Source organism: Nonomuraea sp. NPDC052116 (genome assembly GCF_040680035.1).
GTDB classification, from domain to species: Bacteria; Actinomycetota; Actinomycetes; order Streptosporangiales; family Streptosporangiaceae; genus Nonomuraea; species Nonomuraea angiospora_A.
Genome location: NZ_JBFAWA010000038.1, coordinates 1 through 113,137, shown reverse-complemented (window position 1 = coordinate 113,137; position 113,137 = coordinate 1). Strand labels below are relative to the sequence as shown.

General features: G+C 70.7%; 102 protein-coding genes and 3 pseudogenes (1 of these 105 cut by a window edge). 50 read left to right on the top strand and 55 right to left on the bottom strand.

Going from position 1 to position 113,137, the window contains the following annotated elements; all coding sequences use genetic code 11:
- A protein-coding gene (prfH, locus tag AB0L65_RS49645; protein WP_364261653.1) for a peptide chain release factor H crosses the window boundary here: on the top strand, window positions 1-467 show its 3' portion. The gene continues 142 nt to the left of window position 1, outside the view; only the last 467 of its 609 coding nucleotides appear in the window; its start codon lies beyond the left edge, outside the window; its stop codon occupies window positions 465-467.
- Window positions 468-706: 239 nt separating this feature from the next.
- Here prfH and AB0L65_RS49640 read toward each other — a convergent pair.
- Window positions 707-1,494: pseudogene (locus AB0L65_RS49640) on the bottom strand (IS5 family transposase).
- Window positions 1,495-1,633: 139 nt separating this feature from the next.
- Between AB0L65_RS49640 and AB0L65_RS49635 the strand changes: the two are divergent.
- Window positions 1,634-2,227: a hypothetical protein gene (locus tag AB0L65_RS49635; RefSeq protein WP_364261650.1), complete on the top strand. Its 594-nt coding sequence runs from the start codon at window positions 1,634-1,636 to the stop codon at window positions 2,225-2,227.
- 133 nt (window positions 2,228-2,360) lie between these two features.
- On the opposite strand, the pseudogene AB0L65_RS49630 reads toward AB0L65_RS49635, so the two are convergent.
- From AB0L65_RS49630 to AB0L65_RS49615, 4 genes and pseudogenes are all read right to left on the bottom strand, one after another.
- Window positions 2,361-2,807: pseudogene (locus AB0L65_RS49630) on the bottom strand (integrase core domain-containing protein); the annotation flags it as partial.
- 67 nt (window positions 2,808-2,874) lie between these two features.
- Window positions 2,875-3,525 (bottom strand): annotated as a pseudogene (locus tag AB0L65_RS49625) (DDE-type integrase/transposase/recombinase); the annotation flags it as partial.
- A gap of 79 nt (window positions 3,526-3,604) precedes the next feature.
- Window positions 3,605-3,823, bottom strand: a complete 219-nt coding sequence (locus AB0L65_RS49620) for an EF-hand domain-containing protein (protein WP_364261647.1) — start codon at window positions 3,821-3,823, stop codon at window positions 3,605-3,607.
- Window positions 3,824-4,124: 301 nt separating this feature from the next.
- Window positions 4,125-5,003 carry a phosphorothioated DNA-binding restriction endonuclease gene (locus AB0L65_RS49615; RefSeq protein WP_364261644.1) on the bottom strand — a complete coding sequence of 293 codons (879 nt, stop codon included), beginning with the start codon at window positions 5,001-5,003 and terminating at the stop codon, window positions 4,125-4,127.
- 64 nt (window positions 5,004-5,067) lie between these two features.
- On the opposite strand from AB0L65_RS49615, the gene AB0L65_RS49610 reads away from it, so the two are divergent.
- Window positions 5,068-8,151, top strand: a complete 3,084-nt coding sequence (locus AB0L65_RS49610) for a DUF3427 domain-containing protein (RefSeq protein ID WP_364261641.1) — start codon at window positions 5,068-5,070, stop codon at window positions 8,149-8,151.
- Between the two features lie 13 nt (window positions 8,152-8,164).
- On the opposite strand, the gene AB0L65_RS49605 is transcribed toward AB0L65_RS49610, so the two are convergent.
- A complete protein-coding gene (locus AB0L65_RS49605) occupies window positions 8,165-8,683 on the bottom strand; it encodes a hypothetical protein (RefSeq protein WP_364261638.1) in 519 nt (172 codons plus the stop codon).
- A gap of 61 nt (window positions 8,684-8,744) precedes the next feature.
- Complete coding sequence (locus AB0L65_RS49600; protein ID WP_364261635.1) at window positions 8,745-9,002, bottom strand: DUF4190 domain-containing protein; 258 nt, start codon at window positions 9,000-9,002, stop codon at window positions 8,745-8,747.
- A 157-nt stretch (window positions 9,003-9,159) separates the two neighbouring features.
- On the opposite strand from AB0L65_RS49600, the gene AB0L65_RS49595 reads away from it, so the two are divergent.
- The 5 genes from AB0L65_RS49595 (at window position 9,160) to AB0L65_RS49575 (ending at window position 14,168) form a co-directional block, all read left to right on the top strand.
- A complete protein-coding gene (locus tag AB0L65_RS49595) occupies window positions 9,160-10,566 on the top strand; it encodes a hypothetical protein (protein ID WP_364261632.1) in 1,407 nt (468 codons plus the stop codon).
- Between the two features lie 126 nt (window positions 10,567-10,692).
- Window positions 10,693-11,085, top strand: coding sequence for a hypothetical protein (locus AB0L65_RS49590; RefSeq protein ID WP_363970472.1), 393 nt, complete (start codon window positions 10,693-10,695; stop codon window positions 11,083-11,085).
- A gap of 117 nt (window positions 11,086-11,202) precedes the next feature.
- A complete protein-coding gene (locus AB0L65_RS49585; protein WP_364261629.1) occupies window positions 11,203-13,278 on the top strand; it encodes a DUF4132 domain-containing protein in 2,076 nt (691 codons plus the stop codon).
- Window positions 13,279-13,330: 52 nt separating this feature from the next.
- Window positions 13,331-13,735, top strand: a complete 405-nt coding sequence (locus tag AB0L65_RS49580; protein ID WP_364261626.1) for an SRPBCC family protein — start codon at window positions 13,331-13,333, stop codon at window positions 13,733-13,735.
- 1 nt (window position 13,736) lies between these two features.
- Complete coding sequence (locus AB0L65_RS49575; RefSeq protein WP_364261623.1) at window positions 13,737-14,168, top strand: MarR family transcriptional regulator; 432 nt, start codon at window positions 13,737-13,739, stop codon at window positions 14,166-14,168.
- A gap of 30 nt (window positions 14,169-14,198) precedes the next feature.
- Here AB0L65_RS49575 and AB0L65_RS49570 read toward each other — a convergent pair whose 3' ends face one another.
- From AB0L65_RS49570 to AB0L65_RS49545, 6 genes are all read right to left on the bottom strand, one after another.
- Complete coding sequence (locus tag AB0L65_RS49570; RefSeq protein WP_350726006.1) at window positions 14,199-14,579, bottom strand: hypothetical protein; 381 nt, start codon at window positions 14,577-14,579, stop codon at window positions 14,199-14,201.
- Window positions 14,576-15,835, bottom strand: coding sequence for a hypothetical protein (locus AB0L65_RS49565; protein WP_364261620.1), 1,260 nt, complete (start codon window positions 15,833-15,835; stop codon window positions 14,576-14,578). The genes AB0L65_RS49570 and AB0L65_RS49565 overlap by 4 nt, the downstream gene beginning before the upstream one ends.
- The gene (locus AB0L65_RS49560; RefSeq protein ID WP_364261617.1) at window positions 15,832-16,920 is read right to left on the bottom strand and encodes a hypothetical protein; all 1,089 of its coding nucleotides are present in this window, start codon (window positions 16,918-16,920) and stop codon (window positions 15,832-15,834) included. Before AB0L65_RS49560 ends, AB0L65_RS49565 begins: the two co-directional genes overlap by 4 nt.
- Window positions 16,921-17,014: 94 nt before the next feature.
- The gene (locus AB0L65_RS49555) at window positions 17,015-17,662 is read right to left on the bottom strand and encodes a response regulator transcription factor (RefSeq protein WP_350726012.1); all 648 of its coding nucleotides are present in this window, start codon (window positions 17,660-17,662) and stop codon (window positions 17,015-17,017) included.
- A complete protein-coding gene (locus AB0L65_RS49550) occupies window positions 17,653-19,350 on the bottom strand; it encodes a sensor histidine kinase (RefSeq protein WP_364261614.1) in 1,698 nt (565 codons plus the stop codon). Before AB0L65_RS49550 ends, AB0L65_RS49555 begins: the two co-directional genes overlap by 10 nt.
- A 49-nt stretch (window positions 19,351-19,399) precedes the next feature.
- Window positions 19,400-21,685, bottom strand: a complete 2,286-nt coding sequence (locus AB0L65_RS49545; RefSeq protein ID WP_364261611.1) for a glycoside hydrolase family 95-like protein — start codon at window positions 21,683-21,685, stop codon at window positions 19,400-19,402.
- Window positions 21,686-21,836: 151 nt separating this feature from the next.
- Here AB0L65_RS49545 and AB0L65_RS49540 point away from each other — a divergent pair, with 151 nt between their 5' ends.
- From AB0L65_RS49540 to AB0L65_RS49530, 3 genes are read left to right on the top strand one after another with little or no spacing between them, the layout of a single operon-like run.
- Window positions 21,837-23,096 (top strand): extracellular solute-binding protein, encoded by a 1,260-nt coding sequence (locus AB0L65_RS49540; protein WP_364261608.1) that lies wholly within the window; start codon window positions 21,837-21,839, stop codon window positions 23,094-23,096.
- Window positions 23,063-23,962, top strand: a complete 900-nt coding sequence (locus AB0L65_RS49535; RefSeq protein WP_364261700.1) for a sugar ABC transporter permease — start codon at window positions 23,063-23,065, stop codon at window positions 23,960-23,962. The genes AB0L65_RS49540 and AB0L65_RS49535 overlap by 34 nt, the downstream gene beginning before the upstream one ends.
- Window positions 23,952-24,782: a carbohydrate ABC transporter permease gene (locus tag AB0L65_RS49530; protein ID WP_364261605.1), complete on the top strand. Its 831-nt coding sequence runs from the start codon at window positions 23,952-23,954 to the stop codon at window positions 24,780-24,782. The genes AB0L65_RS49535 and AB0L65_RS49530 overlap by 11 nt, the downstream gene beginning before the upstream one ends.
- Before the next feature lie 2 nt (window positions 24,783-24,784).
- Here the strand turns inward: AB0L65_RS49530 and AB0L65_RS49525 are convergent, their stop codons facing one another.
- The 3 genes from AB0L65_RS49525 to AB0L65_RS49515 all read right to left on the bottom strand — a co-directional run bounded on the left by AB0L65_RS49525 (window position 24,785) and on the right by AB0L65_RS49515 (window position 26,583).
- On the bottom strand, window positions 24,785-24,937 hold the full coding sequence (locus AB0L65_RS49525; RefSeq protein ID WP_364261602.1) for a hypothetical protein: 153 nt from the start codon (window positions 24,935-24,937) through the stop codon (window positions 24,785-24,787).
- Window positions 24,938-24,946: 9 nt separating this feature from the next.
- Entirely contained in the window at window positions 24,947-25,357 is a 411-nt protein-coding gene (locus tag AB0L65_RS49520) for a VOC family protein (protein ID WP_350726024.1), read from the bottom strand.
- A 74-nt stretch (window positions 25,358-25,431) separates the two neighbouring features.
- On the bottom strand, window positions 25,432-26,583 hold the full coding sequence (locus AB0L65_RS49515) for an ROK family protein (protein ID WP_364261598.1): 1,152 nt from the start codon (window positions 26,581-26,583) through the stop codon (window positions 25,432-25,434).
- A gap of 234 nt (window positions 26,584-26,817) precedes the next feature.
- Here AB0L65_RS49515 and AB0L65_RS49510 point away from each other — a divergent pair, with 234 nt between their 5' ends.
- Genes AB0L65_RS49510 through AB0L65_RS49495 form a run of 4 tightly spaced genes read left to right on the top strand, consistent with a single transcriptional unit; the run spans window position 26,818 to window position 31,062 of the window.
- Window positions 26,818-27,954: a sugar ABC transporter substrate-binding protein gene (locus tag AB0L65_RS49510; protein ID WP_364261595.1), complete on the top strand. Its 1,137-nt coding sequence runs from the start codon at window positions 26,818-26,820 to the stop codon at window positions 27,952-27,954.
- A gap of 31 nt (window positions 27,955-27,985) precedes the next feature.
- Window positions 27,986-28,915 carry a sugar ABC transporter permease gene (locus AB0L65_RS49505; RefSeq protein ID WP_364261592.1) on the top strand — a complete coding sequence of 310 codons (930 nt, stop codon included), beginning with the start codon at window positions 27,986-27,988 and terminating at the stop codon, window positions 28,913-28,915.
- Window positions 28,908-29,771: a carbohydrate ABC transporter permease gene (locus tag AB0L65_RS49500; RefSeq protein ID WP_364261589.1), complete on the top strand. Its 864-nt coding sequence runs from the start codon at window positions 28,908-28,910 to the stop codon at window positions 29,769-29,771. The genes AB0L65_RS49505 and AB0L65_RS49500 overlap by 8 nt, the downstream gene beginning before the upstream one ends.
- Before the next feature lie 4 nt (window positions 29,772-29,775).
- Window positions 29,776-31,062 carry an alpha-L-fucosidase gene (locus AB0L65_RS49495; RefSeq protein ID WP_364261586.1) on the top strand — a complete coding sequence of 429 codons (1,287 nt, stop codon included), beginning with the start codon at window positions 29,776-29,778 and terminating at the stop codon, window positions 31,060-31,062.
- On the opposite strand, the gene AB0L65_RS49490 is transcribed toward AB0L65_RS49495, so the two are convergent.
- From AB0L65_RS49490 to AB0L65_RS49480, 3 genes are all read right to left on the bottom strand, one after another.
- A complete protein-coding gene (locus tag AB0L65_RS49490; RefSeq protein ID WP_364261583.1) occupies window positions 31,052-31,483 on the bottom strand; it encodes a DoxX family protein in 432 nt (143 codons plus the stop codon). The genes AB0L65_RS49495 and AB0L65_RS49490 overlap by 11 nt on opposite strands.
- A 287-nt stretch (window positions 31,484-31,770) precedes the next feature.
- A complete protein-coding gene (locus AB0L65_RS49485) occupies window positions 31,771-33,024 on the bottom strand; it encodes a serine hydrolase domain-containing protein (RefSeq protein WP_364261580.1) in 1,254 nt (417 codons plus the stop codon).
- Window positions 33,025-33,148: 124 nt separating this feature from the next.
- The gene (locus AB0L65_RS49480) at window positions 33,149-33,781 is read right to left on the bottom strand and encodes an alpha/beta fold hydrolase (RefSeq protein ID WP_364261577.1); all 633 of its coding nucleotides are present in this window, start codon (window positions 33,779-33,781) and stop codon (window positions 33,149-33,151) included.
- 106 nt (window positions 33,782-33,887) lie between these two features.
- Here AB0L65_RS49480 and AB0L65_RS49475 point away from each other — a divergent pair, with 106 nt between their 5' ends.
- Window positions 33,888-34,508 (top strand): TetR/AcrR family transcriptional regulator, encoded by a 621-nt coding sequence (locus tag AB0L65_RS49475; protein WP_364261574.1) that lies wholly within the window; start codon window positions 33,888-33,890, stop codon window positions 34,506-34,508.
- A 310-nt stretch (window positions 34,509-34,818) separates the two neighbouring features.
- On the opposite strand, the gene AB0L65_RS49470 is transcribed toward AB0L65_RS49475, so the two are convergent.
- The 5 genes from AB0L65_RS49470 to AB0L65_RS49450 all read right to left on the bottom strand — a co-directional run bounded on the left by AB0L65_RS49470 (window position 34,819) and on the right by AB0L65_RS49450 (window position 38,684).
- Entirely contained in the window at window positions 34,819-35,232 is a 414-nt protein-coding gene (locus tag AB0L65_RS49470) for a hypothetical protein (protein ID WP_364261571.1), read from the bottom strand.
- Between the two features lie 146 nt (window positions 35,233-35,378).
- A complete protein-coding gene (locus tag AB0L65_RS49465; protein ID WP_364261568.1) occupies window positions 35,379-35,903 on the bottom strand; it encodes a hypothetical protein in 525 nt (174 codons plus the stop codon).
- A 79-nt stretch (window positions 35,904-35,982) separates the two neighbouring features.
- Entirely contained in the window at window positions 35,983-36,669 is a 687-nt protein-coding gene (locus AB0L65_RS49460; protein ID WP_364261565.1) for a response regulator transcription factor, read from the bottom strand.
- Window positions 36,666-37,781, bottom strand: coding sequence for a histidine kinase (locus AB0L65_RS49455; RefSeq protein ID WP_364261562.1), 1,116 nt, complete (start codon window positions 37,779-37,781; stop codon window positions 36,666-36,668). Before AB0L65_RS49455 ends, AB0L65_RS49460 begins: the two co-directional genes overlap by 4 nt.
- A gap of 75 nt (window positions 37,782-37,856) precedes the next feature.
- On the bottom strand, window positions 37,857-38,684 hold the full coding sequence (locus AB0L65_RS49450; protein ID WP_364261559.1) for a CPBP family intramembrane glutamic endopeptidase: 828 nt from the start codon (window positions 38,682-38,684) through the stop codon (window positions 37,857-37,859).
- 259 nt (window positions 38,685-38,943) lie between these two features.
- Between AB0L65_RS49450 and AB0L65_RS49445 the strand changes: the two genes are divergently transcribed.
- Window positions 38,944-41,394, top strand: a complete 2,451-nt coding sequence (locus AB0L65_RS49445) for a hypothetical protein (protein ID WP_364261556.1) — start codon at window positions 38,944-38,946, stop codon at window positions 41,392-41,394.
- A gap of 38 nt (window positions 41,395-41,432) precedes the next feature.
- Here AB0L65_RS49445 and AB0L65_RS49440 read toward each other — a convergent pair whose 3' ends face one another.
- Complete coding sequence (locus tag AB0L65_RS49440) at window positions 41,433-43,229, bottom strand: DJ-1/PfpI family protein (protein WP_364261553.1); 1,797 nt, start codon at window positions 43,227-43,229, stop codon at window positions 41,433-41,435.
- Between the two features lie 268 nt (window positions 43,230-43,497).
- On the opposite strand from AB0L65_RS49440, the gene AB0L65_RS49435 reads away from it, so the two are divergent.
- Window positions 43,498-44,004, top strand: coding sequence for a GNAT family N-acetyltransferase (locus tag AB0L65_RS49435; RefSeq protein WP_364261550.1), 507 nt, complete (start codon window positions 43,498-43,500; stop codon window positions 44,002-44,004).
- 107 nt (window positions 44,005-44,111) lie between these two features.
- Window positions 44,112-45,311, top strand: coding sequence for an FAD-dependent monooxygenase (locus AB0L65_RS49430; RefSeq protein WP_364261547.1), 1,200 nt, complete (start codon window positions 44,112-44,114; stop codon window positions 45,309-45,311).
- 14 nt (window positions 45,312-45,325) lie between these two features.
- Here the strand turns inward: AB0L65_RS49430 and AB0L65_RS49425 are convergent, their stop codons facing one another.
- From AB0L65_RS49425 to AB0L65_RS49405, 5 genes are all read right to left on the bottom strand, one after another.
- Window positions 45,326-45,907: a TIGR03086 family metal-binding protein gene (locus AB0L65_RS49425; protein WP_364261544.1), complete on the bottom strand. Its 582-nt coding sequence runs from the start codon at window positions 45,905-45,907 to the stop codon at window positions 45,326-45,328.
- 92 nt (window positions 45,908-45,999) lie between these two features.
- Window positions 46,000-46,983, bottom strand: a complete 984-nt coding sequence (gene cydB, locus AB0L65_RS49420) for a cytochrome d ubiquinol oxidase subunit II (protein ID WP_364261541.1) — start codon at window positions 46,981-46,983, stop codon at window positions 46,000-46,002.
- 30 nt (window positions 46,984-47,013) lie between these two features.
- Window positions 47,014-48,384, bottom strand: a complete 1,371-nt coding sequence (locus AB0L65_RS49415; protein ID WP_364261538.1) for a cytochrome ubiquinol oxidase subunit I — start codon at window positions 48,382-48,384, stop codon at window positions 47,014-47,016.
- Window positions 48,385-48,419: 35 nt separating this feature from the next.
- Entirely contained in the window at window positions 48,420-49,496 is a 1,077-nt protein-coding gene (locus tag AB0L65_RS49410; protein ID WP_364261535.1) for a Gfo/Idh/MocA family oxidoreductase, read from the bottom strand.
- Window positions 49,481-50,185, bottom strand: coding sequence for a ThuA domain-containing protein (locus tag AB0L65_RS49405; RefSeq protein WP_364261532.1), 705 nt, complete (start codon window positions 50,183-50,185; stop codon window positions 49,481-49,483). The genes AB0L65_RS49410 and AB0L65_RS49405 overlap by 16 nt, the downstream gene beginning before the upstream one ends.
- A gap of 197 nt (window positions 50,186-50,382) precedes the next feature.
- Between AB0L65_RS49405 and AB0L65_RS49400 the strand changes: the two genes are divergently transcribed.
- On the top strand, window positions 50,383-51,264 hold the full coding sequence (locus tag AB0L65_RS49400) for a hypothetical protein (RefSeq protein WP_364261529.1): 882 nt from the start codon (window positions 50,383-50,385) through the stop codon (window positions 51,262-51,264).
- Between the two features lie 82 nt (window positions 51,265-51,346).
- Here the strand turns inward: AB0L65_RS49400 and asnB are convergent, their stop codons facing one another.
- Entirely contained in the window at window positions 51,347-53,191 is a 1,845-nt protein-coding gene (gene asnB / locus AB0L65_RS49395) for an asparagine synthase (glutamine-hydrolyzing) (protein ID WP_364261526.1), read from the bottom strand.
- A 142-nt stretch (window positions 53,192-53,333) separates the two neighbouring features.
- Here asnB and AB0L65_RS49390 point away from each other — a divergent pair, with 142 nt between their 5' ends.
- Window positions 53,334-53,801, top strand: a complete 468-nt coding sequence (locus tag AB0L65_RS49390) for a PPOX class F420-dependent oxidoreductase (protein ID WP_364261523.1) — start codon at window positions 53,334-53,336, stop codon at window positions 53,799-53,801.
- Window positions 53,802-53,829: 28 nt separating this feature from the next.
- On the opposite strand, the gene AB0L65_RS49385 is transcribed toward AB0L65_RS49390, so the two are convergent.
- Window positions 53,830-55,236, bottom strand: a complete 1,407-nt coding sequence (locus tag AB0L65_RS49385) for an MFS transporter (protein ID WP_364261520.1) — start codon at window positions 55,234-55,236, stop codon at window positions 53,830-53,832.
- 59 nt (window positions 55,237-55,295) lie between these two features.
- Here AB0L65_RS49385 and AB0L65_RS49380 point away from each other — a divergent pair, with 59 nt between their 5' ends.
- The gene (locus AB0L65_RS49380) at window positions 55,296-55,940 is read left to right on the top strand and encodes a TetR/AcrR family transcriptional regulator (RefSeq protein ID WP_364261517.1); all 645 of its coding nucleotides are present in this window, start codon (window positions 55,296-55,298) and stop codon (window positions 55,938-55,940) included.
- Window positions 55,941-56,053: 113 nt separating this feature from the next.
- Here the strand turns inward: AB0L65_RS49380 and AB0L65_RS49375 are convergent, their stop codons facing one another.
- On the bottom strand, window positions 56,054-56,299 hold the full coding sequence (locus AB0L65_RS49375; RefSeq protein WP_355197729.1) for a hypothetical protein: 246 nt from the start codon (window positions 56,297-56,299) through the stop codon (window positions 56,054-56,056).
- 50 nt (window positions 56,300-56,349) lie between these two features.
- Window positions 56,350-57,078, bottom strand: a complete 729-nt coding sequence (locus tag AB0L65_RS49370) for a hypothetical protein (RefSeq protein WP_364261514.1) — start codon at window positions 57,076-57,078, stop codon at window positions 56,350-56,352.
- A gap of 42 nt (window positions 57,079-57,120) precedes the next feature.
- Between AB0L65_RS49370 and AB0L65_RS49365 the strand changes: the two genes are divergently transcribed.
- The 3 genes from AB0L65_RS49365 (at window position 57,121) to AB0L65_RS49355 (ending at window position 63,011) form a co-directional block, all read left to right on the top strand.
- Window positions 57,121-61,422, top strand: coding sequence for a cation-transporting P-type ATPase (locus AB0L65_RS49365; RefSeq protein ID WP_364261511.1), 4,302 nt, complete (start codon window positions 57,121-57,123; stop codon window positions 61,420-61,422).
- Window positions 61,423-61,522: 100 nt separating this feature from the next.
- Entirely contained in the window at window positions 61,523-61,648 is a 126-nt protein-coding gene (locus AB0L65_RS49360) for a hypothetical protein (protein ID WP_350726089.1), read from the top strand.
- Window positions 61,649-61,757: 109 nt separating this feature from the next.
- Entirely contained in the window at window positions 61,758-63,011 is a 1,254-nt protein-coding gene (locus AB0L65_RS49355) for a serine hydrolase domain-containing protein (protein ID WP_364261508.1), read from the top strand.
- Window positions 63,012-63,059: 48 nt separating this feature from the next.
- On the opposite strand, the gene AB0L65_RS49350 is transcribed toward AB0L65_RS49355, so the two are convergent.
- The 5 genes from AB0L65_RS49350 to AB0L65_RS49330 all read right to left on the bottom strand — a co-directional run bounded on the left by AB0L65_RS49350 (window position 63,060) and on the right by AB0L65_RS49330 (window position 68,740).
- The gene (locus tag AB0L65_RS49350; protein ID WP_364261505.1) at window positions 63,060-64,607 is read right to left on the bottom strand and encodes a DUF4038 domain-containing protein; all 1,548 of its coding nucleotides are present in this window, start codon (window positions 64,605-64,607) and stop codon (window positions 63,060-63,062) included.
- Window positions 64,607-65,599: a sugar phosphate isomerase/epimerase family protein gene (locus AB0L65_RS49345; RefSeq protein ID WP_350726095.1), complete on the bottom strand. Its 993-nt coding sequence runs from the start codon at window positions 65,597-65,599 to the stop codon at window positions 64,607-64,609. The genes AB0L65_RS49350 and AB0L65_RS49345 overlap by 1 nt, the downstream gene beginning before the upstream one ends.
- 13 nt (window positions 65,600-65,612) lie before the next feature.
- On the bottom strand, window positions 65,613-66,452 hold the full coding sequence (locus tag AB0L65_RS49340) for a carbohydrate ABC transporter permease (protein WP_364261502.1): 840 nt from the start codon (window positions 66,450-66,452) through the stop codon (window positions 65,613-65,615).
- Window positions 66,449-67,390: a sugar ABC transporter permease gene (locus tag AB0L65_RS49335; protein WP_364261697.1), complete on the bottom strand. Its 942-nt coding sequence runs from the start codon at window positions 67,388-67,390 to the stop codon at window positions 66,449-66,451. Before AB0L65_RS49335 ends, AB0L65_RS49340 begins: the two co-directional genes overlap by 4 nt.
- Window positions 67,391-67,462: 72 nt before the next feature.
- Window positions 67,463-68,740 carry an ABC transporter substrate-binding protein gene (locus AB0L65_RS49330; RefSeq protein ID WP_364261499.1) on the bottom strand — a complete coding sequence of 426 codons (1,278 nt, stop codon included), beginning with the start codon at window positions 68,738-68,740 and terminating at the stop codon, window positions 67,463-67,465.
- Window positions 68,741-68,945: 205 nt separating this feature from the next.
- On the opposite strand from AB0L65_RS49330, the gene AB0L65_RS49325 reads away from it, so the two are divergent.
- The 9 genes from AB0L65_RS49325 (at window position 68,946) to AB0L65_RS49285 (ending at window position 77,840) form a co-directional block, all read left to right on the top strand.
- Window positions 68,946-69,833, top strand: a complete 888-nt coding sequence (locus tag AB0L65_RS49325; protein WP_364261496.1) for a transketolase — start codon at window positions 68,946-68,948, stop codon at window positions 69,831-69,833.
- Window positions 69,830-70,783: a transketolase C-terminal domain-containing protein gene (locus AB0L65_RS49320; protein ID WP_364261493.1), complete on the top strand. Its 954-nt coding sequence runs from the start codon at window positions 69,830-69,832 to the stop codon at window positions 70,781-70,783. Before AB0L65_RS49325 ends, AB0L65_RS49320 begins: the two co-directional genes overlap by 4 nt.
- Entirely contained in the window at window positions 70,776-72,242 is a 1,467-nt protein-coding gene (locus AB0L65_RS49315) for an FGGY family carbohydrate kinase (RefSeq protein WP_364261490.1), read from the top strand. The genes AB0L65_RS49320 and AB0L65_RS49315 overlap by 8 nt, the downstream gene beginning before the upstream one ends.
- Window positions 72,239-72,883, top strand: coding sequence for a DUF2291 domain-containing protein (locus AB0L65_RS49310; RefSeq protein WP_364261487.1), 645 nt, complete (start codon window positions 72,239-72,241; stop codon window positions 72,881-72,883). Before AB0L65_RS49315 ends, AB0L65_RS49310 begins: the two co-directional genes overlap by 4 nt.
- A complete protein-coding gene (locus AB0L65_RS49305; protein ID WP_364261484.1) occupies window positions 72,880-74,421 on the top strand; it encodes a sugar ABC transporter ATP-binding protein in 1,542 nt (513 codons plus the stop codon). Before AB0L65_RS49310 ends, AB0L65_RS49305 begins: the two co-directional genes overlap by 4 nt.
- Entirely contained in the window at window positions 74,418-75,500 is a 1,083-nt protein-coding gene (locus AB0L65_RS49300) for an ABC transporter permease (protein ID WP_364261481.1), read from the top strand. The genes AB0L65_RS49305 and AB0L65_RS49300 overlap by 4 nt, the downstream gene beginning before the upstream one ends.
- A gap of 16 nt (window positions 75,501-75,516) precedes the next feature.
- Window positions 75,517-76,506, top strand: coding sequence for a D-ribose ABC transporter substrate-binding protein (locus AB0L65_RS49295; protein WP_364261478.1), 990 nt, complete (start codon window positions 75,517-75,519; stop codon window positions 76,504-76,506).
- A 72-nt stretch (window positions 76,507-76,578) separates the two neighbouring features.
- Entirely contained in the window at window positions 76,579-77,553 is a 975-nt protein-coding gene (locus tag AB0L65_RS49290) for a sugar-binding transcriptional regulator (protein WP_350726117.1), read from the top strand.
- Window positions 77,554-77,585: 32 nt separating this feature from the next.
- Window positions 77,586-77,840 carry a cell division protein CrgA gene (locus tag AB0L65_RS49285; protein ID WP_363970384.1) on the top strand — a complete coding sequence of 85 codons (255 nt, stop codon included), beginning with the start codon at window positions 77,586-77,588 and terminating at the stop codon, window positions 77,838-77,840.
- Here the strand turns inward: AB0L65_RS49285 and AB0L65_RS49280 are convergent.
- Entirely contained in the window at window positions 77,837-80,560 is a 2,724-nt protein-coding gene (locus tag AB0L65_RS49280) for an AAA family ATPase (RefSeq protein ID WP_364261476.1), read from the bottom strand. The two genes, AB0L65_RS49285 and AB0L65_RS49280, sit on opposite strands and share 4 nt — an antisense overlap.
- Window positions 80,561-80,681: 121 nt before the next feature.
- On the opposite strand from AB0L65_RS49280, the gene AB0L65_RS49275 reads away from it, so the two are divergent.
- Window positions 80,682-81,149 (top strand): SAM-dependent methyltransferase, encoded by a 468-nt coding sequence (locus AB0L65_RS49275; RefSeq protein ID WP_364261475.1) that lies wholly within the window; start codon window positions 80,682-80,684, stop codon window positions 81,147-81,149.
- Window positions 81,150-81,168: 19 nt separating this feature from the next.
- Entirely contained in the window at window positions 81,169-82,335 is a 1,167-nt protein-coding gene (locus AB0L65_RS49270; protein WP_364261472.1) for an FAD-dependent monooxygenase, read from the top strand.
- A gap of 8 nt (window positions 82,336-82,343) precedes the next feature.
- On the opposite strand, the gene AB0L65_RS49265 is transcribed toward AB0L65_RS49270, so the two are convergent.
- The 3 genes from AB0L65_RS49265 to AB0L65_RS49255 all read right to left on the bottom strand — a co-directional run bounded on the left by AB0L65_RS49265 (window position 82,344) and on the right by AB0L65_RS49255 (window position 84,200).
- Complete coding sequence (locus AB0L65_RS49265) at window positions 82,344-82,712, bottom strand: DoxX family protein (protein WP_364261470.1); 369 nt, start codon at window positions 82,710-82,712, stop codon at window positions 82,344-82,346.
- A gap of 85 nt (window positions 82,713-82,797) precedes the next feature.
- On the bottom strand, window positions 82,798-83,655 hold the full coding sequence (locus tag AB0L65_RS49260; protein WP_364261467.1) for a hypothetical protein: 858 nt from the start codon (window positions 83,653-83,655) through the stop codon (window positions 82,798-82,800).
- Between the two features lie 23 nt (window positions 83,656-83,678).
- On the bottom strand, window positions 83,679-84,200 hold the full coding sequence (locus AB0L65_RS49255) for a SigE family RNA polymerase sigma factor (protein WP_364261464.1): 522 nt from the start codon (window positions 84,198-84,200) through the stop codon (window positions 83,679-83,681).
- A 194-nt stretch (window positions 84,201-84,394) separates the two neighbouring features.
- Here AB0L65_RS49255 and trpB point away from each other — a divergent pair, with 194 nt between their 5' ends.
- From trpB to AB0L65_RS49235, 4 genes are all read left to right on the top strand, one after another.
- Entirely contained in the window at window positions 84,395-85,588 is a 1,194-nt protein-coding gene (gene trpB / locus AB0L65_RS49250) for a tryptophan synthase subunit beta (RefSeq protein ID WP_364261461.1), read from the top strand.
- Entirely contained in the window at window positions 85,585-86,421 is an 837-nt protein-coding gene (gene trpA, locus AB0L65_RS49245; protein WP_364261458.1) for a tryptophan synthase subunit alpha, read from the top strand. The genes trpB and trpA overlap by 4 nt, the downstream gene beginning before the upstream one ends.
- On the top strand, window positions 86,379-87,134 hold the full coding sequence (locus tag AB0L65_RS49240; RefSeq protein WP_355197769.1) for a GntR family transcriptional regulator: 756 nt from the start codon (window positions 86,379-86,381) through the stop codon (window positions 87,132-87,134). The genes trpA and AB0L65_RS49240 overlap by 43 nt, the downstream gene beginning before the upstream one ends.
- 141 nt (window positions 87,135-87,275) lie before the next feature.
- The gene (locus AB0L65_RS49235) at window positions 87,276-88,133 is read left to right on the top strand and encodes a hypothetical protein (RefSeq protein WP_364261455.1); all 858 of its coding nucleotides are present in this window, start codon (window positions 87,276-87,278) and stop codon (window positions 88,131-88,133) included.
- 9 nt (window positions 88,134-88,142) lie between these two features.
- Here the strand turns inward: AB0L65_RS49235 and AB0L65_RS49230 are convergent, their stop codons facing one another.
- Window positions 88,143-89,522 carry an aminotransferase class V-fold PLP-dependent enzyme gene (locus AB0L65_RS49230; protein ID WP_364261452.1) on the bottom strand — a complete coding sequence of 460 codons (1,380 nt, stop codon included), beginning with the start codon at window positions 89,520-89,522 and terminating at the stop codon, window positions 88,143-88,145.
- A gap of 42 nt (window positions 89,523-89,564) precedes the next feature.
- The gene (locus tag AB0L65_RS49225; protein ID WP_364261449.1) at window positions 89,565-90,383 is read right to left on the bottom strand and encodes an AraC family transcriptional regulator; all 819 of its coding nucleotides are present in this window, start codon (window positions 90,381-90,383) and stop codon (window positions 89,565-89,567) included.
- An 87-nt stretch (window positions 90,384-90,470) separates the two neighbouring features.
- Between AB0L65_RS49225 and AB0L65_RS49220 the strand changes: the two genes are divergently transcribed.
- On the top strand, window positions 90,471-91,727 hold the full coding sequence (locus AB0L65_RS49220) for an alpha/beta hydrolase (RefSeq protein ID WP_364261446.1): 1,257 nt from the start codon (window positions 90,471-90,473) through the stop codon (window positions 91,725-91,727).
- On the opposite strand, the gene AB0L65_RS49215 is transcribed toward AB0L65_RS49220, so the two are convergent.
- Window positions 91,701-92,621 carry a slipin family protein gene (locus tag AB0L65_RS49215; protein ID WP_364261443.1) on the bottom strand — a complete coding sequence of 307 codons (921 nt, stop codon included), beginning with the start codon at window positions 92,619-92,621 and terminating at the stop codon, window positions 91,701-91,703. The two genes, AB0L65_RS49220 and AB0L65_RS49215, sit on opposite strands and share 27 nt — an antisense overlap.
- 16 nt (window positions 92,622-92,637) lie before the next feature.
- A complete protein-coding gene (locus AB0L65_RS49210) occupies window positions 92,638-93,630 on the bottom strand; it encodes a LacI family DNA-binding transcriptional regulator (RefSeq protein ID WP_364261440.1) in 993 nt (330 codons plus the stop codon).
- Window positions 93,631-93,704: 74 nt separating this feature from the next.
- Here AB0L65_RS49210 and AB0L65_RS49205 point away from each other — a divergent pair, with 74 nt between their 5' ends.
- From AB0L65_RS49205 to AB0L65_RS49190, 4 genes are all read left to right on the top strand, one after another.
- Window positions 93,705-94,643, top strand: coding sequence for a nucleoside hydrolase (locus AB0L65_RS49205; protein ID WP_364261437.1), 939 nt, complete (start codon window positions 93,705-93,707; stop codon window positions 94,641-94,643).
- Window positions 94,640-95,554 (top strand): adenosine deaminase, encoded by a 915-nt coding sequence (gene add, locus AB0L65_RS49200; RefSeq protein ID WP_364261434.1) that lies wholly within the window; start codon window positions 94,640-94,642, stop codon window positions 95,552-95,554. The genes AB0L65_RS49205 and add overlap by 4 nt, the downstream gene beginning before the upstream one ends.
- A 121-nt stretch (window positions 95,555-95,675) precedes the next feature.
- A complete protein-coding gene (locus AB0L65_RS49195; RefSeq protein WP_364261431.1) occupies window positions 95,676-97,829 on the top strand; it encodes a DUF6055 domain-containing protein in 2,154 nt (717 codons plus the stop codon).
- 22 nt (window positions 97,830-97,851) lie between these two features.
- Window positions 97,852-98,397 carry a GrpB family protein gene (locus AB0L65_RS49190; RefSeq protein WP_364261428.1) on the top strand — a complete coding sequence of 182 codons (546 nt, stop codon included), beginning with the start codon at window positions 97,852-97,854 and terminating at the stop codon, window positions 98,395-98,397.
- 1 nt (window position 98,398) lies between these two features.
- On the opposite strand, the gene AB0L65_RS49185 is transcribed toward AB0L65_RS49190, so the two are convergent.
- The 5 genes from AB0L65_RS49185 to AB0L65_RS49165 all read right to left on the bottom strand — a co-directional run bounded on the left by AB0L65_RS49185 (window position 98,399) and on the right by AB0L65_RS49165 (window position 106,016).
- Entirely contained in the window at window positions 98,399-99,742 is a 1,344-nt protein-coding gene (locus AB0L65_RS49185; protein ID WP_364261425.1) for an MFS transporter, read from the bottom strand.
- Window positions 99,743-99,815: 73 nt separating this feature from the next.
- Entirely contained in the window at window positions 99,816-101,072 is a 1,257-nt protein-coding gene (locus AB0L65_RS49180; protein ID WP_364261422.1) for a serine hydrolase domain-containing protein, read from the bottom strand.
- A 204-nt stretch (window positions 101,073-101,276) separates the two neighbouring features.
- Window positions 101,277-102,257, bottom strand: coding sequence for a hypothetical protein (locus tag AB0L65_RS49175; RefSeq protein WP_364261419.1), 981 nt, complete (start codon window positions 102,255-102,257; stop codon window positions 101,277-101,279).
- A 91-nt stretch (window positions 102,258-102,348) separates the two neighbouring features.
- Window positions 102,349-104,181 (bottom strand): ABC transporter ATP-binding protein, encoded by a 1,833-nt coding sequence (locus AB0L65_RS49170; protein WP_364261416.1) that lies wholly within the window; start codon window positions 104,179-104,181, stop codon window positions 102,349-102,351.
- A complete protein-coding gene (locus tag AB0L65_RS49165) occupies window positions 104,181-106,016 on the bottom strand; it encodes an ABC transporter ATP-binding protein (RefSeq protein WP_364261413.1) in 1,836 nt (611 codons plus the stop codon). Before AB0L65_RS49165 ends, AB0L65_RS49170 begins: the two co-directional genes overlap by 1 nt.
- Before the next feature lie 174 nt (window positions 106,017-106,190).
- Here AB0L65_RS49165 and AB0L65_RS49160 point away from each other — a divergent pair, with 174 nt between their 5' ends.
- The 3 genes from AB0L65_RS49160 (at window position 106,191) to AB0L65_RS49150 (ending at window position 110,297) form a co-directional block, all read left to right on the top strand.
- Window positions 106,191-107,078 (top strand): alpha/beta hydrolase, encoded by an 888-nt coding sequence (locus AB0L65_RS49160; RefSeq protein WP_364261410.1) that lies wholly within the window; start codon window positions 106,191-106,193, stop codon window positions 107,076-107,078.
- Window positions 107,075-108,334 (top strand): MFS transporter, encoded by a 1,260-nt coding sequence (locus tag AB0L65_RS49155; RefSeq protein WP_364261407.1) that lies wholly within the window; start codon window positions 107,075-107,077, stop codon window positions 108,332-108,334. Before AB0L65_RS49160 ends, AB0L65_RS49155 begins: the two co-directional genes overlap by 4 nt.
- 400 nt (window positions 108,335-108,734) lie before the next feature.
- Window positions 108,735-110,297, top strand: a complete 1,563-nt coding sequence (locus AB0L65_RS49150) for an ATP-binding protein (RefSeq protein WP_364261404.1) — start codon at window positions 108,735-108,737, stop codon at window positions 110,295-110,297.
- Between the two features lie 89 nt (window positions 110,298-110,386).
- On the opposite strand, the gene AB0L65_RS49145 is transcribed toward AB0L65_RS49150, so the two are convergent.
- Complete coding sequence (locus AB0L65_RS49145; RefSeq protein ID WP_364261402.1) at window positions 110,387-110,695, bottom strand: DUF6355 family natural product biosynthesis protein; 309 nt, start codon at window positions 110,693-110,695, stop codon at window positions 110,387-110,389.
- Between the two features lie 210 nt (window positions 110,696-110,905).
- Here AB0L65_RS49145 and AB0L65_RS49140 point away from each other — a divergent pair, with 210 nt between their 5' ends.
- Window positions 110,906-111,235, top strand: a complete 330-nt coding sequence (locus AB0L65_RS49140) for a hypothetical protein (RefSeq protein WP_364261399.1) — start codon at window positions 110,906-110,908, stop codon at window positions 111,233-111,235.
- On the top strand, window positions 111,219-111,908 hold the full coding sequence (locus AB0L65_RS49135) for a hypothetical protein (protein WP_364261396.1): 690 nt from the start codon (window positions 111,219-111,221) through the stop codon (window positions 111,906-111,908). The genes AB0L65_RS49140 and AB0L65_RS49135 overlap by 17 nt, the downstream gene beginning before the upstream one ends.
- On the opposite strand, the gene AB0L65_RS49130 is transcribed toward AB0L65_RS49135, so the two are convergent.
- A complete protein-coding gene (locus AB0L65_RS49130; protein WP_364261393.1) occupies window positions 111,902-112,345 on the bottom strand; it encodes a YbaB/EbfC family nucleoid-associated protein in 444 nt (147 codons plus the stop codon). The two genes, AB0L65_RS49135 and AB0L65_RS49130, sit on opposite strands and share 7 nt — an antisense overlap.
- Window positions 112,346-112,381: 36 nt before the next feature.
- Window positions 112,382-112,978: a hypothetical protein gene (locus AB0L65_RS49125; protein WP_364261390.1), complete on the bottom strand. Its 597-nt coding sequence runs from the start codon at window positions 112,976-112,978 to the stop codon at window positions 112,382-112,384.
- Window positions 112,979-113,137: the final 159 nt, after the last annotated feature.

Genomic DNA, 113,137 nt, shown 5'->3' with positions numbered 1-113,137 from the left:
GGCGCGGCACTTATCGATCGGTCCTCGTCCGGATCGCAGGTGATGGCGCCGAGGCGTTCGCCGCGTCGTGGACCGGAACTCTGTGCTGGCAGGCTCCCAGCCCGTACCGGGCCAGCACCGGCAGAAAGAACTGGTACGTCATCGCTGAGCCGTGCCAGGTCGACGCCCCGCATACGACGTTCGCGGAAGCGGACGTTGACATCGTCGCCTGCCGCACGGGCGGCCCTGGCGGTCAGCATCGGAACAAGGCCAGCACGGCCGTACGGGCGACCCACCGGCCCACGGGGATCGTCGTCGTGGTCGACACCGAGCGGCAGTTCAGCCTCAACCGCCGCATCGCCATGCGGCTGCTGCGACAGCGCGTCGAGCACGGCGACGAGGTGGCGGGGCGCGCCGTCACCACCGCCCGCTGGCGCATCCACGATGAGCTCGTACGCGGCAACCCCACCCGCATCGAACGCCCGTAAACGTCGGAGCAGGATCTGGCCCCGCAGGCGCAGACGGCGGCAATCCACCCTGATCACGCCCATCGTGAAGGGAGGATCGCATCAGTCGACATGAGGTCGGTGGGGCAAAAGCGTGCAGTGCCGCCCATGACGGGTTCTCCCCGTGTCACCGCACCAGCCCATATGACACAACAGCGGCGATGGTTCAGGGAGAGGACGGAATTCGTCGCAGGAGCACCACCGCACAGCCCCGAGAGCTGCTAACGCAACGAGGTGAGGCGTCGCCAGCAGATGAGGGGGCAGGCCAGCTTGAGGAATGCCTCGTGGATGTCGGCCCGGACTTCCCAGCGGATGCGCAGACGTCGGAAGGCGTGCAGCAGGGCGAAGGTCTGCTCGACGATGTAGCGGTGTTTGCCGCCTGCCGGAGCCATGTGCGGTGCCATGGCGGGCGATCAGTGGGCGGATCTGTAGTTCGCGCGCCAGGCGCCGATACTTGTCGTGGTCGGAGCCCAGGCCGGCGAGCACGACGTCGGGGCGCTGGCGGGGGGCCGCCGCGCTCGCCGCGTACCTTCGGGGTGGCCTGCAGGAGCGGGATGAGCTGGGTGACGTCGTTGCGGTTGGCACCGGTGAGGATGACGGCAAGGGTGGTGTCGATGATCAGGTGGTGCTTGCGGCTGGCCTGTCCGCGATCGACCGGAGACGGGCCGGTCTGCGGCCCCCTTTTAACGCCCTGATCTGGGAAGAGTCCACTGCGGCCCGGGAGAGGTCGAGCGTGTCCGCCGGGCGCAGGCGGTCCGGCATCACCTCGTGCAGGCGCTGCCAGATGCCGGAGGCGTTCCACTCGGCCAGGCGTCGCCAGCAGGTCATGCCCGACCGTATAGCCCCGCTCTTGTGGCAGGTGCTGATGCCGGTTGCAGGACGAACAAGATGCCCTGTAACGCAAGCCGGTCATGCAGCCGCTTGCGTCTCGGATGGCGGAAGCGCCGCTGACGCTGGGGCAACAGCGGCTCGATCACGCCCACAGCTCGTCCGGCTTCAGCTTCGCCACCCGCGCTCCCTCTCGCACGGCTCCAGCGAGAGATCAAAGCACATCAAAATCATTCTGTTAGGACTTCTTAGAAGGCGCCATGGAAGATCTTTTGGTCTTCTCCTGACCGTTTGTTTGACGACCCCCCACACTGAAGGCCGTGACGAACGATCTCACCGACGCGTGGGACCGCCTGGTTCCTCTCCGCCGGCTTTACCAGGTGGCGGCCCTGCTCAACATGCCGCGCCTGGATGAGAGCGCCGCGCGCGAAGACGCGCCGCAAATCAACCAGCAGGCGGTGCTGTACGCCGGCATCGCCGACTGGGCTCGACTATCGGCCCAGGCGGCCGAACAACTCGGCAGGCCGGATGCGGCCAACACTGCCGATGAATATACCTACCTTGTCGAATACACCGACCAGCACGCCAAAGGCTGGCACCCCGCTCCCAGCGAGCACTCCCAGGGAATCATCCTGGCCGACACGGCCGAGGCGGTCGCGCAAACCGTACTCACTTACTACGTCACTCACCTGGCCGAACACCGCGACGACTACCAACTGTGGCTAGTCGACTCGCTATCCCTGCGCGTGAGTGTGTGGCACGTGAACACCGCCGCGGCGCACCCCTGCGGCCGCCACTCCAGCTATCCCTTCTCAGCGCACACGTTCAAGAACGCGATGATTCTTCCCCACGCCGTTGAGATCCGCATGCCTGTCCAAATACACCGGTTCATGAACCACTACATCGCCCCGTAATTGAGAGCCGGAGTCATGGAAACGACGTAACCCCTGCCCCTATACGGCTCGAGCTCTCCCAAAGCGGGTGCCGCAGGTTCGAATCCTGATCGTTCAGGGTTGTGATGTCTCAGGACATCGGAAACCCTCGAACTTACGGGTTCGGAGGTTTCGTCTTGTTGGGGTTTGCCTGGGGTTGGTAGTCGCGGGTGGGGTCGATGGTCAGCTCGCGCAGGAGTTCTCCGGTGATGGCGTTGACGACGCGGACGTGTAGATCGTCGACCAGGAGGATGACGTGGGTTCGCCCGATGCCGATGTGGTGCGGCCGGCCGTCCAGGCGCAGAGTGACCACTCCCGAGGGGTCGATGCGGTCGTGACGTACGCGAGCGTGGGTTTCGGCGTCGCGGCTGCCGGCGGGCAGGGCCTTGGGTGAGGCGGCGTAGACGGCTGCCGGGGTGGCGCGGTGCGGCAGGGATCGGTGCGGGCGGTGGTGGTTGTAGGCGTTGCAGAAGCGGTCGAGAAGCGCCCGCAGGGCGGCGAGGGTGGTGGGCTGGGCGCGTAGCCGGTTCTTCATGGTCTGCTGGAAGCGCTCGACTTTGCCGCAGGTGGTTGGGGGTGGAGTTCTTCTGCTGGACGTGTAGGCGGCGTAGTTCGTGTTCGAAGGCGTTGCGGCCGCCGCGGCCGCCGGCCAGGCGGGTGGTGAAGCCCATGCCGTTGTCGGTGAGGGTGGAGGCTGGGACGCCGTGGGTGGCGACGGCCTGGCGGAAGGTGATCCGCACGATCGGCCCGGTGACGCGGGCGTGCGCGGTCACCGACAGGGTGTAGCGGGAGTGGTCGTCCAGCCAGGACAGGATCTCGGCGTCGGTGCCGTCGGTGAGTGGGTAGTGGGTGAAGTCGGCCTGCCAGGTCTCGTTCGGCTGCGCGGTCTGGAAGCGGATGTAGGACGAGCGGGGACGCCTCTTCGGCTCGGGCGTCACCAGGCCGTGCCGCGTCAGGCAACGGCTGATCGTGGCCCGCGACACCGTCCGCCCGTGATGTCGGCGCAGGTGCCAGACGATCGTGTCCGGTCCGGCATCCAACCCTTGCTCGGCGAGGTCCTTGCGCAGCCGGACGATCAACTCGACGGTGTCGGCGTCGATCGCGTTCGGCGAGGTGCGCGGCCGTCGCGAACGAGGCTCGAACGCCACCTCGCCCTCGGCACGGTAGCGGGCCACCAGCTTTGACACCCAGCCCTTGGACACCCCGTAGGAGCGGGCAATCTCTGCCTGGGACCGTCCCTCGACGACAACGGCGGTGATGACGACTCTGGCCTTGGACACGCCGCCCACGCTGTTGATCGCGATGGTTGCCCATGTCCTGAACCGGCACACTGATCGTTCTGGGTTGGCGAGCACGTCGTCACTTGTTCCAGGCCACCAGGAACTCCGCCAACGAGATACGTCCGTCCACGTCCCCGTCGTGCTCGTCCGAGACTTTGAAGATCGAGTCGAGCTCGGTGGCGGTGACCTGCTCGCCGCGCGCGTTCATGGCGAGCGCGAACTCCTCGCGCGTGATGTATCCGTCCCCGTCCCGGTCGAACTCCTGGAACGTGGCGGTCGGGTCGTCGAGATCTGGCATGGGTGACCTCTCATCGTGCGATTCATTCGATGTACTGGCAAAGCAACATCGAAGCACGAGCTTGTGTCCCCAGGCGAGGAATGACGGGGCGAAAAGCGCCGGTCGTGGCGCCGCATTTCGGATCCGCGACGGCAGGAAGTCGATCGAGCTGATCGCTACTGTCTGCTCGCACGAACCGGCGTAGATCGGACGTGCCGGGGTGACTGGCTGATCGTGAATAGGCAGCCGGGGAGCAAATCACGGCGTTGCGGACGCTGGGCTACAGGTTGTGGGTGCAGGTCCCGGGGTGTGGGGGGTGGTGTCAGCCGCGGGCGGGGGTGCGGAAGACCTGGCGGCTGTGCCAGCTGATGTGGTCAGGCTCCACCGCGTCCAGGCCGGGCTGGGGAGTTCGGGCGGGGTGGCCGGACAGGGAGAGGACCAGGTCGTGGGATGCCTGTGACCGGCCCACGAACCTGGCGGAGACGGCGATGGTGCGGTCGATGGTCAGGCCGAGGACTCCCTTGTCGAACAGTTTGTGGTGGATGGCGCACAGGCACAGCCCGTTGGTCAGGTCGTCGGGCCCGTCGAAGGCCCACCAGCGTACGTGTGCCGCGTCCAGCCCCACCGCCGCGCCGTCCAGCCAGCCGTCGTAGGAGCAGAACGCGCAGCAGTACTCGTACGCCATGAGCACCCGGTCGCGGAAGCCCGGGTCGCGGCGCAGGACCGGCGGTGTCCGGAGTTCCTCGCTGGCTTCCAGGTCGAGGCCGGTCAGCAGGCACAGGTCCGGGTGCAGGGACGGGGCGAAGTTGGCGTCCAGGAGGTGGCGGGCGATTCGCCCCAGCAGGCCGGGCTCCTCCGACAGGGCGCGGGCCAGGTCGGGGTGGAGGCGGCCGGCGGCCTGGCTGTCGCGAAGGCGGCCCAGCTCCGGGCCCGGGCTGCCCGGGCCGTGGCGGGTGTCGACCAGCCAGAGGCCGTCGTTCGTCAGATGGTGGAAGGGGTAGCCGGGGCTGGTGTCGCGGGGCGGGCCGTACTCCTTGAGCAGTTTCTTGAGCTCGGCCTCGGCGGAGCTGAACGTGATGGGCCGGTTGCCGTGCCGTTGGAAATGGCCCAGGGCGTACAGGAGGAGGAGCGGCTTGTGCGGTGCGCGCTCGCCGCCTCTGGTCCAGCGCCGGATCTCGGCGACCCGCTCGATCCAGTCCACGATCGGCCAGTGTAGAGCGATTATCCGCCTGTCGCGGTGGCCGGCCGCGTCCTATAGTCACCGAGTGAGCGATCTCCAGCCGGGCGTTTACCAGCATCTGATCACCCGTGAGCTGGACGCCCTGCTGCGCGCCGTTCCCGATCGCGACCTGGTCGACAGGCGGGCGCTGGACATCGCCGACTCCCACGAGACGCTGGCCCGGCATCTGGCCGCGCTCACCCGCCGGGCGCTGCGCTCCGTACGGGGCGAGAACGACGCGGTACGGCTGGCGCGGCAGGTGGAGATCGTCAACAAGGTCGCCGACCTCATCGGCGATCTGGTGCCCGAGGCCGCCTCGCCCGAGGAACTTCTGGAGGCAGCCGAGGAGTTGCTGGGCGTCGCCAGGAGCCGGGATCGGGATGCGGCCGGTCGGGTACGGTTCCCCGCGCGGCCCGTGATCCCCCTCACCGGTAGCGCGTTGCTGGTCAACGGCCGTGGGCAGCCGGAGATCGGCCATGAGCTCAAGCGCGAGCTGGCCTCGGCCGATCGGGTGGATCTGCTGTGCTCGTTCGTGAAGTGGAACGGCGTGCGGGTGCTGGCGGAGGCGATCGAGGAGTTCGTGGCGCGGGGCGGCCGGCTGAGGGTGGTGACCACCACGTACATCGGCGCCACCGACCGCCTGGCCCTGGACCGGCTGGCGGCCATGGGCGCAGAGATCCGCGTCTCCTACGACACGCGGATGACCCGGCTGCACGCGAAGGCGTGGTTGTTCCAGCGGGACAACGGCCTGTCCACGGCCTATGTGGGCTCCTCCAACCTGTCGCGCACCGCCCTCAGCCATGGGCTGGAGTGGAACGTACGCCTCGCTCAGGCCGAACAGCCCCATCTGATCGACACGTTCGCGGCCACGTTCGACGACTATTGGGGCGATCCGTCGTTCGAGCCCTACGATCCGGCGCAGGACGCCGAGCGGCTCGACCGCGCCCTGTCCGCCGAGCGGGCCGGAGGCCGGGCGGTCGTGCTCGACTTCGCGCATGTGGACGTCCGCCCGTACTCCTACCAGCGGGAGATCCTCGACGAGCTCGCCGCCGAACGGCAGATCCACGACCGGTGGCGGAACCTGGTCGTCATGGCCACCGGCACCGGCAAGACCGTGGTCGCCGCGCTCGACTACCGGCGGCTGCGTGCGGCCGGGCAGGCTGAGTCGCTGCTGTTCGTCGCGCACCGGAAGGAGATCCTGCGGCAGAGCCTGCTCACGTTCCGGCAGGTGATGCGGGACGAGACGTTCGGCGAGCTGTACGTCGACGGCGCCCGGCCGGAACAGTGGCGGCACGTGTTCGCCTCGGTCCAGACGTTGCACGCCAATCCGCTGCCGGAGCCGGACCGGTTCGACATGGTGGTGGTGGACGAGTTCCACCATGCCGAGGCCGCCACGTACCGGCAACTGCTCTCCGGCGTGCGGCCCAAGGTGCTCCTGGGGCTGACCGCGACGCCGGAACGCGCCGACGGGCAGGACATCAAGCACTGGTTCGACGGCCGGATCGCCGCCGAGCTGCGGTTGTGGGAGGCGCTGGAGCGCGGGCTGCTGGCCCCGTTCCAGTATTTCGGCGTCCACGACGGCACCGACCTGCGCCAGATCGGCTGGCGCCGGGGCCAGGGTTACGACCTCGGCCAGCTCTCGAACGTCTACACCGGCAACGACCGCCGCGCCGCCGTGGTGTTGGAGACGCTGCGGCGGAAGGTCGGCGAGGTCGGACGGATGCGGGCCATCGGGTTCTGCGTCAGTGTCGATCATGCCCGGTTCATGGCCGATCGGTTCACCCGGGCGGGGCTCCCGTCGGTGGCCGTGACCGTGCAGAGCCGGAACGACGAGCGTGATCAGGCGCTGCGTGACCTGAGGGAACGCCGGATCAACGCGGTCTTCACCGTTGACCTCTTCAACGAGGGCGTCGACGTTCCGGAGATCGACACCGTGCTCTTCCTGCGGCCCACCGACAGCGCCACCGTCTTCCTGCAGCAGCTCGGGCGTGGGCTGCGGCTGGCCGATGACAAGCCGTGCCTGACCGTGCTCGACTTCGTCGGCCATCAGCACAAGCAGTTCCGCTTCGATCGGCGCTATCGGGCGCTCACGGGCGCGAGCCGTACCGGCATCGCGCGGGAGATCGAGCGGGGGTTTCCGACGCTGCCCGCCGGGTGCGTGATCGATCTGGATCGTGACGTGCGGCGGCTCGTTCTCGAGAACGTACGGCAGGCGCTCAGCCTGAACTGGCGGGATCTGGCGCGCGAGCTCCGCGAGCTGGGGAACGTCAGTATGTCCGCGTTCCTGCGGGAAACCGGGCTCGACGTCGAGGACCTCTACCGCGGCCGCCGCCAGGGCTGGGCCTCCCTACGGCACGCCGCTGGCTTCGACACCGCGCCGCCCGACGAAGGGCTCGGACGGGCCTTCGGCCGGATGCTGCACATCGACGACGTTGAGCGACTCGCCTTACTGACTGAGGTGCTGGCCGGACGGACTCCGAAGTCGCCGAAGTCGCCGCGCGAGCTGCGACTGCTGGCCATGTTGGATGCGATGTTGTGGGGCGGCACCGAGCCCGTCTCCGGGATGGAAGCCCGACTCGCCCACCTCACCGGTGCTCGGGCCGCAGAGCTCGGAGAGCTGGCGGATTTGCTCCGGTCAAGGCTGCGTCACGTGGCTCCACCGCTGGACCCTGTCGTGCCGCTGCGCTTGCACGCCCGTTACAGCAAGAACGAGGTGCTCGCTGCTTTCGGCATCGACAAGCCTGCGCCCATCAGGGAGGGCGTCAAATACGTGCAGGAGCACCAGGCGGACCTGTTCTTCGCCACCATCGACAAATCCGTTGGTCGTTACTCCCCTACCACGCTCTACCAAAATCGGGCGATCAGCGAGGATCTCTTCCAGTGGGAGTCGCAGAGCCCCCTGCGGTCATCCACCCCCACCGCCCGCCGCTACGTGGCGGGCGAGTCCACGGCGCACCTACTCATCAGGAAGTCCAAGCGCGACGAAGGGCTCGGCACTCCCCCGTACACGTACGCAGGGCCGGTGCAGTACGTGAGCCACGAGGGCGAGCGGCCCATCCGCTTCGTCTGGCGCCTGGAACATCCGCTTCCACCCGAGGTGTTCCACTACGCCAAGGCCACCGCGGGCTGAGCCGCCGCGGGCGTCATGAGGCGAGCAGGTCGAAGTGGAAGCCGACGACCAGCCCGAGGAGGCTGATCACGCGCCACCACCCCAGGGACTTCGGATGCTCAAGCACCCAGGCCACGCCTTTGAGGGTGTTCTCGAACAGCTTGCTCCTGGCGGTCGAGATCGCCACCCAGCCGACGGCGAGGACGATCGTCGCGATCAGGACCGCCAGGGCGAGCCGGCCGCTGCCGAGCCCCATGGCGACGTCGACGGCGGCCGCCATGGAACCGGCGACGATCGCGCCCCCTCCCGTGGTCAAAGCTGTCAGCGTTCCCTGGGTGCGGGAGCGGGGGACGGCTCGGAGGCGTCCGCCGTATTCACGGATCCGTTCTGGACCGAGGATGTCGAGGACGACCGTCATCCCGCCGAGGAACGCGGCAATTTTCCCGAATCGCCCCCACCACAGCATGCCCAGGCCGTACATGGTGGAGTCCTGCAAGGCGCTGTTGCCCGAGAACCACATCTGCAGGGCGTCCAGATAGCCGATGTCTGCCACGGAGGGAGCGTAGAAGCGGCAGCGCTCGGACGGCCAGTAGACATCACGGGGGCTGCTCGGGTCAGAAGTTCCACAGGAGGATGGTCCACAGGATGAAGATCGTGGCGTAAATGGAGATGCCCACGTAGCCGAGGATCAGCGCCGCGATGGAAACGGCTCTTCCATTTCCGTTGAGATGATTCGCCCGCCAGAGGGCCATGTGTCCGAGTATCACCCCGGCCACGCTTGGTACGGCGAGCGTGACCAGCCCGAGGATCGAAAGGACCAGGGCGGCAATAGCCCACTGGTTCTTTGGCGCGGAAACTTCGATTGTTGACAATTTGGCACTTCCTAAGAGGGCTTATGGCTCCCGATAGTGGCGCCGGCGCAGGCGTTCGAAGTAGCCCAGGCCTACGAAGACACGCACAGTCGACCCCTTTCACGGGGGAAAGTAGAAATATCCTAATTCTCCGGTTGGTGTTGCGTACACTTCCTCCGTGATCGTGGGCGTAGAGCTGTTCTTTGTGGGTATTCCTGTGGCGTTAGCGGGCAGCTCGGTGCTCTTGGCGTGGGGGTCGGCCCGGCATGCCTATCTGAGATCGCGGTTCCTGTTGTGGGGGGCGGCTTCGGCGGCCTTCGGCCTCATGGTGATGGCCGTCATCGCCCGGGCGACGCACGAGGACAAGCACTATGACGACTTCGGGTCGGCTCTGCAGTCCTTGGCGGCCATCAACGGGGGTGCGCTGCTTCTCGCCGGGTTGGGGCCGTTGACTCCGTGGCTGCTGGGGGTCCTGCGGCGGCTCACCGCCCGGTTGTCGCCGGCGATCCGTCTGGCCGCCCGTGACGTGGCCCGCAACAGCCCTCGTACGGCTCCGCCGATCGCGATCACGATGGTGATGACCGCCATCGCGATCGCATGGATGATCGTCTCGGTCGCCGAGGCGGCGCAGACCAGGGCCGGGTACTTTCCCCAGGCTCGTTCGGGCGCGCTTGTCGTGGATGTCCGGTCGGATGACCCGGCGGTCTCACGGGCAGCCGTACAGCAGGAGTTGTCCGGGGTGCCCATCGCCCAGAGAGACGCTCCGAACCGACGCGGGCACTTCAGTCTGGAAGTCAAGGACCTGCCGGACACGGAGAGCATCGAACCGGAGGGGTTCATCGGCGACCGGGCGCTCCTGCGCTACCTCACGGGGGATCCGGACACGCCGTACGACGAGGGCACAGCCGTGGTGGTCACGCCCAACGACATCCAGGTGGACACGGTGACGATCTTCTACACCGACGACGACCAGGAGACAGAACTATCGAGCAAGTCCATCCCCGCGATCGCCGTCGAATCCGCCGACCCGTACGTGAACGAGCTCTTCATCCCGACGAAGGTCGTACGGGACCTGGGCCTTGGCCCCGAGCCCATCGAACTGATCGTCGATCCCTCAGCCCACCGGACGACCGAGGCCGAGCAGGAGCGGATCAACCAGCGATTGGGTGGCGACCTGAACACCTACGTCGAGCGGGAGTTCCAGGAATCGGCCGAATGGATGGGCAAGGTCGCGGCGGCAATCGTCGTGGCGGTCGCCGGCGCGCTGATCGCGGGCGGCCAGGCGGGCGCCGGTGGCCGGACGAGACGGGTGCTGCTGCGGGTCGGCGCCGGCTCGCCCCTGACTCTGCGGATGTTCGCCGCGGGTCGCGCAGGCTGGAGCATGCTCTGCGGAACGGCGCTGGGGACGTTCGCGGGGTGCGTCATCGGGCTGTTCCTGGCGTGGCCGATGACGGCCTCGATCGATTGGGAAGTTCTGCCGCGGGTGTCCTTCGAGACGCCGTGGTGGGCGATCGCCCTCCTGGCCGCCGGACTGCCGGTGCTCGCCGGGGTCATCGCGGCGCTGCCCAGGCCGCGACGTCCTTGACGGATTCAGCCCTCAGGGAAGACGGCGCGGGTCTCGGACAGCAAGCCCGCCGCCATCGGGGTTTCTGTCGTTCGCCGCTGCTATAGATTGCCGCACCGCCTGATCTTCATGGAAGCAGGGTGTCCGATGGCATCAGTGACGTTTCGCGACGAGACCGCGACCGGCCGGGCTCTGGAGGAGTTCTCCGTGCCCGAGCTGCCCGAGCGGATCTCGGCCCGGGAGCTGGTACGGCTGCGCGTACGCGAGGAGGTGGCCCGCTACAACGCCTCCCCCTCCCACCATTTCCGCGGTCTGGTCAAACCGACCGACGCCGAGGCCGAGCTGAACGGCTACCGGATGCGGAGCGCGCGCAGGCTGGACTGGGAGAAGCAGGCCGACACCGCCGAGGCCGCGTTCGCCCGCAACGGCTTCCTGCTGCTGGTCGGTGACCGGCAGATCCTGGATCTGGACGATGAGATCGACCTCATCGCCGACCCCGTCGTCTCCTTCGTCAAGCTCGTCCCGCTGGTCGGAGGCTGACGGAGGACGGCGGCATGTTGTCGATCCTTCTGTCCAAGGCGTTCCTGCCGGCCGCCGACGCCGCCATCCCCGACCCGTCCATCACCCGACAGATCCACTTCTGACAGGACCCACGGCATGCACCTCTCCCCCCTCGCGCAGCGCCTGCTCAATCTGATCAACGGGACCGCTGACGACCCCACGCGCTGGCCCGACGCCTCCCAGCTGAGCGTCGGGCTGACCGGCGTCGCCGGCTCGGCACCGGGGCGGTACGCGATCGACGAGCGCGCCAGGCAGCACCTGGTCGCGCCGGCCCGCGAGCTGGTCGGGTTCCTGATGCCGGAGGACGGGCCGTGGTCGTACGGACGCTTCCCCATGCTGGTGGCGGCGGGGCTGGCGGGCATGGACGCCGAAGTGAGCGCCCGGCTCGCCGAGAGGTGCGGGCCGATCGCGGTCGCCGAGACGGACATGCTGCTCGGCTGGGACGTGGAACGCCGGGCGCTGTTCGCCGAGGCGGCGCGGGTGCGGTGGGAGGAGCCGCTGCCCGGCGTGATCGAATGGCTCGACGCCCTGCCCGGCTACCCCGACTTCGCCCGGACGGCGCTGGAGGCGGCCGAGGCCCGTGTCGCGGCGATCCACACCGGTGAGATTCCCTACAAGGCGGAGAAGGCGTTCGGCGACGACGAGAAGTCGACCCTCGGCCGGGCCGTACGGCTGGCGCTCTACCGGGACGAGCCCTGGCTGCCCGGCCTGCTGGACCCGCTGGCGCGCGGGATCGCGGTGGCGCCCACCCGGGCCAAGACCCTGCCCTCCCAGGGGCTGCTGTTCGAGATCGCCCGCGCGGTGCGGGACCACCCGACGCCCGAGGCGATCTCCGCGCTGCGCGCCGCCCGCCAGGTCACCCGGCACGCCGGGGTGCCGAAGCAGCTGGATCGCATGTTCAAGCGCATCGAGCCCGCCCTGGCCGAGCGGCTGGAGGTGGCGTTCAGGCTGCCCGACGGGCGCGTACGGCAGGCGTTCGGCGAGCACACGGCGGTGATCTCGACCGACGGCGAGGTCGAGCTGTCGTGGTGGCACGGCGACAGGAAGCTGAAGACGGTCCCGGCGGCGGTCAGGCGGGAGCACCCGGACGAGGTCAAGCGGCTGCGCGAGCTGGCCAAGCAGACCATGCAGCAGCAGGTGACCCTGTTCAGGGCGCTGGAGGCCGGATACACCGGCGAGAAGGCCGCGCCCTACCGGCAGTTGGAGGGCCGCTCGGTCGTCGACCGGCTGATCTGGGAGTTCGAGGTCTCGCCCGGCGTGTGGCGCGGCGAGCTGGGGATGAGCGTGCCGGACGTGCCCGTACGGCTGTGGCATCCGGCCCGCGCGTCGGTGGAGAAGGTCCGCGCCTGGCGGGAGGTGGTGCAGGGCAAGGAGCTGCGCCAGCCGTTCAAGCAGGCCTTCCGTGAGGTCTACCTGCTCACCCTCGCCGAGGAGGAGACCGGGGTCCACTCCTTCCGGTTCGACGGGCACGTGGTCGACTACCGCAGGCTCCGGGCGCTGTTCAAACAGCGAGGCTGGCAGTCGCCCTTCCTCGGGCAGTGGGACGGCGGCTACGCGGGTGAGGCCCATCGGGTGCTGGCGAGCGGACGGTGGCGGGTGTACTTCGACCACGGCCTGTACGACGAGCACCACGCGAGCACCGGCCCGGTCCACTTCCAACGGCTGACCGAGGGCAGGTGGCAGCAGGCGCCGTTGACCGAGGTCCCCGCGCTGGTGTTCAGCGAGGCCATGCGGGACGTGGACCTGTTCGTGGGCGTCGCCTCGATCACGAGCGATCCCCAGTGGGCCGACCAGGGGCCGGACCACCTGCGGGACTACTGGCGGACGGGCTCGTTCGCGGCCCTGCCGCCCTCCGCCGAGGTGCGCCGTGACGCGCTGTCCCGGTTGATCGGACGTACGACCATCGCCGACCGCTGCACCATGACCGACCGTTTCCTGGTGGTACGGGGTGATCTGCGCACCTACAAGATCCACCTGGGGTCGGCGAACATCCTGATGGAACCCAACGACGCCTACCTGTGCATCGTCGCCGCAAGAGCCCCCCAGGCCGGGCTGTTCCTTCCGTTCGAGGAGGACGGCCGGTTGGCGCTCATCCTCAGCAAGGCCTTCCTGCTGGCGAACGACACCGCCATCACCGACCCCTCCATCACCCGCCAGCTCCGGGCGATATAGTCTACGCGTAGATAGTCTGCGCACGGATCAATGCCTTCAGGAGGAACGCGACATGTACGCCTATGAGCACGAGCTGGACACCACCGCCCCCGCCGCGGCCGTCTGGGCCCTCTACGCCGACGTCAACGGCTGGACCGCATGGGACACCAGCCTCCTCCAGATCGACCTGGAAGGCCCCTTCGCGGTGGGCACCGAGGGCACCATGACCCCCGAAGGCCAGGACACCGTCCGCTTCCGCATCGTCGAGCTGGTCACCGGCGAGCTGTTCACCGACGAGACCGTCGTCGGAGAGCTGACTCTGCGCTTCATCCACCGGCTGGCGGAGACCGGGACCGGCACGCGCGTCACCCACCGCGTCGAGATCACCGGCCCGGGCGCCGAGGAGATCGGCCCGATGGTCACCTCCGACGTCCCCGACGCCATGGCCGCCCTGATCAAGCTGGCCGAGGCGTCCTGAGATGGCGCTCGCGCCCGACGACAGCCCGGGATTGCTGCTCTGGCGGACCACGTTGCGCTGGCAGCGGGCCATCGCCGCCGCGCTGGCGCCCTTCGACCTGACGCACGTCCAGTTCGTGCTGCTGGCCAGCACCGAGTGGCTGAACCGGCACGGCGAGCTGCCCAATCAGCTCGCCGTCGCCACGTTCGCCGACACCGACGTCAAGATGACCTCCCAGGTCGTGCGCAAGCTAGCGGAAAAGGGCCTGCTCGTCCGTGAGCCGGATCCCGCCGACAGCCGCGCCCGCCTGCTGCGGGTCACCGATCAGGGCGCCGACCTGGTCCGGCGGGCCGTCGAGGAGGTGGAGCGGGCCGACGCCGAGTTCTTCCGGGCCGTGCCCGACACGGCCGGCCTCGTCACCGTCCTACGACAACTCGCCGGAGGACAACCGTGACCCTCGTCACCGCCGCCGAGGCCCGGAGAGCTAGTCGGTGACGAGAGTGTTGAGCGTGAGGGTCTCCTCGCCGGAGCGGCCGGCGAGGCGGACCGACAGCTCCCACGCGCCGTTCATGAGGAACAGGTCGCCCTCGGCGACGAAGTGGCCGGGGGCGGCCTTCCTGGCGGTGACCTCGGGCACCGCGTGACCCATGGTGGTCATGACGGCGGCGACGATGACCGTGTCGGCCTCGCCCCTGTCCACCCGGATGTCGACCGCGCTCCGGTCGGCCGTGACGGTGACGGCGTAACGGGTTCCCGTCGTGGTCACCGGGTCCGGGCCCGAGGTGCGGGCGATGACGAACGCGGCCGCCACGACCGCCACGAGCCCGCCGAGGATCAGCAGCCTCAGGCCCTTGACCTGCTTCATCGGGGGACCTCCACGGTGAAGGGCACGGTGGTGATGCCGCGGTCCGTCGCGTACTGCGCCCAGGCGAGGTAGCGGCCCGGCGCGGGGAAGCTGAACGTGAAGCGCAGCCGGCTGCCGGGCGTCCCCATCTCGTGGACGTGGCCGAGGAACTCGCCGTCCGCGCCGCGCACGATGAGGTGACCCGCCATCCCGAGCCACGGCCGCGGCGTGCCGCTGGTGGCCACCTCGACGGTGGCCGCCCGCCCCGCCTGCGGTGCGGCGGGCGTCACCGTGACCGTCCCGGTGGCGGCGGCGTCCTGGAGCGCCGGGTCGGACGAGGCCGTGGGCTTCGCCGAACCGGTGACCGTGAAAGAGCCGGTGAGGAGTTGGCCGCCGGAGTCGGTGCGTTCGAGCTCGACGTAGGTGAGATAGCGGCCGGGGCGGTCGGCGCGCAGCCGTACCTCCAGGCGGCCGGGCGCGGTGCGCAGCGGATGGACGTGGCGGAAGTAGCGGCCGTCCTCGCTGGTGACCACCAGGTGGGCCATGGCCTCGTGGTGGATGGTGAGGTCGTCGACGGGACGCCCGGTGGACCCGTCGAACAGCTCCACGCGCGCCACGAACTCCTCGCCCGCCGCCGGGGCGGCGGGGACCATGGTTACCACCCGCTGCACGTACGGCCTACCGATCACCGAGTCCGTGGGACGCGGCTCGGCGCCGTCCGGCGACCGGGCGGGCAGCCAGGGGTCGAGGATCACGATCAACGCGGCCACCGCGAGCCCCGCCGCGGCGACCGCGGTTACCACGAACGCCGACCGGCCGCGCCGGTTGAACGCGCCGGTGAGCAGCCCGCCCACCAGGAGCAGCCCGGCCACGAACAGGCCGCCGTAGATCAGGAACTCCCACCCCGAACCCCGGTCCACCAGGACCCGGAACGGGATCACCGCGCTCTCGCCCCCGGCGCCGACGGTCAGCTCGTGCGGCCCGGTCTCCTCGACCCGCAGCTGGGCGGGGCGGCCCGGCGCCACCGTGCCGGTCACGACACGCCCGTCGGTCACCGACCGGAGCCGCAGGTCCAGCGTCGGGGCGGACGGGAACCCGATCACCTCGACGCGCAGCGGCCCCGGCACCCGGGTCGTGGCCTTGATCACGAGGGTCAGCTCCGCGCCCGCGATCGTCTGCGCGATCCGCAGGTCCGACCCCGCCTTGACGTCGTGCGCCGCCGCCGGCGACGCCAGCAGCACCACCAGCAGGCCGACCAGGCAGAGAAGCCGGATCATGCCCGCCGGGCGCCGGACTCGCCGGTCTCCGCGGGCAGCGCGTTCGGGAGGAACAGGGCGCCGAGGGCCAGGCCGACCAGACCGGCCACGATCGGGGCGCCGGTCCAGAGCTCGGGTACGACGGGCAACTGCCCGGCGAACACGGAGGCGACCGCGATGTACAGGGACCAGGTGGCGAACGCCGACAGGCCGGCGAAGGCCCAGTAGGCGCCCCGGCGCTCCCGCGAGGGCCGCAGCCACCGGATCAGCAGATCACTCACCAGCCCGGCGGCGACGAACGTCAGCAGGATCGGCAGGTTACGGAAGGCCGTCTGCGCGCCCGGCATCAGGATGCCGACCGCGGACAGCACGGTCGCGCTCCCGAACGGCAGCTGCCAGCGCCGCAGGAGGAACAGCACGGGAGCGAGCACCATGATGTTCGTGATGATCATCGATGCGGCCAGGATGTCGGCGCCGTTGCCCTCTAGGGCGGAGAAGTCCCGGACGATGCCGTTCGGGCTCCGCTGCATGGCGTTGCCGTACGACAGGAACAGCGACACCAGCGTGGCGCCGAAGCCGAGCCCGATCAGCGCCGGCAGCAGCCGCGACAGCCGGGGCCGCTCCCCGATGTCCGGGGCGCTCCAGGCCGAGCGGAGCGGGGTTGTGATGATGAGCATCATCGTCAGGATCAGCCCCAGGTGGGACGGGCTGAACAGGATGTCGATGGTCTGCTCGATGCCCAGGAACGTGTGCCACATCATGTCGGCGAACCCGAACGCGGCGAACCCCGGGATGGCGAGCAGCCCCGCGAGGTACCCGTTCGGCACCGCGGCCAGCCCGCTCCGGCCGGTGCGCACGTTGCGGTAGACCTGCCAGATGATCCACCCCGACACCGCCGCGAACCCCGAGTAGAACGCCGCGTGCCACGGCGTGAAGAACGTCTCCAACTCGGCCAGGGTGCTGTGCGCCCAGGCGTCGATCATCAGCCCGACGCCGTACCAGACGCCGAGCAACGCCATGACCAGGTCCGCCCGAGGGCTCACCCATGTACGTGCTTCCCCGGAGTCCGCCAGCAGCCGCCGGACCCCGGCGTCCACTGCCACCATGAGCATGCTCCTTCCGTTGGTCCGATCCTTCGCGATGGCCACCGGAAGCGGAACCCGGCTGGCACCCACCGGTAGGTACGGTTATCCGCACCCCTCAGGCGTTCAGATAGCGCAACACCGCGAGCACCCGCCGGTGGTCGTGCGGGCTCGCCTCCAGGCCCAGCTTGACGAAGATGCTGGTGCAGTGCTTCTCCACGGTGCGCTCGGCGATGACCAGCAGCTCGGCGATCGCCATGTTCGTACGCCCCTCGGCCATCAACCGCAGCACGGCGCGCTCCCGCTCGGTGAGCATGCGCAGCGGGTCGCCGGGCTGCCGGTGGCGGCCGACGAGCTGCTCGACCACGACCGGGTCCAGCGCGGATCCGCCCGAACCCACCCGGCGGATGGCCGCGGCGAACTCGGCCAGGTCCGACACCCGGTCCTTCAGCAGGTAGCCCACGCCCTCCGTGCGGCCGCCGAGCAGCTCGACCGCGTAGCTCACCCGTACATACTGCGACAGCACCAGCACTCCCACCTGCGGATGCCGCTCCCGCAGCGTGACCGCGGCGCGCAGGCCCTCGTCGGTGTGCGTGGGTGGCAACCGGATGTCGAGCACGGCCACGTCGGGCGGGTCCTTCGCCACATGGGCGAGCAGCTCGTCGGCGTGCTCGACGGACGCCGCCACCGCGAACCCGGCCTCGGTCAGCAGCCGGGCCAGGCCCTCGCGGAACAGCGTGGAGTCCTCGCAGATCGCTACGCGCACGGCAGGACCACCTTCAGCACGGTTCCCTTCCCCGGTGGGCTGTCGATCGTGAGCTTGCCGCCGTTGGCCTCGGCGCGGTCGGCCAGCCCGGCGAGCCCGGAGCCGAGCGCGGGATCGGCCCCGCCCACGCCGTCGTCGCCCACCTCGACCAGGAGGCGGCGGCCGACCAGGGCGAGCCGTACCCATGCCTTCGACGCGGCGGCGTGCTTGGTCACGTTGGCCAGGGCCTCGTTGACGATGTAGTAGGCCGCGCTCTCCACGGCCTGCGGCAGCGGCTCGTCCAGCGCCAGGTCGCAGGTGACGGCCATGGGGGCGACCGCGGCCAGCTCCTTGACCGCGCCGGACAGGCCGCGCTCGGTCAGCACCGGCGGGTGGATGCCGTGGCTGACCGCACGCAGGTCGTCCAGCGCGGCCAGCACCGCCGTCTTGGCCTCGCCGATCAGCGGCGCGGCCCGCCCGGGGTCGGTGCCGGCCTCGGCCAGCCCGAGCGTCATCGCGACCGACAGCAGCCGCTGCTGCACGCCGTCGTGCAGGTCGCGTTCGAACCTGCGGCGCTCGGCCTCGCCCCACTGCAACATCCGCCGCCGCGAGGCCGCGAGCTGCCGCAGGCGGGCCCGCAGGTCCGCGGTGAGCCGCTCGTTCTCCAGGGCGAGCGCCGCGGCGGCGCAGGCGGCCTCGACGAGCAGGGGCTGTTCGAGGAGGGCGACGTCGTGCACGAGTACGGCGAGCGGCGCCTCGCCCTGGTCGACGCGGGTGACGACCCTGCTCGGCCCCGGGTTCAGGTCGACCGGGCGGCCGTCGGCGTCCACGTACCTGTCCTGCTCGGCCGTCCAGTAGCCCACGACCAGCCCGGGGTCCCGCAGGGTGGCGGCCAGCTCGTCGCGCAGCGTGCCCCGCCGTTCGCGCCTGCTCAGGCGTACCACGAGGTCGGCCACGCGGCCGTGGTCCATGCGGCTGCGCATGAGGCCGACCAGGTACGCCATCGGGACCGCCATGAAGGACACCAGCATGACGAGCGTGATGGGGACCTGCAGCGGGTTCGGGCCGAAGAGCTCGGCCAGGCGGTCCACGGCGAAGGCGACCGTCGCGACCATCGACGCGCCGGTGACCGGCGCGACCGCCCGGCGCTGCGCCATGCTGGCCTGACGCCAGCGCTTGACCTTGAGGGCGAGCACCATGCCCGACATGAGGACGGTCAGCTGCCAGGACGAGGCGTCGAGCGCGTCGGTGAAATTCCGGAGCGGCACGGGCATCGGAAAGCGCATGAGGGCCTTGGCCGTGGGCAGCACGAGGGCCAGGACGTAGGCCAGGCCGGTCACCACCTTGTACGACACCAGGTCCAGCCGCCCGGTGGGGAAGGCGAGGAACAGGTGGCAGGCCATCCCCGCCCACAGGCCGCACAGTGCCAGCGCCCACAGCTGCTGTCCGGGGAAGAACAGCACCTGCTGGGGGATCCAGGCGACCCCGAGCACGGCCATGAGGGGGCCGACCTGGTTACGCGGATGCTCCCGCCAGGCCACGATCCCGCCCGCGAGAAAGGAGACGCCGGCCAGCGCGCCGAGCACGAATATCGGGCCGTGCCGCCAGATGGCGCCCGGGCTGGCCCCCAGGGCGTTGACGACCAGCAGCCAAACCCCTCCCGCCGCGACGGCGAGTAACGCGGTGGTGCCCCTGGAACGTGTCGCCATCGCCCACCCCCGTTGGGGATTGTACGGGCGAACCCCCCGGAATGGCCCCCTATGCCGGCAGACCCCAGCGGGCCTGGCCGGTCGAGGTCACCGGGCGGATGACCGCGTCGCCTCGGGCCTGGATCAGGACCTCCTCGCCGCGGCGCAGGTCGAGCTCGAGGTCCCCGCCGGGCAGCGTCCGCCACGGCACCTTGCGGCCGTTGCTCCGTACGGTGAAGGGGCCGTCGATGCCGGTGCGGACGCGGCACGGCGCCCCGGCCAGCGAGGCCAGCCGTACGAAGTCGGTACGGCCGCCGCGGCGGGCGGCCGACAGCAGGAACGCCCCCTGCGTGAGGAAGTTGTGCACGGTGACGTCGGGCCAGGCGGCCGGCATGGCGGGCAGGATCCTGATGACGCCGTCCCAGCTCTGGCAGATCATGTCGTGCACGGACTGGGCGGCGGACAGCGGCGTCTCGATGACGGGGCCGCTCTCCTTGTACATCGTGTTGGGCTGGACGAAGCGGCGCAGCAGCTCGTCGAGGTAGAAGTGGGCGTCGTCGCCGCGCGACATCTGCGCGGAGATCGAGGCCGCGCCGGTGAAGCTGTAGCCCTGCAGGGCGCCCTCGAAGCTGATCCAGTGCTTGAGCGACCTCTCGATGAGCGCGCGCCGGTCCTCCTGCTCCCACGTGACCAGGTACAGGGGATAGATCATCAGGAGGTGGGAGTAGTGCCGGTGCGACTTGGCGAAGGGCGCGCCCGCTCCGATCATGAAGCCGTTCTCGTCGATCGGGTAGCCGGCCAGGTTCGCCAGCACGTCCTGCCACTTCGGCAGCAGCGGGTCGCGCACGCGCAGCAGGCGCGCCGACTCGACGAGCGTCCGGCAGCCCCAGCGGATCAGCGCCAGGTCGTAGTTCGTGTCCGGCGCGTTGACCCCGTACTCCGGGGAGAACGTGGCGGGCAGGTGCAGCTTCCCGTCGGAGCCCGGCTCCAGGAAGTGCAGGTAGTAGTTGATCGCCCGGCGCAGCAGCGGGAACAGCACGTCCCGCACGATCCTGGTGTCCATCGTGTGCCGGTAGGACAGCCAGACGTTGTGCAGCGCCCAGGTCAGGTTGCCGACCTCGGGCACGGGGGTGGCCTGACCGGGGACGCCCACTGGGTAGCCGCTGTTGCCGAGGCCGGAGCCGTTGTCGAGCGTCATGTCCGTGGTACGCGGGATGCCCGCGGAGTCCTCGGGGAACGTCACCTGGTCGACGAGGTTCTGCCGGTATCGCGACAGGCTCCTGGTGACCGCGTCCAGCTCCAGGTGGTTCGAGCCGTGGATCAGCCAGTATTCGAGCTGCACGTTGAGGTTCCACCAGGTGGCCGGCCACGGCGTCGGCTCCAGCCACGGGCCGGTGGTCGCCATCGGCGGCGCGTCCCCGCGCGCGGCGGCGGCGACCTTGTAGAGCTGGATCCAGTAGAAGCTCTGCGTCCGCTGGTCGGGCAGCGACAGGAAGCTCTTGCGGTAGTAGCCGTGCCACCATCGCCGGTGGTCGGCGGCCAGCGCCTCGACGGGCAGCCGGGCCGCGGATCGTACCGATCTGACCGCCTCGTCACCCGCGGTGTCCCGCGGGAACGACCAGGCGACCGCGGCGTAGAGGGTACGCCGCGCGCCGCGCCGCACCTCCTGCCAGGCCGTCGCGTGCCCGCCGCCGGACAGCAGCGGCTGGGTGATCAGCTCCAGGTCGTCGTGGCGGGTCACGGACGGGGCGGGGTTGGCGGTGTAGCCGGGCGGAGGCGGCCGGTTGAAGATCGGATCGGCGCGGGGGCTGACGGCCTCCTCGGGGTGGAAGGTCCACCGGAAGTCGCGCTCTCCGTCGCTGGGTAAGACCTCGACGGCCAGGACGGAGCGGTCGTTGTGGATCAACGCCCTGATCTCCAGGCTGCCGGAGGAGGTGGTGATGGCGCCGGTCAGCTCGGCGTTCCACAGGTCGAGCCGCCAGTCGACGCCGGTGATCGCGCCGACGGGCTCCAGCGTGAGGTGGCCGACGGGCAGCCGGGCCAGGCCGAACAGCGCGCCGTACTCGGGGCGGTGGTCCTGGACCTCGCTGTGCTGCACGGTGAAGCGCACGGCGTTGGCGCCCTGCTGCGCGTAGACGCCGGAGCCGAGGAAGCCGTTGCCCAGGAACGGCCCTTCGTACCAGGTCTGCGGCATCCGCTTCCACACCAGGTCGGCGTCGGCCAGGAAGCGTTCCCAGTCGATCTCGTCATGGAGCAGCGGACCGCCGCCGCCGAGCGCGGGAGCCGCCAGCGCGGCACCGAGGAGTTCGCGTCTGGACGGCTCGCTCGCCGCAAATAGATCGGACGTATCTGGCACCAATGAACGGTATTTCCGGACAGCGGCAAGGTCAAGACCCCCAGAGATCGGATCGTCTCGAAGCCGCAACCGATTGACCTGTGGCGTTGACGTCGTGTTACCCGCCAATTAACGTCCCCAGTTAAATATTTGATAACGGATGGACCCCCGCATGAGAGATCTCAGCAGACGTGGACTCCTCCAGGCCGGCGTCGCCGCGGCCGCCCTCGCCCTGACCGGCTGCGCCGGTGGCGGCGGCTCGGGTGCCGGCCTCCAGTTCGCCTGGTGGGGCAGTACGACGCGGCACACCGCGACGCAGAAGGCCATCGACGCGTTCAAGAAGAAGAAACCCGGCATCCAGGTCAAGACCCAGTTCTCCGGCTGGGAGGGCTACTGGGAGAAGCTGGCCACCCAGACCGCGGGCGGCAACGCCCCCGACGTGATCCAGATGGACTACTCCTACCTCGGCGAGTACGCCAGGCGCGGCAGCCTGCTGGACCTGGGCCCGTACGTCGGCAAGGGCCTGGACCTGTCCGGCTTCGACCCCGACGTGGTGAACGCCGGCAAGATCGACGGCAAGCAGTACGCCGTGAACTTCGGCATCAACTCCACGGCCCTCATCGTCAACAAGACCCTGGCCGCCGAGCGCGGGGTGGAGATCCCCGAGACCTTCACCTGGCCCGAGTACGGCGAGCTGGCCAAGAAGCTGGCCGGGAAGGGCGTCTTCGGCACCGAGGACGGCGCCCAGGACGGCGGCGCGCTGGAGAACTGGCTGCTGGAGCGGGGCAAGATGTTCTTCACCGCCGACGGCAGGCTGGCCTACGACGAGGACGACCTCAAGGAGTGGTTCACCTTCTGGGACGGCCTGCGCAAGGCGGGCGCGGCCACGCCGCCGGACGTCCAGGCCACCGCGGCCGGCGACGTGCAGAACAGCCTGGTCGCCACCCGCAAGGCGGTCATGGACTTCGCCTGGTCCAACCAGCTCACCGCCTACATGTCGCTCACCAAGGACGAGGTCGCCGTCCACACCCTCCCGACGGGCGACAAACCCGGCCAGTACTACAAACCCTCCATGCTGCTGACCGTCAGCTCCGGGAGCAAGGCCAAGGACGATGCGGTGGCCCTGGTCAACGCGCTCGTCGCGGACCCGGACGTGGCCGGCCAGCTCGGGTCGGAGCGCGGCATCCCGCCCGCGACCCCGATCCGCGCCGCGCTGCGGCCCAAGGCGTCGCCGTCCGAGCAGCCGGTCTACGACTACATCGACTCGATCAAGGACCAGGTCGGCCCGCTGCCGCCGCCCCAGCCGCTCGGCGCCGGGGAGCTGCACAACAAGGTGCTCACCAACATCAACCAGCAGATCGGCTTCGGCAAGCTCACGATCGAGCAGGGGGTGTCCCGATTCTTCGAAGAAGCTCGACGAGTGCTCAAGTAGAGGGACGCGCGGCCTATCTGTTCCTGCTGCCGTGGTTCGCCGGGCTGCTCCTGCTGACCGGCGGGCCGATCCTGGCCTCGCTGGCCCTCTCGTTCACCGACTTCGACCTGCTCACCGCGCCGTCCTTCGTGGGGCTGGACAACTACGCCAGGATGCTCACCGACGACCCGCACTTCGTCAACGCCGTACGGGTCACGCTGATCTACGTCGTGTTCTCCGTGCCGCTGTCCGGCGCGTTCGCGCTCCTGGTCGCCGTGCTGCTGAACAGGCCCGTGCGGGGCATCGGGGTCTACCGCGCCGCCTACTACCTGCCGTCGCTGCTGGGCGGCAGCGTCGCGGTGGCGATCCTGTGGCGGCAGATCTTCGGCGCGGACGGCCTGATCAACGACGCCCTGAGCTATTTCGGGATCGTGGGGCCGAGCTGGATCTCCACGCCCCAGTACGCGATCTACACGCTGGTCCTGCTGCACATCTGGCAGTTCGGCTCCCCCATGCTGATCTTCCTGGCCGGGCTGAAACAGATCCCCGCCGAGCTCTACGACGCCGCCGCGGTGGACGGCGCCGGGAAGGTGCGCGCGTTCTTCCGCATCACGCTGCCCATGCTCAGCCCGATCATCTTCTTCAACCTCGTGCTGCAGACCGTGAACGCCTTCAAGGCCTTCACCCCCGCCTTCATCATCAGCGGCGGCGTCGGCGGACCGGCCGACTCCACGCTCTTCTACACGCTCTTCATCTACCAGGAGGGGTTCGGGAACTTCCGGATGGGCTACGCCTCCGCGCTGGCCTGGGTGCTCCTCCTGGTGAGCGCGGCCTTCACCGCGCTGGCCTTCCGCTCCTCGAAGTACTGGGTGCACTATGCCGACTAGCCGCCGCTGGGCCCTCCACCTGCTGGTCGTCGTGGGGGCGCTCGTCATGCTCTATCCGCTGTTCTGGCTGATCAGCTCCTCGTTCAAGCCCAACGACGAGATCTTCACCGATCCCGGGCTGGTGCCGCAGACCGTGGTCGCGGACAACTACGCCACCGGGTGGACCGCGCTGGGCGTGCCCTTCAGCGGGTTCTTCGCGAACTCGTTCGTCATCGCCGCGGCGGCCGTGGCCGGGAACGTGATGTCGTGCTCGATGGCGGCCTTCGCCTTCGCCCGGCTGAGCTTCCGGTTCAGGAAGCTCTGGTTCGCGATCATGCTGGGGTCGATCATGCTGCCCATCCACGTGCTGATCGTGCCGCAGTACACGCTGTTCAAGTATCTGGGCTGGGTGGACACGTTCCTGCCGCTCATCGTGCCGAAGTTCCTGGCGGTGGACGGGTTCTTCATCTTCCTGATGGTGCAGTTCATCCGGTCGCTGCCGCGCGAGCTGGACGACGCGGCCCGCATCGACGGGTGCGGGCCCGTCCTGGTGTACTGGCGGATCATCCTGCCGCTGTCCCGGCCGGCGCTGATCACGACCGCGATCTTCACCTTCATCTGGACCTGGGACGACTTCTTCAGCCAGCTCGTCTATCTGAGCGACGTGTCCACGTACACGGTGCCCCTGGCGCTCAGGGCGTTCCTCGACTCCAGCGGCGGCTCCACCTGGGGGCCGATGCTCGCGATGGCGGTGCTGTCGCTGATCCCCATCCTGGGCTTCTTCCTGATCTTCCAGCGACGCATCACCGAAGGCATCTCGACCACCGGCCTCAAGGGGTGACGTCACCGCGGGGTGAGCCGGATCACCGGGTACTCGCGGTCGGATTTGGCCTGGTACTTGGCGTAACGGGGCTGGGCGGCGGTGATGCGCTGCCATTGGATCCACCGTGACATCGGCCCGGGCGTACCGCTCTTGCGCTGCTGCTGCTGTGTCATCGGTGCCCCTCAGCCCAGCTCGTTGACGCGGATCATGTTGCCCGCGGGGTCGCGGAAGGCGCAGTCGCGGATCCCCCACGGCTGCTCGGTCGGCTCCTGGACGACCTCGGCCCCGCCGTCCCGCAGCCGCGCGAAGGCGCCGTCGAGGTCGGCGGTGGCCACGATCATGCGGGCGTAGGTGCCCTTGGCCATCATCTCGAGGATGGTGCGGCGCTCGTCGTCGGTGATGCCGGGTTCGGCGCCCGCCGGGTGCAGGACGACGGACGTGCCGGGCTGGCCGGCGGGGCCGACCGTGATCCAGCGCATCGTGCCGTCGCCGACGTCGTTGCGGACCTCGAAGCCGAGATTGTCGCGGTAGAAGGCCAGGGAGGCCTCCGGGTCGTTGTGCGGGAGGAACGTCTGGTGAATGGTGAAGTCCATGGCGACGACGCTAGTTGCGGCCCCGTGACCGGCGCTTCTCCATTCCTGACCGTCCGCCGTGGTGAGGCGAACGGTCAGGCGAGGGTCTCCGGGGCGGCGAGGGCCAGGCCGGCGGCGCCGAGGGCGTGCTGGGCATCGCTCCACGGACGGACGATCACCTGAACGCGGTGGGCGGCGGTGACCCGGCTGGTCCGCATCGCGGCGAGGAACCCCGGCTCCAGCCCCGGCCAGAGGACGTGGTTCTCGCCGATGACCGCGATGGTGGGCGTGCCGAGCAGGTTGACGACGCCGGCGACGGCCCGCCCGAGCACGGTGCCGATCCCGGCGAGGACGTCCGCCAGCCCCGGCTCGCCGCCGGAGACCCAGCGCGCGCGGAGTTCCTCGATGGTGGTGGCCGACTCGGCGAGGCCGGCGCGGCGGGCGGCGCGCAGGATGCCGCCGTCGCTGGTGAGCGTCTCCAGGCAGCCCCGGGCACCGCAGGCGCAGCGCGGTCCGGTGGTGGCGACCGGCGTGTGGCCGAACTCGCCGGACAGCCCGCTCGGGCCGCGGTGCACCCGCCGCTGCAGGACCGCGCCGAGCCCCACCCCGTCGCCGATGCCGAGCACCAGGAAGTCGTCGTGCTCGCGGCCCGTCCGGTACAGGAGCTCGGCGGTGGTGCTCGCCCGGAGATCGTTGTCGACCAGCACCGGGATCGGCAGCTCTGTGCGCAGCCGTTCGCCGAGGGGAAGTTCGCTCCAGCCGAATCGGGGACATACACGTATATAGCCGGTGGCCGAATCGACAGAGGACGGAGTGACCACCCCCACGGCCCGCAACCTGGGGCCCAAGGTGGGGTCGGCCAGCCGGTGGTTGATCACCGCGAGCAGCTGAGGGACCGGATCGGAACGGCAGTCGAAGGGCGATACATCGGATGTGATCACGCGACCGTCCAGACCCGCGACGACGGTGACGACATGGTCGGTGGCGACCCGCACACCCATGGTCGCGGCGGCCTCGGGCACGACCTGGAGCGGGATGCGGGGCCTGCCGACGGCCCCGGCCTGCGGGGCGAGAGTCTGCAGGTAGCCGCAGGCCAGCAGGCGACGCGTGTGCTCGTGTACGGTCGCGTCGCCGAGCCGTAGGCGGGCCGCGATCTGGCGGCGGTCCAGGGCGCCCGCGGTGCCGAGCAGCGCCAGGATCTCGACGCGGGTCAGATCTCCACGAGGGGCGACTCGACGAGCAGTCATCGGATATTTCCACCTCGATCTCATTGACACTACAGAGCGCGACGCCTAAGTTTCACAATTATTAACTCGGCCCCGAGCTTATTGAGTGGAGCTGCGATGGGCAGGCGGATGCATGGCGGTCGGCGATCATTGGCAGTCGCCGTAGCGGTGGTCATCGCGGGGGGATCCACCGCCGGTTGTGGGGACAACGGCGGTCAGCAATCATCAGGCGGCAGCAAGGCGAGCAACGGTGCGGTGACGCTCACCTGGTCGATGTGGGCCTCCGGCACGGAGGACCGCGACGCCTGGCAGAAGGTGGCCGACGAGGTCACCAAGAAATACCCGAACATCAAGATCACACTGGAGACCTCTCCGTTCAACGACTACTTCACCAAGCTCGGCACCCGCCTGGCAGGCGGCAGCGCACCGTGCATCGTCTCCATGCAGAGCCTGCGCACCGGCGGCTACGTCAACGGCATGCTTCCGCTGGACGAGCTGATCAAGAAGAACAGCCTGGACACAGGCGACTTCGACTCCTCGATCATGGCCGGGCTGGCCTCCGGCGGCAAGCAGTACGCCCTGCCGTACGACGTCGGCTCGCTGATCGTCACCTACAACAAGGACATGTTCAAGGCGGCCGGCGTGGCGGCGCCGAAGGTCGGCTGGAGCATGGCCGACTTCGAGGCCACGGCCAAGAAGCTGACCACCGGCGGCAAGTACGGCTTCGTGGCCTACCCCATCGACCTGCCGATGTTCTCGATGATCCTGTCGCGGACCGGCGCGGAGCCGGTGGACGCGTCCGGCAAGCTCACCCTCACCTCCGAGCCGATGGCGACGGGCTTCCAGTGGTACGCGGACCTGGTCGCCAAGGCCGGGGTCGCGCCCAAGGTGCCCGGCGTGGACAACAACTTCGCCGACACCCAGTTCCTCAACGGCAACGTGGCGATGCAGGTGAACGGGCCCTGGGCCGTCCTGTCGCTCAAGGAGCAGGCCAAGTTCGGCGTGGGCCTGGCCACCATCCCCGCCGGTCCCAACGGGTCCAAGACCTACTCGGCCGGGTCCGGCTTCGGCATCTCCCAGTCGTGCCAGTACCCCGACGAGGCGTTCAAGGCGATCAGCGTGATGACCAGCGCCGACGTGCTCGGGCAGCTCGCCACCATCGGGCGCGCCTACCCGGCGCGCAAGTCCGTCCAGAACAAGTGGTACGAGAACGCCTTCGAGGGCGCCAAGGAGGTCCTCGACGCCGCCAACGCCACGGCGACGCCGTTCCGGACGACCTCCAGCTGGGACCAGGTGTCGAAGCTGCTGGCCCAGTACGGCGTGCCGGTCTTCAACGGGCAGGGCACGGCGGCGGACGTCCTCAAGCAGGTCCAGCAGCAGGCACCGGCGTAACGAGCATGCGCAACCATCCACAGGGAGTGACGTGTACAACGACGCCATACCCGGGCGAGCGGCGGTAGCACGCGGACAGCGTGCCCGCCGCCGGCGCGGCGACGGAAAGGTCGCCGCCCTGTTCGCCGGGCCCAGCCTGATCGGATTGACGCTGTTCACGCTCTTCCCGATCGTGATGTCCCTGGTGATCGCCTTCTTCCGATGGCCCGCGGTGGGCGAGCAGGTCTTCACCGGGCTGGGGAACTTCGCGCAACTGTTCGGCGATCCCGTGTTCCGGCGGACGCTGTTCAACACGTTGCTGTTCGTGGTGCTCTACCTGCCGCTCAACCTCATCGTGTCGGTGGGGCTGGCGGTGTGGATCTCGCCGCGCATCAAGGGCCGCCAGGCCCTGCGGGTGATCTTCTTCCTGCCCGTGGTCACGCCCATGGTGGCCAACGCGATCGTCTGGCGGATGATCTACCAGCCCAACGGGTTCATCGACGGCACGCTGCACGCCGCCACCGGCGTGCACGCGCCGAACTTCCTCGGCGAGCAGGGCTGGGCCATGTTCGCCGTCGTCGCGATGAGCGTGTGGCAGGGGTTCGGGTACAACATGCTGGTCTTCTCGGCCGCCCTGGACGCCATCCCCCGGCAGCTCGTGGAGGCGGCGCAGATCGACGGGGCGGGGCCGTGGCGGCTGTTCTTCCGCATCACGCTGCCGATGATCTCCCCGGCGATGTTCTTCGCCACGACCATGACGCTCATCACGTCGTTCCAGGTCTTCACCCAGCCGTTCCTGATGACCGGCGGCGGGCCCGGCATCGACACCGAGACCCTCATGATGTTCGTCTACAACCAGGGCTTCTCCGTCTACCAGTTCGGACTCGCCTCCGCCGCGGCCTGGATCCTGTTCGTGCTGATCCTGGGCGTGACCGCGATGCAGTTCGCCGGCCAGCGCAGATGGGTCACCTACGATGTCTGAGCACGCGCACGCCGCCCCGGCCTCCCCATGGGCGCACAGGGTCCGGCTGGTCGTCTCGCACGCCGCCCTCTACCTGGTGGCCGCCGCCTTCGTGTCGCCGCTGGTGTACATGGTGGCCACGTCGCTGAAGCGCGCCGACGAGGTGTTCGGGTCGCCGCCGAGCCTGTTCGGGTCGGTGATCCGGTGGGAGAACTACAGCGAGGCGTTCGAGTTCCTGCCGTTCGCGCGTTTCATCGTCAACGGGCTCGCCGTCGCCGTCTGCGGCACCCTCGTGGTGCTGGTGGCGTCGAGCATGTCGGCGTACGCCTTCTCGCGGCTGCGCTGGCGCGGTCGCGACGGCGTCTTCCTGGTCTTCCTGGCCACCCTGATGATCCCCCAGGAAGTGCTGGTCGTGCCGATGTTCATGCTGATGCGCTGGTTCGGGTGGGTGGACTCGTTCCAGGCGCTGATCTTCCCCTGGGCGTTCACCGCCTTCGGGACGTTCATGCTGCGCCAGTTCTTCCTGACCATCCCCGAGGAGCTCGCCGAGAGCGCCCGCCTCGACGGCGCGGGAGCGGTGCGCGTCTTCACCAGCATCATGCTGCCGCTGGTCAGGCCCGCGCTCGCGGTGCTGGCGGTCTTCACGTTCATCAACTACTGGAACAGCTTCCTGTGGCCGCTGATCATCATCAACTCGGTGGACGAGAAGGCCACGGTCCCGCTGGGTCTGCAGCTCTTTTTCGGGCAGCAGGGTACCCAGTGGAACCTCATCATGGCCGCGGCCGTGATCTCCATGGCGCCGACCACGGCGCTGCTCATCATCCTGCAGAAACATCTCGTACGCGGGATCGCGACCAGCGGTCTCGGCGGACGCTGAACATTTGAAGAAGAGGGACATCGTGCAGCACCACGCCTGGTTCGCCGAATCCCGGTTCGGCATGTTCGTGCACTGGGGTCTGTACTCTCTGGCGGCCCGGCACGAGTGGGTGAAGAACCGCGAGCGCCTGACCGACGAGGACTACCAGCGCTACTTCGACCACTTCGATCCCGACCTGTACGACCCGGCGCGATGGGCTCGGCTGGCCAAGGAGGCCGGCATGCGCTACGTCGTCCTCACGACCAAGCACCACGACGGCTTCTGCCTGTGGGACTCGGCGCAGACCGACTACAAGGCGACGCGCACCCCCTGGGGCAAGGACCTGATCGCGCCGTTCGTGGAGGCCGTCCGCGCCGAGGGGCTGAAGGTCGGGTTCTACCACTCGCTGATCGACTGGCACCATCCCGAGTTCCCGGTCGACTCGCTGCATCCCCAGCGCGACGACGAGGCGTTCAAGGCCGCCGCCGCGGGCCGCGACGTCTCCAAGTACGCCGACTACCTGCACGCCCAGGTGCGCGAGCTGCTCACCGATTACGGCCGGATCGACTACCTGTTCTTCGACTTCTCCTACCGGGGCAGGCCGGGGAACTGGGGCGGCAAGGGCGCCGACGACTGGCGCTCGGACGAGCTGCTCGCGATGGTCAGGGAGCTCCAGCCGGAGGTCATCGTCAACGACCGGCTCGACATCCCCGGCGACTTCGTCACCCCCGAGCAGTACCAGCCCGCCGGGCCGATGGTCGTCGACGGCCATGAGGTGCCGTGGGAGGCGTGCCAGACGCTCAACGGCAGCTGGGGATACGACCGGGACAACCTCGACTACAAGTCGCCGGACCTGCTCGTACGGATGCTGGTCGACAGCGTCGCCAAGGGCGGCAACCTGCTGCTCAACGTGGGCCCGGACGGGCGCGGCCAGATCGACCCCCGCGCGCGCGGGACGCTCGCCGACATCGGCGCCTGGATGCGGCTGAACTCCCGCTCGATCTACGGCTGCGGGCCCAGCGGCTTCACGGCGCCTCCCGACTGCCGCTACACCCAGCGTGGCGACCGGCTCTACCTGCACCTGTTCGCCTGGCCGTTCGGCCACCTGCACCTGCCGGGGCTGGCCGGGCGGGTGAAGTACGCCCAATTCCTGCACGACGCGTCGGAGATCCGTACGCGGGTCATCGACCCCGGCCAGCAGGCCGGCCTCACCACGATGGGGGCCGTGTCGCCGGACGTCCTGACCCTCGACCTGCCCGTACAGCGCCCCGACGTCGCCGTGCCCGTCGTCGAGCTGTTCCTCACCGAGTGACTTCAGCCCCGTCGTGGGCGAGCTGCCGCGAAGGCGTCAGCAGCGTGGACAGCGCCCAGCGGCCGGGCCCGAGGACGGCGATGAGCAGGAAGCCCCAGCAGAAGAGCGCCGCCTTCTCACCGCCGTTCTCGATCGGGAACAACGCCTGAGGCTGGTGGACGACGAAGTAGGCGTAGGCCATGGTGCCCGAGCAGAGGACGGCGGCGGCGCGGGCACCCAGTCCGAGCAGGACGAGGATGCCGCCGACCAGTTCGATGGCCGCGGCCCACCAGCCGGGCCATTGTCCGAAGGTGGGCACCGGGCCCTGCGCACCGCCCAGCACGTCGAAGAGCGTCGCCGCGCCGTGGCAGGCGAACAGCAGTCCCAGCACGATCCGGTACAGGGCCAGGAAGAGCCCCTGATTCTTGTCCAACAGATCCACGGCAAATGCCCTTTCCTGCTGTTGAAAAGTATGGGAGCGCTCCCAAACAGATTCTTGAGATCAAGCACATATGTCAATGTCACGTCACTCACAGGATCGGTCCAAAACGCGCTGTATACGCATAACCTGCCCGAACTTCCCGGCCATAAAGTTTCGCATTCGTGAAATTTTCATCAGCGCCCGACGAAAGTCGGCCGGGAAAGTTGACACGAATGATCGGGCCACGGTAAATCCCGACATACGAAAGCCGCCCGGACAGGATCCGGGCGGCTTTCGTCAGAGATCGGCTACCGCTTGGCGCACAGCGCGGTGTCCATGGCCTCGATCACGTGCTGGTGGGCCTCCTCGTTGGGAGGCAGCGCCGTGACGGCGACGGTGGCGGCGCGGCCGTCCTCGGTCACCCCGTTGCGGGTCTCGTACCCGTCGATGTCACCGCCGTGGCCCCAGGTGACGCCGCCGCAGCTCAGCGGCATCTTCATCAGGCCCAGCCCGTACTCCCAGCCGGCCGGGAACCCGGGCGCCTTCATCGTGTGCTTCATCGCCGCCAGCTGCTCCGGCTTGAGCAGCTTGCCGCCCATCAGGGCGGTCATGAAGCGGTTGAGGTCGCTCGGGGTGCCGATCAGCTGGCCGGCCGCCCATCCCCACGACGGGTCCAGGTTCGTGATGTCCTTCAGCTTGCCGCCGGGCTTGTCCGACCCGTACCCCTGCGGGTGCCGCCCGCGGATCGTCCTGTCCCCCTTGCCCGGCCAGTACGTGTCACGCAGCCCGATCGGCTTGATGATGCGATCCGTGATCACCTCGGCCACCGGACGGCCGGTGACCTTCTCGATCAGCAGGCCCGCCAGCACGTAGTTGGTGTTGCTGTACTCCCAGCTCGTGCCCGGCGCGAACGACGTCTTGTGCGCGAACGCCATGTCCAGGAGGTCCTGGGGCGAGCGGTAGACGTTGCGGCTCTCGAACATGCTCGGCATCCAGCGGGTGTAGTTCGGCAGGCCGCTGGTGTGCTGCAGCAGCTGCCGCACCGTGATCTTCCTGCCGTCGGCGCCCTTGCCGCGGACCACCTTCGGCAGGTACGTCTCGATCGGCTCGTCCAGATCGACCTTGCCCTCGCCGACCAGCTGCAGCACCGCTACCGCGGTGAACATCTTGGTGTTGCTCGCGATCCGCACCCGGCCGTCGACCGGGACCTCCTCCTTGGTCCTCAGGTCCGCGACCCCGGCGGTGTAGTGGCGGGTCCGGCCCTTGCCGTCCTGCACCGCGGCCAGCGCCGCCGGGAACTTGTCCTTCTCCACCAGCCCGTCCAGCTTCCGCTGCACGGCGTCGGGCCGGTGGTTGCGCTTCAGCTCGTCCCGCACCTCGGCCAGCTCGGCGGACAGGCCCTCGTCCGGGCTCTGCCGCACGACTTTCGCGGTGCGGTCGAGCCCGGTGGCCGCGGCGGCCGGCGTCCCCGCCACGACCAGCCCCGACAGCGCCGCCAGCGCCGCCGCGGCGAGAACCCGCACGCGCCGGGAGGACTTCGACTCGGAAGAGGTACGCGACATGGGAAACGCTCCTGATTTCTTGGTGGGGGTCGTCCGTTTCGGACATCACCCAGCATGTCGGCGAACGGCATCCTTGATCGATCCCGTGCGCTGGAGCGTTCGGGTACAGCCAGCTGTACCCGGGTCAGGACGGGCAGGTCCCGTCCAGGGCGCTGATCACCCCATTGATGAACACCTGCGACTTCGGCTCGTCGGCATGCGCCACCCCGGCGAACTCGGCCTTGCACCACACGCCGTCGATGACGTCGTTGCGGGTCTCGTCGAGCGAGCTCACCAGCAGCGTGTAGCGGACGGGGTCGGGCGTCGGGTCGCCGCTGTTGAGCTGGCTGATGAAGGTGCTGGTCGGGCACATCTGCCCGCCCTGGTTCGCCGGCAGGAGGCAGGCCGGCCAGTAGCCGCGCTGCCCGGTGCCCATCGAGACGTAGCTCAGCGTGGCATCGGCGCCGCCGAGGGACTTCAGGTAATAGCGCGCCGACAGCCCTCCCATGCTGTGCCCGACGAGGCTGACCTTCCCGCCGCCGTTCTCCTGCCGTACCTGTGCCACCAGGTCCCTGATGGCTCCCGCGTTGGCGATGTTCTCCTCGCCGGGCAGGTCGATCGTGTACGCGGGATGGCCGGCCTGCTCCAGCGCTGCCTCCATCTGAGCGAACTCGGTCGGCGACCCGTTCCAGCCGTGGATCAGGATGACCGGCTCCCGCTGCGCGGCCTGCACCTGCTGGCAGGTGCCCAGCCCGGCCAGCAGGATTCCCGCGGTCATCAACCCGGTGATGCGTCGGCGCCTCGATGACATGAGTCACACCTCGCTACTTCTGGGGGAATTCACTTACTGAGCACTCGGTAAGTGATGGGTTAGATTTAACACCGTGGCCCGAAGTAGGCAAGACCCCAGCAGACAGGAACGCGCGCGCTTACGGCGTGAGGAGATCATCGCCGTGGCCGCGGAGATGTTCGCGCGCGACGGCTTCCGTGGCACGTCCCTGCCCGCCGTCGCGGCCCGGGCCGGCATCAGCGAGCCCGGCCTCCTGCATCACTTCGGCAGCAAGGCGGGACTGCTCCTGGCCGTGATCGAACGGCGCGACCTCGACAGCGAGGCCTTCGCGATGGAACTCCTGGGTATGGAGCCCTCCGGGCGGCTGCGGGCCATGCCGGAGTTCGCGCGCCGCAACAAGGAGCGGGCGGGGCTGGCCAAGCTGTTCACCGTGCTGGTCGCCGAGAGCCTCGAGCCCGGCGCGCCCGGCCACCGGCACTTCGTCGATCGCTACCGCGCGATGCGCGCCATCGTCGCCGACAGCATCCGGTCGGCCCAGGCCGCCGGGCTCGCCCGCCAGGACATCGACCCCGCGGCCAAGGCCGCCGAGATCATCGCGACTCTCGACGGCCTGCAGACCCAGTGGCTGCTCGACCCCGACACGATCGACATCGTGGCCGGCGTCGAGTCCTACGCCCGCACGCTGGAGCACGACCTGACGTGCGGGCTCTTCTGAGGTGGCCGGTGGGTGTCGTGGGCAGCCCGGCCAGGGTCACCGTCCAGACCCCGGGAGGCCCCGCCGCCACGGATTCGGCGTGACCGCGGTGACGTGCGCCACTTCGTCCGGGAGCGGGGTGTTGGGGAACCTGACCTCGACCAGCCCCCGGGGCTGAACGTACGCGTTCCGGTGTTGCCTATGGTCACGTCGGCCGTGCGGCACCCGTTGTCAAACATTTGTCGGCCCGGTGACTGAAAGTTTCACCGGCGGGCGTTTACGACGCATTTTCGGCGCCGATTATCGCCCGCCGGAAACAACCGGCCGCGGGTCAGCAGGTGTCGATGTAGCGCTGCTTCTGGATGTTCTCGCGGACGCGGTTGCGGGCGGTCTGGGCCGCGCCCGAATCGTTGGACATGGCGGTCACGGTGAAGTGGACCCTCGCGAACTGGTTCGGGTGGTAACTGGTCTGCGCGGGCGCGTAGGAAACCTCCACCAGGGTGCTGTCGTCGCTGCCCAGAACGGCGTTGGGCGGGGTGGCGACGGTCTTGAAGCCGTTTCGGCTCAGCGCGCTCTGGGCGAACGAGCGGGTGTCCTTGTAACACATGGTCTTGACGAACCAGCCCGAGTGCCAGGAGAGCGCGGCCCTGGTCGTGGCGGCTTCGGTGGCGGTGCTGGTGACGGTCGCGACGGCCGTCGCGGCCAGTACCAACCCCAGGCGGGCCTTCCGTTGGATGTCCATCATCGTTTTCGTCCTTTCGGACAATTCACGGGATCCGGGAAGGGCGCGAGCGTTCCTTTGCGGCGCCTACTCCTCCATTGCGCATGTGCGCGCCTAAAACCGGAAAGACGGAAAGAGTAAAGGCACGACCGGCGAGGCGGGTCAGCGGCTCACCTGGGGGTGAGGCGCAGGATGGCGTGGTCGCGGGAGAGGTAGGGCAGCTCCACCCGCAGGTTGTTGATGCGGGCGGACCTGCCGGGAGCCAGGGACAGCTTGCCCTCGTCGCGGCAGCGCCCGTTGACGCAGCTGCTGGAGATGCTGACGTTCGCCCCCTCGGCCTGCAGCCCGCCGGTGAAGCCCAGGAGCGCGATCGTGGCCTCGTCCGGGTCGAGTGAGCTGATGGTGAGCCGCTGCACGCCGAACCGCCTGTCGATCCGGAGCCGGTCGCCTGCCCGTACCTCGACCTCGCAGTCGGCGTCCTTGCAGGACGCCAGGCTGCGCCCGTCGGCCGGGTGATGCCCGGTGGCCGAGGGCCGGACGGAGGCGGTCGGCATGGGAGACACGGTGTCCGTCGTGGGTGGCGGCGTGTCCGTCGCCACCGACAGAGGCGTTGACGGCGTGGTACGCGAGTCGGCGCAGGCAGCGGCGAGTACGACCAGCAGAGCGACGGCGGTGAACCGGACGACGGTCGGCATTGGGCTCCTCCAGGCGGGCACTCCTGACGTTGTGCCCGTCCTAGCTGCGAAAATAACCCTGTGTAGTCAAGGCGGCAGCTCAGTCCGTGCCGGACACCAGCCCCACCCGGTAGGCGAGGACGACGGCCTGCACGCGGTCGCGCAGCTCGAGTTTGGCCAGGATCCGCGACACGTAGGTCTTCACGGTCTCGGCGGTGATGAACAGCTTCTCGGCGATCTCCGCGTTCGACAGGCCGCCCGCGATCTGTTCGAGGACCTCGAGTTCGCGGGGGGTCAGCGTGCGCACGATCTCGTCCCTGGCCGGGCGGGACGTGTCGGCGGGGCGGAGCCGTTCGGCGAAGTGGCCGATGAGCGTGCGGGTGACGGCGGGCGCCAGGAGGGAGTCGCCGCGGGCGATGGTCCGCACGCCGTTGACCAGCTCAGCCGGTGGCGCGTCCTTGAGCAGGAAGCCGCTGGCACCGGCCTTGAGCGCTTCGTAGACGTACTCGTCGACGTTGAAGGTGGTGACGACCAGCACTTTCGCCGGGTCCTCGGTGCCGGGGCCGGCCAGCCGCCGGGTGGCCTCGATGCCGTCCACGATGGGCATCCGGATGTCCATCACGATGACGTCCGGGCCCAGCAGCCGGGCGGCCTCGACGGCCGCGCGGCCGTCCGCGGCCTCCCCGACGACCTCCATGTCCGGCTGGGCGGAGAAGATGGTGATGTAGCCGGCGCGCACCAGCGCCTGGTCCTCGCAGATGAGCACCCGGATCGGCGGGTCGGTCATGGACTGCTCCTGTACGGGATGAGGGTTCGGACGCCGAACCCGCCGCCGGGGCGGGGCCCGGCCGCCAGTTCGCCGTCGAGCATGCGTACGCGTTCCCGCAGCCCGTCCAGACCTCGCCCGCCCGACGGCACGACGGGTGCGGCGTCGGCGGGCCCGTCGGTGATCACCTCGATCTCGAGGTGATCGTCGTGGTGGTGGACCGTGACCGCGGTGGACCGCCCTGTCGCGTATTTGATCGCGTTGGTGAGCGTCTCCTGCACGACCCGGTAGGCGGCCAGCTCCACGTCGACGGACTGCGGCCGCTGCTCGCCGCGTTCGGTCAGCTCGACGGGCTGGCCGGCCAGCCGGGCCTGCTCGACCAGGTCACCGATCTTGCCCAGGGTCGGCGCGCGGCCCGCGACCGCCGAATCGCCGGTGGCCTCCAGCACCCCGAGCAGGTACCGCAGCTCCGTCAGCGCCCGCCGGCCGGTGTCGCTGATGGCGGCGAGCCCGGCGCCGGCCCGCTCCGGCGCGTTGCCGACCAGGAACTGCGCCGCGTCGGCCTGGACGACCATGGCGGTCACATGGTGGGTGACCACGTCGTGCAGCTCGCGGGCGATCCGCGCCCGTTCGGCGGCTGCGGCCACCTCCGCGCTCAGGCGCCGTCGCTCGGCCTCGTCAGCCCGCCACCGGCGCATCCCGGCACCAGCCATCCAGATCACCGCCAACGTCAGATAGAACGCGAGGAACGCCGGGACTCCGTTGGGCGACCCCAGGCCGTGCAGCACGACGACCAGCAGGACATAGCCCACGGTCGACACCGCGACGAGGCCGCGGCGGAACCGGGCCTGGTAGGCGCCGGCGGCGTACAGGGACAGATAGAGCCCGATGCTGGCGAACGTCTGCGGATAGCTCAGCGCCTGATGAAGGGCGAAGGCGGCACCGATGATCGCGAGACAGGCCGCGGGCCATCGGGTGCGTACCACCAGCGGCGCGGACTGGGCCACGGTCAGCGCCACGGCCAGCGCGTCCAGCGGGCGCTTGGGCAGGTCGCCGAGCTGCGCCCCGATGGCGGACATCGTCGGCACGGACGCCAGCAGCATGAGCGCCGCCGCGAGCGCGGTGTCCTTCACGGACTGGTGGCAAGCTCGCCACCAGTCTGACCATGAGCGGGCGGAACGGGCGGCGTTCGCGAACACCGGGCAAGCCTAACGACCCCTACGGCGCGCAGGGAGCAGTCCGCCGCGCCGGTGCGCGAGGACGAGCATCGGTACGGCGAGCAGCAGGCTCACCAGGACGGGCACGATCGACGCCTCCAGCCCGAACTCGCCCCCGGTCAGCACCGCCGGACCCGAGACCTCGGCGGTCAGCAGACCGGGCGACACATGGCCGGAGACCGGGATGCCCAGCAGTCCCTCGGTGGCGTTCCAGGCGAAGTGGAGTCCCGCGACGAACCAGATGCTGCGCCGCCAGAGGTACGCGGCACCGAGCAGGACGCCGGCCTCGACGGCGATCGCCAGCGAGCTCCAGAGGCTGGCTCCCGGGTTGGCCAGGTGCATGCCGCCGAACAGCAGCGCGGTGATCGCCAGCGCCACCCGGCTGCCCCACAGCGCCTCCAGGGCCTGCAACGCCAGGCCGCGGAACATCAGCTCCTCGGTGACGGCCGCGCCGACCGCCGTGAACACCACCGGCAGGACGTTCCCCGACGACCACGAGAACGAATAGCCGCCGGCCACCGTGATCAGGAGCACGGAGCCGAGCACGAACCCCAGGCCGATCCCGGCGCCGGACAGCGCCTCCCGACCGGCCCCGTCTCTGGCGATCTCCGGAGTGGGCCGCCCCGCGACGAAGCGCATGACCGCCCGGTAGACGACCACCGCGGCGACCGCGCCCACCACGGCGAGCACCGGCGCTCCGCCCCCGGTCAGCGCCGACACCACGATGAGGCCGAGCAGCCCGATCAGCATCCAGGTGAGGGGGAAGCGGGCGATCCTGCGTATCCGGCCGTCGCCGGGGACTGTGGCTGGCGTGCTCATGGTGACCTCCGTTGACGTCGGCCGCGCGATCGGCGGCCCCGGCGAAGACGGTATGAGCGCGATGGTGTCCGGCGAATCACCAATGAGCGGACGATTCAGGTAGCTCTCACGGGGGATGGGCCGGCGCCATTGACGGGCCACGCCCATAAGGTTACGGTCGGGACCGGAATTGAGCGTAAACGAACACGACCCCGGAGGTGGTGCCGTGCGGATTCCCGTGGAGGGGCATTTAAAGTGGCCCCGGCTGACGCGCGGAGCGGTGGCGACGGCGCTCCTGGCGGCACTGCTCGCGGCACCGCCGGGAGCGCCCGCGTTCGCGGCCGACCTGCGGATCGCCAACGACGGCTTCGACAACGGGCTGGCCGGCTGGAGCGGCTCGCACACCGCGGGCGGCGTCGAGGCCGTGGCCTGGGACGGGCGCACCACGGCGCGCGTCACCGACGCCGACCCGGCCGCCGCCTACGGCAGGGAGAGCATGCCGGGCCTGCCCGCCACCGCGGGCACCCGCTACACCCTGCAGGCCCAGGTGTGGGCCGACAGCGGCACCGCGTACCTGTATCTGCGCTTCCGTGACGCCTCCGGCAACCTGCTGGCCGGCGGCGGCAACGCCCCGGCGACGGGCAGGCGCTGGAACCGCGTCACGGCCTCGGGCGTCGCGCCCGCCGGCACGGCCACCGTCTCGGCCCTCATCTACTCGGGCGTGGCCGACGTGGGCACCGCCTACTGGGACGAGGTGCTGATCACCAAGGACGTGACCGACCTGGGCGTGCAGATCGACAGCAGCGTGCCCAACGCCACCACGTTCGCGGGCGGCAGCGCGTACGCCGTCTACACCGGCACCGCGGAGGCCAACCCGCAGCTGGCCGTGATCGACGTGGCCACCGAGAAGGTGACCCGGAAGCTCACCATCCCCGACAGCGCGGCCACGCCCACCGTCGGCGGCTGGGCGGCGGCCACCGCCACCGACGGCAGCGTCTACCTCGGCACCTACCCCAACTCCAAGCTCTACCGGCACGTCCCCGGCCAGTCCACGATCACCGACCTCGGCCGGGCGGAGGGCGGCTACTCCTTCATCTGGGACCTGGAGCCGGGAGCGGGCGGGAAGGTGTACGGCGGCACCTACAACGACGGCCGCTACTTCAAGTACGACAACGGCGCCTTCACCACGATCGGCAGCGTGCCCATCGTGGCCGGCGCCCAGTACGTGCGCAGCCTCGCCCACGACCCGGCCGCGAACGCCACCTACCTCGGCACCGGCACGAACGCCGCCCTGATCAGGTACGACAACGTCACCGGCCGGGTGGACAGCCTCCTTCCGGCCGCCTACGCCCACAACTCGATGGTGGGCGGCCTCACCTGGACGGGCGACAGGCTGTTCGCCTGGATCGACCGCACCCTGCTCGTGCTGCGCGTCGTCCGCGACGCCGACGGCTCCTACTCGGCCGCCACCGACGCCGCGATCACCGACGTCGACCTGCACCACTCCCCGGCCCGCGACGGCCTGGTCTGGTTCGTCAAGGACGGCCTGCTGCACTCGTACGACATCGCCGCCCGGACCGTGCAGGCGACCTCCGTGCGGCCCGGACTCGACGTCACCGGCTACACCTGGTCGGGCAGCACCCTGGTCGGCCTCGGCGCGGCCACGGACGGCACCAGGATCTTCAAGTACGAGCCCGCCGGCGGCCGCTGGAGCAGCAATCTCGTGACCGGCACCCCCGTCCTGCCCGCCGCGATCAACGCGCTCGGCGCGGGACCCGACGGCCGCGTCTACACCGGCGGCTACCTGACCGGCGGCACCGGCGTCTACGACCCGCTGCGGGGCGACGACGACGAAAACCAGCCGGACCGGCCCACCCTCAACGGGCTCAACCAGACCGACAGCCTGCTGGCCCACGACGGCCTGCTCTACATCGGCGTCTATCCCTCGGCCAGGATCTACAGCTACCAGCCCGGCGGCCCGTGGCCGCCCACGCTCAGGTACACGGGCGGCGAGGCGGGCGACAAGGCCGACGACTGCGAGCCGGGCCAGGGCCCGCCCCCGCAGGACCGGCCGTACGCGCTGGCCGGCGGGCCGGACGGCACCGTCTACATGGGCACGGTGCCGAAGTACGGCAAACGCAGCGGCGCCCTCACCGTCTGGAAGCAGGGCACGGCAGGGCGGACCCTGTGCGTGGTGCCCGACCAGGCCGTCGTCTCGCTGGCGTACGCGGGCGGCAAGGTGTTCGGCGGCACCTCCACGCGCGGCGCCCTGGGCGTCGACCCCGTCTACGCCCCGGGGGCGTCGGCCACGCTGTTCTCCTACGACCCCGCCACCGGCACGGTGCGCACGCATCCGCTCCCGCTGACGGCGCCCAAGGCCGTCACGGCCCTGGCGGCGGTGGACGGCGAGCTGTGGGGGCTGGCGGGCGGCTCGCTGTTCACCCTCGATCCGGCGCGGCCCGAGGCGATCACCGTCAAACGGCTGTTCGCCGACCCCGACTACACGGCCAAGCCCAGCGCGGCCTGGCGCGACGGGGTGCTGTTGACCGTGCCCCAGGACCCGGCCCGCGTGTACGGCACGGCCGGCGACCAGATCTTCTCGATCGACAGGTCGACCAAGGCGGTGACCGTGTTGCGGACGGAAGCGGGGATGGAAGGACTGACGGCCGACCACTTCGGCAACCTCTACTACAAGATCAACGAGCGCCTCTTCCGGCTCGCCCGGCCATGAGGCGGATTTCGGCCTGAACCGATACCACGCGGAGGGGGTCAGCGCTCGGGAGCCGTCGTCACCGGCGGCTCCTCGGGCGCCGGCGCGTCGGACGGTTCCGGGCGCCGGGCGCGGATCCGGCGGGACACCATGCCGGTCGCGACGGCGGCGGCGCCGCCCAGCAGGGCGAGCAGCACGGGGACGAGGGTGGCGGACCACGGCCAGGCGCTGCCGGTCAGCTTGACGTCGAGCACCGGGTACTCCAGCGTCTTGGCGGTGAACCGGGCGGTCTGCACGTCGTAGGTGCGGGCGAGGTCGCGCAGCACCGGGTCGAACGCGAACTCCGGGTTGACGTGGAGGTACTCGGGCCGCGGCCCCGTGGCGGCCGCCGCGCGGCGGCTCGCGGCGTCCAGCCCCGGCACGAGGAGACGGTCGAGGTCGGCCGCCGCGACGGTCGAACGCGGGACGAACGTCAGCCCGTGCTTGGAGTGGATCACGCCGTCACCGACCGCGACGGTGCGCCCGACCATGGACTCCTCGGTGTAGGAGACGAACGCGGAGGCGAGCTCCAGCTCCCCGACGCCCTCGGTGAGCTGGACGCCGATGGTCGTCGGCCCGGTCTGGTAGGAGGCGTTGAGCGCGACGACCACGTCCGACGGCGCCAGAGCGGATTCGGGGATCCGCGCGGCCCTGCCGGGCAGGTAGTGGCGCCAGTGGACCCGCTGCGCCGCCGCACGCGCGGTGTCCGCGTCGAGCAGCCGTTCGATGATCCGGAGACCGCCGTCCACCCCTGACAGCACGCCGCCGGTGGTGATCACGTTTCCGTCGTCGACGTACCGCGTGCCGCTCGTCCACTTGACGTCGGGGAAGTCCTTCCGCAGCCCGGACAGCCGCAGCCAGTGGGAGGTGGCGGGCCTGCCGTCCAGCAGTCCGCTCGCGGCGAACGTACGGGCGCCGGCGCAGACGCTGACGGTCAGCGCGCCGGCGGCCGACTGCTGCCGCAGCCAGGCCCTGATCGAGGCGGACTCGGCCGGATCGGGCGGCTGCAGGGCCGGGATCACCACGGCGTCGAGGCTGTCGTTCCGCTCGCTCATCAGCCGCGTCAGCTCGTCGAACGTCAGGTCCGGCACGATGTCCAGGCCGCCGGTCAGGGGCACCAGCCGGGGTCCCGCCGAGACGACGTAGGTGTTCACCCGGCCGGTGCCCGCCAGCACCTCGTACGGGCCGAGCAGGTCGGCCACGTTGGAGCCCTTGCCGCCGACCAGGAAGGCCACCGTGGGCTTGGCCGGGTCATGGGCCTTGGCCACCGGCTGGGCCGACGCCGCGTCCGAGCGCGCCCGGTACAGGTCGCCGAACTTGCCGATGGTGTTCACCGCGGAGACCGAAGCGGGGATCAGCAGCACGGCCAGCACCACGGCCGTCCTTCTGACCCACTTCCACGGGACGCGCAGGCGGTGGTGATGGCGGAGGTACTCCTCGCGCCGCCACAGCATGGCCACGGCCATGAGGACGAACATCAGCGTGTGCCCGATCGCCATCACCAGGTGGCCCGGCAACGCGCCGAACCAGTACGGGACGAGCAGCACGAGGAACGGCGCGAACATCGCCAGGCCCATCTCGCCGATGGCGGCCCAGCCGTGGCGGCGCACCCGCATCCAGATCGCCATGCCGATCGTCATGTCGGCGGCCATGATCAACGTGCTGACGTCGAACCGGGTGTCCCCCGGCAGGACCGCGCTCCACACCAGGCCGAGCAGCAGCATCCCGAGGCTCATCGCGATGACCATCTCGACGTAGTGCCAGACGAAGCGCCCGGCCAGGCGCGCCTTTCCCGTCTGTGGTTCGTCAACAGCCATTGCCGGACTCCTGAACGTCGTCGGTGAGGGGGTTGTGGCGCCCTGCTTGACCGGTGCCAGTTCAGCCCGGCGGCCGGAAGCCGGGCAAGCGGTGACCGGCCGGCTTGTCCGAATAGCCGGGCATCGTGTCGCTTTCGGCCTTGCTCATCAGGGGCCCTGCTGCCGACCAGCACCGCCCCGACGTGGCGGTGATCGGCATCGACCCGCCCCACGTGGACGAGCTCATCGACGCCGTCCGCCGGGTCGCACGCGGCGATAGCGTTTTCCCATGAACGGAGCAATCAACGTGTTCCCGGCATCTCCCGGCGACGGGGACGCGGTGGGTGAGATCCACGCCGAGTCCTGGAAGGCCGCCTATGCCGGATTCTTCCCAACGGAGTTCTTCGACGAGGCGGTGAGCCACCGGCGCGGCAAATGGCACGGCGTGCTCGCCGAGGGCAAGGACACCATCCTGCTGGCCACGCTGGACGGGCGACCGCTGGCGTTCTCCTACTTCGGCACCTCGCCGGCGCACCCGGAGTCGGCGGAGATCTTCGGCTTCTACGGTCACCCCGACGGCTGGGGCACCGGCATCGCGGCTGCCCTGATGACCGCGTCCCTGGACAGGATCCGCGAGGAGGGCTTCGGGCGGATCCATCTGTGGACGCTGCGTGGCACCCCCCAGTCCCGTCGTTTCTACGCCAAGAGCGGCTTCACGGAGTCCGGCGCGGTCCGCGACCACGACTTCGGCGACGGCAACCCGATCGAGCAGGTCGAGTACGAGCTGATCCGCTGAGCGGACGCGCTCGTCCCGTTCTCTGGAACGCCCCATCCCCAGACAGCCGACCGAGCCCTGTTACTCTTAGTGACAAATATGTCACCTTGTGCAATACGGGGGCTCTTGTGAAGGTCGCCTGCGTCGGTGGCGGACCCGCCAATCTGTACTTCTCCATCCTGATGAAGCGGGTGGACCCGTCCCACGACATCACCGTCTACGAGCGAAACCCGGCCGGATCGACGTACGGCTGGGGCGTGACCTACTGGGACGAGCTGCTCGGCTACCTGCTCGCCGCCGACCCCGAGTCCGCGAGCGCCATCCGCGCGAACTCGGTCCACTGGGACAGCTGGGTCGCGCACATCCACGACCGCGCGACGGTGAGGGTGGATCACGGGGACGAGGGTTTCGGCATCGGCCGGCACCTGCTGCTCGACATCCTCGTCGAACGGGCCCGCGCGCTCGGCGTACGCGTCGAGTTCGAGCGCGAGATCACCGGCGAGCACGAGCTGCCCGAGGCCGAGCTCATCGTCGCCGGCGACGGCGTCAAGAGCACGCTGCGGCAGCGCCACGCCGGCCACTTCGGCCCCGAGTTCGCGGTCGGGAACAACTTCTACACCTGGCTCGGCACCACCCGGATCTTCAAGGACTTCACCTTCGCCTTCACGGAGACCCCGCACGGCTGGATCTGGTGCTACGGCTACGGATTCAGCCGGACGCACAGCACCTGCGTCGTCGAGTGCTCCCCCGCGACCTGGCGCGGGCTCGGGTTCCACGAGGCCGACGAGGCCGACAGCCTGGCCGTCCTGGAGAAGCTCTTCTCCGAGATCCTGGACGGGCACCCGCTGATCGGCCGGGCGCACCCCGACGGCAGCTCGCACTGGCTGAACTTCCGCACCCTGACCTGCCGCACGTGGCACCGCGACAACGTCGTCCTGCTCGGGGACGCCGCGCACACCACGCACTACTCCATCGGCGCGGGCACCGCCCTCGCGCTCGGGGACGCCGCCGGCCTGGTCAACGCGCTGTACGAGGAGGCGACGCTGCCGGCCGCCCTCGCCCGCTACGAGCGCGACCGCAAAACCGCGATCCAGGGCACCCAGAAGAGCGCCCACCGCAGCGCCCAGTGGTACGAGAACCTGCCGCGCTACATCGACCTGCCGCCGGGGCAGATGTTCACGCTGCTCGGCCACCGGCACTCCGCGCTGCTCCCGCACGTGCCGCCGAAGCTGTTCTACGTGATCAGCCAGGTGGCCGAGTCGGCGACCGGGCTCGTGTCCTGGCTGGGCTCGAAGGTCACGCGCACCCCGGACGCGCCCGCGAGGTGATCGCGGGGCTCCGGTCAGGCGGACCAGTGGGGGTCGCGGCCGAGCAGACCGAGGACGCGATGCTGGAGCGGAGCGTCGCCGGGCACCGCGACCTCTGGGCCGAAGACGACGATGCCCGGGCCGAAGGCGCCGGGGATGCGCATCTCCTCGGGGATCCGCTGGACGGCGGGCCACATCTCCTCGAGCTCGGCCGGGTCGATCGTGTCGTCCTGGCCGGTCGCGCGGGCGAGGTCCCAGCCGTGCAGCACCATGTCGGCGCTGACGACCTGGTCGATGTGCCGCTCGACGGACATGCGCCCGCCGGGGGTGTCGATCTCCCGCGCGGCGGCGGCCGGGTCGGTGAGCAGCGACTCGACGTCGGCACGCGCGGAGGCGAAGGCGGCGGCCGGGTCTTCCTCGACGGGCGGCGCGGGGCTGAGCGACCTGCCGAGCGGGCTGAGCATCGCGGCGTGCATGTCGACGATGTGGCCGACGACGTCTCTGGAGGTCCATTCCGCGCAGGGGGACGGGTTGGACCACTGGCCGGGAGCGACCGCGGCGATCTTGGCCGCGAAGATGTCGGCTCGGGTCCGATAGCGGTCGGCGATCTCGCTCATGAGGGCTCCTTCTCCTCCCCGGCTCCGATGATGATATCCGTGGCGAGGCCGCGTGCGATGATCAAGCGCAGGTCGCCGCCAGGTGATGTATGTCAGCCGACGCCGATCCGGTGGCGGAAGACCCAGTACGTCCAGCCCTGGTACAGCAGCACCAGCGGCAGGAAGATCACCGCGACCCAGGTCATGAGGCCGAGCGTCTTCGGGGTCGCGGCCGCGTTGCGGGCGGTCAGGCTGTAGGCCGGGTTGATCGTCGAGGGCAGGACGTCGGGATAGAGGACCGTGAACAGGCTGATCACGGTCAGACCGATGGCGACCGCCGACAGCAGGAACGCCCAGCCCTGGCGGCCCCGGCCCACGGCGACCAGCGAGGACGCGAAGGCGACGACGGCCAGGACCGCCAGGACGACCGTGGCGGGGCTCCCGCCCTGGAGCTGCGTCCAGGCCAGGAAGACCACCGCGAGCACCGCCGCGACGACGCCCGTCCGCACCGCCACCGCGACCGCGCGCCGGCTGATCTCCCCGGTGCTCTTCAGCGCCAGGAACACGGCCCCGTGCGTGGCGAACAGCGCCAGCGTCGTCAGCCCGCCGAACAGCGCGTACGGGTTGAGCAGGTCCGCCACCGTGCCCACGTACTCGTGGCGGGAGTCGAGCCGCAGGCCCCGCACGATGTTCGCGAAGGCGACGCCCCACAGCAGCGCGGGCACGAACGAGCCCGCCACGATGCCCGCGTCCCACCGCCGCCGCCAGATCAGGGAGTCGCGTTTGCCGCGGTACTCGAAGGCCACCCCGCGCACGATCAGCGCCACCAGGATCACCAGCAGCGGCAGGTAGAACGCGCTGAACAGCGAGGCGTACCACTCGGGGAAGGCGGCGAACGTGGCCGCTCCCGCGGTGATCAGCCACACCTCGTTGCCGTCCCAGACGGGGCCGATCGTCTCGATCATCGCGTGGCGTTCGGCGTCGTTCCTGGCGACGACGGGCAGCAGCATGCCGACGCCGAAGTCGAACCCCTCCAGGACGAAATAGCCGAGCCAGAGCACGGCGATCGCCACGAACCAGACGTCGGTGAGCTCCATGCCGCGATCTCTCCCCCGGTAGGCGGGCGACTAGTAGGCGGGCGACGGCTCGCCCGGCTCGGTGCTGTCGCCGGACGGCGGGGCCATCCGGCCGTACTTGATCATGAGGCCCGCCTCCACCACGGCCAGCACGCCGTACAGGAGGGTGAAGACGATCAGCGAGGTCAGCACGGTGCCCACCCCGACGCTGGGCGAGACGCCGTGAACGGTCTTCATCTGGGTGAAGACGATCCACGGCTGCCTGGCCGTCTCGGTGAAGATCCAGCCGAAGCTGTGCGCGAGGAAGGGCAGCACGACGGACCACACGGCGGCCCGCCAGATCCAGCCCTTGCCGCGTACGCGTCCGCCGCGGGTCAGCCAGAGCAGGACGAGCGCCACCAGCCCCGCGAGCATGCCGAAGCCGATCATCAGCCGGAAGGACCAGTAGGCGAGCGGGATGTAGGGACGGTAGTCCCCCGGGCCGAACCTGCGCTGGTACTCCCGCTGGAGGTCGTTGACGCCGTGCACCTTGCCGTCGAACGAGCCGGTGGCCAGCTGGGACAGCAGGCCCGGGATCTCCAGCGCGAAGATCGGCCTCGTGCCGTCGAGCGTCCCGATGGTGAACAGGGAGAACGGCGCCGGCTGCCGGGTTTCGTAGAGCGCCTCGGCGGCGGCCATCTTCATCGGCTGCGTCTGCGTCATGATCTTGCCGAGGACGTCGCCGGAGCCGAGGGTGCCGACGGCGCCCACCAGCACCGCGACCGCGCCGAGCCGGAGGGACGGGCGGAAGACGTCGGCGTCCCGCTTCCTGGCCAGGTGCCAGGCGGAGACAGCCATGAGGATCACCCCGCCGGCCAGCCAGCAGCCCAGGATGGTGTGCGGGAAGGTGGCCAGCAGGACCTTGTTGGTCAGCACGGCCCCGAAGTCGGCCAGCTCCGCCCGCCGGTGGACGGTGAAGCCCACCGGCCACTGCATGAACGAGTTGGCGGCCAGGATGAAGTAGGCGGACACCATGCTGCCGATCGCGACCGTCCAGATGCACGCGAGATGCACCAGCTTGGGCAGCCGGTCCCAGCCGAACATCCACAGCCCCAGGAACGTCGACTCCAGGAAGAACGCCAGCAGCGCCTCCAGCGCGAGCGGGGCGCCGAAGACGTCACCGACGAACCTGGAGTAGGAGCTCCAGTTCATCCCGAACTGGAACTCCTGCACGATCCCCGTGACCACGCCCATGGCGAAGTTGATCAGGAAGAGCGTGCCCCAGAACTTGGTGGCGCGCAGGTAGGCCGGGTTGCCGGTGCGCACCCAGGCCGTGTTCAGGATCGCCACCAGCACCGACAGCCCGATCGTGAGCGGCACGAACAGGAAGTGGTACACCGTGACGATCCCGAACTGCCAGCGCGCGAGATCCACGGTGTCCATGTTCTAACGGTAAGTGCCCGATCGAGCGCTCCCGGTTACGACACGCTCGAATGGAGGGCCACGGGACGAGGACGTTCGCAGGTGCTCGTGATGGTCACCGCCGCGCCCGAGTCCGCCGCGGCCAGCAGCGACTCCATGACGTCGAGCACGTGGAAGGCCAGCGAGCCGCCCGCGCGGAGCTCCTGGTCCGCCGCGAAGTCGAGCAGCCCCACGCCGCGCCCGGCCCCGACGTAGCCGGCCGACTCCGCAAGCTCCTGCCAGCCGTCCTTGCCCGAGATCAGGACCTGGCCGTCGAAGCGGTTCGGGTCGGGTACGACGAGCGAGCCCTGCTCACCGTGCACCTCGATGTTGGGCGCCTTGGTCGCCGCCCCGTCGAAGCTCATCACCAGCGTGGACAGCGCACCCGAGGCGTGCACCAGCACCCCGGTGACGTGGGTGTCGACCGTGACCGGGATCTCCTCGCCCTGGCGGGGGCCCGAGCCGATGGTGCGCTTGGCACGCGTACGGCTGGCCGCGCCGATGACGCGCGCCACCGGCCCGAGCAGCGTCACCAGGCTGGTGATGTAGTACGGCCCCATGTCCAGGAGCGGGCCGCCGCCGGGGACGTAGTAGAAGTCGGGGTTCGGATGCCAGCGTTCGTGACCGGGCGTCATCATCGTCGCGGTCGCCGCGATCGGCCTGCCGATCAGGCCGTCGTCGATGGCCTTGCGCGCGGTCTGCGTGCCCGTGCCCAGCACCGTGTCGGGCGCGCACCCCACGCGTACCCGAGCGGCGGCGGCCGCCTCGAGCACGCGCGTGGCGTCCGCGGCCGTCGCGGCAAGGGGCTTCTCGCAGTAGACGTCCTTGCCGGCCGCTATGGCCTGCAGCGCGACCTCGGCGTGGGCGGCGGGAATGGTGAGGTTGAGCACGACGTCCACGCGCGGGTCCGCCAGCAGCTCCGCCACGCTCAGCACGTCGACCCCCTCATAGGGGCCCACCGCCTCCCGGGCCCGGTCGAGATCCAGATCGGCCACGGCCACCAGCCGCAGCTGCGGCAACCGGTCGATGGTCCGGAAGTACTGGGCCGAGATCGCCCCGCACCCCACGACGCCGACGTTCACCGGCTGGCCCACAACATTCCCCTTTCGATGATGGTGCGCACGCTGTCGTTCTGCAGGACGTCGAGGCTGTGCCCGGGGGTGGTGACGAAGATCTTCCCGCTCCCCCACCGGCGGGTCCAGATCGCCGGCGAGGTGACCTCCCGGTGCCAGGGATCCCACGGGCGGACCTGCTGCGTCGTCGTCGCCAGCACGTCGATGTAGTCGTCGGTCAGGACCCAGTACTGCTCGGTGACGAGGTCGAAGTCGGCGATGCCCTCGGTGATGGGGTGCGTGGCCGCCTCGGGCAGCATGTTGACGGTGTACGGCACGAAGTTGTCGGCCTGCGAGCCTTCCCGCTCGGCCGGATCCTTGCCGGGATGGCAGGCGAACTGCCCGCCGATGAGATGCAGGTAGTCGGAGGAGTTGCGGTAGGAGTCGGCGATGCCGCCGTGCCAGCCGGCCATCCCGGTGCCCGCGCGGATCGCGGCCTCCAGCCCGCTCAGCTCCTCCCTCTCGATCGTGCCCATCGTGTAGGACTGCACGATGAGGTCGATGCCGGACATGAACGCGGAGTCCGCGTACGGCGCAGGAGACTCCGCCCGATGCACCTCGAACCCCTGCTTCTCGAGGAAGGGCACGAAGAGCTCGGTGGCCTCGACCGGGGCGTGACCTTCCCAGCCCCCGCGCACCACCAGCGCCTTCCTGCCGTGTTCGTCTGCCATGCTCCCGCCTATCGCTTAAGGGACAAACGACTCTGATATTCGCATTTCACACCTAACTATCTGAAGAGGTGTCCGCCATCTGGCGCATGAAGGCAACGGATGCGGGCAGCGCTGTGCGGGCGGGTCCCCCGGCGCCGGCTTACACGTGGCTTAGTCCGTCGGGGTTCTAATCGGACAAACCCGATGTGGAGGACAAGGTGCCACCAACTGACCAACCACACGAGGAACTGTCATGCGAACCGGACGGGCCGCGCAGGCGCGTCCCACGACCGCTGATCGTCGCCGCCGCCGTCGTGCTGGCGACGACGGGCGGGATCGGAGTCGCCTCGGCGGCGTCGGGAACGACGCCGACGGGCACGCCGACCCCCACGCCGACGGTCAGCGAGACGCCCACGGAGACACCGACCACGACACCGACCGAGCCACCCGCCGACCCGACCGAAACGCCCACGGATACGCCCACCACGGAACCTCCTGACATAGCGCCGATCAACCCGTCGGCGTTCGTCGGAACCATGCACGGCGAGTTCGCGGTGGCGACGAAGGACGGCTGCGGCACCGTGACCCTGTTCGCGCAGACCGGGCAGGCGACCGCCGTCGCGGAGGACTCGATCACCGTGCGCAGCCAGGACGGCTTCGAGCGCACGTACGCGATCGACGACAACACGCACACCATCGCCGGACGGCGCGGCAACAGCGCGGTCAAGCAGGACGACTGGGTGTCGGTGACCGCGATCGGTGCCGACCAGACGTCCACGCCCACGGCCACAACCACAGACACAACCACAGACACGGCCACGGCCACGGCCACGGCCACAGCCGCCACCGTCTACGACCTGACGCGGCCCATGAAGCGGATCTGGTCGTACAAGGGCTGGAAGCAGGCATGGCAGTGGTGGCCAGGCACGCCTGCGTGGCAGACCCCGACCGCGTGCCCGACGCCGACCACGACGCCGACCGAGACGCCGACCGAGACGCCGACCGGCACTCCGACGGAAACGCCCACCGAGACCCCGGCCCCCGATCCGACGTCATCGGTCTCCGAGACCCCGACCCCGACGCCCACGCCGACCTCCTGATCGGCAGGTAGCGCCGTCTTCGTCCCGAGCGGCTCCCCTCTCACTCGGGCGTCGAACGGCGTGCCGCGTTCTCGGCCGGCGGTCAGAGCGCGAGATGGACCCGGTACTCCCTGAGCCACGCGTCGAGCTGCAGCAGCCGCTCCAGCGAGGCGCGGGCCGCGAGGGAGCTGGAGTCGCCCACGGGGCGATCGACGAGCGCACGCGCCTTGTCCAGGTCGAGCAGCTGGGCACAGGGCGTGTCGCGCTCGAGCAGGGCGCGGGCCTCCTCGCGCAGGGCCTGTTCGTAGGCGGGGTCCTGGGTGGCCGGGTAGGGGCTCTTGACGCGCTGGAGCACCGACTCCGGCAGCAGGTCCGCGGCGGCCGCGCGCAGCAGGCTCTTCTCCCGCCCGTCGAAGGTCTTCATCGCCCAGGGGGCGTTGAAGACGTACTCCACCAGCCGGTGGTCGCAGAACGGCACCCGGACCTCCAGCCCGACGGCCATGCTCATCCGGTCCTTGCGGTCGAGCAGGATCTGCACGAACCGGGTGAGGTGCAGGTAGCTGATCTCGCGCATGCGCCGCTCGTGCCCCGTCTCGCCGGGCAGCTCGGGCACCTCGGCCATGGCCTGGCGGTAGCTCGTGTCCTGGTAGCCGGTGACGTCGAGCGTGCGCTCCAGGTCCTCCTTGAACAGCTGCTCCACCCCCAGGCGGTCGGTGAGGCCGCCGATGAACCACGGGAAGGTGTCGGCCGCCACCGCCGCGGGGTCGTGGAACCACCGGTAGCCGCCGAACACCTCGTCGGCCGACTCCCCGGACAGCGCCACCGTGGAGTGTCCCCTGATCGCCTCGAACAGCAGGTAGAGCGAGCTGTCCATGTCGCCGATGCCGATCGGCAGGTCCCGGGCGCGCAGCACGGCGGCCCGCACGGCCGGGTTCATCAGCTCCCGCGAGTCGAGCACGATGTCGGTGTGCTCGGCGGCGATGTGCTCGGCCACCTCGTGGACGTACGGCGCGTCGGGCGTCGAACGGGTCGCGTCGGGCTTGAAGTGCTCGGTGTAGCCGGCGAAGTCCACGGCGAACGAGCGGACGCTCCCCAGATCCTGCTCCGCCAGGCCCTTGGCGGCGAGCGCGGTGATCGTGCTGGAGTCGAGGCCGCCCGACAGCAGCGCGCACAGCGGCACGTCGCTGATGAGCTGGCGGTGGACGATGTCCTCCAGCAGGTCGCGCACCGTCTTGACGGTGGAGTCGACGTCGTGCTGGTGCTCGTGGGACTCCAGCTGCCAGTAGCGGCGCTTGTTGCACCCGTCGCGGCTCACCCGGATGAGCTGGCCGGGGCGCACCTCGTACATGCCTTTGAAGATCCCGTGCTCCGGCGTCTTGACGTACGCCACCAGCTCGCGGAGCCCGTCGGCGTCGATCACCCGGTGGGCGAGCGGGTTGGCGAGGATCGCCTTGGGCTCCGAGCCGAACAGCACGCCGTGGGCGGTCGGGTAGTAGTACAGCGGCTTGATCCCCATGCGGTCGCGGACCAGCAGCAGCTCCTCGCGCTCGGCGTCCCAGATGGCGAAGGCGTACATGCCGTTCAGGCGGGCGGCCAGGTCCTCGCCCCACTCGACGTAGGCGCGCAGGACGACCTCGGTGTCGCTCTGGGTGCGGAAGCGGTGCCCGCGGGCGGCCAGCTCCGCGCGCAGCTCGCGGTAGTTGTACACCTCTCCGCTGTACGTGAGGACGGCCGGCTCGCGCCCGTCCTCGTCGGCGACCATGGGCTGCCGGCCGCCGGGGAGGTCGATGATGGCCAGCCTCCGGTGGCCGATGGCGGCGTGCGGCGCCATCCAGAGCCCTTGGTCGTCGGGGCCGCGGCAGGCCATCGTGTCCGTCATGGCCTGCGCGGTGGCCCTCTCGCCCATCAGGTCCCGCTCGAAGTCAACCCAGCCGCAGATGCCGCACATGCCCGACTCCTCCCGATTGCCCCGACGCCTCCCTGATGCCCCGCCCGGGCGGGTTATCACGCCGGGGAACGCCTCCGGCCCGGCAGCCGCCGCTTCGGATGAAAGGATCGAAGCGTTTTCGTATGACCGAAAGGCACATGAGATGGCTCCGAACATCGCCACCGCACGCCACGTCGACCTGCCCGAGCTGCTGGAGTTCCTCCGCCCCAGGCACCACGGCCTGCTCTCGACCACCCGCAAGGACGGCCGGCCGCAGCTGTCACCCGTCAGCTGCGGGGTCGACGAGGACGGCCGGATCGTGGTCTCCACCTATCCCGACCGGGTCAAGGCCCGCAACGCCCGCCGCGACGAGCGGGTGTCCGTCTGCGTGCTGTCCGACGACTGGAACGGCCCGTACGTCCAGGTCGACGGGCACGCGGAGGTGCTGGACATGCCCGAGGCCCTCGAAGCCCTGGTCGAGTACTACCGGTGCATCGCCGGCGAGCACCCCGACTGGGACGAGTACCGGGCGGCCATGCGGCGCCAGGACAAGTCGCTGATCCGCGTCCACATCGACCGCTGGGGCCCCATCGCGACCGGCGGCTTCCCCGCCCGCCTGATATCGGAGTGACGCCCGGCGTTCTCCGACGGCACGCCCGTTAGTCCTTCCTGGCGGGCAGCAGGTACACCAGGACCGCCGCCACGCTCGCGACGGCGAAGGTGAACACCGAGGACATCCCCAGGCCGTGGGCCGCCGCGGCGGCCCGGTCTCCGGTGGCGGGATCGAAGGCGTGGAAGAACACGACTCCGATGAGCGCGACGCCGAGCGCGTTGCCGACCTGCTGGGCGGTGGACAGCACGCCGGAGGCCATGCCCACGTCCGCGGGGTCGATCCGGGCCAGCACCGCGTTGAGCGACGGCGTGATGAGCAGCCCTCCACCGACGCTCTGCAGCATGAGCGTCGGGATGACGACCGCCGGCGTGAACGGCAGGCCGCCGATCAGCACGGCCGCCGTGACCGCGTACCCGGTGGCGAGCACGACGGCCCCGAACTCCAGGACGCGACGGCCGTACCTGGGCACGAGCCGGCCGGCGACCATGCTGAAGACGAAGAAGGTGAGGGCGGCCGGGGCATAGACCAGCCCGGCCCCGAGTGCCGGCATGCCGAGCCCGTCCTGCAGGGAGATCGACAGCACGAGGTAGTACGACGAGAGCAGCGCGTAGATCATCAGGACGAGAGGGATGCCGACGGCGAACGACCGCGCGCGGAACAGGGAGATCCGCACCAGCGGAGTGGCGGTCCTGCGCTCGACGAGGACGAAGAGGGCGAAAGCGGGAACCGCCGCGGCCAGGCAGACCCACGTCCACCAGGGCCATCCCGCCTGCCGTCCCTGGATGAGCGGGAAGGTCAGGAGGAACAGCGCGACGCTGAGCACGACGACCCCCGGCAGGTCGAGCCGGCGCGCGAGCGGCGCCCGCGACTCCGGCAGGAACCTGGCCGCGAGCAGGATCGCGACGAGGCCGATCGGGACGTTGATCCAGAACACGGGGCGCCAGCCGGAGCCGAGCAGGTCGGCGCCGATCAGCAGGCCGCCGACGAGCTGGCCGCCGACGGTGGCGAGCCCCATGACGGCTCCGAGCACCCCGTACGCGCGGTGCCTGCCCTGCTCCGGGACCAGCACGGTGATGACCGCGTAGACCTGCGGGAGCATCAGCGCGGCGCCCAGGCCCTGCACGAGACGGGCCGCGATGAGGGCGAGCGCGGCCGGGGCGAGCGCGCACGCGACGGACGCCAGCGTGAACAGGGCCATGCCGGCGACGAAGGTCCGCTTGCGGCCGTACAGGTCGCCGAGCCGGCCACCGGTGACGAGGAACACCGCGTAGGTGAGCTGGTAGCCGACCAGGATCCACTGCAGCTCGCCGCCGGAGGCGCCCAGGTCGGCCTGGATCGCCGGTCCCGCGACGATGACGATGTACGAGTCCAGAAGCGCCATGAACGCGCCGACCAGCACGATCGACACGGCGTTCCATGGCGTGGCGGCCACGGTGCGAGGCGTTGTTGTCATAGTCACGAAGAAAACGTACGATCGTTCGTACTTAAAGGCAAGTGACATGATGAGGGCTCATGAGCGAGCTAGAGCAACCCGCCCCCGCGACGGCCGGGATCTCCGACCAGCGCCTCCTGCGCGGCGCGCGGGCCAGGCAGACGATCACGCGCCACGCCGTGGACGTCGCGTCGCTGGAAGGGCTCAACGGGCTCAGCATCGGCCGGCTGGCCACCGACCTCGGGCTCAGCAAGAGCGGGGTCGCCACGCTCTTCGGGACGAAGGAGAAGCTGCAGCTCGCCACCGTGGCCTCGGCGCGCGAGGCGTTCCGCGACGCCGTCATCCGGCCGGTTTCGGACATGCCCCACGGCGTGGCCCGGCTGCGCGCGCTCACCGAGCGCTGGATCTCCTACGCCGAGACTCCCCTGTTCGAGGGCGGCTGCTTCTGGGCGGCGAACCTCCCCGACTTCGACAGCCGGCCGGGGCCGGTGCGCGACGCGCTCGTCGGCCACCACCGCGACTGGCTCGCGCTCATCGCCGGCGAGCTGCGCGGCGCCGTGGCCGCCGGCGAGATCGCCGACCTGGACGCCGAGCTCGCGGCCTTCCAGATCGACGCGGTGCTCATGGCGGCGAACACCGCGCTGCGCCTCGGCGACCACGAGGCCGTGGGCAAGGTCCGCCGCGTCGTCGAGGGATTCGCGGGCGCACGATCATCCTCGTCCTGACCTGGGCTTTAGCCAAGGAACAGATAAAGGACAGCAAAAATCCCCAAATCTCTCTCGTCCAGAATTAGAGGACCCGCGCCGTGGATAGGGACATATAAGGAATTCGCGTCCTGCTAGGAGGGATCATGGCCGTCACCCAGCCGCGAGGGCGCACGACCGCCGGACCCGACGGGAATGGCACCAAGCGGTTCAGCCTGGACCTGCCGATGCTCGGCATCCAGGTCCGGCAGCCCGAAATGCGGATGCCACACATAGAAATGCCACACATCGAGATGCCACGCATGCCGCGGATGCAGATGCCACGGATGCAGATGCCGAACATCGCGATGCCACGTGTCAGCAAGCAGGAGCTCGGTCACTACGTCGACGTCGCCCGGACGTTCCTCCCTCCGCCCGAACGCATGGCCTATTACGGCGCGCTCGGCGCGCTCGCCGCGGTCGGGGTGCTCGAATGGCCCGTCGCGGCCGCCATCGGCGCCGGGACGATCCTCGCTCGGCGGGGACTGCCGCGGGCGGCGTTCGGGAGGCAGCGCGCGACCACCACACCGACCAGGGAGCCTGCGGCCCGGGAGACCACGACCCCGAGCAGGCGTACCACGACCGGGACGACCAAGCGGGCCACGACCGCCACCCGGCGCGGCACGACCGGGACCACGACCACCGGCACCACCACGCGGCGCAGGGCCGCCACGACCGGCGGCACGACCGGGACCACGACCACCGGCACCACCACAAGGCGCAGGGCCGCCACAACTGGCGGCACGACCGGGACCACGACCACCGGCACCACCACAAGGCGCAGGGCCACCACGACCGGCGGCACCACCGCCGCCACCGGCGGCACCGCCAGGAGCACGACCAGAAGCACCGCCGCCAAGCCGGTCACGACGACCGGCACCACCACGCGGCGCAGGGCCGCCACGGCCGGCGGCGCGACCGGCACCACCAAGAGCACGACCAGAGGCACCGCCGCCAAGTCGTCGACCGGCCGCACCACCGCCAAGAGCACCACCGCCAAGAGCACCGGCACCACGAGAAGCAGCACGAGAAGCACGACGCGCAAGGCGACCGGGACCTCCCGCGCCACCACCAGGTAGACCACCTCGACTTCGAGCTCGACAAGCAGGCGAAAGAGCACCGCACCGAGCAGGTGACCACGACGCCGTAGACGGGAGACCACATGGCGTTGTTCGGCCTGCTCAACGTTGACACGCTGCTGAACATGTTCCCGGAGCCGGTGCGGAGCGTCCTCCCGCGCTCCCGCCGGGTTCAGCCGTGCCCGGGTGGAGCTCGTATCGAGCTGCGCACCATCGGCGGCCCGCGCACCGAGCGGCGCGCCCGCGAGCTGGAAGACCGCCTCAAAGCGGTGGGAGTGTCGCGCGCCGAGGTGAACGGGGCGCTCGGCTGCGTCTTCGTGGCCTGCGACGTCACGACGGACGACATGGACAAGCTCGTGGCCGTCGTGGACGAGCTCGACGAGGCCGATGCCGAGGACGGGGCCGGGGACGGCTCCCCGGCTCCCGCCCGGGACGGCGTGGAGCAGCAGGACCGCTCCGTGGTCAGCCTCGGCCTGCATCTGGCCGGCACCGGGCTCGCTCTGGCCGGTCGGCTGGCCCGCGTCCCGCGGCTGTCCGCCGCCGTGCCCGGCCTCCTCTCGCTGGCCGAGCACACCCCGCTGGTACGCAGGGAGCTGGAGGAGCGCATCGGCAAGCCCGGCGCGGACGCGATGATCGCGATGACCCGGGTCGTCTCCCACACGCTGGCCATGCGGCCCATGTCCCTGCTGATCGACTCGGTCGCCGCGGCCGGCCGGTACGTCGACTCGCGTGCCGGGCTCAAGGCGTGGGAACAGCGCGAGGAGCAGTTCGCGACCGTGACGGGGGCGTACCGCCACACCAGGGCCGCCGCGCCGCCGCGCCCGGGCCGGCTGCCCCGCGGGCCCGTGGAGCGGTACGCCGACGCCGCCAGCGCGGTGTCGCTGGCGGGGCTCGGCCTGACCACGGTGCTCAGCAACGACCGCGAGCGGGGCCTGTCCGTGCTGATCGCCGGCATCCCCAAGGCCGCGAACCTCGGCAGGGAGGCCTTCGCCAGCGCCGTCGCGCGCGGCCTCGCCGGGCGCGACACGATCGTGCTCAACCGCGATGTCCTCGTCCGCATGGATCGCATCGACACCGTGGTCCTCGACGCCGCCGTGCTCACCACGGGCGCGTGGGCGATCGACGACGTGACCTCGCTCGGCCCCGACGTGGACGGCGACGATCTCTTCACCCGGCTCTACGCGCTGATCGATCTCGCCGACCCTTCGGTCCGGCGCGAGCGCGACGGGTGGAGCGCCGAGCCCCATGGGGCGCAGGACCGTACCAACGTCATGGTCAAGCGCGACGGGACCCCGATCGCCCTGGTCCACCTGGTCCCCGAGCTGCATCCGCTCGCCGAGGCCCTGGTCGCGGCGGCGCGGGGCACCTGCGACATGGTCCTGGCCGGCGGGGAGCCCGCCCTCGCCAAGCGGCTGCGCATGGACCGCGTGGTCCAGAACGGGCCGCGGCTGGGCGCGTCCGTGCGGGCGCTGCAGTCGGAGGGCCACGCCGTGGCCGTGGTCTCGCAGCGGGGACGCAGCGGGCTGCGCCAGGCCGACCTGGGCATCGGGGTGCTCGAAGGGGCGCGGCGCGTCCCCTGGGACGCCGACGTGATGGGCGGGCTCGAAGGCGTGCACCTGCTGCTGCAGTGCCTGTCGTCGGCCAGGAAGGCGAGCGTCCGCGGCGTCCTCGTGGCGGCCGCCGGCTCGGTCGTCGGCACCGGCCTGGCGCTCCTCGGCCCCGCCACGCTCGCCGTCGGACGCGCCAACCTGGCACGCGACTGCGCCGCGCTCGCCACCCTCACGGTCGGTGAGTGGATGGGGCGCAGCGCCGGGAGCAGGCCCGCGCCGATCCTCGCCGACCACACGCCGTGGCACGCCATGGCGGCCCGCGACGTCCTGGCCCGGCTCGCCACCTCGCCCGAGGGGCTGAGCGAGGCGGAGGCCGCGCGCCGCAGGACGGGCCCGGCGCGGCCCGCGGCGGCCGGCCCCGAATCCATGCTCAGCGCGACCCTGCACGAGCTGGCCAACCCGCTGAGCCCGGTCCTGGCCGCGGGCGCGGGCGTGTCGGCCGGGCTCGGCTCCGCGCTGGACGCCGTGCTCATCTGCGGCGTGATGGTGGTGGACGCCGTCCTCGGCGGCGCGCAGCGGCGCAACGTCGCGCGGGCGCTGCACCGCCTCACCGAGACCACCGCCATCCGGGTACGGATCCGCCGGCCCACGGGCGCCGTGGCGGGCTTCGCCGACGACCTGGCGCCCGGGGACGTGATCGAGCTGCGCGCCGGCGACGCCGTACCGGCCGACGGGCGGCTCATCCAGGCGGCCGGGCTGGAGATCGACGAGTCCACCCTCACCGGCGAGTCGCAGCTCGTCTCCAAGACGGACACGCCGACCGCGGCGCCCGCCGTCGCGGACCGCACCTCGATGGTCTACGAGGGCACGACCGTCGCGGCGGGCCACGGGTACGCCGTGGTCGTGGCGACCGGAGCGGCCACCGAGGCGGGCAGGACGGCCAGGCTCTCCCAGGAGGGCCCGCCGCCGAGCGGGGTCGAGCTGCGCCTGCGCGCGCTGAGCCGCCGGATCCTCCCGGCGGCTCTCGGTTCCGGCCTGCTCCTGATGGTCGTCGAGCTGGTACGCGGCTCGCCGCTGTCCCAGGCGCTCGCCCCGGCGGTGAGCATGATGGTGGCGGCGGTGCCCGAGGGGCTGCCGTTCGTCGCCACCGCGGCCGAGCTGGCCTCGGCCAAGCGGCTGTCGGCGCACAACACGCTGGTGCGCAACCCGTCCACGATCGAGGCGCTGGGCCGCGTGGACGTGCTCTGCTTCGACAAGACGGGAACGCTCACCGAAGGCCACATCAGCCTGCGGCGGGTGTCGGACGGCCGGGCCGAGCAGTCGGTGGCGGAGGCCACGCCGGAGTTGCGGGCCATCGTGGGCGCGGCGCTGCGCGCGGGGCCCAGGTTCGAGGGCGGGCGGGCCATCCCGCACCCCACGGACCGCGCGATCGTGGAGGGCGCCGGCAAGCTCGGCGTCACCCCGAGGTACGGCCTGCGTACGTGGCACCGCGTGGACGAGCTGCCCTTCGAGCCGGCCCGCGGCTACCACGCCGTCCTCGGCCGGTCGGAGGCGGGACAGCTGCTGAGCGTCAAGGGCGCTCCCGAGATCGTGCTCACCAGCTCCACGAGCATCGTCGTCGACGGGGAGACCGTACCGCTGGACGATCGGATGAGGCGGCAGCTGGAGGAGGAGGTGGACCGGCTGGCCCTGCGCGGCTACCGCGTGCTCGCCGTCGCCGAGCGCCCCGCCTCGAGCCGCGCCGACCTCGACGAGTCGCGCATCGAGAACCTGTGCTTCCTCGGGTTCCTGGGCCTGGCGGACCCGGTGCGCCCGACGGCGAAGCGCAGCGTGGAGGACCTGATGCGGGCCGGCGTGCGGGTCGCCATGCTCACCGGCGACCACCCCAGCACCGCGGAGGCCATCGCCGCGGAGATCGGCGCCCTGAACGGCCTGCGCGTGATGACCGGCCCGGAGCTGGAGCAGCTGGACGACGAGGCGCTGGCCGAGGAGCTGTCGAAGGTGGCGGTGTTCGCCCGGGTGACGCCCGAGCACAAGGCCCGGATCGTCACCTGCTGGCGCAAGGCCGGCAAGGTCGTGGCCGTGACCGGCGACGGCGCCAACGACGTGCCCGCGATCCGGCTCGCCGATGTGGGCGTGGCCCTCGGGTCGCGCGCCGCGCCGGCCACCAGGGCCGCCGCCGACATCGTCGTGGTGGACGACCGCATCGAGACGATCATCGACGCGATCGTCGAGGGCCGGGCGATGTGGACCTCCGTGCGCGACGCGCTGGGCATCCTGCTCGGCGGCAACGTCGGGGAGATCGCCTTCACCCTCGGCTCCAGCCTGCTCACCGGGCGCAGCGCGCTCAACGCCCGCCAGCTCCTGCTGGTCAACCTGCTCACCGACATGTTGCCCGCGATGGCGGTGGCCATCCGGCCGCCGAGCGCCGCGAGCCCGGAGAAGCTGCTGGCCGAGGGCCCGGAGGCGTCGCTGGGCGCCGCGCTGACCAGGGACATCTACCTGCGGGCCATCACCACGGCCGTGGCGGCGGGCGCGGCCTGGGTGCTGGCCCGGATGACCGGCACCCGGGGCCGGGCCGATACGGTGGGGCTCATCGGCCTGGTGGCGGCGCAGTTGCTGCAGACGCTGGCGCTGGGCGGCGGGGACCGCACGGTGGTGCTCGCCTCGGTCGGGTCCCTGGCGGCGCTGGGCGTGATCGTCTCCGTGCCCGGTCTGAGCCAGCTCTTCGGCTGCCAGCCGGTGGGGCCGATGGCGTGGGGGATCGCGCTCGGGTGCGCCGGGGCCACGGCCTGGGTGACGACCATGATCGAACGGTTGAACACCCAGGGATAGTCATCTGGAGTTCACCCTATGGACATCCGGTTTCTCACCGTATATACATCTTTCTACCCCAATGTGACTTGAAGCGTAGTTTCAATGAAGAGGTAGAGAGTTGTCCGAATTCCTGGCCTCCCTGCTCGCCAAGGCCGCGATGATGCTCCTTGAGGCACTGCTCGCTCGGTTCGTCCAGAGCCTCGCCGCGTCGATCTTCAGCCCGGCGGGCCTCCGGATCGCCTGACCGCCCCGCGCGCCCGTCCGGCGTTTCTTCGTTGCGCACACCGTTCCCTCTGAGTACAGTGTTCGCACAGAGGGAACGCCGTACGCAGCGCGGGGAGATGACGATGTCCATGAGCACCAGTTGGGACATGAAGGGCACCTGGGACACCAAGGGCCGGTGGGACGTGCACGAGCGGCCCGGCCTGTCGCAGGCGGGGCTGGACCGGATGCGGCAGGTGCTGGCCGGACATGTCGGGTCCGGGGCCGTACCCGGGCTGGTCGCGCTGGTCGGCAGGGGCGACGAGACGCACGTCGAGGCCCTGGGGACCCTGCACGCGGGCGGCACCGAGCCGATGCGGCGTGACACGCTCTTCCGGATGGCGTCGCTGAGCAAGCCGATCACGGCCGCCGCGGTGATGATCCTGGTCGAGGAGTGCCGGCTGCGGCTGGACGACCCGGTCGACGAGTGGCTGCCCGAGCTGGCCGACCGCCAGGTGCTCAGGAGCATCGACGCACCGCTGGACGACACGGTCCCCGCGGCCCGGCCGATCACCGTGCGCGACCTGCTGACGTTCACCTTCGGGTTCGGGGTGGTGCTGGCCGCGCCGGACACGTACCCGATCCAGACCGCGATCCGCGAGCTCGGCCTGGACACCACCTCGCCGGACTTCGGGCCGGACGAGTGGATCCGCCGGCTCGGCACGCTGCCGCTGATGCGCCAGCCGGGCGAGCTGTGGCAGTACCACGTCGGCTCCGACGTGCTCGGCGTGCTCGTGGCCAGGGTGAGCGGGCAGCCGCTGGAGGAGTTCCTGCGCGAGCGGCTGTTCGGGCCGCTCGGAATGAAGGACACCGGCTTCCACGTGCCCGGCGACCGGATCCACCGCCTGCCCACCAGCTACGCGCACGACCCCGAGAACGGCGAACCGGTCGTCTGGGACGAGGCCGCCGGCGGCAGGTACAGCCGCCCGCCGCTCTTCCAGGCCGGCGGCGACGGGCTGGTCTCGACCGTCGACGACTACCACGCCTTCTTCCGCATGCTCCTGGACAAGGGCGCCTTCGGCGGCGCGCGCGTCCTGTCGCGGGCCTCGGTCGAGCTGATGACGACGGACCACCTGACGCCGGGACAGAAGGTCGAGAAGGACGCGTTCGGCGACCACTTCGGCCGGCACGGCGGATACGGGTTCGGCCTGGCGGTCCGCACCCACCGCCGCAACCTGGCCGCGCCGGGCCAGTTCGGCTGGGACGGCGGACTCGGCACCACCGGGTACGCCGACCCGGCCGAGGACCTGGTCGGCATCCTGCTGACCCAGAGCGCGATGGACTCCGCCCACACGCCCCGCCTGCACAAGGACTTCTGGACCACCGCCTACCAGGCGATCGCCTGAGGCCCCGCCGCCACGCCCCCTCCAAGGCGTGGCGGCGGGTCATTCGTCTTATTCGTCGCAGAAGATGACCACGCGGGCCACCTGCCGCTCGTCCTCGACGGCCTCGCCGGGCCGGCGCCGGCCGCTGGCGACGACGTCGCCGGTGCGCGGGTCGACGACGCGGTAGGCGGTCGGCAGCCCGTCCTCGCGCGTCGGGCGCAGCGCGCCGCCGTGCTCCTGGTAGACCACGTGCAGGCGGCCGGGCACGCGCAGGGAGCGCGGGCTGATGAACGTCTCCCAGTCCGGCTCCATGTCGGTCGTGGGCAGGCCGTCCAGGATCTTGCCGAGCAGCCCGACGTACGTGGAGCCCTCGAAGTCGAGGGACTCGCGCCAGCCGCCCGACGGGGCCAGGAAGTACGGCGCGTGTCCGGGCTCGTCGGCGTGCAGCTTCCACTGCCAGATGTTCGCGGCGCCGTAGACGACGCCCATGGCGCCGCCCGCGCACAGGTTGCTCCACGCCTCGTGGCCCTGCCACCAGCCGGCGGCGTTGGTGACGCTGCGGGTCTGCTCGTAGGTGGGCTCGCCGTTGGCGACGGCCTTGACGGGCGTGTCGCGCCGCATGACCGCGACCCGCTCGGGGACGTGCTCGCCGCCGTGGCCGGTCTGGCACCACTGGAAGTCCAGCCAGTCGGCGTCCTGGCAGGCCCGGTTGTCGGCGTGCGGGCGGTAGTGGATGCCGGTGGGCTGCGCGTAGCAGTCCCAGGCGTGGACCTCGGCGCCGCCGGCCGCGATCTGCGGTTCGCGGCCGGAGCCGTCGGCGCCGACCAGGTAGATCGCGGGGCGGGCGCCGTAGCGGGCCACCAGGTAGCGGCAGTAGCGGGCGTACTCCTCGGGAGGTACGACCGTACCGGCCACGTCGAGCCCCTTCCAGCCGAACCCCTGGAAGACCGGCTGGAGCACGGGCACGATCTCGTGCTCTGCCAGGATGTCCAGGAGCCGGTCCAGGTACTGGAAGTAGGCGGGGTTGAGCGCGTTGACGTGGCCGGTGGGCAGGTCCTCGAAGGCGACGTCGAAGCCCTCGTCGGCGGTGCGGTCGCGCGGGCCGGCGGCGCGCATGTCGGGCTGGACCGACATCAGCAGCACCGCGTTGAAGCCCTTGGCCTGCCGGTCGGCCGCGTACGTGCGCACCTGCTCCTCGGTGGCCCGCCACGGCAGGCCCCAGGCGGTGTCGGCGACCATGATCGCCGGGGTGCCGTCGGCGTGCACGAGGCTGCGCCCGCCCGGCGACATGGTCCAGAAGCCGTGCCGCCGGAAGCGGTGCGCGGGCGGTTCGGCGGCGTCCACCTCGATGATCCCGGACGCCCCGCGAAGCCCGCGGTCGTCGAGGGACGCGTCGGTGGTCCAGTGCCAGCGGCCGTGCGCCAGCGGCGAGCTGAACCGGATCCGCCACGTGCGGCCGCCGTCGTAGAACGCCGGCCTGCGCAGGGACAGCCCGGTGTCGTGGGTGAAGTCGGCCCACACCTCGACGGCGGTGTAGGCGTCGGGGACGTCGGCCGAGGCGGTGAGCGTGATCTCCACCTCGCGCCAGGCTCCCCCGACGCGCGTCACGTCGCCCATCAGCCGTCCACCTGGGCGCTGAGCAGCGCCTTGCGCGCGATGCGCTGCGCGGCCAGGGCGTCCTGGCGGGCCTGCGCCTCGGCGAGGGCGTCCACGTCGAGGACCTGCAGGGCCCGCCAGATCGTCCGCATGACCTCGATGCCGGCGCGGGCGGCCTCCACCGAGTCCTCGCGGAAGGGGAACTGGTCGAGCTGCCAGACGCCCTGCCAGCCGGCCTGGCGCAGGGTGTGGAAGAACTCGAAGGTCTCGACGAGGTGGATGGAGCCGACGACCATGTCGTCGTCCCAGCCGCGGAAGTTGTCGTTGACGTCGATGGCGTAGAGCCGGTCGTGTTCGAGGATGAGCTGGGCCGCGTCGGCCGGGGACTCGAGGCCGTACAGGGAGTGGCCGAAGTCCAGCAGGATGCCGACGTTGGGCACGTCCATCTTCTCGATGGCCAGCAGGGTGCGGGCGGCCGAGGAGAAGGTCATGCGGTTACGCGGCTCGCGCGGCTTGTACTCGATGGCGAAGCGCAGGTCGGGGTGGCGCTGGGCCAGCTCGCGGACGGCGTCGATGGACATCTGCCACAGCGCCTTGTAGTCGGCCTGGAAGGGGTAGTCCCAGCCGTCCTGGCCGGGCCAGAGCTTGACGTAGTCGCAGCCGAGGCGGCGGGCCAGGTCGGCGGACTCGCTGACCAGCTCGATGGCCGCGCGCCGGATCTCGGGGTCGGGGTTGGTGAAGCCGCCGCGGGCGAACTTCCTGGTGTAGATCTCCGGCGTCAGCGCGATGGCCCGCAGCCCGTTGGCCTTCAGCCGGTCTTCCAGCTGGTCCACGTCGAGGTCGGCGGGGTTGAAGGGGTAGTTGATGTCGACCACGGACAGGCTGCCGACCTGGCCCGCGCGGTCGATCGCCTCCAGCGTGGAGACGGGCGGGCCGTACCCGTCCGTGGCGTAGCGGTCGCGGAACTGCCCGAAGTGCCAGAGCCCGGCGCCGAACAGTGGTTCTGCTGCCATACGGAGTGGTCTCCTATCCCTTGATCGCGCCGGCGAGGGCGCCTTGTGTGAAGAAGCGCTGGAACATCAGATAGACGATGAGGACCGGGAGGATGGACATGATGATGAAGGCGTTGAGCTGCCCGTAGTTCGAGGCGAACTGCGACTGGAAGGCCTGCAGCGCCAGTGGCACCGTACGCGCGTCCTGGTCCTGCAGCAGCACCAGGGCCATCCCGTACTCGTTCCAGGTGGCGACGAAGTCCAGGATGAACAGCGCGGCCAGCGCGGGCTTGGCCAGCGGCAGGATCACCCTTACGAACAGGCGCCAGTTCCCCGAGCCGTCGATGCGGGCGGCCTCGTCGAGCTCGCGGGGCAGGGAGCGGAAGAACCCGTACAGGAAGAACACCTGGGACGGGATGCCGAAGGCCAGGTAGGGCAGGATGATCCCGTTCGTGGAGTTCAGCAGCCCCATGCTGGACAGCGTGGTGAACATCGGGGCGATGGCGACCTGCACCGGCACCATCGCGCCCAGAGTGATCACGATGAGCAGGATCCGCTGCCGCTTGAAGCGCAGCCGCGCGATGGCGAACGCCGCCGCGGCCGAGATCATCAGGCCGAGCGGCACCTTGATGAGCGCGATGTAGGCGCTGTTCTTGGCCACGGTCCACAGCTCGCCCCGCTCGGCGGCGGCGGTGTAGTTGTCCCACCGCCATACCTCCGGCAGCGCCCAGACGGACGAGCGGCCGATGTCGGCCGTGGACTTCAGCGAGGTCAGCACCATGAAGGCGAACGGCGCGAGCCAGATGAGCGCGCAGACGACCAGCGCGATCCACAGCCCGATGAGCGGGTAGTTGGCACGGCGGACCGCGTTCATCGCTCGTCCTCCTTCAAGGTCCACATCAGGTACGGCAGGACGAGCGCCAGGGTGATCACGAGGAGCACGACGGCCAGCGCGTTGCCCCCTCCGAAGTTGTGGTTGATGAACGACTGGCTGTAGGACCACAGGGCCAGCACCTGGCTCGACTGGGCCGGGCCGCCGTTGGTCATGCCGACGATGAGGTCGAACACCTTGAGCGAGCTGATCACGGTGAGCACCAGGACGACGGTGAAGGTCGGCCGCAGCGCCGGGAGGGTGACGTTCCGGAAGGTCTGCCAGGCGGAGGCGCCGTCGAGCTTGGCCGCCTCGACCAGGTCGGCCGGCACCGTCTGCAGCCCGGCCAGGAACAGCACCATGGAGAAGCCCGTCGTCTGCCAGACGAAGGCGACGAAGACGGAGTAGAGGGCGATCTGCGGGTCGCCGAGCCAGTCCTGGATCCACGACGACAGGCCGAGGGACGTCAACGTGCTGTTGACCAGGCCGGAGTTCGGGTTGTAGATCCACGTCCACATGGTCGCCACGGCGATCGAGGCCAGCACGGCCGGGATGTAGAACGCCGAGCGCAGCAGGTTGCGGCCGAGGAGCCGGTTGTTGAGCGCCAGGGCGAGCAGCAGGGCGAGCACCGTGGGCACGACGAGCGAGAGCACGACCCAGATGACGCTGTTGCGCAGGGCGGTGTGGAAGACCGTGTCGTTGGTGAAGATGTCCTGGTAGTTCGCCAGTCCGGCCCAGATCTGCGGCACGGTGGGGAAGCCGTTCCACCGCACGAAGCTGAGGTAGATCGCCGAGACGATGGGGAACAGCAGGAAGATCCCGTAGAGCGCCAGCGCGGGCGCCAGGAACGGCAGCGCGCCCAGGACGGGCAGGCCGCGGCGTGGCGTGCGGGGGCGGTGCGAGGGGTGGGTGGGTCGTGACGTGGTCGGGGCGGTGGACACGGTGGCCAAGGCCGCTCCTCCTCGGGTGATCGGACCGGCCGGGGAGCGGTCCCCCCGGCCGGTCACGGCTGGTCAGTCCTTATGGGTGTCGATGAACTTCTGCAGCAGCGCGCCCGCCTCCTTGGGGGCGATCGAGCCGCTGGTGACCCCGTTCTGGATGCGCCAGTACTCGGTCGTCACGTCGGTGGAGAAGTTCTGGTCGTTGTTGAGGAAGAACCCCTTGGCCTTGCCGGTCAGCTCGGCGATCTGCGTGTTGATCGGCGCGAGCGGGTTCTCCCCCTTGGTTTCCTTGTTCACCGGGACCGAGGAGAAGACGCCCAGGTACTTGCCCTCCACTGCGGCGGAGGTGAAGAAGTCCAGGAATTTGGCGGCCTCGTCCGGGTGCTTGCTCGACTTGCTGATGTACATGCCCTCGGAGAAGCCGTAGAGCCGGTCGGTGCCCGTGGGCATCGGGAAGACGCCCACGTTGTTCTGGTCGTCGCCGGCGTCGATGTTCTGCTGGGTGAACCAGTCGCCCTCGAGCTGCATGGCCGACTTGCCCGAGTGGAACATCGCGCCCGCCTCGGCCACCGGCAGGCCGGCGAAGCCCTTGTTGAAGTAGTTGCCCGACCACTGCTTGAGCTGCTCGAAGGACTTGTCCACGCACGGCTGCCCGGCCCAGCTCGTCGCGCGCGTGTTGAGCTTGTCGCCCAGCTCGGCGCCGCAGTTGGTCTCGATGAACGTGTCCAGCAGGCGCATGACGTGCCAGTTGTCCTTGCCGCCCATGGTGATCGGCGTGAGCCCGGCGTCCTTGAGCTTCTGCGCCGCCGTGGCCCACTCCTGGTACGTGGTGGGCGGCGCGCTGATGCCCGCCTTGGCGAACTGGTCCTTGTGGTAGTAGACGACCTCGGTGCGCTGCGTCCAGGGCACGCCGTGGTAACCGCCGTACTGCTTGTACGCCGCCAGGGTCGACGGGTTGAACCGGTCGGCCCACTTGTACTGCTCGTAGTACTTGCTCAGGTCGAGGCTCACGCCCGACTTGACGAGCTCGCCGCCGAGGCCGGGCCCGGCCCAGTTGTAGTAGATGTCCGGGCCGGAACTACTGCCGGCCGTGGTGCGCAGCGCGTCCTTGTGCGCATCCACCGCGCGGTACTGAAGATCTACCTTGATGTTCGGGTTCTGCTTCTCGAAGTCGCCGATAATCGACTTGAACGCGGCGTTTGCCGTGTCCGCGTTCTGCGTGACCATCCACCAGCTCAGCTTGACCTGCCCCCCGCTGGTCGCGCTGGTGTTGTCTTGGACTCGGCCGCTGCAGGCGGTCAGGAGCAGCGCAGACGCTGCCAGAGCTGCCGCTTTGCTTGGGATGTTCATTGCCTCTCCAGAGGGCTGGAGGCGATTGAATAGCTATTCAATACCGCCTGTCTATTCGAGCGGAATGTAACGTCGGCGACATACAGCCGTCAAGAAGCAGGCGAGTCGCAAGCTTCCGCACCTCATTGACATGAACGCGATGGCGGCCTTAGCTTCAAAATATGCCTAGTCATATTGGAATAGATATTCAAGGCGTGGCGCGGTGATGTCGTTGCTGGCTGCCGATCCGACGCGTTCGGCCGTCTATCGCCAGGCGGCCGAGCGGATTCGCCGGGCCGACCGGCACGCCGCGGCCGCGGAGCTGGACCATCTGGCCACGGAGGTGCGCCGGAGCATCATCCGCATGATCGACCGTGCCCAGATGGGGCACGTCGGGGGTGACCTGTCGGTCACCGACATCCTGGTCACCTGCTTCTACGGCGTGTTGTCCGTCGATCCGGAACGTCCGCGGTGGAGCGGGCGCGACCGTTTCGTGCTGAGCAAGGGACACTGCGCCGCCGCCCTGTACTCGACCCTCTCCCACTGCGGCTTCTTCCCCGAGGCCGAGCTGGACACCTTCATGGCCCCGCTGTCGGCGCTCAACGGTCACCCCAACCGCATCAAGGTCCCCGGCATCGAGACCAACACCGGCGCGCTCGGGCACGGCCTGCCCGTGGCCACCGGGTGCGCGCTGGCCGCCAAGCTCGACGGCGCTGACTGGCGCACGTTCGTCGTGCTCGGCGACGGGGAGCTGCAGGAAGGCAGCAACTGGGAGGCGGCCATGGCGGCCGCCCACCACGGCCTGTCGTCGCTGACCGCCGTCATCGACCGCAACCGGCTGCAGCAGGGCGCGAGGACGGAGGACACCAACGCCCTGGGGGCGCTGGACGACAAATGGCGCAGCTTCGGCTGGGAGGTACGCGAGGTCGACGGGCACGACCACCTCGCCCTCCTGCAGGCGATGAGCGGCTCGTCGACCGGCAGGCCGGTCGCCGTCATCGCCCACACGATCAAGGGGAAGGGAGTGTCGTTCATGGAGGACCGCGTGGAGTGGCACCACAAGGTGCCGAGCCCCGACCAGGTCGAAGCGGCCCTCGCGGAGCTGGCACGATGACCGTGACCGACCAGCAGACCGCCTTCGACTGCCGCCAGGACTTCGCCGCGGAGCTCCTGGCCCTGGCCGCCGAGGACGAGCGGATCGTGGCCGTCTGCAACGACTCCGTGGGCTCCAGCAACCTCGTCGGCTTCCGGGAGCGTTTCCCCGACCGGCTGATCAACGTCGGCATCGCCGAGCAGGACCTCGTCGGAGTCGGCGCGGGGCTGGCCAACGCCGGCAAGATCCCGTTCGTGTGCGCGGCGGCGCCGTTCCTCACCGGCCGCGCCCTGGAGCAGATCAAGGCCGACGTCGCCTACAGCGAGGCGCACGTCGTGCTCTGCGGGCAGAGCCCGGGCATGGCCTACGGCGAGCTCGGCCCCACCCACCACTCGATCGAGGACCTGTCCTGGATGCGCGCGGTCGCCGGGCTCGACGTGATCGTCCCGGCCGACTCCGTCCAGACCCGCGCCGCCATCCGCTGGGCGGCGGCCTCAGGCAGGCCCAGCTACGTGCGCATCCCGAGGTTCAAGGTGCCCGTGGTCACGCCCGAGGGCGCGCCCTTCGAGCCGCGCAGGGCGGTGCTGCTCGCCGACGGCGACGACGCCACGGTGATCGCCATCGGCTCGCTGACCTCCCGCGCGCTGCAGGCGGCCGCCCGGCTCCGCGAGGAAGGCGTCTACCTGCGGGTCCTCAACATGCCCTTCCTCGACCCGCTGGACGAGGAGGCCATCGTGGCCGCCGCGCGGGAGACCCGCGGCATCGTCACGGCCGAGGAGGCCACCATCAGCGGCGGGCTCGGCGCGGCCGTCGCCGCCACCGTCGTCACCCGCCACCCCGTCCCCATGCGCATCCTCGGCGTGCCCCGCGTGTTCGCCCCCACCGGCGACACCGCCTTCCTGCTCGACCACTTCGGCCTGTCCGCCGACGGCATCGTCAGCGCCGTCAAAGACCTGCTGCGCCATGGCTAGCCCGCTCATCCTGGCCATCGACCAGGGCACCAGCTCCACCAAGGCGCTGCTCGTGGACGAGGGCGGCCGCGTCGTCTCCCGCGCCGTCGTACCGGTGGCCGAGAGCCAGCCCCGCCCCGGCTGGGTCGAGCAGTCCGCCGACGAGCTGTGGCAGAGCGTGCGGCGGGCGGTCGCCGAGTGCGTCGGCCCCGAGCAGGCCGCCCGGGTCGCCGGCGTGGGGTTCAGCAACCAGCGCGAGTCGCTGGTGCTGTGGGAGCGCCGCACCGGCGAGCCGGTCGGGCCGCTGATCAGCTGGCAGGACCAGCGGACCGCCGCCCAGTGCCACGAGCTGGCCGCCACCGGCGCCGCCGGCCTGGTGCGGTCGGTGAGCGGGATGCCGCTGGACCCGATGTTCTCCGCGCTCAAGGCCCGCTGGCTGCTCGACGCGTACGATCCGGACCGGCGCCGGGCCCGGGCGGGCGAGCTGTGCCTGGGCACCGTCGACTCCTGGCTGCTCAGCCGCCTGGGCGGCGAGCACGTCATCGAGGTCGGCAACGCCTCGCGCACCCAGCTGCTCGACGTCGCGACCGGGGAGTGGGACCCGCGGCTGCTGGAGCTGTTCGGGGTGCCGGCCGAGGTGCTGCCGCGGGTCGTCGCCTCCTGCGGCGCCTTCCCCGTCGTCCGCGACCTCGCGCCGCTGCCCGACGGGGTGCCGGTGCTGGCGGTCATGGGCGACTCGCACGCCGCGATGTTCGCCCACGCCGGCTGGCGGCCCGGGGTGGTGAAGGCCACCTACGGCACCGGCTCCTCGGTGATGGCCATCGGCGGCCCTCCGGAGGCGCCCGGCCTGTGCCGCAGCATCGCCTGGGACCTCGGGGACGGTCCTGTTCATGCCGTCGAGGGCAACATCCGCGCGACCGGTCGCACCGTCAGCTGGCTGGCGGAGCTGTTCGACGTGCCCGCCGACGTGCTGCTGGCCGAGGCCGCAGACCCGGGCAACGTCCACTTCGTGCCCGCCTTCGGCGGCCTCGGCGCCCCTTGGTGGGACCCGGACGCGAGCCCCGTCATCATCGGGCTGACGCTCGCCACCCGCCGGGCCCAGCTCGTCGCCGCCGCCCTGGAGGCGGTCGCCTTCCAGGTCGAGGACGTGGTGGCCGCCGTCGATCAGGCCGTCGGCCAGGTGAGCGTGCTCATGGCCGACGGCGGGCTCACCCGCAGCGCCCGCTTGATGCAGTTCCAGGCCGACGTCAGCGGCCGGGCCGTCGCCCGCTCCGGCGAGCACGACCTGTCATGCCTCGGCGTGGCCGACGCCGCCGGGCTCGCGGCCAAGCTGTGGACGCTCGGCGAGCTGGAACGGCGCCCGCGACCCGCGGACCGGTTCGAGCCCGCCCTGGACGAGACGGACCGCGCGGCCAGGAAGGCCGCCTGGCACGAGGCCGTGCGCAGATCCCGCCCCTCCGGTGAAGGGAGCAGCACATGACAGCAACGGCGCCGACCCCCCGTCGGCGCGTCCCGATCCGCTGGATCACCACCGCGGCCGTCGCCGTGCTGGTCGTCCTCATGGCCGTCAGCACCGAGTACCGGACCGCCGAGACCGCGGCCGCGGCGGCTCCGAAGAAGTTCGACCCGGCCGCGTTCGGGGCCCAGAACTACGAGGCCAAGATCGTCCCCGCCGTCAAGAGCGCCGCCGTCGACCTGCCCGTCCTGCTCGACGCCCTGGCCGCCGACAAGGACGCCGCGAGCCAGAAGTACGGCAAGCGCCAGGGCACCGGCCCCTACACCTTCGCCGTCAAGGTGACGGGCGAGGCCGGCGCGGCCAGGTCCGGGCTGCTGCCCGTCACCGTCAAGGGCCTGCCGGACGGCACCCGGGTCTCCGTACAGATCGGACCCGCCATCAACGGCACCGCGCTGCGCGACGCGGTGGGATTCATCACGTTCGGCCAGTTCACCAACCAGGTGGAGTACGCCGACGCCGCCACCGCCCTGAACAACCAGCTGCGCGACAAGCTGCTCAAAGGGCTGGACGCGGCCGGGCTGGAGGGCAAGCAGATCTCCGTCACCGGGGCGTTCACCCTGCTCACCCCCCAGACCGTGACGATCACGCCGGTGGCGATCTCATGACCGGCCCCATCCTGCGGGCCGGTGAGGTCACCAAGGTGTACGGCGGCACGCACGCGCTCAAGGGCGTCGACTTCGACGTGGCGCCCGGCCGCGTGACCGCGCTGTTCGGCGAGAACGGCGCCGGCAAGTCGACCCTGATGAAGATCCTGGCCGGGATCGAGCGGCCCACCACCGGCCACGTCGAGCTGGACGGGCGGCCCGTGCGGCTGCACTCCTCCCGCGACGCGGCCGACCAGGGCATCTCCATCATCCACCAGGAGCTCAGCCTCTGCCCCAACCTCAGCATCCAGGACAACCTGTTCCTGGCCCGCGAGGTCCGCACCGCGTACGGCTCCATCGACCGCAAGGCGCAGCGCGAGGCCACGGCCGCGGTCCTGCACCGGCTGGAGGAGGACGTCGACCCGGACCGGCTCGTCGGCGACCTGCGGCTCGGCCAGCAGCAGCTGGTGGAGATCGCCCGCGCGCTGCTGCAGCAGGCCCGCGTCCTCATCATGGACGAGCCGACCTCGGCCCTGACCGCGCCCGAGGTCGATGTGCTCTTCCGGGTGATCAGGGAGCTGACCGCCGCGGGCGTCGCCGTCGTCTACATCTCCCACCACCTGGACGAGGCGCTGGAGATCGCCGACGACGTCGTGGTGCTGCGCGACGGGCGGCTGGTCGCCACGGCCCGGGCCGACGAGGTCGACATCCGCTGGATCGTCGAGCAGATGGTCGGCCGCGACCAGGACACGCTGTTCCCCAGCCGGGAGCCGGTGCTCGGCGAGGAGGCGCTGGCCGTCCGCCGGCTCACCGTGGCCGACCCTGCCGTCCCCGACCGGCTGGCCGTGAACGGGCTGTCGCTCAGCGTGCGCGCGGGCGAGATCGTCGGCGTCTACGGGCTGATGGGCTCCGGGCGCACCGAGCTGCTGGAGACGCTGGCGGGCCGCCTGCGGCCGTCCTCCGGCGAGGTCCTGCTGGACGGCGCGCCCCTGCACGAGGCCGGGATCCGCGACCGCATCGAGCGGGGCGTGGTGCTGGTGCCCGAGGACCGCCAGCGCGACGGGCTCGTGCAGACCATGTCGGTCGGGCAGAACCTGTCCCTGGCCGCGCTCGGCACGTTCGTCCGCGGCCTGTTCGTCTCCCAGGAGCGCGAGCGCGCCGCCGTCACCCGCACCATCGCCGACGTCACCGTCAAGACCAGCGGCGCCCAGGCGGCCATCGGGTCGCTGAGCGGCGGCAACCAGCAGAAAGTGATCATCGGAAAGGCGCTGCTGACCGGGCCGCGCGTCCTGCTGCTGGACGAGCCGTCCCGCGGCGTGGACGTGGGCGCCAAGGCCGACATCTTCGAGCTGATGGCGGCCCAGGCCAGGCGGGGCCTGGCCGTGCTGTTCACCACATCCGACGCCGAAGAGGCCCTGCACATCCCCGACCGGCTGCTCGTGCTCGCCCGCGGCATCCTCGTCGGCGAGTTTCGGCGTGGCGAGCTCGGGCGAGGGGGGCTGACCAGGGAGGAACTGATGCGCGTGTCCGACGGCGGAGCCCAGGACGGTTCGTCATGACGGCGACGGCGACCACCGCGGCCCCCGAGCCGGCCGCCACCCGGGCCCGCCGACTCTCGCTGCTGAACGTGGCCTTCGAGCTGCGCGCCTTCATCGCGCTCGCCGTGCTCATCGTCATCTTCGGCCTGCTGTCGGACTCCTTCCTCACCGTCCCCAACCTGATCACGATGACCAAGCACGTCGCCATCAACGGCGTGATCGCGCTCGGCATGCTGCTGGTCATCCTCAAGGGCGGCATCGACCTGTCCGTCGGCTCCATCGTGGGCCTGTCCGGGGTGGTCGCCGGTGAGCTGTTGCAGGGTCTGCACGTCGGCGGCGTGATCGCCTACCCGCCGGTGTGGGTGGTGATCGTGCTGTGCGTCGCGGTCGGCATGGCGGTCGGCCTGATCAACGGGGTCCTCGTCACCCGCTTCAACGTGGCGCCGTTCATCGCCACGCTCGGCATGCTGTACGTGGCCCGCGGCGCGGCGATGCTCATCTCCAACGGCGCCACCTACCCCAACCTGGGCGGCAACCCGGCGCTCGGCAACACCGGCTTCGAGCTGCTCGGCAGCGGGCGGCCGCTCGGCCTGCCCACCTCCATCTGGATCATGATCCTGCTGGCCGTGGCGGCCGTGCTGCTGCTGGCCAAGTCCCCGTTCGGCCGCTGGCTCTACGCCACCGGCGGCAACGAGCGGGCCGCGGACCTGTCCGGCGTGCCGATCCGGCGGGTCAAGACGATCGTGTACGTGATCTCCGGGGCCTGCGCGGCGGTCGCCGGGCTCATCATCGCCTCGGAGCTCACCTCGGCCGCCCCGCAGGCCGGGGAGACGTACGAGCTCAACGCCATCGCGGCGGTGGTCATCGGGGGCGCCGCGCTCAGCGGTGGCCGGGGAACCGTGCGCGGCACCCTGGTCGGCGCGTTCGTCATCGGCTTCCTCGCCGACGGCCTGGTGATCCTGGGCGTGTCGACGTTCTGGCAGATCCTCATCAAGGGCGCGGTCATCATCCTCGCCGTGATGCTCGACCAGGGCCAGCAGCGGTTCAAGCGACGGGGAGCCGCCGCGGCGGCGGTCGCCGCAAGCAAGAAGCACGACTGAACGACAAGGAGACACCATGCCCCCCACCCGCATCGTCACTTTGGCCCTGTCCGTCCTTCTCGGCTGCACCACGCTGGCCGCCTGCGGTAGCGCGGAACAACCCGCCACCAGCGCGTCCGCGAGCAGCGGCGCCGCGGCCGCCGGCGGCCTGATCGCGATCATCACCCCGTCGCACGACAACCCGTTCTTCAAGGCCGAGGCGGAGGCGGCCAAGGCGCAGGCCGAGAAGCTCGGCTACCAGACGTCCGTGGCCTCCCACGACGACGACCCCAACAAGCAGAGCGAGCTGATCGACGCCGCCATCTCCCGCCAGGCCAAGGCGATCATCCTGGACAACGCGGGAGCCGACGCCTCCATCGGGCCGGTCCGCAAGGCCGCGCAGGGCGGCATCCCGGTCTTCCTGATCGACCGGGAGATCAACGCCACCGGCGTCGCCAAGGCCCAGATCGTCTCCAACAACTCCCAGGGCGCCCAGCTGGTCGCGCAGTCGTTCGTGGAGGCCATGAAGAGCAAGGGCAACTACGTCGAGCTGGTCGGCAAGGAGTCCGACACCAACGCCAGCGTCCGCTCCAAGGGCTTCGCCGACGTGATCTCCCAGTACCCGGACATGAAGCCGGTGGCCAAGGAGAGCGCCAACTGGGACCAGCAGGAGGCGTTCACCAAGATGGAGACCATCATCCAGAAGAGCCGCGACATCCAGGGCGTCATCGCCGGCAACGACACCATGGCCCTGGGCGCGGTCGCGGCGCTGAAGGCCGCTGGACTGCTGAAGAAGGTCGTGGTCGTCGGCTTCGACGGCAGCCCCGACGCCATCGCCGCCATCAAGGCGGGCGAGATGCACGCCACCGGGCTGCAGCCCGCCGCGCTCGGCGCCACCAGCGCCGTGGACCAGGCCGACCAGTTCATCAAGACCGGCAAGACGGGCAAGGACGAGAAGCAGTCCATCGACTGCGAGCTCGTCACGGCCGACAACGCCGACGAGTTCGGGGTGTTCGCCAGGAAGTGACCCCGCCGGGGTCTCCGTCACGGTGGTTCGGACAATAGGCTTCATTCAGGAGTGAATAGAAAGGAGTACGCGGTGGTCCAGAACGCGGAACGCAGGCGCGACACGACCAAGGATCACCTGCGCCTCCTGGCCCGGGTCGCGCGCATGTACCACGAGCAGAACATGCGCCAGCCCGAGATCGCCGCCACGCTCAACATCTCCCAGCCCCGCGTGTCCCGCCTGCTCAAGGAGGCGGTCACGCGGGGCATGGTCCGCACGGTGGTCACGCTCCCCGAAGGGGTGCACACCGAGCTGGAGGAGGAGCTGCAGCGGCGCTACGGGCTGCGCGACGCCGTGGTCGTGGACGTCGAGGACTACCAGGACGACGTGATCCCGCCGCTGGCCTCGGCGGCCGCGGCATACCTCGGCGTCACCTTCACCGGCGGCGACGTGATCGGCATCTCGTCCTGGAGCGAGACCCTGCTCGCCACGGTCGAACGCCTGCCGCAGAAGAACTCCCAGGTCGCCGACCGCGTCATCCAGCTGGTCGGCGGGGTCGGCAGCCCCGAGGCGCAGGTGCACGCCACCCGGCTGGTCGCCCGCCTGGCCAACCTCACCTACGCCCGGCCGATCTTCGTGCCCCTGCCCGGCGTGGTCGCGACCACCGCGATCCGCGACGCGCTGCTGGAGGACCCCAGCGTGAAGGACGTGCAGGCGCAGTGGCACGACCTGACCGTCGTGCTGGTCGGCATCGGCAGCCTGGAGCCCTCGCCCCTGCTGCTCAGCAGCGGCAACGCGGTCAGCCAGGCCGACCAGGAGGAGCTGCGCGGGCTCGGCGCCGTCGGCGACGTCTGCCTGCACTTCTTCGACACGACCGGCAAACCCGTCGACTCGGGCTTCGACCAGCGCGTCATCGGCATCGACGCGCCGACCTTCCGCGCCGTCGAACGCCGGGTCGGGGTCGCGGGCGGCATGCGCAAGCTCTCCGCGATCAAGGCCGCGATCGAGGGCGGCTGGGTCAACGTCCTCATCACCGACCTGACGATCGCCCGCCTGCTCTGCTCCTGATCGCGTTACGCTGGATCCACCGAACAGGGGTGATGCCGGTGTCCGATCTTCAAGCCCGTGTAGCGCCGACCAATCGCTTGGCCCGCCGCCTGGCCGCGGCAATGGGCGTGTCCTGGTTCGTCGGCGTCGCGTGGATCGTCCTGTACTACGTGGACCCCACTCTCCCGGTCCTGTCGGACCTGGGTAACTGGAACCTGCTGGCCGGGTTCGGCCTCTTCATGCTGGGCGCGGCGTTCGCCCTGGCCCTGCTGGTGACGGTGATCGTACGGTCGGGGCGCCGGCCCTAGGCGGGACGGCCCAGGTCGAGGTCCGCCAGGTCGGCGCGCGAGGAGATCCCCAGCTTCGGGTACGCCTTGTACAGGTGGAATCCCACCGTCCGCGGGCTGAGGAAGAGCTGGGCGCCGATCTGCCGGTTCGTGGCGCCCGTCGCGGCGAGCCGGACGACCTGCAGCTCCTGAGGGGTCAGCGCGTCGAGCGGTTTCGCCGCCACGCCGAGCTCCGGCAGGTCGGCGCGGGCGCCGGTCGCGGCCAGCTCCGTACGGGCCCGTTCGGCCCAGGGTGCGGCGCCCAGCGCGGCGAAGCGGCCCATCGCCGAGCGCAGCTGCGCCCCGGCGTCGGAGCGCCGGCGGGCCCGCCGCAGCCATTCGCCGTACAGCAGCTCCGTCCTGGCGTGCTCGAACACCCGCCCGCCCCGGGCGTGCCACTCGAGCGCCGCGCTGTAGTGGGCCTCGGCCTCGCCGCGCGGGGCGAGGAGAGCGCGGCAGCGATGCGCGACGGCGGCGGCGCCCGGCCGTCCGCTGGCCGCCGCCCAGGCGTCGAACCGGGCGAACGCCTCCGACGCCCGGCCCGGGTCGCCCAGCCGGGCGCAGGCCTCGACGTGGTCGGCCATGGCGAAGGTGACGATCACGGTGTGACCGAGCGGGCCGTCGAGGATCCGCGCCATCCGCTCGGCCGCCGCCTCGTAACGGGCTCGTACCAGGTCGAGCAGGATCAGCGCGCAACCGCCCCAGCCCGATCCGTGGCGTTCCCGCGCGGCGCCGTCGGCTTGGCCGGCGAGCCGTACGCACGTGTCGTCCTCACCCTCGACGGCGGCGAGCCACGCCAGGATGCCGTGCAGATGCCGCAGCCGCCCCGCCTGCCCTGTGTCGTGGGCGATCCGCCAGGCCTCGGCGCCCGACTCCGCCGCCTCCGCGTGCCTTCCCCGCAGGAGCTGCGCCTGGGTGAGGAGCTGCAGAGCATGCGGCAGCGCGCCGATCAGGCCCTGCTCCCTGCAGGCGGCCACGCGGGCCGCGGCCAGCTCGCAGGCCGCCTCGTCGTCGCCGGTCATCAACGCGCCGAACACCGCGTACGTGCCGGCGACCGGGTCCGTGGCGGCGCGCGGCGAGACGGCGGCGCGCATGAGCGGCAGCCCCGCGGCCGGGTCGCCAGCGGCCACCCGCTCCATGCCGCGCACCGTTCCGGCCACGGGGTCGTCGCCGGGCACGACGGATTCCAGCAGCTCCGCGGCCCGCCCGAGCGCGGCGTGGTCACCGGCGAACCAGGCCTCGGCGGCGGCGGTCGCGAGCAGGGACGCGGCGTCGGCCGGCGCGGTGCGGGCGATGCCGGCGGCCGCGTCGATCAGCGCCGCCGGCGTCGGGCTGCCGTGCTCGGAGTCGACCGCGGCCCGCACGGCGACCAGCCGGGCCAGCACCACGGGGTCCCCGGTCAGCCGCCGGCCCCGGTCGGCCGCGGCGCCGGCGCGGGCCAGCTGCCCGGCCCCCATCGCCGACTCGGCGGCGGCGGCCAGCCGGCGGGCCCGCCGGCCCTGATCGACGGTCAGCTGCGCCGCCCGCTCGTACGCGGTCGCCGCCGACGCGTGGCTGCCCCGCTGCCGGGCCCGCTCTCCGGCCGCCGCCAGCACGTCCGAGATCTCCTCGTCGGGACCGACGGCGGCGGCGGACAGGTGCCAGGCCCTGCGGTCGGCGTGCTCGTCGCCGTGGAGGGCGTCCGCCAGCGCGCGATGGGCGGCCACCCGCCGGGCGAGCGGCGCCTCGTGGTACGCCGCGGTCTTGACCAGGGGATGGCGGAAGCGCAGCCGGCCGTCGGAGATCTGCACCAGGTGGTGGCGCTCGCCCGGCTCCAGGTCGGGCAGCCCGGCCCCGAAGCCCTCCGCGGCCCGCAGGACCAGCTCAAGGCTGCCCGAGCCCTCGGCCGCGGCGACCAGGAGCAGCAGCTGCGTGGCTTCGGGGAGCCGCCGGATGGCGGCGCGCAACGACTGTTCGAGCCGTCCGGGCAGGGGGAGCCTGGGCGCCTGCAGGGGCAGCGGAGCCAGCCGGCCCGCCCGCTGCTCGGGGACGAGGGCCGCGGCGAACTCCAGGAGCGCGAGCGGGTTGCCCTCGGCCTCCTCGATCACCCGGTCCCGCGCCTCGGGCACCAGATCGGCGGCCGACCCGGCGAGCAGCCGCTCGCAGTCCGCCCGGCCGAGACCGGCGAGCCGCAGCTCCGGGACACCCTGCACGGGCGGCTGCGCACCGTCGTCACGGGCGGCCAGGATCATGGTGATCCGCTCGGCCCCCAGCCTGCGCGCCGCGAACACCAGCGCGTCCGCCGACGCGCGGTCCAGCCACTGCACGTCGTCGATCAGGCACAGCAGGGGCCGTTCCTCGGCGAGCTCGGCGAGCAGGGTCAGCACCGCGAGCCCGACGAGGAAGCGGTCCTGGGCCCCGCCCTGGGTCTCGCCGAACGCGCCGAGCAGGGCGGCCCGCTGCGCCTCGGGAAGCCCCGCGACGAGGTGCCGGGCCGGCCGCAGCAGCAGGTGCAGGGCGGCGAAGGGCAGCTCGGCCTCGGCCTCCACGCCGGTGATCCGCAGCACCAGCACGTCGTCGCCCGCCGCCCGCGCGGCCTCCGCCAGCAGCGCCGACTTGCCGATCCCGGCCTCTCCGTACACGACGACGGCATTGCCCCGGCCGGTCCCGGACTCGGCGATCAGCCCGCTGATGAGGGCGATCTCGGCATTTCGCCCGATCATGATGCCCCGACCTTACCTAAGCGGCCTCCGCCGCCCGCGAGCAACCCGGTCATCGTGACTTATTCACCCGCGAGCCCCGGCCCGTACGGTCGTGAGCGGAAACCCGACATTGGAGGAAGCCGTGGAGCACGCCGTCACCCTGCAACCGGTGGGCACCGTCGTGGGCGGGCGCACCGAGGCGTACGACGACGACTGGAACACCGAGGAAGCGCTGATCCGCCTCGACGGGACGCGCTTCCGGCCGGACTCCCTGGCGGGGCTGGACGCGTTCTCGCACCTGGAGGTGGTGTTCCTCTTCCACCTGGTGGACCCGGAGTCGGTGCACACCGCGGCCCGCCGGCCGAGGGGCAATCCGGACTGGCCGCCGGTGGGCATCTTCGCGCAGCGGGCCAAGAACCGGCCGAACAGGCTGGGGGTCTCCCGCTGCCGCCTGCTCGCCGTGGACGGCCTCGACGTGCGCGTACGCGGTCTGGACGCCATCGACGGCAGCCCGGTCCTCGATCTCAAGCCCTACATGGCGGAGTTCGGGCCGCAGGGCGAGACCGTACAGCCGGCCTGGGCGACCGAACTGATGCGCAACTACTACTGAGACAAGGGGATCTGGCGGTATGAACGCACAACTTCCGGCCGGCACGGACGTCCTGATCGTCGGCGCGGGCCCGGCCGGCCTGGCCCTGGCCACCTCGCTGGCCCGGCAGGGCGTGGACGCCGTCCTGGTGGACAAGGCGGCGAGCGGCGCCAACACCTCGCGGGCCGCGGTCGTGCACGCCCGCACCCTGGAGGTGCTGCGGGCGATCGACGTCAGCGACGAGCTGGTGTCGAGGGGGGTCACCGTGCCCCGCTTCACCGTACGCGACCGCGACCGGGTCCTGCTGACCGTGGCCTTCGACAAGCTGCCGACCGACTTCCCGTACACGCTGCTGGTGCCCCAGGACATCACCGAGCAGGTGCTGCTGGACCGGCTCCGGGCCGCGGGCGGCGCCGTCCACCGCCCGTATGAGGTCACGGCCGTCGAGCAGACCGACACCGGGGTCACCGCCACGACGTCCGACGGCCGCCGGATCCGCGCCTCGTACGCCGTCGGCGCCGACGGCATGCACAGCACGGTACGCGAGCAGGCCGGGATCGCGTTCACGGGCGACACCTACGCCCAGTCGTTCGTGCTGGCCGACGTCCGCCTCGACTGGGCGGGCCCCACCGACGAGGTCGCTCTCTACTTCGCCCCCGAAGGCGTGACCGTCGTCGCGCCGCTGCCGGGCGGCCGCCACCGGATCGTCGCGACGGTCGAGGAGGCTCCGGAGCGTCCCGGCGTCGCCGACATCCAGTCGCTCCTCGACACCCGCGGGCCGCGTACCCAGCCGGCCACGGTCACGGACCTCGTCTGGAGCTCGCGGTTCCGCGTCCACCACCGCCTGGCCGAGCGCTACCGGACGGGCCGGATCTTCCTGGCCGGCGACGCGGCCCACGTCCACAGCCCGGCCGGCGGCCAGGGCATGAACACCGGCATCCAGGACGCCCTCTCCCTGGCCGGGAAGCTCACCGCCGTGCTGCGCGACGGCGCTCCCGAGACGATCCTGGACACGTACGGGACCGAGCGCCGTCCCGTCGCCGAGGACGTGGTCGCCTTCACCCACCGGATGACGAGGATCGCGACGGTCGGCAACGGCCCGCTGCGCTCCCTGCGCAACACGGCCCTGCGCGCGCTGGACTGGGTCCCCGCGGTCCACCACGCGATGGCGATGAACCTGTCCGAGCTGGCCACGGCAGACTCGTAGCCGCCTGTTCACCTCAGGAGGTCCAGCGCCAGCGTGGCCGCCGCCAGCCCGAGAAACCCGATCGCCAGGAAGAACGTCGGCGAGAAGTCGCTGACGCGCAGGTGGGTGTAGAGGGCGCAGACGAAGTAGAGGATGAGCCCGGCCGCGGCGGCCGTGCCGACCAGCGGCACGCCGAGGAGACCGAGCGCCAGCCCGAGCGCGCCCGCGACCTTGAGCACGCCGATCGGGAAGACCAGCCAGGACTCGGGCACTCCCGCCGTCTTCAGGGCGGGGCCGAGCGTCCGCATGATCGGTTCGAGCCGGGTGATGGCGGCGAAGCCCGAGAACGTGTTGGCGGCGATGGTCACGAGGGCGGTGACGACATAGGCGGTGGTCAAGAGAGCTCCCTGGAAAGCGATGTTCGCTTCCTGAGAGCTCTCCATGCCGATGAGTGTGACATCGACAGGCCCCGTGTGTGGCCGGTCAGGACGTCTTGGCGGTGGGCTCGCCGACCTTGTCACCGGATTCCTGCCGCGCCCTGCCGGTCGGCTTCCCGGTCGGCTTGCCGAACTTGTCGGCGGGCGGCTGCCGTACCTGGTCGGTGGGCGGAGCGGTGACCGAGACGGGGGTGCCGAAGTCGCTGAAGTCCATGACGTTCCGGTTGCCGGAATCGCCGAAGGCGACTTCCAGGTGCCGGATCCGGCCCTGGTCGTCCACGTCCACGGTGCCCGTGGCCGCCTCCGCCGTGCCCGCCTTCACGTCGGCGCCGCCCCCGGCCTCCAGCGAGAACGCGAACCGCTGCCCGGCCCAGCCCTGCCCGGAGGCTGTGCCGGCCTCGCGGACGTCAGTGGCCGTACGGAGCCGCTCCAGCGCCGAATGAGGGTCGATGGGAGCGAGCTTGACCAGGGCGATGACCGGCGGCGCGCCCGCCAGCTCGGTGTCCGGGCGCGGCGAGACCAGCCACGTCGCGGCGTCGCTCTCCCGGACGTACATCAGGTCGCCGACGAACCGGGTTTCGGCCCCGTCCTGCCTCGTGATGACGCCCATCCGCCGGACGGGGTCGATGGCGCCGTCGAACTCCTTGGCATCGGACGTGACATGGATGCGGTAGCTCTCCTGGCCGGTGTTCTCGACCGCGGCGATCACCTGGGCCTGCGCCGACGACTGGGTCGCGGGCAGCACCACCGCGACCGCGGCCACCGCGGCGGCGACGGCCAGCGCGGCGACCGGGACCAGGACCCTGGCCAGCCGGCGCCTCGGCATCGCCGGCATGAGGTCGATGCCCGGCGGCCGGTCCTCGGTCGCTTTGATGAGCAGCGTGCGGAGTTCGTGTTCGTTCATGGACGGCTCCTCGTGTCGGTGTCTCACCGGATCCCACTCCCTTCGTCCTCGGTTCGGTTGACCAGCGTGTCGGGAGAGATCAGCCGCCGCATCGCCTGCAGGCCGCGATGCGTGTGGGTCTTGACCGTCCCCGGTGAGCAGCCCATCAGATCGGCGACCTCGGCTTCCGGCAGGTCGGCGAAGAACCGCAGCACCAAGGCCGTCCGCTGCCTGGCAGGCAGTCGCGCCAGCGCCTTCCGTACGTCCTCGGCCACGGCCCGGGTGTCCCCCACGTCACCGGGACCGGGCAACTCGGGCAACTCGGCGCGCGGGATCTCGCGCCGCCACCGGGCACGCCACCAGGATCGGTACGTGTTGACCAGGATCCGGCGCAGGTAGGCGTCGGGGTCGCTGCTGGTGTCCAGCCGATGCCACACGCGATACAGCTTGCCCAGGCAGGACTGGACCAGATCCTCAGCCGTGTGCCAGTCGCCGGTGAGCAGGACCGCCGTTCTCAGATGATGGTCTCCCCGGTGCCGCACGAAACTCACGAATTCCGCATCCACCCGCGCTCCTCTCGTCGGTCGTGCCACCTCCTGACACTCCCTGAGGCTCACGTCCGGTTGACCGGAGAGCACCGCAAATATCCCCGCCCGGCCGCGAGTCACGCTCGCGTCGGGGACCGGGGCGGCGTGGCGCTTCCACGGCATTTGTGCCACAGTTATAGAACAGTCGAAAGAGTTCTAGACGGGTGAGGCACATGACGACAGGAGTCCTGGCGACGCGGCCAGGTGTGATGGAGGATCCCGGGGAGCGGGGCAGGTTCGGGGAGTACGGCGGGCTCTACGTGCCGGAGTCGCTGGTCGCGGCCTGCCGGGAGGTGGAGGCGGCCTTCCGGGAGGCCCGGACCGACCCGGCGTTCCGCGAGAGCCTCGCGGAGTCGCTGGCCCTGCACGTGGGGCGGCCCACGCCGCTGACCCCGGCGCGGCGGCTGTCGGCGGAGCTGGGCGTGACCCTGCTGCTCAAGCGAGAGGATCTCGCCCACACCGGGTCCCACAAGATCAATAACGTGCTGGGCCAGGCCCTGCTCGCGCTCCGGATGGGCCGTGAGCGGCTGATCGCCGAGACCGGCGCGGGGCAGCACGGCGTGGCCGTCGCGACCGCCGCCGCGGTGCTGGGGCTGCCGGCGACCGTGTTCATGGGGGAACGGGACGTCGAGCGGCAGGAGCTGAACGTGTTCCGGATGCGCATGCTGGGCACCGAGGTCGTACCGGTCGGCACCGGCAGCCGTACCCTCAAGGACGCCACCAGCGAGGCCATGCGCCACTGGGTGGCGGCGACCGAGGAGGCGTACTACTGCGTCGGCTCGGTCATCGGGCCCAACCCGTACCCGTGGATGGTGCGCGAGTTCCAGCGGGTCATCGGCGACGAGGCGCGCGGGCAGTGCGCCGGGGCGCTCCCGGCCGCCGTGCCCGACTACGTCGTGGCCTGCGTGGGAGGCGGCTCCAATGCGGCGGGCACGTTCGCCGGGTTCGTCGACACCACCGCCCGGCTGGTCGGGGTGGAGGCGGAGGGCGGCGCCGGGGCGGCCAGGGGCAGCCTCGGCGTGCTGCACGGCTTCCGCTCGCTGTTCCTCCAGGACGACCACGGGCAGATCACCGAGGCGCACTCCATCGCCGCCGGCCTCGACTACCCGGGGGTCGGGCCGGAGCACGCCCACCTGCGCGACCTCGGCCGGGCGCGCTATGTCACGGTCTCCGACGAGGAGGTGGTGGACGCGGCGGTGCGGCTGGCCCGTACCGAGGGCATCGTGCCCGCGCTGGAGTCGGCGCACGCGGTCGCGTGGGTGATCCGCGCGGCGCGTACGGGCGAGCTGCCGCCGGGTGCGACGGTCCTGCTCACCCTGTCCGGCAGGGGCGACAAGGACATCTCAACCCTGAAGGAGCTGGTATGAGCACCGGCCTGCTCGAAAGCCCGCTGCGCGCCCGGCGCGACGGCGGCCACAAGCTGCTCATGCCGTACGTGACCGGCGGCATCGCCCCCGGCTGGACCGGCTACCTGCGGGCGTTCGCCGCCGCCGGCGCGGACGCGATCGAGCTCGGCCTGCCGTTCTCCGACCCGACGCTCGACGGCGCCACCATCCAGGAGGCGTCGGACGCGGCGCTGGCCCGGGGCGCGACGGCCCACGGCATCCTGGCCGAGGTCGCCGAGCTGCGCCTGGACGTGCCGCTGGTCGCCAGCACCTACTACAACCTGGTGCTGCGCGACGGGCCCGCGGAGTTCTGCCGGGCGCTGCGCCGGGCGGGGATCGCCGGGCTCATCGTGCCCGACCTGCCGCTGGACGAGGCCGACGAGCTGGCGGACGCGGCCGCCGCCACCGGCGTCGACCTGGTCCTGCTCGCCTCCCCCGCGACGCCGCGGCGGCGGCTGGACGAGATCGCGCGCCGCAGCCGGGGCTTCGTCTACGCCGTCTCGGTGATGGGCACCACCGGCGAGCGGGCCGCGCTCGCCGAGCCCGCCGCGGCCCTCACCGAACGGATCAAGCAGGGCAGCGACCGGCCGGTCTTGCTAGGATTTGGCATTTCCACGCCGGAACAGGCTGTGGAAGCCACCCGGCGCGCCGACGGTGTCGTCATCGGTGCCGCGATCATGCGCCGGATCCTCGACGGGGCCGCGCCGGACGACGTCGGCGCCTACCTGACGGGCCTGCGGCGGGCCCTCGACCAGGAGCGTGACGAGACACGATGGCCCGCGACGCCGGACACGAGGCGAGGTACCGCGCCATAGCCGCCGACCTCGCCGCGAAGATCCGGTCGGGACATTACGCCCCCGGCGCGGCGCTGCCGCCCCAACGCGAGCTGAGCGCCTCGTACGGGGTCACGCTGATGACGCTCCGCCAGGCGCTCCGGCAGCTCAGCGACGAAGGGCTGATCGTGCAGCAGGCCGGCCGGGGCACGTTCGTGTCCCCGCCGCACCTGGCCTACCAGCTGGGCTCCCTGCAGAGCCTCGCCGACGACCTCAGGAAGCAGGGCCACGAGGTACGCACGGTCGTGCTCGGGCGTTCCCTGCGCCGGGTCCCGGCCGGGGTCGCCACGCAGCTGCGCACCGCTCCCGGCGAGAGCGCGCTGCGGCTGGAACGGGTGCGCGAGTTCGCCGGCCGCCCCGCGATCCACCAGGTCTCGTGGATCCGGCGGCCGGCGGCCGAGCAGATCCGCGACCGCGACTTCACCGCCGTCTCCCTCTACGGCGCTCTCGCCGACTGCGGCGTGGCGGTGGCGCGCGCCTCGGAGAAGATCAGGCCCGGCCGGCTCGACCCGGCCGTCGCGGCGCACCTCGGGGAGCCGCCCGGCAGCCCGGTCTTCCTCAGCGAGCGGATCACGTACGCGCTCGACGCCACCGCGCTGGTCGCCGACCACGCCACCATCCTGGGCAGCATGATGGAGATCCGCACAGAACGGGCCGCCACCGGCCTCTCCCTCACCTGGGGCCCGAGCACCTGACCTCCACGCGCAAGGCCGTCCAGGTAGATCTTGGTCAATGTTTTCGAGCTACGTCGGCCCAGGTCAGCGTGTCAGTAACCAGGGAAGACCGATCGGCTGCGATGTTGGCGCTCCAGGTCTCACCCGGTGATGGAGCGCAAAATGATCAATCTCGGCTTCGTCGGGCCCAGCCGTCCCGCCAACGACTACAAGCTCACCGATGTGGTCGACGGTGACACCCCGAAGATCGAAATGTCGGTCCGCATGGTGTCCATCGACACCCCGGAAACCCACTTCGGGGGCACCCCGGCCACCGCCCAGGCCGCGCTCGAGCGCACCAAGGCCCGGCTGCAGGACGGCACGTACGACGCCATCCCCGAGCACCTACGCGAATACCTCGTCTCGCGCATCACCCCGAACGCCGCGGACCACCACATGACCGCCGGCCAGCTGGCGGCCGAGGCGCACAAGACCATGGTGAAGACCCGCCTGACCCGCCCGGACGGCACCCAGCGCAAGCTGGCCGTCGTCGCCACCGGCGAGCTCGTCGAGAACCACGGCCGCCTGCTGGCCTACACCGCGCCCTGGTTCGCCGGCGGGACGTCGGACCCGATGCCGCCCCGCGACGACCCGCAGCGCCGCACCTTCAACCTCGACCTGCTGTCCCTCGGGTGGGCCGCCAGCTTCCTCATCTACCCCTCCATCCCGCCGTCGTTCGACCTGAACCTGATGCTCGACGAGGCCGAGGTGGCCTGGCAGCAGAAGCGCGGCGCGTGGCAGCAGTTCGGCCCGGAGCTGCTGCTGGGTTACGAGTACCGGGCCTGCGTCAAGCTCGGCACCAAGGACCTGAAGAACCCCGCGGAGGCCGTCGCGAACGCCTACGAGCGCGTCTGCGTGGACCTGCGCACCCTGACCGAGGTCGGCCTGTTCGGCTACCACCAGGTCCCGCCGCCGAACCGGCTGTGGATCTGGAAGAAGGACCTGGAGCAGGCCCGCAAGGACCTGCCCATCAAGCACTAGACCCGGCGCTCACGCCGCCGTGCCGATGATGCCCAGGGCCTCCTCGACGCGGTCGGCGTGGGTGCGGAAGCTGAGCACGCACAGGCGCAGGAAGAACCGCCCGTCGACGGTGGTGCTGCTCAGGTACACGCGCCGGGTGTCGTTGACGTCCGCCAGGAGCCGCCGGTTGCGCTCGTCGGTGCCGCGCAGCCGGAAGAGCACGACCGTCAGGTCCGGCCGCCACGGCACCTCGAAGCGCGGGTCCTGGGCCAGCCGGCGGTGGACGTGGCCGGCGAGGTCGAGTTTCTCGTCCAGCTCCCGCTCGAAGGCGCCCACGCCGTGCAGGTGCAGCGGCAGCCACAGCCGCAGGCCGCGGAACTCCCTGGTCAGCTCCACCCCGAGATGCCCGTAGTCGGGCAGGCCGTCCAGCGCCCGCAGGTCCTGAAGGTACCGGCCGTCGGCCGCGTGGGCGGCGTGGAGCACGGCCGGGTCGCGTACCAGCAGCAGGCCGGTGCCGTACGGGAGGAAGAGGCTCTTGTGCGGGTCCAGCACGATCGAGTCGGCGGCCTCGATCCCGGCGAGCCGGGTCCGGCCGCGTTCGGTGAGCTGGAAGCCGCCGCCGTAGGCGGCGTCCACGTGGAACCAGAGCCCTTCGCGGCGGGCCAGTTCGCCCAGCTCGGGCAGGAGGTCGACGGTGCCGGAGCTGGTGGTTCCGGCGGTGGCGACCAGCAGGAACGGGTGCAGTCCCGCCGCGCGGTCGCCGGCGATCATCCTGGCCGCCGCCGCGACGTCCATGCGCAGGTCCGCGGTGGCGGGCACGACGCGGATCCGCTCCGGCGGCAGGCCCGCGATGCGGGCGGCCTTGGCGACGCAGTAGTGCGTGTGCTCGGTCACGTACAACGTGCCGTCGCCGGGGCGGCCGTGCCGGGCGGCGAGCAGCGCCGACAACGTGGCCGGCGAGCCGCCCGTCGTGACCAGCCCGCCCGCGCCCGCGGGCAGGCCGAAGCGGTCGCAGAACCAGGTCAGCACCCCGTGCTCCATGGCGACCAGGGCGGGTGACATCTGGGCCACGCCGGTGAAGCGGTTGGCGGCCTGGGCGAGCAGCTCCGCCAGCGCCGCGGTGACCAGCCCGCCCGCCGGGAAGTAGGCCAGGTAGCCGGGCCCCGCCGTGTTCACGCCTTGCCCGGCCGCCTGACGGAACGTCTCCAGGAGCGCGCCGAAGTCGCCGGGGCCGTCGGCAGGCGGCCTGAGCAGCTCGGCGGCCGGCCGGTCCGCCTGCCCGTAGTCGCTCGCGGGCGCCGAGTCCAGCTCGGCGACCCAGTCGGCCAGGAAGTCCACCGCCTGGCGGCCCAGCCGGGCGACGGCGGATCGGTCGAGTTCGAGGGGAAGAGCACTTTCGTCGGTCGTCACGCGAGGCACCGTAGACCGGTGACGGAGGTCAAGGATTGGACGTTATTGCACCCCGCGCTGGTAGGCGCGGGGCGGGACGCCGACGAGGCTCCGGAAGTGCCGCGAAAGGTGCGACTGGTCGCAGAACCCCACCGCCACCGCGGCCTCGGCCGGCGGCATGCCCTGTCGCAGCAGCTCACGGGCCTTCGCGACGCGTAGCTGGGTCACGTACGCGTGCGGCGGCATGCCGTACGCGCGCCGGAACGAGCGCAACAGCGCGAACGGCGTGACCCCGGCCGCGGCGGCCAGCTCGTTCAGGCCGGGCGGGTCCGGCATGGTCGCGTGCAGCAGGTCGCGGATCCGGGCCATGCTCCTCCGCCCGGCCGAGCGGGCCGGGCGCCTCGGGAGTCGCGTGCCGTACGCGCCGAGCACGAGGGTCAGCAGTGCGTGCAGCTGGGAGTCGGCGGCCAGCGACGGGCCGGACTCCGCCGCGCGATGGGCCGCCGTCACCCGCCGGGCCACCCGTACGTCGGACACCACCCTCCGGTCGAACGACGGGATCCCGGCGGGCAGGCCGAGCTCGTCCGCGACCTCCCGCACCTGCTCGACACTCGGATACAGCACCCGGTACGTCCACCCGTCGGCGGTCGGGGGCTCGCCGGTGTGGACGACGCCGGGCTCGATCAGCACGACGTCGTCCGCGACCGCGTACTCGACGCCGTCGGCGAAACGGATCTCCTCCAGGCCCGCCTCCAGCGTCCCGATCGCGTACGTCTCATGGCTGTGCCGGGCGAACCGGCGCCGGACGAAACGCGCCCGCATCAGGTCGAGGCCGCCGAGGCCGCGATAACGCCAATAACTGGCGAACTCCGCAGATGCCATGGCGTCCTCCCCGTTTGGTCCAGAGTAGGCATTTTCCTACGATCTCATCCTGTGCTACCTTTCGCATAAATCGAGAAAGGTTGAGACGTGATAGCAGCCGACCCGGCGGCGACCGCCACGACGGTCGTCGAGATGGCCCGCGAGGGACGCTTCACGGAGATCGAGGGCCTGTTCGCGGGGCCGCTGCGGGCGCAGGTGTCCGCCGAGGCGCTGCGGGCCGTCTGGACCGCCGAGGTCGGGCCCGTCTCCGCCGTCGGGGAGCCGGCCTGCGAGCCGATCCGGGCCGGGCTGGTCCGGGTGAGCGTTCCGGTGACGTGCGAGCGCGGAGGGCTCGCGGTCGTCATGTCGGTGGACGACGCCGGCCTGCTGAACGGCCTGCGCCTCGCGCCCCTGGACGCCGCGGTGTGGGAGCCGCCGGCCTACGCCCGCCCGGAGCGGTTCGAGGAGCACGAGGTCACCGTCGGCTCCGGCCCGCTGGCCGTGCCAGGGACGCTGAGCCTGCCGCGCGGTCCAGGCCCGTGGCCCGGCGTGGTGCTGCTCAGCGGCGGCGGGCCGTTCGACCGCGACGCCACCAGCGGGCCGAACAAGCCGCTCAAGGATCTGGCCTGGGGCCTGGCGAGCCGGGGCGTGGCGGTGCTGCGCTACGACAAGGTGACCCACGTCCACGCCGACCGACTGGCCGGCGACTTCACGATGGCCGACGAGTACGTCCCGCACACGGTCGCCGCCGTCCACCTGCTCCGGCGGCGACCGGAGGTGGACCCCGCCCGGGTCTTCGTCCTCGGCCACAGCATGGGCGGCAAGGCGGCCCCGCGGATCGCCGCCGCCGAGCCGTCGGTGGCCGGTCTGGTGATCATGGCCGGTGACGCCCAGCCGATGCACGAGGCGGCCGTACGCGTCGCCCGCTACCTCGCCTCGGTGAGCCCCGACTGGCAGGCGGCGGTCGAGATGATCACCCGGCAGGCCGCCACGGTCGCCGGCCCGGACCTGTCACCCGCCACGCCGGCCGAGGACCTGCCGTTCGGCTTCTCCGGCTCGTACTGGCTGGACATGCGCGGCTACGACCCCGTGGCGACCGCGGCGGCGCTGGACAGGCCGATGCTCATCCTCCAGGGCGGCCGCGACTACCAGGTGACCGTCGTCGACGACCTGGCGCGGTGGCGGGCCGGGCTCGCGCACCGGCCGGACGTCACGTTCCGCGTCCACGACGCCGGCAACCACCTGTTCTTCCCCGGCGCGGGCCCCTCGACCCCGGCGGAGTACGAGCCGCCGCAGCACGTCGATCCGGCCGTGGTCGCGGACATCGCCGAGTGGCTCTCACCGGGTCAGCGGGAGATCACCTGACTTCTGTCCGGTCTCAAGGGCCGGGTCGCTCTCGCTCCGCTGCGCGGGCAGCTCGGGAACGCCCTCCTCCTCCGCGAGCGCGGGCCGCTCGGGCCGCACCCGTTCGGAGCCGACCGTGGCGGGCTCGGCCGGTGCGGCGTTCTGCGTCGCCCGTTCGAAGAAGCGCAGCAGCTCGACCGGCAGCGGCATGATCAGCGTGGAGTTCTTCTCCGCGGCGACCTCCACCACGGTCTGCAGCAGGCGCAGCTGCAGCGCGCCCGGCGTCTGGGCCATGATGCCCGAGGCGTCGGCCAGCTTGCTCGCGGCCTGCAGCTCGCCGTCGGCGACGATCACCCTGGAGCGCCGCTCGCGCTCCGCCTCGGCCTGGCGGGCGATCGACCGCTTCATGGCCTCGGGCAGCTGCACGTCCTTGATCTCCACCCGGTCGATGTGGATGCCCCAGCCGAGCGCCGGACTGTCGATCATGAGCGCGAGGCCCCTGTTCAGCTCCTCGCGGTTGGTCAGCAGGTCGTCCAGCTCGCTCTTGCCGATGATGGACCGCAGCGAGGTCTGCGCTACCTGCTCGACGGCGAACAGGTAGTTCTGCACCTCGATCGCGGCCCGCATCGGGTCCTGCACCCGGAAGTAGGCGACGGCGTCGACCCGTACGGAGATGTTGTCCCTGGTGATGCCCTCCTGCGTGGGGATCGGCATCGTGACGATCTGGACGTTGACCTTCCGCATGCGGTCGACCCCGGGGATCAGGAACCTCAGGCCCGGGTCGCGGATCTGCTGTTGTGCCCGGCCGAAGCGGAAGACGATGCCGCGTTCGACCTGGTTGACGACTCTCACCCCGGCGACCATCACCAAGAAGAGGAAGAAGGCGATGACTCCGAGCACGATGTTGATGTCCATGGACCTATCCCTTCTCTTACGAGAGTAGGTCCAGATCTCCTCCTCCGCAGCCGCAGCTGCGCCGCGGGATCAGGGCGGCGCGAGTGGCGAGCGGGGCGGCCGCCTCGTCGAACAGCAGGGCGACGGCCTGCTCGGCCATCGCCTGGAGCGGCTGCTCGGTCACCGTGAGCGCCGGAGCGGTGTGGGCGCTCTCCGGGGTCCCGTCGAGGCTGATCACGGCCAGCCGGTCGGGGACGGCCAGACCGCGGGCCCAGGCGCCGGACAGGACCCCGATGGCCTGCTCGTCCGTGGCGGTGACCAGGGCATGCGGCAGGGTGCCCGCGTCGGCGAGGTGGCGGGTCAGGGCGTCCGCGGCGGCCCGCGAGTAGTCGCTGCGCAAAAGCTCGGCGCCGGGGACGGCCGCGTGCCAGGCCGCCCGCCGCACGCCCACGGGCCCCTCGTCGTCGGGGCCGGTCAGGAAGGCGATGTGCCGGTGCCCGTGCCCACGCAGGTGCGCGACCGCCTCCCGTACCGCATCTTGGTTGTCGGCCGCCGCCACGGGCGCGCCCGGAGGCCCGTTGTGGACGTAGACGGCCGGTACGCCGGCCGCCTCGGCCACCTCGGCCACGTCGCCCACGGAGTCGGCCGAGACGATCACCAGGCCGTCGACCTGGGCGGCCAGGAAACGTTCGACGAGATGCCGCTGGCGCTGCGCCGAGTAGCCGGCGTTGCCGATCAGCGTGAGCAGGTCGCGGCGCTCGAGCGCCCGCTCGACGTGCCTGGCCAGGGCCCCGAAGTAGGGGTTGGACGCGTCGGCCAGCACCAGCCCGGCCACGCCCGTGGTGCGCGAGCGCAGCGCGCGGGCGATGCGGTTGGGCCGGTAGCCGAGCTCGGCCGCCGCGGCCAGGACCCGCTCGCGGGTGGCGGCGGCCACAGGACGGGGCCCGTTGTTCATCACATAGCTGACGACCGCCGTCGAGGTCCCCGCTCGGCGGGCCACGTCGGCCAGAGTGCTCGGACGTTTCCTCATGGCGGTTTACATTCTCGCATCTAATCGATTAGATATGCACTTGGCGGTTCTAAACGATTAGACAAGAGGTGACCGTGCTGCCCTTGATCGTCGACACCGACACCGGCTCGGATGACGCCGTGGCGCTGCTGCTGGCCGCCGCCAGCGGCCTGGCCGACGTACATGCGGTGACGACGGTGGCGGGCAACGTGCCCCTGGCGACCGCCACCCGCAACGCGCTCATCTCCCTGGAGACGGCCGGCCACCCGGACATCCCCGTCCACGAGGGCTGCGAGAGCCCCATGACCCGCGCCATGTCCACCGCCCAGCACGTGCACGGCCAGGACGGGATGGGCGACCTGGACCTCCCCGACCCCCAGTGGGTCGCCGAGCCGGAGCACGCCGTGGACATCCTGCTGACCGCCCCCCGCCACCTCCCCGACGAGCTGACGCTGGTCACTCTGGGTCCGCTCACCAACCTCGCCGCCGCCCTGCTCCGCGACCGCGACCTGCTCTCCCGGTACCGGCACGTGTACTGCATGGCCGGCGCCGCGGACCTCTGGGGCAACGTCTCGGCCACCGCCGAGTTCAACGTGTGGGCCGACCCCGAGGCCGCCCGCGTGGTGCTCCAGGCCGCCACGCCGGACCGGGTGACCTGGATCGGCTGGGACGTCTCGCGCCGGGACGCCGTGATGACCCCGGCGGACCAGCTCCGGCTGGAACGGATCGGCACCCCCATGGCCACCTTCGCCCACCGCGTCAACCGCACGGTCGCCGAGTGGGCCCGCGACGTCACCGGCCTGTCCGGCTACGACCTGCCCGACCCCGTCGCCATGGCCGTGGCACTCCGGCCCGAGCTGGCCGTCGAGCGGGAACAGGCGCACGTGGACGTCGCGCTCGGCGACGAGACCCGCGGCCAGCTCATCATCGACCGCCGCCGCTCGGCCCCCGCCCCGAACCTGACACTGGTGCGGCGGGTCGACGAGACCGCTTTCAAGCAACTGCTCTTCGACACCTGTGAGGGACCGCGATGAACCAGCGTTACGAGTTGCACTGCCACCTCGACGGATCGGTACGCCCGAGCACGATCGCCGATCTCGCGCGCCGCCAGGGCATCACCCTGGAAGCCCCCGTCGAGCAGCTGGTGACGGCGCCCGCCGGGTGCGGCAGCCTGGGCCGGTTCCTGACGTACATCGAGGTGCCCCTCCAGGTGCTGCAGACGCCCGACGCGCTGAGCAGGGCCGCCCGCGAGCTGGTGGAGGACTGGAGCGCGGACGGCGTGGTCTACGGCGAGGCGCGCTTCGCGCCGCAGCAGCACGGCCGCCAGGGCATGACCATCGACGAGGCGGTCGAGGCCGTCGCCGAGGGCCTGGCGGCGGGCGAGGCGGCGACGGGAGTGCGTACCGGGCTGCTGCTGTGCTGCCTGCGACACCAGACGCCGGAGCAGAGCCTGGCCGTCGCCGAGACGGCGCTGCGGCACCGCGACAAGGTGGCCGGGCTCGACCTGGCCGGCGACGAGCGGCTGTACGCGGCCACGCCGCACCGGGCCGCGTTCGACCTCGCCCACGCGGCCGGTCTCCCCTGCACGGTGCACGCCGGCGAGGCGGCGGGCCCCGGGAGCATGTGGGAGGCGATCGACGTGCTCGGCGCCCGCCGGATCGGGCACGGCGTCCGCTGCACCGGCGACTCCGCACTGCTCGAACGGCTGCGCCGCGACCGGATCGCCCTGGACATGTGCCCGATCAGCAACGTGCTGACCGGCGCCGTCCCCGACATGTCGGAGCACCCCGCGATCCCGCTCCTGGAGTACGGGCTGGCGGTCACGATCAGCACCGACGCGCGTACCACCGCCGGGACCACGCTGGAGCGGGAGTTCGCCGGGTGGACGGCCGAGCAGGAGAAGCTGGCCCAGGCGAACGCGGCGGAGGCGGCCTTTCGGAACTGAAAGTTTCACCGGGTCTTGACAGTCTCTGTTGCGAACCTCAACACTCTATGCCGCTCCAAAATATGTGACATAACGCGCAGTGTTAGCGCTAACACAAAGAGCGGCTCCCGGAGGTTTCCGAATGAGACGATTGCGGGCGGCGACGGTCGCCCTTCTGATGCTTGTCACCGCGTTCCTCACGACCACCCCGGCGGCCACGGCGGCGGCAAAGGCCGTCTTCATCCCCGCGCGGTGGCAGAGCACGGGCGAGGTGCCGTGGGCCGGCGACCGTACGAAGGAGTCCGCGAACTTCATCTTGTTATGGGGCGACCGATCGGGCACGAACCCCAAGACCGCGCCCTCGCCGTACAACTTCGACCCCGACAACATGCTCAGCCAGCTTGAGACCCTCTACTCCTTCTACGTGAACACCATGAAGTTCACGCCGGAGAGCGGGCTGCTGGCCCAGTATAAGATCATCGTCATCGTCACCAGGACCTGGTCGAACGCGCCGCTCGACGCGTGGGCGACGGGCGGCTCGACCGACGGCAAGGTCGGCGTCATCAACATCGCCCCAGCCGCCGCGCTCCCCGGCTCCTGGGGGCTGGCGCACGAGCTGGGGCACGTGTTCCAGAACTACACGTTCCTCGGCAGGTCCGGCTACGGGTTCACGGACCCGAGCGCGGGCACGTTCTGGGAGACCAGCGCCGAGTTCATGGCCATGCAGGTCTACCCGAAGACGGCGGCGGGCGACCTGACGAGGTTCATCCGCACCGAGAACCTCGCCTACAGCAGCAGCCGGCACCACTACGGCAACTGGATGCTGCTGCAGTACATCAAGGACCGCGACGGCCTGGCGATGTTCAACCGCCTGTGGAACGAGGCCAGGAGCAACGAGCACCCGCTGGAGACCTACCGCCGCATCGCCGGCATCGACCAGGCGGAGCTCAACCGGCGGTTGGGTGAATACGCCCAGCGCAACGTCACGTGGGACTACTCCAACCGCGCCGACTTCATGCCGTTCATCAACAGCCTGTATCCCTTCGTCACGGCCTACAACGGCGTGGAGGCGCAGGCGGTCAACGCGGCGGCCGGGCACTTCCGCGTCTCCGACGCCATCGCCCCCTCCGACTACGGCTACAACAAGATCCGCCTGGTCCCGAGCAGCGACGGCGCGCTCATCCGGATGCGGTTCAGGGGCCACGTCAACTCCGCGGCCGGATCGGGCTGGTCGTACGGGTTCGTCGCGGTGAAGAATGGCACGCCCCGCTACAGCCCGATCTACAACTCCTCGAACGGCGAGGTGACCTTCCAGACCCAGACGGGCGAGAAGGACGTCTACCTCGTGGTCGTCGGCGCCCCGAGCGCCGTGCACAAGTACGCCTTCCTCGACGGCTACCCGAAGAACTACCGCTACCCGTACCAGTTCCGCCTGCAGGGCGCCACGCCGTGGGGCTTCGAGCCCGGTCACGTGAAGCCGGCCGCGCCGGGCGGCGGCCACTGGCACTCCAACGGCGGCGGCTGGGTGGACAACCGCGCCAACGTGGCCGCCACCGCCTACGTCGGCCCCCGGGCCGCCGTGTACGGCAACAGCACGGTCAGCGGCAACGCCCGCATCGAGGACCTGTCCTGGGTCAACAGCGGCGCGACCGTCGGCGGCAACGCCGTGGTGAAGAACAGCGCGCTGGTCCAGGGCGGCGCCAACCTCGGCGGCAGCGTGGTCATCGGCGGCGACGCCGAGCCCGCGACGGCCTGCTCGTCGGGCACGTACCTGATGTTCAACCCCGACCGGCGCTGCGACGGCGGCGGTGGCGAGGCGGACGTCAACCCGTCCCACCCGATCTTCAGCGACGACGACCTCGCCTTCGGCGGCGGAGGCGGCAACCCCACGCCCGTCAACCTGGCCTCGAGCGCGACGCCCTCGGCCTCCTACACCTCGCCCTGGGAGAGCGTCGCGGCCGTCAACGACGGCCTCGTGCCGAGCCCGCGCTGGGGCACCTGGCCGGAGACCGGCACCCAGTGGGCCGAGCTGACCTGGTCCTCGACCCAGACGATCAAGTCGGCCGAGGTCTACTTCTTCGACGACGGCGGCGGCGTGCGCGTGCCCGCCTCGTGGAAGCTGCAGTACTGGAACGGCAGCGCGTACGCGGACGTGCCCGGGGCGAGCGCGTACGGGATCGCGGCCGGGGCCTACAACCCGGTCACCTTCACCGCTGTCAGCACCACCAGGCTGCGGGTCGTGCTGCAGAGCGGCCAGGGCTCGGTCGGGCTCCTGGAGGTCCGCGCCTTCGGCTGAGGCGACCCTGGATAATCGGCGCATGGCAGACCCCGTCGAGATAGCCGACCACGACCCGGCCTGGCAGGAGGAGTTCGCCAGGATCGGTGAGGCCCTGCGCCGGTGGCTCGGCGACGTGGCACCGCGGATCGATCACATCGGATCGACCGCGGTGCCCGGCCTGGCGGCCAAGCCGGTGATCGACGTCCAGGTGTCGGTGCGGTCGTTCGAGCCGCCGGAGGCGTTCAGGTCGCCGCTGGAGAGCCTCGGCCTGGTGTACCGGGCGGACAATCCCGACCTGACCAAGCGCTACTTCCGCGAGGCGCCGGGCGAGCGCCGCACGCATGTGCACGTACGCGTGCTGGGCAGCTTCTCCCAGCAGCTCTCCCTGCTCTTCCGCGACTACCTGCGCGCCCACCCCGGAGCAGCGGCCGAGTACGCGGCGGTCAAGCGGCGTCTCGCGGCCGAGTTCCGGCACGAGCGGCAGCGATACGTCGAGGCGAAGCGGCCGTTCATCTGGGACACGCTTCGCCAGGCCGACGACTGGTCTCAGGTCACCGGCTGGACGCCGGGCCCGAGCGACGCGTGACTCAAGGGCTGGTCCCGGTCTCGGTCCGTACGTCGTCGTACTCGACGGCGTAGTCCTGCTTCGACCGGTCCTTCAAGGCGAACGCCGCAACCACGCTGATCAGCGCACATATCGCCATATAGACGGCTATGGCGAACGAGCTCTGGTACGTCGCGTACAGCCAGACCGCGATCAGCGGCGCGGGCCCGCCCGCCGTCACCGAGGCCAGCTGGTAGCCGAGCGAGGCCCCGCTGTAGCGCAGCCGCCCGGTGAAGCTCTCGGCGATGAACGTGGCCTGCGGGCCGTACTGGATGTCGTGGATGGGCGCCGCCAGCACGATGGCCAGCAGGACCAGCGAGGGGACGCGGGTGTCCAGCAGCGGCCAGTAGACGAACGACCAGACCACCATGGCCGCGGAGCCGATGATGTAGAGCTTGCGGCGCCCCACGATGTCCGAGACGTATCCCCAGAAGGGCACGGTGAACAGCGACACGATCCCGGCGGCGATGACGTACGGGTAGATGTCGCCCGCCTTGAACCCCAGGGTCTTGGTGGCGTACGTGAGGATGAAGACGGTGAAGATGTAGAACGGCGCCTGCTGCCCGGTCCGGAGCAGCGCGCTCAGCACGATCTCCCGCCAGTTCCTGACGATGACCTCGCGTACGGGGACGCGTTCGACCCGGTTCTCCTGGAGGACCTTGGTGAAGACCGGCGTCTCCATGATGCCGAGCCTGATGTAGAGGCCGACGCCGGCCATCACGATGCTGAGCAGGAACGGGATGCGCCAGCCCCAGTCGGGGTCGAGCGGCTGGAACACCTCGAGGGCCAGATAGCCGAGCACGAGCCCGACGGGCACCCCGAACTGCGGCCAGCTCCCCAGGAACCCCCGCCGCCCGCCGCGCGACTTCCCCCACTCGGTAGCCAGCAGCACGGACCCGCCCCACTCACCGCCGACGCTGATGCCCTGCAGCAGCCGCAGCACGGTCAGCAGGATGCCGCCCCAGATGCCGATCTGCTCGTACGTCGGCACCAGCCCGACCAGCGCGGTGGCGATGCCCATGCTCACGAGCGTGATGATGAGCGTGGCCTTGCGGCCGATCCGATCGCCGTAGTGCCCGAAGATCGCCGCCCCGATCGGGCGGGCGGCGAATCCTCCGAAGTAGGTGCCGAGAGACAGGAGCAGACCCGTGGTCGGGTCGCTCTTGGGGAAGAACAGCTCCGCGAAGATCGTGCTGGCGGCGAAGCCGTAGAGGAAGAAGTCGTACCATTCGATCGAGGTCCCCACGGCGGAGGCGATCACCGCCCGGACCAGTTGCCTTCTCGTCTGCTGCTGACCTGTCGCGTCGAGTCGCTGCTCCTCTGGCATCTACCGCTCCTCGGTAGGTCTTACCTTTCCCGCGACGTTACATGACGCAACATTGGCGGTCACGAGGGTGCTTTCAGAAGTATTTGGGAGCCAGGTCCGTGGTGGGCCACGTCTTCACGGTGCCGATCGCCTCGCCGAGGATGGGGTCGATCGCGTCGAAGTCGGGCGTGCCCTCTTCCTCCCTGCGGTTGAAGATCGCGCAGTAGCTGACGCCGTTCTGCACCCGCGCGAGGAAGCTGTACGTGCCGGGCATGCTGCCGGTGTGCCAGGTGTTCAGCCCGCCGGCGTTGTTGTTGCGCGCGTACCAGCCGAGGCCGTACCAGGAGCCGCCGGCGGTCACGCCGGTCTCGGGCTTGGCGAAGATCCGGGAGATCGACGTGGAGTTGAGCACGGGCCCGGCGGCGTCGAAGACGAAGCCCCACTTGACCAGGTCGACGGCCGAGGCGAGCCAGCCGCCGTTCGCGTCCTGGTTGGGCATGTTGAACCCGCCGTAGGGGTACGGCACGACGGCGCCCGACTGGTCCACGACGCTCTTGTTGGTGTACTTCGAGGCGTAGGTCACCTCGGTGGAGAAGGCCTCGGAGCGGAGGCTGCGACCGAGCCTCGGCCGGGTGATCCCGGCGGGGGCGAGGAGCTTCTGCCGCACGTACGACTCGTAGCTCATGCCGGACACCTTCTCGATGATCCGCCCGGCCAGCATGTAGCCGTAGTTGCTGTAGACGAACTTCGTGCCCGGGTCGAAGTCGAGCTTCCTCGCGGTGACGTACTTCATGATGTCGGCGTGGTCGATCGGCAGCGGCGCGTCCAGCGACGCGGAGATCGTGGCGTCGTTCCACAGCGGGTCCTTCGACACGTTCCTGTCCCAGCCACCGAGGTGCTGGAGCAGGCGCCACAGGGTGACGTTCGCCAGCCGGGGGTCCGCCGTGGTGGACAGCCCCAGCACGGTGGCCACCTTGGCGCCCAGGGTCAGCTTGCCGTCCTGGACCAGGCGGACGATCGCGGCCGCCGTGAGGCTCTTGCTGAGGCTCGCCACCCGGAACAGGGACGTCGGCTGCACCCGCACGATGGGGGCGCCCGTCTTGGAGTAGAACCCGTAGCCGCGCGCGAGCAGGATCTTGCCGTTCTTGGCGACCGCGAGCTGGGCGCAGGAGATGTCCCGTTCCGTGATGAACGTCTTCATCGCCTTGTCGAACCCCGCCATCGCGCTCGGCACGACACCGGTGGTCAGCGGTTCGGCCACGGCGGCCGACGCGGGACGCGCCCCGAGCGCGATGGCGGGCACGGCACCCGCGCTCGCCTGGAGGAGCCGTCGGCGGCTGAGTGTGGTCACATTTCCCCCTATTGTCACAAAAGCCTCAAGAGTAGCCTTCGGCGGACCAGGTGGTCAGCGGCGGGCCAAGGTGGTCGGCGGCGCGCTCAGCCGACCGCTGCAACATGGCCGGCAACGCTCAGGCGGCCTCTGCAGCATGGTCGGCAGCGCCCACGTGGCGTCTGCAGCGCCCGGACAGCCGCTGCAGCGCGGTCAGTGGCGTGCTCAGGCGGCCTCTGCGGCGCGGAAGGTCTTGAGCGCCTCGGGGCCGAAGTAGGAGCCGTAGCTGGTGGTGCTGTTGCGCAGCGCGTGGGTGGAGATCTGGTAGCCAGTGCCAGTGATCTTGTTGAAGCTCTGGAACCACGGACCGCCGCTGGACCCCCCGCCCATGTCGCACAGGAACGCGTACTTCATCCCGTACGCCGGGGTCACCGAGGCGCCGCTGCAGTACTGCAGGGTCTGCCCGCCGTTGCCATTGCTCGGGTAGCCGAGCAGCAGGTTGGCCGAGCCGACGGCGCTGGAGTTGAACCTGACGCCCTGGCCGCCCACGGTCTGCACGGCCGTCTTGCCCTTCACCGGCTTGACGACCAGCATGCCGAAGTCGAACGGCGGCTGGTGAGCGCCGTCCTTGTAGTAGCCGGACCAGATGAACATGGTCCGCGCCACGAACTTGCCGTAGGGTGCCGCGCCGTTCTTGTACGCCGGGACGAAGACCAGGTTGGTGCTCCACCGGCCCTCGCCGTCGATCATCGCGTGCCCGACGGTGACGACGACGTCCCCGTCCGCGCTGGTCACGACGTTGCCGGAGGCCACGAAGTCCTTGCCGTTGCCACCGGTGCCGAACACCTTGCCCGCCGTCTTGGCGATGAGGCCGCCGGACTTCCACGTCCGCTGCTTGGCCGCCGAGGTGACGTACGGGGTGACCCACCGATTCGTACCGGCCGACGGGGTGGGCGCGATGTCCACCTGCTCCGGCGCCGCGTACGGCGTCGCACTCCTGGTCGCGCCGCTCCCCGCATCATCGGGGGCGGCAAGCGGCTGGGCGGCCCGCATCCGCTCCGGGGTCCAGTAGTCGTTCCCGGCCGCGAACGTCGTCGGGACCTGACGCGCGAGCGGCGCATCCGCCTCCGGGGGCTCGGCGACGGCGGCGTGGGTACCCAGCCCGAGCATCAAGGTGGTCAAGCCGACGATGGGCAAGGTACGCATGGGGCCTCCGTGACAAGCGTGACGGAGAAGATTTACCACACTTGTCACAAAAATGGACAATCGTCACAGACCACTGCCCCTGCGGCCGAGGTCAGCCGGAGCCGCCGCTCGTCACGGAGACGAAGCCGGAGCCGGCGCGGTAGTTGGGGGACTGGTGGCGGAAGTAGGTGTTGTAGACCTCGCAGTAGCGCCCCCCGCGAGCCAGCAGGGTCGCGTGGTCGCCCTCCTCCACGATCCGCCCATGATCCAGCACGATGATGCGGTCGACGTGCTCGATCGTCGAGAGCCGGTGCGCGATGACGATCGAGGTCCGCCCGGCCAGCACCAGGTCGAGGCCTTCCTGGATCTGGGCCTCGGTCAGCGGGTCGACGCTGGCCGTGGCCTCGTCCAGGACCACGATCGCCGGGTCCTGGATCAGCAGCCGGGCCAGCGCGACGAGCTGCCGCTGCCCCATCGACAGCGCCCGCCCGTGCTCGCCCACGTCCGTCTCCAGCCCGTGGGGCAGGGCCTCGATCCAGTCGCCGCCGCCCACCGCGGCCGCCGCGGCGCGTACCTCGTCGTCGCCCGCCTCCGGCCGCGGATAGCGGATGTTGTCGGCGACCGTGCCGCTGAACAGGAACGGGGCCTGCGGCACCGCGCCGATCTGGCTGCGGTAGGCGCCCAGCTCAAGGGTGCGGATGTCGCGCCCGTCGATCAGCAGGCGGCCTTCCTGGAACTCGTAGAACCGGGTGATCAGCTTGCTGAGCGTCGACTTCCCGGCGCCGGTGTGGCCGACCAGCGCCACGGTCTCCCCGGCCTCGATGCCCAGGTCGAAGTCGCGCAGCACGGGGCTGGCGGCGTCGTACCCGAAGGTGACGCCCTGGAACTCGATGCGCCCGGCCAGCCTGCCCGGCGGCTCGGCGGCGCTCTGCACCACCCGCGGCGGGGCGTCGATCAGGGCGAAGACGCGCTCGGACGCGGACAGCCCCTGCTGGAACTGGGACCAGAACGCGGCGATGGACGTCAGCGGGAACCAGAAGAGCGACACGCCCTGCAGGAACAGGTACCAGTCGCCCGCGGACAGCCCGCCGTCGAGCACCTGCGCGCCGCCCAGCCGGACCAGGCCCACCGTCGCGAGCCCGGCCACCAGGAAGAGCACGGGGAAGATGGTGGAGAAGACGAACCCCTGCCGGAGCGTCACCTGGTAGCTCTGCCGGTTGATCGGCCGGAACTCGTCGTAGACCTGCTGCTCCTGGCGGAAGTTCTTGGCGACCGCGATGCCGCCCATGGTCTCCTGCAGGTTGGCGTTGACCCGGCCGAGCGAGCGCTGCGCCCTGCGCGTGCTGATCCTGGCCAGCCGCCGGAACATCAGCGCCAGGCCCACCACGATCGGCACCACCAGCAGCGTCAGCAGAGCAAGCTCGACGCTGCGCACGAACAGCAGGACCGTGACGAAGCCGACCATCAGCACCTGGCTGATCAGGTCCATCGTCAGCGTGGACACGGTGGCGAAGTCGTCGGTGTCGGACGTCACCCGGCTGACGATCTTGCCGGACGGGGTCTCGTCGTAGAACGACAGGTCGCGCGCCAGCACCGCGTCGAACGCGTCCTCGCGCAGCCGGAGCACCACGTCACCGGTGACCTGCGCGCTGTATTTCTGCCGGATGAAGTTGAACACCCACGAGAGCACCCCGGTGACCAGGATCCCGCCCGTGAGCAGCCAGCCGACCGAGCCGATGGTGCCGTCGGAGACCGCGTCGACGGCCAGGCTGCCCAGCGCCGGCACGGCCGCCTGGCTCGCGGACAGCAGCACGATCATGGTGGCGACCAGGACCATCGACCTCAGCTTGGGCCGGAAGTACGACATGATGCGGCGCAGCAGGGCACGGTCGCTGTAGGTGCGGTCGTAGTCCTCGGCGTCGAGGCCGTCCATGATGAAGCCCATCAGCGCACCCCTCCCTGCTCCGCGGCCAGCACCCCGTCCACGTCGCCGTCACCGTCCAGCTCGACCTCGTCGTAGTGCGCGAAGATCCGGCGGTAGAGCCGGCTACGCGCGATCAGCTCGTCGTGGGTGCCGAAGTCGACCACTTCGCCGCGTCTGAGCAGGAGCACCTTGTCCGCCCAGCGGATCTGCGAGAGCCGGTGGGTGATCAGCAGCGTGGTGCGCCCTTCGAGGATGCGCCCGATCGCCTGCTGGATCCTGTCCTCGGTGGCGGAGTCGATGGCGCTGGTCGAGTCGTCGAGCACGAGGATCGCCGGATCGGTCAGCAGCGCCCGCGCGATGGCCAGCCGCTGCCGCTGCCCGCCGGAGAGCGTGACCCCGCGCTCGCCGATCACGGTCTCGTAGCCGTCGTCCAGCTCGGCGATGAACTCGGCGGCCTGGGCGTCCTCCGCCGCCCGTACCACGGCCTCGTGATCGGCCCGCTGCCCCAGGCTGAAGGCGATGTTCTCGGACACGGACCGCGAGAACAGCACGATGTCCTGCTCGATGGTGGAGATCTGGGACCGCAGCGAGTCGAGGTCCCAGTCGCGCACGTCCACGCCGTCGACGAGGATCCGCCCGGACGTGACGTCGTAGATCCGCGGCACCAGCTTGGTGAGCGTGCTCTTGCCCGACCCGGTCTCCCCGACGATCGCCACCGTCTCCCCTGGCCGCACGGTGAACGTCACCCCGCGCACCGCCGGCTCCTCGTCGTCCTCGTAACCGAACGTCACGTCCTCGAAGACGAGCTCCCCGCCGATCGGCGCGGCGTGCCCCTCGGCCCGCTGCTCGATCTCGCTGTCGGAGGTGACGACGCTCAGGATCCGGCGCGAGGACACGATGCCGATCTGGATCAGGGAGAACGTGAAGATCGACATCTGCGTGGGGAACCCGAGCTGGCCCATGAGCCCCATGAACGCCACCAGCTCGCCGATGGTGATCGCCCCGATGCCCTGGAGGTAGAGGCCGTGCCACAGCGCCCCGGCCATGGCGAACGAGAACAGCAGGGTGGGCAGGTAGCGGGCCTGGACCAGCCCGTTGCGTACGAAGAGGTCGCGGTAGAGCCGCGCGTCGGCGCGGAAGCGCCGCCGCTCCTGCGCCTCCTGCGCGGTCACCTTGATCACCTCGATGCCGCGCACGGCCTGGTTGAGCCCGGCGTTGAGGTCGCCGAACTGCTCGCGCATGCGCGTGGCCACCGGGTTGAGCTGCCGCATGTAGTGCCAGAGCGCCACCGTGAACACGACGGCGAACAACCCGGGCGACAGCAGCAGCCGCGGGTCGATCGCCCCGATGAAGAAGATGGGCACCAGCCCGGTGAGCCCAGAGTCCACGATCAGGTCGAGCCCGGGCGTGATCATGATGGAGAGCTGCCGGATGTCGTTGGCGGCCCGGGCCATCAGATCGCCGACCCGCTGCCGGTTGTGGAAGGTCTGGCTCTTGCCGAGCAGGCTCACGTAGAGCTCGTCGCGCGCGTCGCGCTCAAGGCGCTTGGCCAGCACCTCGCTCGACAGCCTGGCCACGAGGTCGAACAGCCCCCGCGCCAGCACGATCGCCAGCAGCGCGAGCGCGATGAAGCCGAGCGCGTCGAGCGGCTCGCTCTGCCGCCCCAGCACGGCGTCGAAGGCGTCGCCGGTGAACAGCGGCACCATGGCGTTGAGCACCACCATGACCAGCGACCCGCCGAGGAACCCGAGCAGGTGCACCGGATGCCGGCGTAGGTGGGACCAGAGCCAGCGCACCGGGCCGCGCCGGTTGTAGCTCGGGCCGGAGACAGAGAACTCCGAACTGCTGGTGGTCACTGGCAGGCCCTCCCCCGGGCACGAGCACGCGAGTATCGAACCTGCTTTCTATCACCGGGCACCGACAGTTTCCCAGCGCATTTTCACCGGGCCCGGCCGGCGCGCGGACGATCCCAAATGAAAGGTCCGATATCCGCCGTCGTCCCGCCTCCCGATCGGGCCAAGATGAGCGCCATGATCGAACATCCCCCTGGTCAGCCGTACGAGATCCGCGGCGGCCGACGCATCTGGGTCGAGCAGCACGGGGACGGCGACGCCGTGGTGCTGCTCGCCGGACTGGGCCCCGCGGGTTCGCATGTGATCTTCCACCCGCACTTCGACGCCCTGGCGGCGGACCACAGGGTGATCTACGTCGACCTGTTCGGCCGCGGCCGCTCCGGCCGCCCTCGGCACCTCTCCGAGATCACCTTCGCCGACGACGTCGCCGACGTGGCCGCGCTGCTCGAGCAACTGGGCCCCGCCCACCTGTACGGCTTCTCGTACGGCGGGCTGATCGCGCAGGCGATCGCCCTCGACCACCCCGCCGTGGCGCGTACCGTCACCCTGGCCAACACCCTGCACAGCCCCGAGATGTGGCAGCTCAACCATGCCAACATCAACCGTGAGCTGGCCACCCAGCTCCCCGAGGTGTGGGAGCGGATCCAGGAGCTGCGGCTGGACGGGCTGCGCTCCACGGACGAGCCGCTCAGGCGGGAGTTCGCCAAGGCGACGGCCCTGGTCCGCTTCTACGACCCGGCCAACGCCGCCCTGCTGGCCGACGAGCCCGGCGCCAGGAACCAGGAGCTTTATCCGATCTTCTGTGGCGACGACGTCGATTTCGTGATCGGGGGTGAGGTGGCCAGGATCCCCGACTTCCGCCCCCGGCTCAAGGTGATCCGCGTTCCCCTGATGGTGCTGGCCGGCCGCCACGACCGGGCGCTGCACCCGGCGTTGCAGCGCGACTTCCGGCGCTTCGCGCCCCAGGCCCGGTTCCACATGCTGGAGCGCAGCGGCTCGTTCGGCCACGTCGAGGAGACGGAGACCGTCCACTCGCTGCTGCGGGACTTCTGGTGGCAGGCATGACCGTCATGACGGAGACGTCCGGACGTACGGCCCGCCGGAGCTTCGGGCTGCTGTGGGCGGGGCAGTCGTTGTCGCTGTTCGGGGACCAGTTCATGACGCTGGCGTTGCCGCTGCTCGCGGTGACGGTGCTGGGCGCGGCTCCGGCGCAGGCCGCGTTGCTGCCGTTCGCCATGTTCCTGCCCTTCCTGCCGCTCGGCCTGCCGGCCGGCGCCATCGTGGACCGGTTGCCCCGCCGTACCGTCATGCTCGTCTGCGACGGCGTCCAGGTGGTCGCGTTCGGCGCGATCTGGGTGACGGCGGTCGCCGGCGTGCTCACTTTCCCCCTGTTGTTCGCGCTGGTGCTGGTGAGCGGTTGCGCGGTGGTGTTCTTCCAGGTCGCCTACACCTCGTACCTGCCCGGCCTCTTCCCCGACCCCGGCGAGCTGCACACCGGCAACACCCGCCTGGCGCTGTCGGAGTCGACCGCCAAGGCGGTCGGACCGATGGCCGCGGGGCCGGTCATCGGGCTGCTCGGCGTGGCCGGCGCGCTCCTGGCCAACACCGTCAGCTTCGCCGCCTCGCTCGTGGCGCTGGTCGCCATCCGGCACCGCGAGGCGCCGCCCGCCGTCACCGTGCGGGAGCGGGGCTGGGTACGGCGCGACGTGGCGGCCGGGCTCAGGTTCGCGCTCGGGCATCCGGTTCTGGAGCCGGTCCTCGCCTGCGGGACCGTTTACGTGCTGTTCCTCTCCATGGTCGAGACCAGCCTGGTCCTGTACTGCCGCAACGTCCTGGGGCTGTCGCCGCAGTGGATCGGGATCGTGGTGGGCGCCGCCGCGGCCGGCTACCCGATCGGCAACCTCGCCTCGGCCTTCCTCATCAGGCGTCTGGGCAGTCCGCGCGCGCTCATGCTCGCCGCCACCGTGTCGGTGCTGGGCATCGTGGCCATGCCGGCGCTGGGGGCGGCGCACGGCAGCCTGGGAGCCGCCGGCCTGGTCATCGGCAGCATCGTGCACTGCGTGGGCGAGGGCGCGTTCAGCCCCATCTCGCTGACCCTCCGCCAGACCCAGACCCCGCCCGAACTCCTCGGCCGGGTGTCCGCCGTACAGCGGTTCCAGTTGTGGGGCGCGGTCGCGCTCGGCGCCCTGCTCGCCTCCGCGGCCACGGCGCTCGCCGGGCTGGAGTCGACGGTGTGGATCGGCGCGCTCGGCACGATCCTGTGCCTGCCCGCTCTCCTGCGCCGCGGCATCCGCACCGCCGTGCTCGCCCGTACCGCCTGATCGACGCCGCGGCTGTGGGAGCACCCGGGGCAGGTCAGCGCCTGCGTTTCTTGCCGTGACCGGAACGGCGGCCGCGCGCCCCCGGCCGGGGTCCCTCGGCCGGGGTCCCTCGACGAAGCGAAGCGTGTGGGAACGGGAACGGGTACGCAACGGCTCTGCCACCAGCCTGCCCAGCTCGTCCCTGCCGATGGTGGCGGGATGACCGGATTGCGTCACCGCCTCGATGATCTGTGGCCGCGCTCGGACCGTGCTGGATCGTGGTCTGGGTTCCTTGACGACCTGCCGCCGCGCGGGGTGAGGGAAACGGTGCACGAGGATGGGCAATCGGGCGGGCAGCGTGAGATTCGGCTCGTGAGCCAAACCGATCGAATCTGTCACCGCTCGATGCCACACTGTGACGGTGACCAGGCCCAGGTACTTCAACACCACCGGACCGTGCGACCCCCGGCTCCACTACGTGCTGCCGTCGCAGCCCCGGCTGCCGCAGGCGCGCCGGTTGATCGACCTGGATCGCTTCTTCGTGATCCACGCTCCGCGTCAGTCGGGCAAGACGACCGTGCTGCATTCCCTGGAGCATGAGCTCACCAAGGAAGGGGCCGCCGTGGCGGTGATGATGTCCTGCGAGACGGCCTCCGTGACGGGCGACGACTTCGAGGCCGCGGAGCTGATCCTGCTGGACAACCTTCGTTGGAGCAACAACTCGGTGCCCGCCTCCTGGCCTGAGGCCGCTCCGGGTCAACGGCTGGGCGCCGCTCTCCAGGCGTGGACAGAACAGTGCGAGCTCCCGCTCGTGTTGCTCATCGACGAGATCGACGCGCTGTATGGGGAGAGCCTGAAAGCGGTCCTGCGGCAACTACGCATCGGCCACAACGATCGTCCCAGAGGCGTTCCGTTCCCCAACTCCGTGGTGTTGTGCGGGCTGAGGGACGTGCGAGACTACAAGATCGCCTCAGGCGGCGACCCCACCCGGCTCGGCGCGATCAGCCCCTTCAACATCGCGGTCAAATCGCTTCGCCTGGGCGACTTCACCCCGGAGGACGTCAGGGAGCTGTACGGCCAGCACACCGCGGAGACCGGGCAGGAGTTCACCAAGGAAGCCATCACAGCGGCCTTCGAATTCACCCGCGGACAACCGTGGCTGGTCAACGCGCTGGCTTGGGAGATCACCTGGGAGATGCGGGTCCCCCCAGAGGAGCCGATCACTGCCGGTCACATGGAGGAGGCCAAAGAGCGACTCATCCGCGACCGCGCCACCCACCTGGATTCTCTTGTCGCCAAGCTGTACGAACCCGGGGTCAAGCGAGTGCTCGAACCGGTGCTCGCAGGCACGCCGGCCGACCACGACGAAACCTTCGAGGACGACTTCTCCTACGTGCGTGATCTCGGCCTGGCGGCCCGGGGGCGCGTGCTCGAAATCGCCAACCCCATCTACCGCGAGGTCATCCTCCGCGTGCTGGGTAGCCGTGTGGAAGCCATCATCCACGACGATTCACGGTCTTTCGTCCTCCCCGACGGCCGTCTGGACGTGCTCAAGCTGCTGCGCGAGTTCACCGCCTTCTGGAAGCAGCACGGCGAGACCCTGGTCCGTGGCACCGCCTACCACGAGGCCGCGTGCCAGATCATCCTCATGGCCTACCTGCACCGGATCGTCAACGGCGGCGGCTTCCTCGACCGGGAGTATGCCGCGGGCACCGGTCGGCTGGACGTCTACCTGCGCTGGCCGTACGGCGAGCGGCAGGTGCAACGCGAGGCCATGGAGCTCAAGGTGTGGCGGCCCGGCCAGCGGGATCCGGCGGCCGAGGGGCTCGCGCAGCTCGACCGCTATCTGGACCGGCTCGATCTCGACACCGGCTACCTGGTGATCTTCGATCGCCGTCCTGAGGCGTCCCCGATGGAGGAGCGCGTCCGGTTCGACCAGGACCGCACCCCGGCGGGGCGGCAGGTCACCGTTCTGCGGGCGTGAAGGGGTCGCATGGGGCCTGGCCGGTGACACGGCTGACCCGCGCGGGGCCACGGGCCGGCCGTCCCGTGGCCCCGCGTTCATGAAAGGCGTCAGCAGCCGCCCCGGTTGTAGACCCTGAACGTGTTGCTCCACCTGCCGACGTACTTCGACTCTCCCGGTGCCACGCAGAAATAGGTGTTTCCGCCCAGCAGGTAGGTCACGAAGATGTTCTCGCCGGCGCCGGAGCAGTTCTTGTACATGGCCGCGTCGCCGTCCCGGTACAGGCCGCAGGCAGACGCCAGGTGGCTGCGCTCGGGGACGCCGGCGGTCGCCGGGGTCGCGGTGAGCAGCGTGGCGCCGAGGGCCGCGAGGACGGTCAGGAGGGTGACCGGGGACGAGTTCTTGATGGTGACTGGCATGGTTCGGGCTCCTGTTCTGGTTGGTCGACCGCCCTGGATCGCTGCGCGGCGGGGCGTCAGGCTCAGGAAAGCCACCCCGGCCAGGTGTCCAACAGAGGCCCGGACGGACTCGTCCGAAATCGGGCCACGCGCCGGCCAGGCCCGGACAGCATCGGCCAGGTTCCGGCTAGTATGTCCAGCCAAGTAATGGATCACGTACTTGGAGTAATTTTGAGCCAAGACGACGCATCACGTATCCACCGGCTGTCCGCGATCAGAGCGCTGGGCGACGCTCTCGTCGATGACGTCGCGGGCACCTCCCCCGTGTCGCACCTGGCCGAGGTCAGCGACTTCCCCTCGAACATGCGCATGGGCCCCTGGGCCATGGGAGTGCTCGGATGGCCCCTGACCAAAGAACACGACAAGATCGTCGGTTACGCGGAGAGCACGGTCCTCAACACGATCGAAGCCCTGCATGACCATCGGGACCGGCTGCACACGGTCGCCGGCAACATCCAGACCGTGGAGAACAGGAACGAGGCCAATGTCCGGCGGCTTTAAGATCCCCGTCCCCGGCGGGACCCCCGACCCGTTCCAGCCGGGTGACGAGGGCGGCGACCTCAAGCGGATGCAGTACTCCACGCTCGGCATGTACGCGTTCGCCGCCCTGATCTTTCCCGTCTTCGAGCGGGTGGTGGTCGCGTACGGGCTGTCCGTCCCGTCCGACCCGCAGGTGATGCACAGGGCCGCGGACGGCTGGAGCGCCTTCGGAGACGGTGTGTACGCGGCGGGCACGACAGCGCGGGAGCAGCACGACAGCGTGTCCCAGGCCAGCTGGCAGGCGCCGGAGCGGGAGCTCTACGGGCAGCGGGTCGCCGGCTACGCCATGGAGTCGGACACCGCGGCCGACTCCGCCCACAGCCTCTCGTGGATGCTCAGGGTGCTGGCCAACCTCTGGACGCTGTACATCTACCTCCACGTGGGCATCGCCAGCCTGGCCATGGCCACCCTGGCCAAGGCCGTACTCATCGGGCCGGGAAGGGTGTACTACACGTGGGAGGCGCTGTCGCAGGCGATGACCGCCGAGAAGCGGGTCATCGAGCTGCGTAACTTCACGCTCAGGACCGTGCTCGGCCTGGCCCTGAAGTACGGTGCCGCCTGGATGACCGAGCGCACCCTCACGGACGGCCTCAAGCCCCAGTACGCGGCCGGGCGCGCCCAGGACGCTCAGTAGCCGAGCTTCCTCCGCATACGATCCAGCTCACCCATCGCATCACCCATCATCCGGTCGTAGGCCTGCTGCGCCTCCGCGACCTTCGCCCGGGCGGTGTCCGGGTCGCCCAGGGCGCGGTCCAGGCCTCCGCCGAACGCGCCCGCCATGATCGCGGACAGCTGGCGCTGAAGATCGGCATCGGCGTCGTGGATGGCCGCGAGGATCGCCGCGGACATCTCGTGCACGCTCATCCGTTTCGCCCTCGGATCGATGTCCAGCCGGCTCACCCCGCCCTGCGCGGTGCACTCGACCGCGATGAGACCGTCGGCGGCCGTCGCCCGCCCGACCGCCGCCGCGACCCCTTCCTGCGCCGCGGCGAAGTCGGCCACCCGTTTCTCGGAATCCCGCAGGAACGCCTCGGCGTCGATGTTCGCGAAATTACCGAGCGGGTCGTCCACGTGCGGTCCTCCATCCACGTACGTTCGTCCGGATGGTCATAGCACAGCTCCGTTTCGTAGTGATTTCCCGGCGCTCGGGAGTCCGGATCGCGTACCCCTGACGGCACGTCGCTGGAGCACCAGTGCCCAGATCGTGGACAGGAGCGCGAAAGCCCCGAGGGTGGCGAAACCGGCCCCCGCGCTGGTGTGATCGGTGACGGTGGCCACGAGCAGCATGACGACGATGGTCGCGGCGAGCCCGCCGCCGTTGGCGAGGCCGAAGACCCGGCCTATGTCCGTACGACCGGCCCGGGCCATCAGCAGATTCCGCGAGGAGATCCTCGCCTGGCCGAAGACGAACGCGCCCATGGGGACCAGCACGGCCAGTCCGGCGACGCCCAGTTGCCCCTGAGTGACGATGAGCAGGCTGCACGCGAAGAAGCCCGCCACGGCGATGCGCAGATCGGAGTAGCGCTGGGCGAACAGCCGGTATCCGGCGGCGGCGGCGAGGAACCCGAGGCTGCCCAGGGCGTCGATGGCCCCGAAGGTCCCCGCGCCGCGATTGAGCTCGACCAGGACGTACATGGGCAGGAGGGCGTTGAAGACGGTGACCACGACGCTGCCCTGCGCGTACAGCAGGATCAGGCTGCCCATCGGAAGCGGCGGCCGATCCGGACCCGCGGCCTCCACCGGGTCGGGGGGGGGGCCGGCGCCGGCCCGCGGGCGGCCCGCGGGGGGGACGCCCCCGGGGGGAACCGCCGGCGGGGGCGCGGGGTCGGAGGGCAGGGGGGCGGGGGGGCCGGCCCGGGCGGC

Excerpts from the sequence above, each read along its gene's own strand:
- AB0L65_RS49620 (WP_364261647.1), bottom strand. The coding sequence starts at position 3,823 with ATGCCAGATCTCGACGACCCGACCGCCACGTTCCAGGAGTTCGACCGG.
- AB0L65_RS49590 (WP_363970472.1), top strand. The coding sequence starts at position 10,693 with ATGGCATCAGTGACGTTTCGCGACGAGACCGCGACCGGCCGGGCTCTG.
- AB0L65_RS49585 (WP_364261629.1), top strand. The coding sequence starts at position 11,203 with ATGCACCTCTCCCCCCTCGCGCAGCGCCTGCTCAATCTGATCAACGGG.
- AB0L65_RS49580 (WP_364261626.1), top strand. The coding sequence starts at position 13,331 with ATGTACGCCTATGAGCACGAGCTGGACACCACCGCCCCCGCCGCGGCC.
- AB0L65_RS49575 (WP_364261623.1), top strand. The coding sequence starts at position 13,737 with ATGGCGCTCGCGCCCGACGACAGCCCGGGATTGCTGCTCTGGCGGACC.
- AB0L65_RS49570 (WP_350726006.1), bottom strand. The coding sequence starts at position 14,579 with ATGAAGCAGGTCAAGGGCCTGAGGCTGCTGATCCTCGGCGGGCTCGTG.
- AB0L65_RS49565 (WP_364261620.1), bottom strand. The coding sequence starts at position 15,835 with ATGATCCGGCTTCTCTGCCTGGTCGGCCTGCTGGTGGTGCTGCTGGCG.
- AB0L65_RS49560 (WP_364261617.1), bottom strand. The coding sequence starts at position 16,920 with ATGGTGGCAGTGGACGCCGGGGTCCGGCGGCTGCTGGCGGACTCCGGG.
- AB0L65_RS49550 (WP_364261614.1), bottom strand. The coding sequence starts at position 19,350 with ATGGCGACACGTTCCAGGGGCACCACCGCGTTACTCGCCGTCGCGGCG.
- AB0L65_RS49540 (WP_364261608.1), top strand. The coding sequence starts at position 21,837 with ATGAGAGATCTCAGCAGACGTGGACTCCTCCAGGCCGGCGTCGCCGCG.
- AB0L65_RS49530 (WP_364261605.1), top strand. The coding sequence starts at position 23,952 with ATGCCGACTAGCCGCCGCTGGGCCCTCCACCTGCTGGTCGTCGTGGGG.
- AB0L65_RS49525 (WP_364261602.1), bottom strand. The coding sequence starts at position 24,937 with ATGACACAGCAGCAGCAGCGCAAGAGCGGTACGCCCGGGCCGATGTCA.
- AB0L65_RS49520 (WP_350726024.1), bottom strand. The coding sequence starts at position 25,357 with ATGGACTTCACCATTCACCAGACGTTCCTCCCGCACAACGACCCGGAG.
- AB0L65_RS49515 (WP_364261598.1), bottom strand. The coding sequence starts at position 26,583 with ATGACTGCTCGTCGAGTCGCCCCTCGTGGAGATCTGACCCGCGTCGAG.
- AB0L65_RS49500 (WP_364261589.1), top strand. The coding sequence starts at position 28,908 with ATGTCTGAGCACGCGCACGCCGCCCCGGCCTCCCCATGGGCGCACAGG.
- AB0L65_RS49485 (WP_364261580.1), bottom strand. The coding sequence starts at position 33,024 with ATGTCGCGTACCTCTTCCGAGTCGAAGTCCTCCCGGCGCGTGCGGGTT.
- AB0L65_RS49480 (WP_364261577.1), bottom strand. The coding sequence starts at position 33,781 with ATGACCGCGGGAATCCTGCTGGCCGGGCTGGGCACCTGCCAGCAGGTG.
- AB0L65_RS49470 (WP_364261571.1), bottom strand. The coding sequence starts at position 35,232 with ATGATGGACATCCAACGGAAGGCCCGCCTGGGGTTGGTACTGGCCGCG.
- AB0L65_RS49465 (WP_364261568.1), bottom strand. The coding sequence starts at position 35,903 with ATGCCGACCGTCGTCCGGTTCACCGCCGTCGCTCTGCTGGTCGTACTC.
- AB0L65_RS49460 (WP_364261565.1), bottom strand. The coding sequence starts at position 36,669 with ATGACCGACCCGCCGATCCGGGTGCTCATCTGCGAGGACCAGGCGCTG.
- AB0L65_RS49450 (WP_364261559.1), bottom strand. The coding sequence starts at position 38,684 with ATGAGCACGCCAGCCACAGTCCCCGGCGACGGCCGGATACGCAGGATC.
- AB0L65_RS49440 (WP_364261553.1), bottom strand. The coding sequence starts at position 43,229 with ATGGCTGTTGACGAACCACAGACGGGAAAGGCGCGCCTGGCCGGGCGC.
- AB0L65_RS49435 (WP_364261550.1), top strand. The coding sequence starts at position 43,498 with ATGAACGGAGCAATCAACGTGTTCCCGGCATCTCCCGGCGACGGGGAC.
- AB0L65_RS49425 (WP_364261544.1), bottom strand. The coding sequence starts at position 45,907 with ATGAGCGAGATCGCCGACCGCTATCGGACCCGAGCCGACATCTTCGCG.
- cydB (WP_364261541.1), bottom strand. The coding sequence starts at position 46,983 with ATGGAGCTCACCGACGTCTGGTTCGTGGCGATCGCCGTGCTCTGGCTC.
- AB0L65_RS49415 (WP_364261538.1), bottom strand. The coding sequence starts at position 48,384 with ATGGACACCGTGGATCTCGCGCGCTGGCAGTTCGGGATCGTCACGGTG.
- AB0L65_RS49405 (WP_364261532.1), bottom strand. The coding sequence starts at position 50,185 with ATGGCAGACGAACACGGCAGGAAGGCGCTGGTGGTGCGCGGGGGCTGG.
- asnB (WP_364261526.1), bottom strand. The coding sequence starts at position 53,191 with ATGTGCGGCATCTGCGGCTGGGTTGACTTCGAGCGGGACCTGATGGGC.
- AB0L65_RS49390 (WP_364261523.1), top strand. The coding sequence starts at position 53,334 with ATGGCTCCGAACATCGCCACCGCACGCCACGTCGACCTGCCCGAGCTG.
- AB0L65_RS49385 (WP_364261520.1), bottom strand. The coding sequence starts at position 55,236 with ATGACAACAACGCCTCGCACCGTGGCCGCCACGCCATGGAACGCCGTG.
- AB0L65_RS49380 (WP_364261517.1), top strand. The coding sequence starts at position 55,296 with ATGAGCGAGCTAGAGCAACCCGCCCCCGCGACGGCCGGGATCTCCGAC.
- AB0L65_RS49365 (WP_364261511.1), top strand. The coding sequence starts at position 57,121 with ATGGCGTTGTTCGGCCTGCTCAACGTTGACACGCTGCTGAACATGTTC.
- AB0L65_RS49355 (WP_364261508.1), top strand. The coding sequence starts at position 61,758 with ATGAGCACCAGTTGGGACATGAAGGGCACCTGGGACACCAAGGGCCGG.
- AB0L65_RS49350 (WP_364261505.1), bottom strand. The coding sequence starts at position 64,607 with ATGGGCGACGTGACGCGCGTCGGGGGAGCCTGGCGCGAGGTGGAGATC.
- AB0L65_RS49345 (WP_350726095.1), bottom strand. The coding sequence starts at position 65,599 with ATGGCAGCAGAACCACTGTTCGGCGCCGGGCTCTGGCACTTCGGGCAG.
- AB0L65_RS49340 (WP_364261502.1), bottom strand. The coding sequence starts at position 66,452 with ATGAACGCGGTCCGCCGTGCCAACTACCCGCTCATCGGGCTGTGGATC.
- AB0L65_RS49330 (WP_364261499.1), bottom strand. The coding sequence starts at position 68,740 with ATGAACATCCCAAGCAAAGCGGCAGCTCTGGCAGCGTCTGCGCTGCTC.
- AB0L65_RS49325 (WP_364261496.1), top strand. The coding sequence starts at position 68,946 with ATGTCGTTGCTGGCTGCCGATCCGACGCGTTCGGCCGTCTATCGCCAG.
- AB0L65_RS49320 (WP_364261493.1), top strand. The coding sequence starts at position 69,830 with ATGACCGTGACCGACCAGCAGACCGCCTTCGACTGCCGCCAGGACTTC.
- AB0L65_RS49315 (WP_364261490.1), top strand. The coding sequence starts at position 70,776 with ATGGCTAGCCCGCTCATCCTGGCCATCGACCAGGGCACCAGCTCCACC.
- AB0L65_RS49310 (WP_364261487.1), top strand. The coding sequence starts at position 72,239 with ATGACAGCAACGGCGCCGACCCCCCGTCGGCGCGTCCCGATCCGCTGG.
- AB0L65_RS49305 (WP_364261484.1), top strand. The coding sequence starts at position 72,880 with ATGACCGGCCCCATCCTGCGGGCCGGTGAGGTCACCAAGGTGTACGGC.
- AB0L65_RS49300 (WP_364261481.1), top strand. The coding sequence starts at position 74,418 with ATGACGGCGACGGCGACCACCGCGGCCCCCGAGCCGGCCGCCACCCGG.
- AB0L65_RS49295 (WP_364261478.1), top strand. The coding sequence starts at position 75,517 with ATGCCCCCCACCCGCATCGTCACTTTGGCCCTGTCCGTCCTTCTCGGC.
- AB0L65_RS49285 (WP_363970384.1), top strand. The coding sequence starts at position 77,586 with ATGCCGGTGTCCGATCTTCAAGCCCGTGTAGCGCCGACCAATCGCTTG.
- AB0L65_RS49280 (WP_364261476.1), bottom strand. The coding sequence starts at position 80,560 with ATGATCGGGCGAAATGCCGAGATCGCCCTCATCAGCGGGCTGATCGCC.
- AB0L65_RS49270 (WP_364261472.1), top strand. The coding sequence starts at position 81,169 with ATGAACGCACAACTTCCGGCCGGCACGGACGTCCTGATCGTCGGCGCG.
- AB0L65_RS49260 (WP_364261467.1), bottom strand. The coding sequence starts at position 83,655 with ATGAACGAACACGAACTCCGCACGCTGCTCATCAAAGCGACCGAGGAC.
- trpB (WP_364261461.1), top strand. The coding sequence starts at position 84,395 with ATGACGACAGGAGTCCTGGCGACGCGGCCAGGTGTGATGGAGGATCCC.
- trpA (WP_364261458.1), top strand. The coding sequence starts at position 85,585 with ATGAGCACCGGCCTGCTCGAAAGCCCGCTGCGCGCCCGGCGCGACGGC.
- AB0L65_RS49240 (WP_355197769.1), top strand. The coding sequence starts at position 86,379 with ATGGCCCGCGACGCCGGACACGAGGCGAGGTACCGCGCCATAGCCGCC.
- AB0L65_RS49235 (WP_364261455.1), top strand. The coding sequence starts at position 87,276 with ATGATCAATCTCGGCTTCGTCGGGCCCAGCCGTCCCGCCAACGACTAC.
- AB0L65_RS49225 (WP_364261449.1), bottom strand. The coding sequence starts at position 90,383 with ATGGCATCTGCGGAGTTCGCCAGTTATTGGCGTTATCGCGGCCTCGGC.
- AB0L65_RS49215 (WP_364261443.1), bottom strand. The coding sequence starts at position 92,621 with ATGGACATCAACATCGTGCTCGGAGTCATCGCCTTCTTCCTCTTCTTG.
- AB0L65_RS49210 (WP_364261440.1), bottom strand. The coding sequence starts at position 93,630 with ATGAGGAAACGTCCGAGCACTCTGGCCGACGTGGCCCGCCGAGCGGGG.
- add (WP_364261434.1), top strand. The coding sequence starts at position 94,640 with ATGAACCAGCGTTACGAGTTGCACTGCCACCTCGACGGATCGGTACGC.
- AB0L65_RS49195 (WP_364261431.1), top strand. The coding sequence starts at position 95,676 with ATGAGACGATTGCGGGCGGCGACGGTCGCCCTTCTGATGCTTGTCACC.
- AB0L65_RS49190 (WP_364261428.1), top strand. The coding sequence starts at position 97,852 with ATGGCAGACCCCGTCGAGATAGCCGACCACGACCCGGCCTGGCAGGAG.
- AB0L65_RS49185 (WP_364261425.1), bottom strand. The coding sequence starts at position 99,742 with ATGCCAGAGGAGCAGCGACTCGACGCGACAGGTCAGCAGCAGACGAGA.
- AB0L65_RS49175 (WP_364261419.1), bottom strand. The coding sequence starts at position 102,257 with ATGCGTACCTTGCCCATCGTCGGCTTGACCACCTTGATGCTCGGGCTG.
- AB0L65_RS49170 (WP_364261416.1), bottom strand. The coding sequence starts at position 104,181 with ATGGGCTTCATCATGGACGGCCTCGACGCCGAGGACTACGACCGCACC.
- AB0L65_RS49160 (WP_364261410.1), top strand. The coding sequence starts at position 106,191 with ATGATCGAACATCCCCCTGGTCAGCCGTACGAGATCCGCGGCGGCCGA.
- AB0L65_RS49155 (WP_364261407.1), top strand. The coding sequence starts at position 107,075 with ATGACCGTCATGACGGAGACGTCCGGACGTACGGCCCGCCGGAGCTTC.
- AB0L65_RS49145 (WP_364261402.1), bottom strand. The coding sequence starts at position 110,695 with ATGCCAGTCACCATCAAGAACTCGTCCCCGGTCACCCTCCTGACCGTC.
- AB0L65_RS49135 (WP_364261396.1), top strand. The coding sequence starts at position 111,219 with ATGTCCGGCGGCTTTAAGATCCCCGTCCCCGGCGGGACCCCCGACCCG.
- AB0L65_RS49125 (WP_364261390.1), bottom strand. The coding sequence starts at position 112,978 with ATGGGCAGCCTGATCCTGCTGTACGCGCAGGGCAGCGTCGTGGTCACC.